The sequence below is a fragment of the Rhodopirellula sp. MGV genome, assembly GCF_002251265.1.
GTDB lineage: Bacteria > Planctomycetota > Planctomycetia > Pirellulales > Pirellulaceae > Stieleria > Stieleria baltica_A.
Genome location: NZ_NPDI01000007.1, coordinates 1 through 82,812, shown reverse-complemented (window position 1 = coordinate 82,812; position 82,812 = coordinate 1). Strand labels below are relative to the sequence as shown.

Below are 82,812 nucleotides of genomic sequence, written 5' to 3'. Positions count from 1 at the left end.
ATGTGATGAAGCAGCGATTCAAACCAGCAACGCGCAAAGCACGTAAGGCTGCCGCCGGAGTCAAGCTGCAACACCCCGAATCACCGCAAGAATACAACTACCGCGTCACGCCAGAGATCGCTCAGTTATAAAATTGGCGTCCCGAGGAGTCCGCGTCGGTAGCTCGGGGTGTCAGCTCCGAGATTGCGATACGAACCACAGAGTGGAGGCGACTGAACTGCCACGAAAAGATTACCCACGTCATTAAAGGATGTGCCTTCAAAGACGGAATCATGCAGGAAGAAATCGTCGCCTGAACCCAGAACTTCGGAGCACAACAATTGAAAGTAGCTCTCAAAACGCAGTTGCACAATCCTGAACGAGCCAGCTAATCGCGGCAGAGGCCCAGCGACCGCTTTGTGCTTCGAGAGTCGTAGTTCCAATTCGATTCGCTTTTCTGGAAGATGGATGGCGCCATCCATTCTCCCCTCAGCTTTGGCCGAAGGCTCAATCATCGTAGCCTGCGGCAACGCCGTAGGAACCTGAATGCAAAGCCACCGATTGGCCGAAGGTCAATTTCACCCGCTGGTTTTCGGCCATCACGGTAGCCTTTCAAATCCAGCCGGAAAAGGCATTGAAGAAATGAGTAGTCGTTATCCTCAAGACTGCATCAACGCCCTGGAAAAACGAGAAATCGACCAAATCAAGTCCGCGTACCTTTATGCCTTTCCTGCGCGAAAAGCGAAAGCAAGGCCGCAAGAACCCAGCAGGGAAACGCATCCGGCGCGACGCTTGGCTCAGCCCCCTGAGACTGAAACCCGACAAGCTTTGTGATGACGCCGAAATCCATGCCGAAGGCGTGCGAAGCAGTGACCGCGGCTTTTTGAATGTGGATTGGGAGGCATACTGGGAACTGCTTCGTTGGACAGCGAAGCAGAGTGTCGATGGGATGTCGGCGAAGGTCCCGAAATCGCTTGCCAAGATTCTGGGGCATTTCGGGATCGATGTTAAGATGTGGCGTGACTTGGTTTGGCACTGGTCCAAGTTCTTCGGCAAGGCCTCGTGCATCGGCAGCCCAGAATCCATGCGAGAGCACGCAAGGCAAACAGGCCGGCAGTATCATCGCGGGCAAGCAATTGCGGTGGCCTGCTTCGACTAGCGTGTCGCTGATCAAATTAGCCAGCGCCAATGCACCAGCAACCGAATGAAAATGAAGGCGTTCGGTACCACGCTGCGCCGACTCTGGATCAAAACTCAGTTGCATGATCCTGCGCGAGCCAGCTAATCGCGGCAGAAGCCCAGCGACCGCTTATTGTACCGCGAGAGTCGTAGTTCCAATACAACTAACTTATCTGGATGAAGGATGGCACCCTCCGTTCCCTGGAAAAACGATCAATCGACCAAATCGAGTCCGCGTACCTTTTTGCCTTTCTCAATCGACCAAATCGAGTCCGCGTACCTTTTTGCCTTTCTGGGCTAACGCAGCTCACGGTGTCGCGACAAGCATGGATGGGAAGGGATATGCAATCGATTACCTGATGACTGAACGCCGGTGGTGAACTGTGAAATACAAAATGGTCTACCTCAAGGAATACGTCACTGGAACCGATTACGTCAAGGGCTGGAGAAATACTTGATATCCTACAGCCATGATCGCAAATGCCAATCGCTCGACCGCCAAGCACTTGCGGAAGTCTACCGCAGCAGCCGGTCAACACGCGTCACTCTTTTTATCTAAACTAGGAGTGCCCGTGGTCCAAATCTTGAGATCCACTTGACAATGCCTACTCCTGATCGCCCATCAAAACTGAGCCAATCTACAAAGAAATTTGCGATTTCAAGTGTTCTCTTCGGGCCAATTCGTCCTGCTGCCGAACTGAACAGACGCACGACTACTGCACTCAAAGCGCATACATTTGGAAAAGATCTCTTCACTGAGATTACGCTCCAGCAGAATCGGCAAAATCCCAACCGACGCGGAATGCAAATTGAATACACGGTTACTGCCAAATCCCCATTGTCAGCAAGAAGAGTAGGTACTGTATACCTCTCGCAGCTTTGTGATCTTGTAAGCGCGGTTACTCAATGCCCTATCTGGTTTTATATGCCGGAGGACGACGCTCGCGACGAACAGATTCGGATGAATCGGCAATCTACGAACGTCGAGCGTGAATTGAGCGAGGACGAATGGATGTGGATAACCGGCACTCTTGCTCACTTGCGGCGGAAACATCCCCGATTCCTTGCTGCAGCAAGTTGGTATCGGAAAGGACTCCTTGGTCGAGACACGCTTGACGACTTCTGTTGTTTCTGGCGATCTATCGAACGTTTGTCTCTTTCGTACGCCGACAAATCAGAATGGAATGACACCGATAAAAATAAATCGCCAGTCAAGAAGTGCATTGCACAGCTGACAACAGATATTTTTTCGACTGACAATTGCCCGCATATCTTGGCAAGCGCGGTTGACGTTAACGAAATGTACAGACTTCGCTGCGAAATCTCTCATGGGAACTTGCCTATAACCCCGAATCTAATAGAGTCGGTCGACCAGTTTATTGGACCACTCGAAGATGCGGCATACCAAGTTCTTACTGCCATGAGAGAGAAGTACTTGCCTCTCGATGAACCCGAGTAGGCCGAGAAATGCCCAAAGGCAAAAAGGTGCGCGGTCTTGATTTGATCGATTGATCGTTTTTTGCAGGGCGTTGATGCAGTTTTGAGGATAGTGACTACTTATTCCTTCAATGCCTTTTCCGGCTGGATTTCAAAGGCGACGGCGACGGCCGAAATCCACCGGTTGAAATTGACCTTCGGCCAATCGTTGGCTTTGCATTCAGGTTCCAACGGCGTTGCCGCAGGCTACGATGATTGAGCCTTCGGCCAAAGCTGAGTGGACCAACATTATAAATGGTGCCACCCACCATTCGGTTGTCGTTTCGAACCAGTTGAACCGCTGAGAACGACCTACGCGCGCCGATGTGTAAGCGCGTGCCTGCGTATTTTCTAGTGGGTGGGCACGTGCGCGTGTCCGGACGCCCGCGTATGCGTGCCCGTCCCTGCGCGCTTACCTGAGAGCGACTGAGTGCAGGTTCTCGATTGAGTGTGGGATTCTTCGAGAGTGCAGCAGTTTGAATGCGTGCAGGATTTCACGTTCGGTAAGACGTCCCGCTTGACCTATTTGCTTTCAATGTGATAATTATCATGTTTTGAGGACCACCTAACAGGGAGAGACGGTATGTACAAACTCACGGAACGTCGATTCGCCAAGGTTGAGCAGTTTCTTGAGGAGGCTCGAAGTGAGCTCATTAATGACGGAGTGCTGAACTACAACATTCTCGAACGAGAGATGCGAGATTCCTTGAATCTGGGTTTCCAGGAACTTAAGGACATCATGATCGACATCGTCAAACGGTACCCTCGGTATCGACTGGTTGCTCTCTATTACATGCAGCACCAGAACGCTGGCATGGGACCCGTGAGCGAGTTCCAGCCAACTTTGGCAAAGGAGTACGGGCTCGACGGTCACTACGGAGGCCAGGGTGACCGCGATGCAATAAAGGCTAAATTCTGGAAAGATGAATTGGCTGAGTTGCGTTCTGACGCTGGTTGAGAATTCGAAGGAAAAATAGAGTGTATGGATATTTCAATGCAAGGTACGGTTTTTGCGATCAATAGACAGCGTGGAATGGTTGCCATCGACACTGAATATGGGTTCACAATCATAGAGTTGATGTCAGATGACAATATCGAAGTTGGTGATGAGATGGCCTGGGCAGATGACACTGCAATGGGTTCTGAAACCTACGTCAACCGCTCCAAGGGCGAGCGGATGGACGTATACGTTCAAAATCATCACGTTCCGAAACACCAATTGCGGCAACAATTGCTGATGAGATAACGGAATGACTGATCCATCATTAGGTGACGGATGGTGCCATCCATCAATCGCTTGACTCGATCCGCTCGTCCGGTAGGCGCACCACCACGCAGGAGAGTGCGATGCCTCGGCCTCAGCGATGTGAACAATTCACTTCAGGTGAAGTTTGGAAAAGGAAAAGGTTCCAGAAAAAGAAAAGGTTCCAGGACTCGAAATAGAGAGTCACTAGAGTATGCGTCAATGATATCGCCTATGTGATTGACGGGAGGATTCGTCGAGCTCCAGAGGCGGGCCTGTCTATTGCAGTTGCGGGCTTGCTCCGGTGGCGAAACATCAGGGGCCTGGAGTGGTACTTGTTTACCGCACGGTGATGGGCAGAGGCAGCGGCAATGGCGTCGGGCTTGTTAATTGACGATGCAAAAATGTAAATGGGTCAGCCAGTCATTGCACGCAGTTTCGCATCACGCTCATGATGATCGACTGGGCGTTCGCACCGGTATCACTTCGGTTGGCAGTCCACATCATCCAGTTGACGACCGCCGGCCGAATCGTTTGTTCGGCTCACCGATTGGTTGCATCCACTCCTGGATGACGGAGGAGGGTGAAGAGATTGTCTGAATGGTTTTCCAGGAACTTCGCGAAGCGTTCGTTGGCCGTATGTGTTTTGATCGGGCGAACCAGATCACGCATTCGCATCGTCAAGCGCCCCGCTATCAGTTTTAGCCCGTGGTCGGTCATCTCTCCGGCGCGAAACCCATTGCGATATTCAAACCCATTGAGAAGAACGCTCTTCACCGCGCGTGGAAACGCCAACGCACCACCGGTCCCGCTTTCGATCAGCGATTCACATCGCCGAAGCAGGTGAGCGAAGCATTGTTGATGCGTTGCAGCCTTGAATTTGTCGTAGACCGACCAGCCGTCGTGTCCGAAGATCCCCGACCAATCTCTTCCAAGCAATCGCGCTGCCGGTTCGATACTGCGCGTCGGGTCAATTTCATATGCCGTTGCGGTCAAACCAGCAAACACATGCAACCAAGCCGGACGTCCATTGACACGCCAGCCTGTTTCGTCGCCGACGACTTGCGGCGAGCCACGTACTGCGTGACGAACGTGCTCATGGGCTGATTCCAAACGGTTTGCGGTACGAAGCATGCTTCGGCAACTCGTACTGCGCCCGACGGTGATTTCGAAAAGCATTTCCAGCAAACGCTTTACCTTGCCGTGACTGAGTTGTTAAGCAGTGCCATCGCGGCGTGAACGTTCGGTCCGAGCTGCACAGCTGCAGCTCCGGTTGCATCGGATGTTTGCAGTTCGCGCCGGCCTTGCACCGCCGCTGCAGTTTCCAGCAACAATATTCAACTGTCGATAAATGTCCGTCCGAGGAAATTCAGTTGATGCTGGATTTGAGTTTCGGTCTTCATCAGTTGATCGCATCCACAACCAGGGCAACAGCTTGGCAGCGGCACATTGTATGTCTCGTCGATTTGCTCCGGAGCAGCACGACGATGGTGCTTGCCGTGGTCCTCTCCGGTCTTTCGGCCAGCCTTCTTTGGATCGGAATTGCGTTCTTTACGAAATGGCGCAGCTTGGCGTTTGCCCTCGAGCTCGATCTTCTCGAGCCGTTTGGTTAGCTTTTCAACTTGTTCGACCAAGGCATCGATCACTGATTGCTGCTGCTTGCAACCCGGGCAATCGGTCGTGGTCTTGGGAACATCCATGATCCCCGAATTGTTGCCGAATCACTGTGAATTCAACAGCAGCAGTTTAGAGCCTAGTAAACAGATGCGAACGGATAAGGTGCCGTTGGATTCAAGCGACTAAAGAAGCTCTACCAGCTAGGTCAATAATAAGTTTTGTCATTTTTAGACAACTTAAGTATTTCCCTAGTCCGCAAAACCACTATGCTCCTGCGGGCGGTTGACGGTGTACTCCTTTGGCGGTATTCAGGAGCATGGGGATGCTTTCAAGGCGGACGATCCAATCTAACTGTTCGGATGTAGACCGATCTTCTTCGACGCGACGGAGGCGGTCGAAATCTCGAAAGATGAGGAAGACTGCGTTGGGCGTTCAGTGGTTGGAATCAAGAAGGCTCTTGGTCGCTATGCCTCCGGGAGATTTTCCTGGCACATTCAACTCGAACGTCGAGTTTCTTGATACATCGGCGCCTTACAACATCGTCTCTGACGGGGTGATCGCGCCGGGCGCAATGGTCACGGTGGGACCAGGAGTCGAGGTCACAATCGCCAACAATGTGAATTGGCTTGTCCGTGGCGTCCTTCGATTTGAGTCTGCCGCTGAAGTCGGATTCTTTGATAACAACAATTCGGGAAGTATTGCATCAACCAGTATCGAGGTGCAGTCTGGTGGAGTTCTTGATGCGGAAAACACTCCCTTCGTGCTGTTGACCAATGGGAACGACCAGAGCTTCATCCAAGTCGAACAAGGCGGGCAATTACTTGCGACCGGTTGCGACTTTTCGATCAAGGAAGTGATCTGGAAGGGGGCATCGACCCTTGGTGTAGGTGATGTCGTCGACAACGTCTTCACTAGCGTTGTCGTCACGTCAGCAGAATCGATTCCACTGTTGGAAAACAATGACAGTTTCGGTCGTGTTGAAATCACTGGGCAACCGGTGCAAAGTGACACGACGGTCCGTCAAATGGGGACAGTTTCGACGGCGAATCTTTACTACCGATTCGTTAGCGACGTTCAAATTGAACCCGGCGTTCAAATGAAGTTTGAGCCAGGGACGAAGGTCGAACTCGCTACCTCGGTCAACTTGAATATTGGTGGAAAACTTTGGTTTGACAATGTCAGCGAAGTGGGGTTCTTCGATGACAATTTCTCAGGTTCCATCTCTTCGACAAGCATTCAAGTTCAATCAGGCGGCGAACTCGCGGCCGATAGCACGCCATTTGTACTGCTGTCTAACGGCAATGACGAGAGTTTCATTGAAATTCAGTCTGGTGGTCGCTTTGAGGCTGACGATTCTGATTTCTCAATCAAGGACGTTATTTGGCGAAGTGGTGCGATTCTCAATGTTGGTGACGTCATCAACAACGTGTTTGGTGCTTCAATCAATGTCTCTGCCGAATTCATCCCGCGGCTAGAGAACAATGACAGCTTTGGCCGAGTCGAAATCAATGGCCAGACAGTGACGAATAATGTTGTGGTTGGTCAGATGGGAACCGTGTCAACGGCGAATCTGTTCTATCGATTCACAAGTGATCTTCAAATCGACCCCGGGGTATTGCTGAAATTTGCTCCGGGGACAAGCGTCGAATTGGCAAATTCGGTTAACGTCGTTGTCGGTGGAAAGCTTTGGTTCGACGACGTTAGTGAAGTCGGGTTCTATGACGATAACTTTTCGGGCTCGGTCTCTTCAACGAGTATTGAAGTGCAGTCGGGTGGAGAACTCGAAGCCGATAGCACGCCGTTGGTTCTGTTGTCCAATGGCAATGACAACAGCTTTATCGAAATCGAATCCGGCGGTCGCTTGAAAGCTGACGACTCGGATTTTTCAATCAAAGACGTCATCTGGCGAAGTGGAGCGATATTGAACGTCGGTGATGTTGTCGACAACGTCTTCGCTGCTGCCGTCAATGCCTCTGCCGAACTCATCCCGCGTCTAGAGGACAACGATAGCTTTGGACTTGTCGAAATCAACGGGCAGACGGTCCAGAGTAACGTGGTGGTTCGTCAGATGGGCAACGTATCGACGGCGAACCTGTTCTATCGGTTTACAGGCGATCTCCAAATCGATCCCGGGGTTCTTCTTAAATTTGATCCGGGAACAAGGGTCGAGGTGGCGAATTCGGTCAACATCAACGTCGGTGGGAAACTCTGGTTCGACGATGTGAGTGAAGTCGGGTTCTTTGACAACAATAATTCAGGCAGTGTCTCGTCGACCAGTATTGAAGTTCAGTCCGGTGGCGAACTGGAGGCGGACAGCACGCCATTCGTTCTGTTGTCCAATGGGAATGACAACAGTTTTGTTGAGGTCGAATCCGGCGGTCGATTTAAAGCAGACGACTCAGATTTTTCAATTAAGAACATCGTTTGGCGAGGCGGATCAATTTTGAATTTCGGTGACGTCGTCAACAACGTTTTTGGGGCGGTCGTGACCGTTCCGGCGATGTTGATCCCAAGGTTGGAAAACAACGACAGCTTTGGTCGGGTGGATGTCAGTGGCGAATCGGTAACAAGCGATACAACGATTCGAAATATGGGGACGGTGTCGACGACCAATCTGTCCTACCGCTTAACCAGCGATCTTCAGATTGATGCCGGGGCTCAACTGAAATTTAACCCTGGCACGCATCTAGAACTCGCCAATTCGGTCAATGTCACTGTCGCGGGAAAGCTTTGGTTCTGCGATGTGAACGAAGTTGCGTTGGTCGAGAACAATCAAAGCAATTCCGTAGTGTCCACCGGTATCGAAGTGGTCTCCGGCGGTGAGCTTCATGTCGAGAGCACGCCGCTCCTCGTCTCAACGGCGGGCGGAAACGATACCAGCGGAATCGCAATTAATCCGAATGCCATCTTCCGATCGGACGCGACCAGCCGATTTCAACTCGGCCATGTCGACTTGCATCAAGCGAGCACGGCAATGGTCGAAGATTCAAGCTTCGATACGGTGATCAATCTCGATGTCAACGAGGATTCCTCGCTAACGTTTGACAACAACAATTTTGGTAGTGCCGCAGTGAACGTTTCCGGGCTCAATTCGGAAGTCGTTGACATGACGAACAATTGGTGGGGGACGACGAACGCTAGTGCGATCGAAGACAAAATCAATCACCAAGTCGATGATCCCACTCGGCCGCTGGTGGTCTTCGATCCGTTTCTGTCGCAACCGCCGCAGATTGCCGAATATGTCCCGACGTTGCTCAGCGTTAACGCCACCCCAATTATCGCCGGCCAGACCTTGGCCGTTGAATACGAAGTCGCAAACACAAGTCCGACCGGTGATGGACTGAGTCAGTCGGCAATCTTGGTCTATCTCAACACAAGTGCTTCACAAGAAGGTGCGATGCTGCTCGCCGTCATGCCGGTCGAGCCACTTGCCGCGTTCACGACCACAGGTGTCAGGGCGGTGAATTTAACACTTCCCGAAGAGACTGACCCGATCTGGAGTTTGGGGCTACCAGGGACTTATACGCTGAGTCTTCTTGTTGATGCCACCGATGTCATTCCAGAATTCAATGAGAAGAACAATGTCATCTCCACGCCACTAAGCGTTTTACCCACCGTGGTGACTGTCTCTCAAACCGATGGCCAGACAGAAGTCGCCGAAGGGGCAACTTCAGACACCCTGGAATTGACGCTACGTTCGGTCCCGACGTCCGATGTCACCGTCACTGCGATGCCTGACGAGGAACTTGATCTCGGGGCAGGTCCCGGTCAGCCTGTCGAGCTTGTTTTACACCTGGGAATGCGCTGACGCCCCAGGTGATCAATGTCAACGCATTTGATGACGGGGTGATTGAGGGGCCGCATCTCGGGAACGTCACTTACCTCGTCACAAGTGAGGACCCGGCGTTCGGCGGAATGGCAGTGGAAGCAACCGTGGTTTCCATTCTCGACGACGATTCGCTCCGTGTCTCTGAAGTGATCCTAAACAACGAAGATCCGCAGCGGTCGTCGATCGAAGAAGTCAACGTCGTCTTCAATACGATCGTCCAGACGCAAGCGAGTGACTATGAGTTGCGGCATCTGGGGACGGGGCAGGTCGCATCACCAATCTTGATGTCGCCTACTAATGTCAACGGCCGAACGGAGGTGTCACTGATTTTTGATAGAGCGAGTCTTCTTGACGGCGACTACGAGTTGTTGATCCACGCTACGAGTCTGAACGCTTCCGGGCACCTTCTCGATGGAAATGCCGACAGCATTCCGGGAGACGATTTTACCTACCAAGCGGATGACTTTTACCAGTTTTACGGTGACACGAACGGCGACGGTTTCGTTGATGCCGTTGATCTGTTTGACAATTTTCTGCCCTCCTTCGGGGCACAAGTCGGCGACCCAAACTACCGCTCCGATCTGGATCGAAATAGCGACGGCTTTGTTGATGCCGTCGATCTGTTCGACCACTTCATGCCTAATTTCGGTACCTCACGCGACTCTTGAATGAGATTGGCGGACGGCCCATTTTCTGAACCAAACGATTGCTTACTCTTCAAACCAGGTGGACATCGTGATTCGAACAATGCGTTTTGTTGTTGTCGGCTTGTTGCTGATTTTGGCCAACCAAGCTTATGGCGCAATTGTCTATGAAGTCTTCTTCGATCAAGACGACTATCGGGCCACCGCCGGCGATACGGTGGTCGCGAACTTGATGTTGCGGGAAACGGTGACCGATGGCGATGTCAATCGAATTAGTCCCACTTCTGGATTGGGTAGTGCAAATGTTGAAGTCACATGGAGTAGCGAAACGAATTTGTTGAGCTCACAGATCGGATTGGGGTTCATACCGGGAACGACCGATTCGGGGTTAAACCGATTGACGCTCCGACAGATTGCCTTTCCGCCAGGTGTTGCCGGGGCGGAGGTGTCGCCAGGAGCTCGTGAGGTCTCGATCGGAACATTTCAGTTTCAAGTTCCCGATGCAGTAAGTCCGGTTGCGTTGATCACTCCGAACGATCCAAGTTTGGGAGCGGACTTTGCAATCGCAGCCACACCCACGACAGTCCTCGATGATTTCATTGTCTTCCGCTCATCCACGATCACCGCGATTACTGCAATCCCAGAGCCGGGGTCGGTTGTGTTCCTTTCGTGTTCATTAGGCGGGATTCTTTTGGTCTCACGCCGCCGAAGGAAATGAAACTGGTGCCAATCGTTATTGTCGACGTTGCATGAGAAGAAACAAAAATGGGCGCAGCGAAGCTGCGCCCTTTCGCATCAGGCAGGGTGGGATTAGCTTCGTCGTGGGATAACGCAGGCTTCGCGTCAAGCTGGTTTGCGGAGAATCTTTTCCATCGCTTTGCCTTTGGCGAGCTCGTCGATCAGCTTGTCCATGTAGCGGATCTCTCGCATCGTCGGATCTTCGACCTCTTCAACGCGGACACCGCAGACGACGCCTTTGATCAACTCGCGATCCGGATTGGGCTTGGGAGCTTTCGTGAAGAACACTTCCACGGTGGTTTCTTTGTCCAGCTCTTTCTGCAAACGCTTGGCCGTGTAACCGAGCATCCAGTGGATGATCTTGTCCACCTCGGCTTTAGTGCGACCCTTCCGCTCTGCCTTCGCGACGTACGCCGGATAGAGTTTGGCAAAGCTCATCGAATAGATCCGGTGATTGGATGTCGCCATGGTTGACTCGGAGTTCTTTGGGGCGTTTTGAAAACGCGATTCTATCGGATTCGGAAAAGCTGGGCAGGTCGAGATGTGCGGTGATTTTTCAATAGCCGTAGGAGTTGCTAGCCTGCGTTGAACGCTTGAGCAAGCTCTGGCAGGTGGTCGAGTGTTTCGAGCAGAGACTCTCGCAATTCTGCAGCGTTGATCGGCCCAGCAACTCTGTCGCGGAGTCGCGACGCGTCGTCTTCGAGACTGATGAACTCGGCGAAATAGTCGTGAGCGAGTAGCTTTTCGTTTTGCAACAAGCGATGGCAACTGACGATTGCGGTTTCGGTGGAAACCTTGTTTCGTCGGACGACACTGGCCAGTTGTGAGAGGCCAAGGCAAGTCGACTCGATGTCGTCGGTTTGTTGTGCGAGTTTGGCAAGCAGTTCGTTGATCTGTTGGGCGGAAAGGTCACAGCACATCGACAGATCAATCAGCTCGATCGCAGGCCTGCGAATCGTTTCGATTTCAGAATCAGCCCAGGCGATCAAGTCTGCGACCTCCAGAGCTCCAACGATCCAGGCAACACGGTGCTGGTTGGCACGCTGTTCAAAGGTCAGTTCCACGAATCGATCCTGAAAGGAGTTGATTGAAGGCTTGGGGGGATCGCGTTGCCACACGCGTCGTGCGGCAATCGAAGCGATTTCCATCAACAACATCCGATGTTTGGTCAAATCACGCAACCGTCAGTCACTCGCTGGCGAGCATTCAGCTTGTTGGCTACCGAAACTGTGAATCGCTTCTTCAATACGTTCACGGGCGGATTGGGCAAGACGTGCCAAGCCGAGCGTTCTGGCGATCGCGACTGCAGGATCGTTTTCAGACAGCAGTTCTCGATTCTCTTGAATCAAGCCTGCCAATTCTGCAATCGAGATTTCATCGACGCTTCGGCGGTCGTCGTCGGTTTGGGCAGGACGAAATGCAATGATCGACTGCGGAGCATCGCCAACCCACAGAAACGTCCCGGTGGATTCGGTCGTTGAAACCACTTCGCCTAGCAGGTCCACAATACGTGTGCGAATGTTGGCGCCCGTGCGACCGAAACCATGAGCCCGCGCGACTTGTTTCGCCAGCACATCTTCACGAATCGGCGATTCGTGCTGAAGGACCCGCATTGCCATCGTTCGAAGCTCTTCATCGTACGACGGGTCATGAAAGCGATCTTGGTTTGCCGTGGCATCGCCCAGAGATGTTCTGGTGAAAGTGGCTGAGGTCGATTCTTTTGGTTGAGAAGTCAAAGTGCTGGTGGCTGCACTCGGTCCTCTGGCGAAACGCATGGGAGCGGTTTCAAGAACTGGCTCTTGTTCTGAAACGGGTTCGGTGCTGCTGGCGATGGTTGTCTCCTCGACTTCGCCCGGCGTTTCCGTAGTGGATGCCGGAATCTGCTCTTTAGCGAAGGAAACTGCGGGCGTTTCGGCGATTGGCTGACGGGAGTCTTCGAGCAGTTGATTGAGTTGTTGATCAATCAGCTCGGTCGCAGACTTCGCGTCGTACCACCAGTCCGGCGACCACACTCGCAAAATGTTCCAGCCGAGATTTTCCAAAACCATTTGCCGGGTTTTATCACGGTCGCGAGCGATCGCACTTCGGTGGTACGTCGCGCCATCACATTCCACACCGGCCAGGTACGCGCCTGGTTTATCGGGGTGGCGAATCCCAAGGTCGACGCGGAAGCCTGATACGCCGACTTGCGTAACAACTTGCCAGCCCTTTGATTCCAACGCCTCGGCGACAGCTTCTTCGAAGGGCGAATCGAAACCTCCGACGCTCCCTTCGGTTCTCGCTGCGATCGCTTCGGGGCCCTTTTCGGCATATTCCAAGAACGCTTTCAGGTCTGATACGCCGCGTCCTTTTGACCGTTCGGCCGCCAATTCATCGGCAGAGAACGAGGAATACACGACCAGCTCTTGTCGGGCGCGGGTGACGGCAACATTTAAGCGGCGTTCGCCACCGTCCCGGTTGAGGGCACCAAAGTTCACAGGGATCTTTTTACCGGGAACGTCTCGTCCAAACGTGATTGAAAAGAACATCACATCACGCTCGTCACCTTGAACATTCTCGAGGTTTTTGACGACCGTCGGTTCGATTCGATCGTCGGCAAAGAACCAATCGAGCTCAGGGCAGTCACGCTGGGCCTGGTCAAACAAGTCCTGGATCAACGTTTGTTGCTGGACGTTGAACGTGATCACGCCGAACGTCAGGCGTTCAGAATCGGGACGTTGCAATTCACGTTTCATTCGGGTGACCGCGTCGTTCACGATCGCTTGAGCTTCATCTCGGTTGGTGCGACTTTTGCCGCGATCGTACAAAGCATTGGGAAGTTTGATCAGCGACACGCCACGATCTTCTGACTCGGCAGCCGGGAACGTGACCAGTTGGTTGCCGTAGTAATTCCAATTCGAGAACGCGATCAGCGATTCGTGGCGGCTGCGGTAGTGCCAATTCAGCTGCAGCGTCGGTAGCCCTGACGCAGTTGCTTCATCCAAGATGCTTTCGAGGTCCTTTTCATGATCTTCGAGTTCATCGTTGGTGGCGTCGTCATCGGCGCGGCCAAAGAAATTTGTGGGCGGAAGCTGTTTGGGGTCGCCGACGATAATTGTTTGCTCCCCACGGGCAATCGCGCCGACCGCATCCCAAGTGGTGATCTGTGACGCTTCATCAAAGATTACCACATCGAACGGTTTTTGATCGGCTGGCAAGTACTGTGCGATCGACAACGGCGACATCATCACACAGGGGGCCAATTTGCCAAACGCATCGGGCATCGAACTGATGACTTGGCGGATCGACTTGCTGGGCCGAGTCAATCCGATTTGGTGACGGAGCAGTCCAAGCTCGCTTTTCTTTGGAATTCCGTCAATTGGCAAATCATGGGCGGCCGCTTGTTGTGCTCGCGATGAAGCGATCTCACGAGCTTGGCGGTCGAGTTCACGGAAATCTGCGATTGCGTCTTCGTGCTTGTACCGCTGGAATGTTCGCAGCACGGGATCGCGGTCAATGACGCCTCGAATCCACCATCGCGAATACGCCAACCGAAAGCGATTGACCACGTTATCTGGTGTGAGGTCACCTGATTCCAGTGACGTGACGAAGCCATCCAGTCCGACCGTTGATGCAGCCTGTTTGATTTGGCACCAGGACGTCCAACGCTGAAGGCAAGTACGGTGTTCCTCAATCTTTTTGGTCGCACTGACAACGGTGGCTATGATGCCTTTCGAATTCTTGGACAGCTTCTTGGACAGCGGCATTGCGCCGGCGACATCGGAGAACGCTTTCAGTTGGGCAAGGAAAGCTAGGTTCGCTTGCAAAAACTCACGAGCGGCGTGGTAGATCGGTGCTTCGGGAGTCGCTCCGTCGATGCAGGGACGAATCGCTTTGGAAACCTCATTGACGCCTCCAAACCGTTTTCCAAAAGCGATTAGCGAGCTGCGCAACTCATCCGCTTTGGAGAGTTGCGACGCAATCTTGCTCGTGTCGGTTTCCGTGCCTTTCCAGTAATCCGTTTGATTGGCCAGTGGATTGGCCGAGATTGCCGATTGCTGTTGCAGGATATTGCGAATCGCTGCGATATCGGTCTCTGGATTCGCGGCCCCGGCGCTCGCATAGGTCTGTAGCAATCGTGTGACTTTACGTTTGGCGAACCAAGACATTGGAAAGAACGCCGAAACCGCCTGACGCCAGTCATGGTCGATTTGATCGAGCGGAACCGATGCGAGTGAATCGTCGTAGTCCGCGTCGATCGAGTCTTTCGTCGACCGGTAGGCCGTGATTGCATGTTCGAGATCCGTGTTTGCGGCGCTCAGCTTGGCAAAGTTCTTGTGAAAGAGGATCCGCACGTCTTCGTCGACACAGCGTTCAAGTGCCTTGGCCAATCGCTGTAATACTTCGACTTCAGAGAGCGAGCAATCGGATCGCTCGGCGATTCCCAACTGCTTGGTGAACGTAGCCATCGATCGTTGAAACGCCGCCGAAATCGTTTGAACTTTGCCGCATTCAGTCAGTAGTGACTGTTCCCAGGACGCCGACCATTCCGTCGTTTTGACCATCGGCAGCGATGTCGCCAAATCGATTTCCGCAAACGTCAGGGCAAGCGATTCTGCGACGCTCAGCAGACGTTGGTAACCCTGTTGATCATGCGAAACCGAGTCGGCCCACTTGAGCTCGGGTGTTTCGTGTTCGGTGCCTTGCACGCACAGTCCCATCGCTTCGTAAGCGGTCCATCCGTTTGGATGTGTGTGATGGATCGCGGCGACATAGGCATTCAATTCGTCACGTCGAAACTTCAGACGCTCGCTGATCATCAGCCATTCTGTCGGATCGGCTCGTCGATTGTTTTGCCACGCCGAATGGAGTTGATCCAGGAATTTGCGCCGCTCTGCTTTGCTGCTGTGCAATTCCAGGCAGCAATCCGCTAGCCCGTGTTCTTTAAGGCGTCGATAGACGACATCCAACGCGGCTGTTTTTTCCGCGACGAACAAGACTGATTTACCGATCGCCAGACACTGCGAAATAATGTTCGCGATCGTTTGACTTTTGCCAGTTCCTGGAGGTCCGACCAAGACAAAGTCCTGCCCTTCGGAAGCTGCCATCACAGCAGCTAGCTGTGACGAGTCGGCCGGCAAGGGATGGAAAATGTCCTTGGGCTCAAATTGGGTGTCGATCTGTTGCGGCGACGGGATCGATCCCGCTGCGGATTCGAATGCCTGTTCCGGGTTATCAATCAGGTGCTGTACGACTCGATTTTGTTTCAGGCTGTCAATCCGATCGACGAGGTCTTTCCACATCAAGTACTTAGCAAACGAAAACGTTCCCAACGCGGTCTCGTCGACGACTTCAAAGCCCGGTATCTCGCGGACTTCGCGGCGCATCCGGGCCAAAACCTTGGGGACATCGACGCCACTGTCATCGGTCGGCAAGTCGGATTCGAAGACCGCCAAGTCACGATCAAAGTCTTTCTTGAGAAGCTGAATCAATGTCGCATTGAATCGCACTTCGTCTTCGTGCATGGTCAAGAAATAGGGTGACAATGCACTTTTGCGCGTCAGCTTGACAGGGACCAACAACAGTGGCGCGAGGTAGACCTTGTCTTCGTCCGGTTTGGGTTTCCATCTCAAGAAACCGACGGCCAGAAACAGCGTGTTGGTACCGCCTTCGGAGAGATCGTTTTTGACGTTGCGGTAGATCGTCGTCAGACGTCCGGAAAGCTCTTTTTCGGTGAGGGTGCAAGTGATCTCATCTCGGCCCAATGCTTGCCGAGCGAACTCGAGATTCAAATCTTGGTTGGTACGCTGGCGGTGTGTTTCGGCATCACGGTCGCCGAGCGGATTTTGCTCTGAAAGCGAGATCAATCGCAATTTGCCGCCGTCGGCAAGTCGGTCTTCGAGTTGCGAAATATCGGGGCAAAGAATCGGAATCGACTGCTTGTTCGATTTGAAATTCAGCAAGCGGTTGCGGAGCGACAAGTCCAGCAGTTTGCGTTGCCAACGATCGATGCGGCCTTCGGGCGTAGCCGGTTTTTCGTCCGATTCTTCAAAGGCAACATCGTCGAATGTCGGCGCCGCTGGCAACGGCAACGGGCCTTGCGAAGCCGACTCTTCTTCCGTGACAACTTGCGATGCAATCTGGTGCGATGCAAGCGGACGGATTTGATTCATGCGTGCACGTGCGATGTCGATTGTCGCCAAGTAAGCGTGCTCGTTCTCCTGGCTCGTCGATTTCGCGGCGTGGCTGATCGCGTCTTCGAATCGCGCCGGAGGACGACCGGTGACCATCGTCGTTTCGAACGTAATCAGCTCGTTGGATGCGATCGCTTTGCGGATTTCGCTACAGGTCGGTTCCAGCGTTTGTCCGAACGTTTTTTCGATCAACCAAGCGCCAACAAAGCAATGCCCTTCGATCATCACGATCACAGGGTTCAACCCGATCGCCTCGATTGCAGCGGCAAAAAGCAGCGTGCTGTCCAAACAAGTTGCCAATCCGTCGGCTAAGACCGTCGATGGGCGCCGTGTTTTCTGTCCCTGGAGTTCGAAGCTTTTAGGCGGATTTGCATAGGTTAAACCGTGCGTAGCAACCGCCGACCATAACGCGGCAATCAACATGTAGGCTCGCCGCGGATCGCCGCTCTGGTACCCGTCCAGCGCCGCGCCGTGGCCGTACTGTTCCAGTACTTCGCTGGCCGACTTGAGAACCTTTGACACCGCCGGGTCGTTGGGCATGACAAACGCAGCGAGTAACCCACCGCCGGCGAGCATTCCTCCCCACTCGTCGCGTGCCAATACGCGGACAGGCATTTCGATTTCGGATACGATCGAGTCGCCGCTTGCGAGTTTGAATGTCAGCGTCCCGCGTTCGGCTTCGTTCAGGCCGTTGAGGTAATCAGCATCCAATTGGATTTCGCGATCGCGAAGTTTAATTTCCGAGATCGCACCAAGGCGATCGATCACCCACCGTTTCGGTCGGATGAACGCTGGGGAAGAGGTGACAGTCAGCGACAGGTCTTGAAGCGTCTGATCGGTCGGATTCTGAACCCGCAGTGATTTCAGCAGCGGGACCGAATTTTGCCACGACGCGTAGTTCAGACAGTTGGCCAATTCCGGGCGAATTACGACAGCGTGGGAAGTCGGCGATTGCGGTGCGTCAGTCATTGTTCGGATGAGCCCCCGGTACAGATCTACTCTCAGAGCACGATTATAGAATGCCATGGTTGATGGGGACGCGAACCCCTATCGGCAATCGAAAATCGGATGCAGGATCAAAGTGGGCGATAACGGTCACGAGGACTATTCCGTACGCCGCGAAAACGCCATTTGCGAATCACTCCGAGACGTCAAGGTTTGTCACGTTGATTGGTGTAAAAGTGCCAGTTGTACACGCGGAATCGCGCGCAGGTGATCGATAATTGGGGGCCAGGCTCCCCCGATCACGCGACTTGTGACCGACCGTTTCGTGATCTAATCTCCCTGCCCCAATTGCCCCACCACTATTGCCCCCGATCGATTGTCATGTTGTTGCTCTCCCAAACGACGTTCCGACAGTTCCTCAACTTGGCCGCGGTTCTGATCTTCGCCGCTAGCAGTACGGTTTCTGCGCAGTCTGAGTTTCCGGAACCGGTTTTTATTGAACGCCCAGCTGAAGTGCAGGAAGTCTGTCCGCAGGCGAAAACGCCGGCAAAAAAGTTGTTCGTTTTCGACGCCCGTGCCTTGCCCAGAAACACGCAGGCTTTTGTAGCTTCTGTTCAGGGGTTGGCTAATCGCGAACAGCCGGAACTGTTTCTACTGCTAAGCGAAAATCGGATTCGGCCCTTGGGAACCGAGGGTGGACGTCGGCAATCGATCGACCAAGTTTGGTTGGATTGGTTAGTCGACAAAGAATACGTCACCGATCGGGAAGCCATCGAGTCGGTGGAAGATTTGATCGAGCGATATTCAGTACAAGAAGTGGTCGTCGTCGATCCGAAGCTCCCGGCCGGATTGAACGTCGCGATGATGATTGCTTCTGTCCGCGGCATTCCGATGGCCTTTCCGGAAGACGTCGAGCGTTTCAGATTGAAGGTTGCCGAAGACACACGAGGTCGTTGGACTACAAACAAAGAGGCGTATGCGTGGGCATGGGAGAACTTGTGGCCAGAAATGAATCAAAATGCCATCGCGGTGTTCTCCCCTGTGATCCATGGTCACCTGCGAGATTATTTGGTCCAGCACAAGGTGTTCACATTCTGGATCTCGCATCCGGATTATCGCGATGAAGCAACAACCGACGGTGACCTTGACGCGATCAAGGCGATGCTTGCCAAGATGCCTGTCAATATTCCGGTTTTCGGATATCCCAATGGTGGTGGCAAGGACACCGGCATTGGCGAAGGCTTGGGAGTCAAGCTGTTGTCCGATCATGGGAAGTTTTTGATTCCGACAGACTGGCACACGAACCTGTCGGTTTGGAGTGGTTGGGAAGCAAAAACAACCTCCATCAAGCAACCGGAAACACGCAAGTTGAGCTATGACCCTGCCAAACGCTATCTGTGCCTTTTGGTCAGCGATGGTGACAACATGAACCTGTGGCTGGACTTCATGCCAACGGAAAAGTATTGGCGGAGTCCGCTGCGTGGTGAGTTGCCAATCGGATGGACGATGGGGCCAGCCATGTTGCAATTGCATGGACCACTTCTCGATTATTACTACAACTCACAAACAGCCTTTGATTCGTTTGGTTGTGCGGTCAGCGGGTTGGGGTACATGTATCCGCTGCACTACGGAGAAGCATACGGTCCGAAGCAGGCAGAAATCTTTCGTCGCTACTTGGACATGACCAATCAATTCAATCAGCAGCTTGGATTGCGTTGGTATTGGGGAACGATCGTTGGGGAGCGCGGCGGAGAGCAGTTCGCTGACGTCGCCAAGCAACTCAAGGGGATGGAGTGTCTGCTGGAAGGGTACGGGCGACAATGGTGGCGTGATGAACCGTACTTGACCGATGGGATTCCTACCTTTCACTTCCTCAACGATGCGGTACCTGCCAAAGAAACCGTTGCTCAAGTCAAACGGATGTTGCGGCGACGAGACCCCAAATTTGGCGTCGTGTTTATCCAGAACTGGGAGTTCGACATGCAGAAGATCAAAGACTTGACCGAACAGATCGACGGTGATGTCGAATGGGTGCTGCCGGAGGAATTGGCTGACCTTTACTTGCAATCGCAGCAGTAACGCGAGTCATTGAATGTTGTTAACGCTTGGGGCCGTCATTGGTCTAGATGGCGTCACCTTGGTCTCGCGTGAAGACCAAGACAGAGTTCGCGGGAATGGAAAGACGGGCTGACGCTTGCAGCCCGTCGAACGGTCCCGCGTTTGCATCGATGTGCCCGCCGTTACCGACCGTATTCGGATTCACCCAATTGTCGAAGACGTCGCTGTTGAATGATTCGAACCAGTGTCCGGAAAGCGGGAATCCAATCTGGTAGCCGTGGAAGCTGGATTCGTTCAAATTCGCAACGACGACCGCGTTACGGCCGACGCCTTCGACCCAGCGGTGGAACGCGAACACTCGGTTGCTGTCCGGGCGGTGATGTACCGCGAATCCGTCTTTTCGGAGTGCCGGATGACGCCGTCTAAGCCAGCACAACTCTCGCACGCAACGCAAGTAATCTTGCATCGGTCGTTCATGCTCCAAACCGTCCCAATCAATCAGATAGTCGCGATAGTATCCCGGATTATCACTCCAGTACTTGTCCTCCAGGATCTCTTGCCCCATGAATAGCATGGGGATGCCTGGAGCGGTTAGCAGCACACCTGCAGCCCAGCGTGAACGGCTTCTTGCATACCAAGATCGTGGATCGTTTCCGCCGGCGAGCTCCGCGATTCGAGGATCTCGGTCGGTTGTATTGTTGACTCGAACGATGTCGTGGTTTTCAAGGTGTGGGACCTGCCGCCAAGCCGGCCCATGCTTCGGATACAACTGATCAACGACAAGATGAAGATCAACAGCGGCGTGATTGCCTAGTGACGCCTGTTTCAGGGCATTGCGGACTGCTCCGCGTAGACCTGAATCGACAACCGAATCAAACCCCGCTCCGCCATGTCGTGTCTCGCGGACGATCACCGACTGGTCGGCCCAGTATTCGGCAATTTGCAAAACATCGGGTTTGTGATACCGAATCGTATTGGTCAGGTCGCGGAGGAACGACCATCCGCCGAATTGGTCGATCACGGTGACTTCGTCAAACCGAAATCCGTCGACGTGGTATTCGTCGATAAAGAATTTTGCGTTGTCGATCAGGAACTGGCGGACATGTTCTTTCCAGTACGCGAAACCGAGTCCGCCGGCCCATTCGCGATCGGTAAAGTACAGGCTGTTGTTCTGGTTCCCGTATGGCTGACGATCATAGAAATAGATGCCTTCGTCGCCGAAGTCACCGCCCGCGTGGTTGTAGACCACGTCAAAGATGATCGCGATCCCGTGGACGTGCAACAAGTCGATCAGTGCCATCAACTGTTTGGTTTGACAGTTCAGATCGCCGGGAGCGTAGGGGGCCAAGCCTCGAGAGGTGAGGAGCTGATTGATGAATTGAAAGCCCCGCTCGAATTCCGTGCTCTTCGAATCAAAGCTGTAGTCGACTTCAGGCGAAAAGTAGTTCGTGCCGTTGTATCCAAGTCCGCGTTCGGTGCGGAACTCTTGAATGGGCAGCAGCTGAACGGCCGTAACGCCTAGATCAGCGAGGTAAGGGATTTTTCGAATGACGTCGATGAAGGTTGCAACGCGATTTGGCCGTTGATCGACTCCGTGTTCGTCTTCGGCGAAGAACGCACCGACGTGCAATTGATAGATAATAAAATGCTCGTACGGAGGCGTTTTCCAATTGGCGTCATGCCAAGGGAACGACGCAGGGTTCGTCACGGCGCAATTGCGGCTTCCGTGACGGTAGATCGCGCGGGCATGGCTATCGCGTTTGTATCCCGCCGATCCAGTGCCAACGACATAGAACTTGTATTGGTCGCCCTCTTTGGCCCCGGGCACAAACTTGGACCAAAATCCCTCACCGTCTCGCTCAAGAGGGACGTCAGCCCAGTCACTGAACGAACCACGAAGCATGACTTGGGTCGCCGCCGGCGCCCAAGTGCGAAACATCACCCCACCAAACGTCAACGTCGCACCCAGCTTATCCGTATTCATCACTCGGCCTAAATTCGGAGCAAAACGGTCTACGGAACATCCCCCCGTTGGCAATCATATCGCTCACAGCCGGATTCGGTTTCCAAAATTGGGATTTTCGGCAAACAGCGTCAGCAGAACAGTGAGATCTGACCGACTGGTCACGATACGAATGGAGTGCCTTGCATGACATGCGATGGACAATTTGGCGGTCGCAAGTCTTTGGAAGGTGAAGAGGGGATTATCAAGCGGTGTGGGCTGAGTGAACCAAAGTGCGGCGGACCAAAAAGTGATGCGTCGTCTGCGTTGGAATAGCTCGCTTCAATCGTCGGCGTCTACACCGCGTAGGGATTCAGTTCACGTTCGCCAGTTCCAATCGTAGCGTCCTGCAAAATTAAGTCGCATTGTTTGCGAATTGCGTCTGCCTTTTGTTCAAACTCGATTGCATGTTCGTTTTGCCCCAATTGCTGATAGAGAGTGGCTAGCGTTTGGTAGGAGGCGAAAAAACGCAGGTGGTCAGGCGGTTGCGATTCTTCACGTTTGGAAATGCTACGTTTCGCAGAGTTGATTGCGGATTCGATGTCGCCTATCGCATGTTGGGCTTGTGATCGAATCAGCCATTGTTCTGCATAGCTGGTGTTGTTCGGAAGCACGGTTTCATTCAGCCGTTCAATTGCCGATTCGACAGTTGATAGGCACTCCGAAGCTTTTCCTTGCGCCAACTCAAAACTTGCGCGAACGCTCAGCAAGCTAGTCGACCACGAATAGTTTTGGGATCCCAGAGACTTTTGAGTCGCAGCGATGAGAGCAAGTTGTTCGCCGGCTTCGTCAAGCTGCCCGAGATGGATCGCAAAGGACGTGAGAAGGATTCGGTAGACAATCGAATCATGCCGCGAGTCACCGTGCATACGGCTTAGTGAGTCGAGGGCTTCGCGGATGCAGGCGATTGCGCGATCGAAACATTGCAGGTCGCCGAAGAACTGTGCACGCCAACACTGATTGGATGCTTCGTTCGTTAAAGCCCGAACGCCGAGTGTTTTTGGAATGGATTCCAGTTCATTGAGTACCTGCGACATCGATTTATAGTCGCCGCTATGAAAAAGGAACGGCAGATCACTCAGCAACAAAAAGCGACGCCCTTCATCGGAGAATTGATATTCGCGTTTCAATGTGGGGTGGCAACGCTGTGCGAGTTTGGTTGCTTGTTGGTAGTTGCCGTAGTAGAGCAGGTACGTCGCGAGCGTGTATTTTGAGTGGGCGATCTCGGATGCATTGGCATAGGACGCGATTTGCTCAAGCGATGATTGTTGCGATTGAGTCGCACGAGCGAAATCACCGAATGCGAACTGACATGAACCAACGAGTTGAAACGCCGCAGCCAACAATGGTGGGTTGGTCGATTCGTCATTCAGAATCGATTCACTCTTGCCCAGGCAGGTCTGGAACTCGTCTTTAGCGTAGAGAAAATTGGCGAGGCGAATCTGGCACTGCAAGCGTTGCTGGTGGACTTCGTTGTTTGGCAAGCGATCGAGTTGCTGATCGAGCAGTTCCAAAATGGACATTGCCAATTCATATTGCTGAGCACCCGCGATCATAGCGACAGCGTGGTCAAGAAAGTCGAATGTCTCGCTAAATTCCTCTGCAGCGAGTGACTGACAATACGCCTTCAATTGCTCGAAACTCTGTCTCGACTCATCCGCCCGGGAGAGAGATTGATAAGAACTGGCTAGCAGACAAAGTATTTGGACGTGCGACGCGACGGAGGCTTCGACGCCTTTTCCTGCAACTTCAAGAGCCCTTTGAAATGCCACAATGGCTTCCGGAAAATCTTCAAGGCAGTACGAGGCGATTCCAGTGCCTTCGGCTGCAACGAAGTGGAAGACGTTCGCCGTTGCTGAGTCATTCTGACGTAATGCCAGTTTTTCGAGTTCAGCGTAGTGGAATAGAGCATCCGGAAAGTCATGCCTTTGGATGGACTTCGCGCCGCGTCTGGAAAGACGCTGGTACTTGGCATTGTCGTTGAAACGAACATGCCAGTAAACGATCACGATCGCTGCGGCAGAAAAGAAAGCGATAACAATCGGGTCCAACAAAACGTCTCCGAACGTTGAAAGCTGAGCGGAGACGTAGTGTAGCAAATCATCTTAGATCTGAAGTGCTTAGACTTGATAAAGCACGTTGCCGTCGGCTGGTAAGAGTTCGATCGACGCATTGGATTTTAGCAGTGTGTCGATTTCCATCACTGAAAGAACGGTTTCGAGGATCTCTTCGTCAGCCGCTGAGATCTCGTTGAGTGCTTTGCCGACGATCATTGGACGGGCGGCTGATGCTTCCGCCATCTTTTGCGAAACGCGATAGGCGGTTTCACTTTTGATCAGACCGACGCGGTTTTCGCCATCCTGTTTCATCGCACTGGTGACTTGGACCAAACGCTTCACAACCTTCTCGGTGATATTGTCGACCATCATTCGGTCCGTAAACGCGACTTTACGGATATAAACCGAACCAAGCGTGTAGCCCCACTTTTCCGAAAGCGGTGACACAGTGGCTCGCACTGTGCGGCTGAGCGAGTGTCGATCCTCCAGCATCTTTTCCATTTCCAGGTTGCTGAGCGTCGAAATCGTCGAGCTGGTCACGTTGGCTTGCAATGATCCATCGGGGTTGGCATTGGTGAATAGGTAGCTCTGCGGATCAGTTACCCGCATTTCGTACCAGATACCAACGCCCATCGGTGTCCCCTCTTCGGAGTTGACCATTTGGTTGCGCAAGTAGTGTTGACGCAGCGCAGTACTGACGAAGTACGACTTGCCAAAGAAAGGGACCAACAGTGCACGTGGACCGAATTTGAAGAATGGGATCTGCAAACCGGGCGTGTCAATTGTGCCCATGACTTTGCCAAACAGCGTCAACACGTACGCTTGGCATTCACCCACGCATGCGTAGAGGGCAAAGAAGCGAGCGAATCCCAAGAGCACGGGGATGATGATCAACCCGATAAAAAATCCAGCACCAAACCATTCCATCGTATTTCTCTTTTGTTTTACAGTTGTGTTTTGTTGTCGATTCGAAGAACGAAGGAATGTCTAAGGATTCGATTTGCTGTTGACGGTTTGGATGACTCGGTGAGCCGCATTGAAGAGTGGAATCTTCGCGTTGCGAACGTAGGCTTTAAGCGCCGGCGATCCGCCAGTCTTTTTGATCTCCGCAAGGGTGCCAGCCATTTCACGCAGCGGTGCGACTTCTGCTTGTGCGTTGTTGGTCGCGATCTCCACGGCGCGGGCGCTCATGGTGATTTGTTGCTCGCTGTCGGCGCGGGCGGTGCTCAGGTCAGCAGCGACTTGGTTGCGTGTGCTGTTAATTGCCGAAAGGGCGCGGTCGACTTCGGCTGGCGGATCGATTTCGGTGATCAAGGCGGCGTCGAGTTCGATGCCGTAACGTGCGGTGGTCGAACGGCATTGTTCTTCCATGTACTGATTCAGCAGTGGAAGGTTCTTGCGCAAGTCATTGATCGAGACACCTTCCGATAGATCGACTGATGGCCCCGTCGACTCGCCGTCCGCGGACTCCAATTCGCTATCGGAAAGCAACGTCTGACCTTTCGGATCGACGAAGTTCGCGACGCGCTCTCGCAGTACCGAAACGAAGTACCCCATGACGTGTTCGAGCGGACTGGTGACACCGAAGAGATAGGGATAAAGATTGTTTTCACTGACGCGATAACGCAGTTGACCGTTGATCCCCGTGGTCAAGTTATCCTTGGTCACCGCTTCGATGGTGTCTTGGGCTTTTGAGGGGTCCCAGGAAAGGTCGACGGCCTGTGTCGCGACGCTGACTTTGTGAACCGTTTGCCAAGGCAGTTTAAAGTACGGACCGCCGGGGCCGACCACGCGAACTTGCGGGTACTCGTAGCGATGTTGTTCTTCGGAAGTCATCGACGCGGCATCATCTGAGGCCGTTGTGACGCCACGCAAACGTTCGGCTTTGCCAAAGCTGGTGACGACCGCCCGCTGATCAGGACTGACCGTGTAAAACCCGCCCACGACGCAGCGGAAGAAACTGTAGACGACTATTCCTGCGAAAAAGCCGATGAAAAGCATGACGATTCTCGGTGAGCACAAAGTGTGAAGCTAGTCGGCAAACGTAGCACGCAGCAACCGACAGGGCGGGGCAATCGGACGCTAGCCATCCGAATGCCACCACAGCAAGGCTCGAAATGGGCGAGCAACAGGGCGCTCGCCCGGGGAGAATCGTTTTGATCGGTACAAGCGTTCTGAGACGAACGCTGCGGAATCGAACGCCTAGAACAGGTGCTCGCCTTGGTAAGTGCCGGCGGGAACCGTTGCCGCGTCCGAGCTTGTTTTCAAAACAGCATCACCGTCGACCACGACGCCAGCTGCAAACGACAAGTTGCCTTCTACAGTAAGTGTGTCGCACTTGCACAGCGAAGGTGCAACGGGCAGGCGTTCACTCAGGTCGGCAATCTTTTTGAAATAGTTGTCGTCCAGGCTGATCGACGGTGGCACGCCACCGCGTGATTCGATCAAAGCCACCGAGTGGTCATCGCGGACTTCATAAGCGTCGCTGCGAACGGCCAACAAGTCGCCGGTGGTTTTGACCGGTGCAAACCGAGAACGTGGGACGCGGATCGCATCGGTGTTGGGGAGCACTTCGATCGCGGCGCCCATGGCGGTTTCAAGTTGGAAGACCGGAGTCGAGCTGGAGTCCTTTGGGTCGACGGTCTTGCGATTCGTGATCGTTGGCAGCGCGACCGTCCCGTCACCTGCTTTCAGGAATGCGTCGAGCTGCTGCAGATCGATCCACAGGTTATTGGTGTTGAAGAATCGGTGACGGGTGATGTCTTGGAATTGTGTTTCTTCATCGGGATGGCACTGGGCTTTTTCGCGGAGCAATAGTCCGCCTTCTTTGTCGCGTGCCAAGTGCCCCCCCTTGCGGTCGGCTGCCGTTCGGTCGGCGACTTCCATCATGAAGGACGCGTTGCTGCTGACGAAGTGACCTAGGATGCTGAGGTCCAGCGTCGCGCCGAGATTGTCAGCGTTGGAAACGAACAGGTATCGTCGACCTTGTTGCAGCAGTTTTTCAAGAGTTCCACTGGTTACCAGCGCGGCGTAGATATCGCCGTGACCAGGCGGGCACCATTGCATCGAAGGATCGTCCGGCCATTCAGCCGGAGCCATCGTTTCGGCGTCGATCTTGGGAACTTGGTGCTGCAGAAATGAGATGACGTCCACTTCGCCATCAAAGTCGGCGACAGCGGCCGCGGTTTGTTCTTCGGTCGAAAAACTGTTCATCAAGACGAGTGGGACGCCCAGCGTTTCGTTCTGACGGAGGATCAGCTCGAGGAACGTTTGTTTTCCGCGAACGGGCAGCAGCGATTTTGGGCCGTCGAGCCCCATTGATGTTCCTAAGCCGCCGTTGAGTTTCAAAACAGCTGTCGCGGCCAAGTTTTCTCGCCCGACCGCTTCCAGTGCCTCGTCCAAGTGATCTGCGTCAACGACCGAGTCGACGGGGGTGATTTCGGCTTCACGAATGGTGGCTTCTTTTCCGCTGCAAAGGTTTTCGTAGTGCTGGCGGAACAATCGAACAACGATCTCGGGTGTGTCGGCTTGCGCAAGTTTTTCGGCGACGGCGTCCCAGTTGGCTGGCATCGGTTCTTGGGGTTTATTGGGGCGGATGCAAAATTGAATCGAATCACAAGCCCGATTCGCTGTAACGACAACTTTAATCGTTCGAGGGTGGGGGCCAAATCCGTCTGTCGCAAATCAGCGTGTTAAGTCCAATGATTAACACAAATAGGCGATTAAGAACGGAGGAGCCGACCCTAAGGTTTCTTCGCTACGAAGGGGCGTTTGCGATTGGGATAGAGTTCCTGGCAGATCGCACATCGCGTGCCATCGCAGCCTCGTGCGGAACAGTGTTCGCGGCCGTAGAAAATGATCTGCAAATGCAGCTTGTTCCAAGACGTTTTCGGGAACAGCTTCTTTAAGTCGGCTTCGGTTTGGGCGACATCCTTGCCGTTAGTGAGGCCCCAACGTTGAGCCAAACGGTGGATGTGTGTGTCGACCGGGAAGGCAGGATGGCCGAACGCTTGGCTCATCACGACGCTGGCCGTTTTATGCCCAACACCTGGTAGTAATTCGAGCTTGTCGAACGATTCGGGGACGGCACCGCCATGTTCGGTCTCGATGATTTCAGAGAGCTTGACCAGAGCCTTCGCTTTCTGTTTGGACAATCCGAGTGGGCGGATGATTTCCAAGACGTTCGCTTCGCCCAGATCCCACATCGCTTTTGCGGTGGGAGCTTGGCGGAACAGCTCCGGGGTGATCTCGTTAACTTTCTTGTCGGTGCACTGGGCACTTAAGACGACGGCGACCAAAAGCGTGAATGGATCCGAATGGTCCAGCGGAATTGGCGTTTCCGGATAAAGTTCTTCGAGTCGCTGGAGCACTCGCTCCGCGCGTTCTTTTTTCAGCATGGATGCGTTAACTAACGTTGCAAGCGGCTACGCGGATGTCTTTGGAAGTGCCTAGACGGAAGGCGGCTGCATCTTGAGGTGTTCGAATGCCTTGGGCGTCGCGATCCGTCCGCGTCGGGTCCGAACGATCAATTCGCTGCGGAGCAAGAACGGTTCGACTTCGTCTTCGAGCGTGTCGCTGCTGACGTTCATCGTATGCGCGATCGCTTCCAAACCGCTTGGACCGCCGGCAAAGACTCGGATCAAGGTTTCGAGGTAATTGCGATCTTGTTTGTCCAAGCCCAACCGATCGATTCCGATCATGTCGAGCGCGTCGCGGGCGACGCCAAGAGTGACGACGCCTTTGGCGCGGACTTGTGCGTAATCGCGGACCCAATGAAGGCGATTGTTTGCCAGGCGCGGTGTGCTTCTGGAGCGGCGGGCAATTTCAGTTGCGGCGGCTTCTTCGACTTCGATCGACAGCTTTTTTGCATTCCGCAGAATCAGGTCGGTCAGTTGAGCTTGGGTGTACCAGCCGAGGTGTTCGCGGATTTGGAAACGGTCTCGCAACGGCGCGCTCAGCATCCCGGCCCGTGTTGTCGCCCCGATCAGCGTGAAGGGCTGGAGTTCGAAATTCAACGTCCGCGCGTTGACGCCTTCGCCAAGCACGATGTCGATCCGAAAGTCCTCCATTGCGGTGTAGAGGTATTCCTCGACCGCTTTGGGCACACGGTGAATTTCGTCAATGAACAAAACGCTGTGGGCAGAGACGTTCGTCAGGTAAGGCAGTAGGTCTTTGGGGGCGCTCAGTCCCGCACCGTTTGCCATTTGCAGCGTCGTCCCCATTTCTGCAGGAATGACGGTCGCGAAAGTTGTTTTGCCAAGACCCGGGGGGCCATCGAACAGGATGTGTCCGAGCGGTTCGCCGCGGCGTAGGGCGGCGCCGATCGCGATCTTCAATCGTTCGATGACGTCTTGTTGGCCGACCATCTCGTCCAGACGAGTCGGCCGCAATTTACCGTCGTTTTCTTCGGACAAGGGCTTTGAGCTAGGTTTTGGCGAGGATGGATCGGAAACCGGCCCCGAATTTTGCGGCTGGGCATCATCATCACCAGGGTCGCGGGGGTCCGATTGTTGATACACTGCCTCTCGTGCCATTTGGTTTTCCGTCCGTGCAAATCCACGTGGTTTAATCTGTTCGCCTAGTTTTAACCGAAACAAGATTTCTCGTCGGCGCGTATTCGGCGTTCAAACTCTGCTCATGAGCGAAACTTCTCCCCATTCGGCCCCGATCGACGCTTCGGATCCTTCCGTGATCGCCAAATTCGAACCCTACCTACGGATGTTGGCGAGGACCCGAATGCGGCAGGCGTACCAGGCCAAGATCGGAGCCTCGGACATGGTCCAGCAAGCGATGATGCAGGCGGTCGCGGGTTTCGACGGATTCCGCGGCGGCACCGAAGCCGAGTTGATGGCTTGGTTACGGCAGATTTTGGCTCACCACCTCTGCCACCTCGACCGTGATTTGCACCGCGACAAACGCGACATCCGTCGTGAGCAGTCGATGGAACAGAAGCTGGCCGCTTCGTCGATGCGTTTGGAAGGGCTGCTCGCCGGATCGGATCGTTCTCCGAGCCAAAATGTTGCTTTGGGCGAGAGCGTGATCCAGATCAGCGAGGCGCTCGACAAGTTGCCCGAGGCCCAGGCTGACGCTGTACGCCTGCACTACTTAGAAGGCATGAAGTTGAGCGAAGTCGCAGACGAACTCGGCAAGTCAACTGGAGCGATCGCCGGACTGCTCCATCGAGGCATGAAAGCACTCCGCAAGCAGCTCGATCAATAGATGACAACTGCCATTTGGCGGTGAGTACTTTGCTGCAGCGGACTGACGGAGCAAACCAAAGGTCAGCGCCCGCTGCGTCCAGTGGTGTGCAGACGTGATTGTGATATTGGTCTTTTGCCGCAGCATGCCAATACGCCCCTAAATAGGCCTTCGCGAAAGGCGTTTTCTTTGACGAACGCCGCGTCTAATGTCGTTGAAGGCACCTGTCGCAGCCTCGTACGCGGTTGTAGCGAGAAGGCCAGTCATCAGTGTTGCGGTGTAGGTTGGTCGATAATCAACCAATCGGAAGCTGGAGTGATTGCGGAATCCCGCAAATGACCTGCGAAAATCTGTACAGGCAGGTGAATTGGACACTCGCGAAAGGGGCATTCTAGGTAACCTTAGGTGATCGCTAGTTCCCTCTCTGGCGCTGGGGCTGTGTTGGAGAGGATGTCTGGCTCGCTGTGAAATGATTTCCTCTATTAATTGCTGCATCGATGAGCAATCAACGCGACTGGAAGTGGCCGTTTCGTCAATTAACACCCGCCCCGAAGCAGCGGCTGAAACGCCGAAAGCGACGGTCGCGCGCCGAGCAATTGGAAGCTCGCCGACTGCTCGCGCGGGAGGTGTCAGGCACACTTGCTGCCGATGAAGTTTGGTCGGGAACGGTACACGTGACCGGCGACGTTTCGGTACCCAGCGGCGCGACGCTGCAAATCGAACCAGGCACCGTCGTAAAGTTCGCTCCCGCGCGGCAATTGTTTTCCGATGGTACTGTCGAAGCGATCGGATCGGCGCTTTCACCCATCGTGTTCACATCTGCATTGGACGATAGCGTTGGTGAAGACCTGACTGGGACGACCGAGGGGGTGCCGTACGCTGGGGCTTGGGAATCGATTGCCATCGGTGGCCCGAACAACCGCTTCGAAAATGTCGAGATCCGCTACGCAGGCGACAATAACGGCGACGGCATAGGGACCGGTAGCGTGCCGGCGTTGCAACTCAATTTCACCGGTACCGAGGCAAGTCAACAGACGACGCTCAGCAATGTCTCGCTAAGCAACAATCGAAGCACGGCGATCGACGTCGCATCTGGAAAGCCGACGTTGATTGATGTTGCGGTCACTGATTCAGGTGGCGCGTTTTACTTTCGCAAAGATGCCGCGCCGACAGTCAGCGGTTTGACCGCGACAGGGAACACCTCTGGCGACAAAATCTTGATTCAGCCTGGAACGCTGACTGAAAACCGTTCTTGGGACTATGGCGATCTGCCGATCGAACTGACGTCCGGCAACATGGTGATCGGTCAAGACAACGAGTCCAACCCGGCAACGCTGACCATTGCACCCGGCACCGTCGTCAAATTTTCAAACGCTGCGGAGTTGATCGCGGATACCGGACGACTTTCAGCGATCGGTACCGTCACTGAGCCCATTGTGTTCACCGCCAATTCTGACGATTCGGTCGGTGGAGACTCGAATGCCAATGGTAGCGCGACAACACCGTATCCAGGGTTCTGGGAAAGCATCTCGCTCAATAGCACGAACAACGTTTTAGAGAACGTTCAAATTCGTTATGCCGGTGACTACAACGGCGATGGAGTTGGTGTGGGGGCGACGCCAGCGGTTGCGATCAACAGCACGAGTCTGCTGCCAAGCGAACAGAACCGCTTGGAGAATGTCACGGTTACCGATGTGTTTTCGACCGGCGTCAAAGTCAACGCGGGCGCGCCAATCCTGCGTGATGTCACCGTCAACGATTCCTTCAACGTACCGTATCACTTTGCGTTGATCGCCGATCCGCAAGTGTTGCGGATCAATGGCAGTGGCAATCAAGCCGGTGACCGAATCGTGATCGACGGTGGCGTCCTGAAGTCCGATCGTAATTGGGCCTATGGTGCATTGCCGATTGACGTCGCGGGGGATTTGGCGGTCGGGCCCGATGCCAATGAAGACCCGGTCGACTTAACGATCGCCGCCGGTTCCGTCATCAAAATGCGTAGTGGCGCTTTGATTACCACGACTTCTGGGACGATCCAGGCGGTCGGTTCAGAGTCACTGCCGATCGTGTTCACTTCACTTACTGATGACGCCATCGCGGGTGATTCAAACGGGGATGGCGACGCAACCGCACCGTATCCAGGGCGCTGGGAAGGCTTTGATTTAAAAACTGGAAACAACCGGTTGGAGCATGTCAACATTCGCTATGCCGGTGACTACAACGGTGACGGAGTTGGCGTCGGTGCCGTCCCGGTGATCAACGTCAATTTTGATAGTCGTGATCCGCTCCTGCAAAACGAATTGCGGCACATCAACATCACCCGTGCGTATTCCAACGGTGTGAACGTAGTCAGTGGCGCGCCAGTCCTGGACTCGATCCATGTTCACGACTCGTACGGAATCCCGTTCCGCTTCTTTGCGAACGCTGCGCCGCAAACCAATGATTTAACCGGAATTGGGAACCTGGGTGGCAACCGAATTCAGATCGACGGCGGAACGTTGCAGGAAGATCGCACATGGGACTATGGCGTCTTGCCAGTGTTTCTTTCCGGCGATTTGGCGATCGAAAGCGATGCCAATGGAATTCCGGCTGTCTTGACGATTGCACCTGACACGATCGTCAAGATGGACTACGGGCATGCGATCTACGCGACGACCGGAACGTTGCATGCGGTCGGAACACCTTCCGAACCGATCGTATTCACAGCATTTACAGACGACCAATATGGCGGAGACAGCAATGGCGACGCTGCGTCCAGCGCCGCGTATCCGGGCTACTGGGAAGGGCTTGTACTGACCGGACCGAACAACCGGTTGGTTAACGTCGAGCTTCACTATGCTGGCGACTACAACGGCGATGGTGTCGGTGTCGGTGGAGTGCCGGCGATCGCTGTCAACTATGTCGGCGGTATAGCAAGTGAGCAAGCACAACTGACTTCGGTAAAGATCGCCAAGTCTTACGAAAACGGAATTGATGTTTATGCCGGTCGACCGACCCTGCAAAACCTTTACGTTGAAGACGGCTACGGAGTTCCTTATTACTTCAACCTGATTGCCGATCCGAACACGTCTGGGCTGACTGCAAAAGGAAATCTGGCTGGCGACCGAATCGAGATACAATCAGGTGCGCTCGAGACGAATCGGACTTGGGATTACGGCTCGCTGCCGATCCACATCACTTCGGGTGATCTCACCGTCACGAAGCCAAGCGGTGGCGACGATGTCACGCTTGATATCGCTGCTGGCACGGTCGTTAAATTGCTTCCGGGATATCGGATCAATGCGACCGACGGAACATTGGTCGCAATCGGAACACCAAGTAATCCTGTTGTGTTTACGGCAGCGACAGACGACAGCGCCGGTGGAGACAGCAACGGTGACGGCACCGACAGTCAGCCGTATCCGGGCTATTGGGAGTCGCTGCGTCTGCAAGGCCCTGGGAATGTCCTCGAAAACGTTGAAGTCCGCTATGCCGGTGACAACAACGGCGACGGCGTAGGCACTGGTGCAACAGGCTCGATCGAACTCGTTCACACCGGCACGGAGCCAGAAACACAAACTCGCCTGACCAACGTGAAGATAACCAACGGATATTCTCGCGGCATTGAAGTCTTTTCAGGTGCACCAACGCTGCAGAATGTTCACGCCGAAGACAATTATGGAGCGGCCTACTACTTCCACCTTGACGCCGATCCGAATGTCAGCCAACTGACTGCAAGCGGGAATTTGGGCGGCGATCGGATTTGGATTCCTGCTGGCGTGCTGAGTTCGGATCGGAGCTGGGATTATGGAGATCTACCGATCCATATCGTTGGCGGCGATCTGCGCGTCGGCACAGCATCGACCGACAGTCCTGCGAACCTAACGATTGCGGCCGGGACCGTCGTTAAGTTCGACAACGGATACATTCTGGATATTGAACGAGGGACGCTCCAAGCGATTGGCACACCCCAGTTGCCGATCGTTTTTACCGCGGCTGCTGACGATACCGTTGGCGGCGACGCGACCGGGAACGGCAATAGCGCTATCTATCCAGGCTATTGGGAAGGCCTGGTCATTAGCGATCCAGGAAGCGATCTATCGAACGTGCACGTGCGATTTGCAGGTGACAATAACGGCGACGGAGTCGGTACTGGCGATTCATACGCGATTCGCGCCGAAGCCGATCTGACGCTCACGGACATTGTGATCGACCAGTCGTATGGAGCCGGACTTGGGGTTGTGAATGGTGCCAATGTCGAAATGTTAGGCGGTCGTATCGACACCGCGACGACTTCGGGAAATGGGCATGGTGGCATCGAAGTTGTCAGCGGAAGTTTGACCGCTTCGGGAATCGTGGTCGTTGGCAACAACGGTGTGAACGATTCTGGCATCTACATCGCCAACGGTCAGTCCGCGTCGGTGACGAACAGCTTTTTCGACGGTAACACGTTCGCGGTTCGTAACGCTGGCAATGATCCTGATTTGGCCAATTTCGAAAACAATTGGTGGGGAAGCCCTCTCGGTCCCAACGATCCGTCCAGTGCAGATGGAACGAGTAATGACAATCCCGATGGTGAAAATGTATCGGACTACGTCAATTACTCAAACTTCCTGACCAGCCCGCCAGCAATCTCGGTCGGACCACAAGTCAGCTACGTCGTCCGCGACGGCGTGACAAGCGAGCTACCACATCACCAATACAAAGCGGAGAACACCGCGACGGATCAGTGGGGAACTCGTAACGGTACACTAGCTGGCAATACTAGCTATGCAGCCGGCCACGATACCGGTTCGGCGTTCGCGTTCGATGGCGACGGCGATTACGTCGATCTTGGTGCCTGGGCACCGGCGTCCGATTGGACGTTGGCTGCATGGGTGTATCCGACCATCGTCACCACGGACCAGCATCACAACATCGTTGGCGGTAACGACGAAGGACGAGACTGGTCGATCGGAATCGAAGCGGGAAACTATGTCGCTCGCTACAAAAACGGGGCGATGCTGGATAGCGGAATCGCTGCGTCAACGGACGTTTGGACTCATGTCGCTGCGACTTTGGCAGGGACGACGCTCTCGATCTACATCGATGGCCAACTGAAAAACAGCGTCGATGTCGGTACCGCCTATGTCCCGACATCTCGCCGCATACGGATCGCCAGTTCGAATTACAACAACGGCAACTTCTTCACCGGCAAGATTGATGAAGTGTCCGTGATTGAACGGAGCGTCTCCGCAACGGAGATCCTTTCTCTGCGTGACAGCGGGACGCTTGACCCATTCGTGCCCAAAGCCAAGCTGAACGTTGTCTTTGATCGACCGATCGATTTCAGTTCGTTTCAACCTGAAGATGTCTCGGTCACTGGACCGATGGCATTGTCGGTTCAGAAGGTCGACCGGCTGAATGACCGAAGCGTCGTATTAACGTTTAGCAATGATTTTTTGCTCGAAGGTTCATACACCGTCTCCATCGGTCCGAACGTGGTCGGAACCGTCGGCACGGCGATGGATCAAGATGCAGACGGGATTGCTGGCGAAGCGCAAGATGACGTCTTTTTCGTGGTGTTGGGGGTTGATAAGACCGGGCCACGTGTCATTTCGCAAACGCCTTCGGGAACCAGTTCCGAAGTTTTGTCGAGCATCGAAATCACGTTTGACGAAGCGATCGATCCGGCTTCACTGACAACGGACTCAATCCGAATCTATCCGCCTGAAATCGTGGCGGCTCGCGACGCGCACGAACCTAGCGACATCCAGCCCGGTTTCAGCGTTCGTGCGGTGAAAGCGAAAAACTCGTTCTCAACGCTCGCCGCGGCAGTCAAGTTGCTTGATTCTGGTTTATTGGATCTGCAGACCGTAATCGAGCAACAAGGGCAACTGAATACCGGAACGACGGTTGGCAATTTCACTGACAACTTGCCGCTCTTGATCGAAGGCAGCTACTTCGCGGTCGATGCAATCGCAACGATTTCGATTCCTACCGCTGGCGAATGGACGTTCGCGATCGGCTCCGACGACGGATACCGTCTCGAAATCGGTGACTTCTCAACGGAGTATGCGTCGACGCGAGGATTCCAAACCGATCTGGTGACGTTCACTTTTCCGGAAGCTGGCGACTACCCGCTTCGAATGGTTTATTTCCAGGGGTCAGGTGGTAGTGCATTGGAGCTGTCTGCAGCCCCAGGTGTAAAAGCCGCCTTTGACGCTGACTTCAAACTGATCGGCGATACCGTGAATGACGGTTTGGCCGTTCGGTCCGCTGCGCATTTGCCACGCCAAGCGATCACCATCAACGCCGTGAAGACGCTTGACGCGACGAATACTCGATTCCGACTTGATTTCTCGGCGCAGCCTCAAAACGGCGTGTACGAGTTAGAGATTGATCCGAAAGTAAAAGATGTCCAAGGAAACTTGTTGGATCAAGATGCTGACGGGCTCAGCGGCGAGGCGGTTGAGGATCGCTACACCAATCGCATCAGCGTGACACGTGACCCCCTTCGCGTGGTCAGCCAAACCCCGACAGGCACGATCAATTCGGCTTTGACCGAGTTCGATATCACGTTTAACGTCGCGATCGATCCTGACAGTTTCGCGACAAGTGACGCGAGAATCACCGGTCCCGGCGGGGAGGTCACTGTCACCGACATCGTGCGAATTTCTCCGACTGTCTTCCGAGTAATCGTTGAACGGACGACGCAAGACGGCGTGTACCAATTTGCCATCGGGCCAGACATCACGGACCTTGCCGGCAACCGAATGGATTCCGACGGCGATGCCGTCGAAGGTGAACTTGATGACCGGTATTTTGGTAGTTTGGAAATCGCTGGCGGCGGACCTTATGTCACCAATTTCTCGCCGATGAATACCGTTGGGCCGGGACTGTCGACTGCCCAGATCACGTTCAGCGAACCGGTGAACTTGAGCAGCTTTACGGCTGCCGATTTGCGTTTGGTCGGTCCTTCCGGCCAAATCCCGGTGACAAACATCACCGCAGTTGGAAGCCGTACTTATGAAGTCAGCTTCGCTGCACAATCAGAAAACGGCAACTACACAATCGAAGTCGGCCCCAACATCGAAGACCTCGGTGGGCTGCCGATGGACCAGGATCGTGACGGGATTACCGGCGAAGCAGGCCAAGACGCTTATTCCGACTTCTTTGCAATCGATTCGGTCGGTCCAAAGTTGGCAAGCTTCGTTCCGGATTTCGTCAACAAGCCGTACGACTATATCGATTACACGTTTGACGAGCCGATCAATCCGGCGACGTTTACGCCGCAAGACATTACGCTCGTCGGTCCCAACGGCGCGATCCCGATCAGTCAAATCATCATGATGTCGTCGACGGAGTTCCGTGTCTCGTTCGCGAAACAAACGGCGCTCGGCGCTTACTCGTTTACGCTGGGGCCGCTGATCAACGATGTCGTCGGAAACTTAATGGATCAAGACGGCGATGGTATTGGCGCGGAGCCTAGTGAAGATCAAGCGCGCGGGATTTTGCGGTTGGATGCGCCGGACCTTGTCATCACGCCGAACAACATTCCGACAACGGCATTCAACGGCGAACTGATTTCCGTCAACTACACCGTCTCGAACACGGGTGCTTCGGACGCGCTGAACCCTTGGTCAGACCGATTGGTGCTGTCCACAAACGCGGTCTATGGCGATAGCGACGACATCATTATTCGTACCTTAAACCGACAAGTCGACTTGCTTGTTGACGGATCCTACGATGCAACCATCGAGTTCGAAACTCCGTTTATCGAATCGGGTGAGTACACGCTGTTCGTTATGGTTGATCGGGCCGAACAGGTGTTTGAAGAGGACGAGTCGAACAACTTGCTGACAAGTCCTTTGACGATCGAGGCAGCGGCGCCACCGGCCGACTTGATCGTCGATGCGATCAGTATTCCGGCGCTTGCTTACCGAGGTGCGACCGTCGATGTCACTTGGCGTGTGCGCAATGACGGATCGGCAACCACGGCCGTGAGTTCTTGGGTTGATCGCGTCTATTTGAGTAGCGACCAGAATCGCGGGAACGATATTTTACTGGGCAGCGTTACCCACAACGGTGCCCTAGAGTCAGACGCTTCCTATACCACGACCCGATCGGTTTTGATCCCTAGCTATGTGACACTTTCAGACTGGTACGTCTTGGTCGAAGCGGACTCAACCAATGTGGTCTACGAACCGACGGTCGAAAACAACAACGTTTCGTCAAGTGTGAACCTGCTGTCGGTTCAGGAAAAGCCACTTCCGGATCTGATCATTCAAGCGATCACGCTACAGCCAGGCGTAACGCCGACCAGCGGAGAATCATTGTTGGTCAGCTGGGAAGATTTCAATCAAGGAGACGCGACAGCTTCATCGACTTGGATCGATCGCGTTTATCTGTCCAGCGATGATGCGTTTTCGAATGATGATCAATTACTCGGCGAGGCCATTGCCACAGCAGATCTCGCGGTTGACGCCAGTGTCGCGCGGCAAATCAGTCTTACTCTCCCGGACGGAATCTCTGGTTCATGGAATCTGATTGTTGTCCCGGACGCTGCCAATCAAGTGGCGGAAGGGGATGGTGAAGTCATCGGGACCGCTTCAGCCGTGATCGAGGTTACAGGGTTCCCGTATGCAGACTTAACGGTGACGGAGGTGACTGCCCCAGAACTGTTGATCGGTGATCCGGTGGATTTGACAGTCAGCTGGACGGTCGAAAACGTCGGTGCCGGTCCGGGGCGAACTGATTCCTGGACGGATCGCGTTTACCTTTCAACCGACGATATTTTCGGTGATGCGGACGACCGTTTGATTGGCGAGTTCCAGCACGATGGTGCCGTACCCGCAGGACAAAGTTACTCCCGTACCGAAATCATTGCTCTTGCCGCTCGGACGACCGGTCGGTTCACACTGTATGTGCAAACCGATGCCACGGACGCCGTCTACGAGCTTGAAAATGATGCGTCAAATATCGGAACACCAAACCATCCGGTTGATGTCGCGACCAGCACTTACAGCGACTTGTTTGTCAGTGATGTTACCGTCAACACGCAAACACAGCCTACTTCGGGGCAACCGCTAGAGGTGAATTGGTCCGTTGGAAATCGCGGGATCGCGACCACCAATCGTGATACCTGGACCGACTACGTCTACGTTTCAAAGAAAGATGACGGGACTGATTTACGGCTGATCGGCAGCAGCACACATGGTGGCGCGTTGGCCGTGGGGGCTTCCTACACCCGAACTGAATCGTTCGAACTGCCACGCGATTTGGACGGCGACTACTACGTCTACGTGCGAACGGGAGGGCCGTACGAATTTTTGTATGGCGGTTATGACGATCAAGGCGGCAACCAAGCGCGTAGCGGACAATTCGATGTCACTTACGTGCCACCGACCGCGAACCTGATCATTCAAAACAACGAAGTCATCATCCCCAATGCGCCGGAAGGATTCTTCGATGGGAGCCAGATTGAAATCAGTTGGGTGGTGGAAAATGACGCGCTTGATGGCAACGGTGCGACCGAAGGCGGTTGGGTTGATCGCGTCTACTTAAAATCGACAGACAATTCGGCGATCAGCTATCTGCTCGGAACGTTTGACTTTACCGACTCACTTGGTCCAGGCAATTCGATCCGTCGCACCGAACTGGTGACGCTGCCAAGAGCGACAGGGCAGTTCAAAGTTTATGTCGAGACAGACTATCGCAATCAAGTGATCGAGGCGGTCGAGACTGACAATACGGGTGTGTCGGATGCTTTGCTTTTGAATTACCGTCCTCGCCCGGATCTGCAGGTAACGGTCGATAGTCAATACGGCGGTATGGTCACCGCAGGAACCTCAATCGACGTTCAGTTCACGGTTCGCAATGCCGGGACCGCAGATACACCTTCCGGTGGTAGTCGATGGACCGATCGCGTTTGGCTTTCGTCATCCTCCAGCAGTACCTCTGGCGCGATCCTATTGGGCGAATTTCAGAACGGGTCCGCTTTGGCGTTCGCCGGTTCGCCCAATGGTGGTGCGACCGAGTACACGACGACGGGATCGTTTCTGATACCAAGAGCGATTTCTGGAAATTGGTTTGTCTTGGTTGAAACCGACGCCAAAGGCAATGTTGACGAGTTTCCGAATGATGGAAACAACCGTGATTCATCCGCAGTTGCGATCGATGCCAATCCGGTTCCTCCGCCAGATCTGGTCGCTGATTTCGTCAGCGGACCTGCCGACACGTTCGACAACAGTTCTTTCACGGTTCGCTACAAAGTCACCAACCGCGGCACAGGCGTAACGGACCCAGGTTCTTGGACCGATCAAATCTGGTTGACATTAGGAACAGATGGTCCAAAGCCAGGACGTGGTGACCGTCAAATTGGTACGTTCCGTCACACCGGGGTTCTTGATGTCGGTGAGTCGTATGAAGCGACCACTAATGTAAGCGTCCCCAAGGGCCTGACCGGGCAGTACTTCTTGACCGTTTATGCGGACGGCTACCGAAGCGTCTACGAAGTCGCCTTCGCCGAGAATACTAATCCTGACGCACCGAATGATCTCGAGGGCAACAATTACACAAGCACTCCGATCAATGTCCTGCTAACGCCTCCGTCTGACCTACGTGTACGCACGGTTGATGTGTTGAGCACTGATCCACTGGTCGGTGGGCAACCGGTCTCGCTTTCGTGGACAGTCGACAACATCGGGCCCACCGCGACCGATCGTGAAAACTGGGCGGACGCTGTGTATGTCTCGGATGACCCAGTGTTCGATTCCGGCGATCAGCTGGTCTTCGCTTTGCCGCATTCCGGGCGACTCCAGACGGGCGAAGAATACTCGCAGGAAGCCGAGTTTACGTTGCCGCCTTCGGCCAAGGGACAATACTTGCTGGTTCGGACCAATGTTGATCCGCGAGTCGCGCTCACCGAAGAAGAAAAGTTCCTTCAGGAAGTCGCTGCGGTATTGAAACGCGTCGAAGCTGCCACCGGTAAACCGATAGGTGAAACGCAAATCGGTGACATCAAGAAGTTTTCTCGATCCGAGCTTGTCGCGATCTTGGCCGGCCCAAGCAATACCCTGGTACAAGTCTACGAGGGGCCGTTCACCGACAACAACGTCGGTTCTGCTGCGGCAGCGATCACCGACGGGATCGCCGATTTGACGGTGCAATCCGTATCCGCATCACCTACTAGTTTTTCGGGTGAGCCGATTCAGGTGAACTGGACGGTCCGCAATACCGGCAACTTGGCGACCTACGCGGAAACACGCAGCCTGACGCAATTCGTCTTTTTGTCTCAAGACCCCGTCTTTGACCACACACGCGCTTCACTCGTTGCGACCAAAACCAAGGTACTCGACGGACCACTCGACGTCGGTTCGACGTACAACGACAACGTCACGGTTCTGTCGCCGCCCGGAAGTAGCGGCAAATGGTACGCACATGTCTTTGTAAACATTTCGGTTCGCCGAGGTGTGCCCAACCTGTCAGCCTTTGGAAAAGACAGTTTTCCGAGTTGGCCGACGTACTTCGAATCGCGTGTTTGGGAAGGAGGCCAAAAACAAAATAACTTCGGAACGTCCAATGAGATCGCGGTTCAGTATGCCGAACCCAATTTGACGATCTCGAATTTGTCGGCGGTGCCCACTGATCCGAACAGCGGATCGTTGATGGATGTTTCGTTCACCGTCACCAACAACGGGACGCGTCAGACACGTCAGTCGAAATGGCCCGATCGAGTTTACCTTTCGACGGACACGTCCTCGGACGCTTATGACATTTGGTTGGGCGAAGCATTCCGTGAAGGCGCACTGGCGATTGGCGAAAGCTATGACGTGCAGTTACAAGTCCGTTTGCCGTACAACATCGGTGGGCAGTTCTATGTCATCGCCGAAACGGACGCAATTTTTCGGAATCAAACCTACTTCCGTCCGCTGCCGTACCCGATCGCCGAAGGCAACATTCGGCTTCAAGGAATCACCGATGTCGTCGAAGAGTTCAACGACGAGGGCGACAATCAAGCGATCACCCCTTTAGACATTCAATACGTCGAAGCTCCTGATTTGGTGGTCGACACGGTCGACTTTGTCAGCCAATCGTCACCACCGGTGAATGTGATCGGAGTTGGAAACGACATCCATTTCAGCTATTCAATCAGCAACGATGGCGGTGCGGTGCCTGATTCGCAGACGCCATTCTTTGATCGCGTCTATCTGTCGCGAGATCGGTTCCTGGATCCGTCGAGCGACCACTATATCGCACAGATCCGACGCGATTCTCCGTTGTCGGCCGGAGAAACCGTCACTGTGTCGACCTCGGCACGTATGCCTCGTGGAATCACCGGTGACTATTTCATTATCGTCCAGACAGATATCCCACAATCGGCCCGGCCAGACGGCGAAGTGATCGAGAGTGATGAAACCAATAATATCACGGTGTCGAACAGTGCGATTCTGATTGTCGAACCGCCTCCGTCCGACTTGCAAGTAATCAGTATCATCGCGCCGACCTCCGCGAATGTAGGCGACGTCGCCAGCGTTTCATGGACTGTCGAAAATCGCGGCAATGCGAAGACGCAGGCCCGCGTTGCTGATGCGGCGTACTTGTCGGCCGACAATGTGTGGGACATTGGCGACCAGTTGCTTGGACGTGTCGAGTCACCAGGCGTTCGGACGTTGCAACCGGGAGAGCAATACACGTCGACGCTGGATTTTGAAGTGCCAGCTGTGTTGCCGGATGGTTACCGAATCATCGTTCGAACAGACATTTTTGATGATGTCGTCGAAGGCGAAAACAATCGGAACAATAACTTGACGTCGGCGGATGTCGTTGACGTCACCATACCGGTGTTGCGACTGGATGTGCCGCTTGGTGACAAACTCGCACAGGGTGTCAGCCGACTGTTTCAGTTTGACGCGTCTCCGGGACAAACGATCGAAATCAGTCTCGACAGTTTAGACGATGTCGGATCACACGAGCTTTATGTCGCTTACGAGCGATTGCCTTCGCCGTTCGATTATGACGCCGCGTACGAAGGGTACTTGAACGCGGATCAAACGTTGGTGATCCCGGAAACGTTGGGCGGACGGTACTTCCTGCTTGCCCAAGCGGGAGTGCGCATCGATACCGAAGATGGTGACTATGATCCTCGATTGCGAAGTGAATACGACGTCGATTTAACCGCAACGCGGCTACCGTTCGGGATCACCGGAGTCTCGCCCGACTCTGGCGGTGATGATCGATACGTCACGATCACCGTTGATGGCGCCGAGTTCCCCGAGCAAGCGGCGATTCGATTGGTCCGGCCCAGCCTTGCCGAATTTGCGCCGGTCAGCGTGAACCGAGTTGACGCGACAAAAATGATCGCGGTCTTTGATCTGCGTGGCGCACCACAGGGTTTATACGATGTCGAAGTGCTGCATCCCGACGGACGTGTTGCCATCGACCCGTACCGGTTCCAAGTCGAGTCCGCTGATGTATTGGCCTCGAACGTCGGGGTTGGCGGTCCCAGTCAAATCGATCTGGGGGCAACAGGAGCTTACGGTTTCGCGATCGAAAACCTCGCCAACGTCGACACGCCCTACACGGTGTTTGAATTCGCATTTCCGAACATCGAGAACAAGGTACCAGACCTCGTTCCAGGTCCGGCGATTGCCCGTGCAGACGGGGCTGCGCGGCGACGCGACAACGATCGCGCCATTGTTTGACTCGATCAGTACCTTTGATTCGTCGGCAATTGCCCCAGAATTGAATCTCGACGGCAAGCTGACCGTGCGCGGTGTTGCCATCGACCTGCCAAACCAAGGTGTCACCGAAATCGGATCAGCGGTAACGATCTATCCGGGCTTACGAGAGAAGCTGGAATCTGACCCCGACTTTTTACGGAACCTCAGTCCGTTTGAACTCGATGATCTAGCCTTCGATTTCTATGTCGCCGCTGCCGCGACACCGATGAGCTCGGCCGAGTACATCGAGTACCAACGGACGGAAGCGGAAACGCTGCGCACGACGATCATCGACCTGGACATCGAAAATCTTCCAGACATTGAAGGGACAACTGAAGCTGTCACCCAATTCAGGATCAATTCCCTGTCGGCACTCCAAGCGTTTGCCTCTGACGCGGACGCTTTCTTCAGTCTCTATCTCGATGCACTCACCGACCAAGGGCTGTTGCGACCGGAAGATCGTCCACCAACGGCTGACGGGAAAGCGGAAAACATCAACGCATTCTTCTCCGTCATTGGCGGATTGCTTGGAAGCGAAACAGGACGAGGGATCATCGATGATGCAAACATCGGTCCGGCGACCGCCGCCAGCAACATGGAGTGGTTCATCGAACAGCTGCGGGCTTTGCATGGGCACACACCCGATGCGAATTCGGGTGGGGCTGTACCGGACTTTGAAGCATTCGATCTTGGTTTGGGTAATCCGACGTCCTTCGTCACATTTGAGCTCCGTGCCGGCCCACCGCCGTTGATTGAATCTGGCGAAGTTGCTGATGAGATTGCATTCAATTTGGAGGGGCTCGGCGAATCCGTTGGTAGCGACGTTCAGTTGACAGGACCGACTGGGTTTGGACGAGATAATTTTGTACCGATCGCGACGCCGTTGCCATACACGGCAAAAGCGACCTATGACGTCGATGCTGTCGATGCGGCGCGGGAAATCCGTGTGCTGATTCCGCTGGACGACACCTTGGACGAACGAAGTTTCCAGTTGGCCGACATCAAACTTGGTGATCTGCAGATTCCGCTACCCGCTGGCCGTCCCAACTTCGTCGGCGAATTCGATTTCACCGATACCGAAGGCTACGTCTTGCAAGTCACGGCAGGAGTTGATGCGACGACACGTGTCGCGTCGTACTTGTTACGTGCGGTTGACGGTCGTGACGGACTACCACCCGTTGATCCGGCGATCGGTTTGTTACAACCAGGACAGACATTGACTGTCGGTTTCTGGGCGTCAGCAAACAATGTCGAAGCCGCAGGTTCGAGTGACCAACTGGCGACCGGTGACTTGATCGAGATGACCGCGCGTTGGCTGATCGATGACGACGCTCCGATCGACAGCACCACACAGACGGCGGTGCTTGATGCGGTTGCGCCTACCAGTACGGTCAGTGTCTTGCCGTTGGGCGGAAATCGTTACGAAGTCCAGTGGTCATCCGCCGATGACCAAGGCGGAAGCGGGATTGCCACGTACTCGCTGTTGGTTTCATTGGACGGTGGCACACGCTATCGGTCTGTGTTGTATCGAACGGATGAGACATCGTTCGTCTACAAAGCGGAAGAGGGGCAATCGCCGCTGTTTTTGGTTCGGGCAATTGATAATGCCGGTAACATCGAACCGGTACCAAACGGCGTTCGCGTCCCGCGATTGGTTCCAGAAATCAACCTCGGTTCGGCTCCCAGTGTGACGATTGCTCCCACGGTTACGCTGCCACAAGCGACGCCGGAGCCGACAACCGTCGCGGATCGCCTGTTCGATGAAATCGCGTTCGGCATCCCTTCGAAAACGAGCGCCGCAAAGCCGAGTCGATTCAATCGTGTGATTCGGCCACTCGCAGCTGAGAGCTTTACTACGATTCCTGGCAATAGCGGTGCTGACATCGGCGCACTGGCAATGGCGGTCGGGCCCGATGGATCGATTTACCTTTCTGGCGGCGCCGGTCGGAACGAACTGTTCAAAATCCCGGCCGGGCTCGATCCTGCGACCGCTCAGTATCGATTGACCGCGTTACCGAGTACCTCGCCAATTTACGATGTGGTGTTTGATGCATCCGGGCAACTTTGGGCGTCCACAGGCGGCCAAGGTCTGCTGCAACTGGATCCAAACACAGGTGCCGTGCTCGATCGCATCGGAGCCGGCATCGCATTGGGCTTGGCTGCCATTCCCGGGCAGACCGAAATCTATGTTTCTACGACTTCGGGAATCAGTCGATTCAATACATCGACTCGAAAGTTGATCCCTTTCAGCGATGTTCGTGCCGATTCGCTGGCCGTCACGCGCGACGGAGTGTTGTACGGAACCGCTTGGCCCAACGGTGGTCAGATCTTGCGATTCGATTTCCGTGGACGAGCGGAAACGGTGGTACAGATCGAAGGTCGCGCCGAATCGCTCGCCATTGGGCCCGTCGGCTCGCTGTATGAAGACGCGTTGATTGTCGGTCATGAATCAAAGGGCTCGATTTCAATCGTTGACCCGCTTTCACTTCGACAGACTGTGATTGCGACCGGTGGCAGTGGCCGAGTCGAAGAAATTCAGCCCATCAGTGGAGGACGCTTCCTGGCAACGCAAGGCCAGCAAGTTGATGTGTTCTTTACCGTTGCCGCGCCTCGCGTGATCGAGACTCGAATCAAAGACGGCGCCAACCAAGCGGAACTTGTTTTTGATGTGGGACTCCTGCAATCGAACAACGATCCCGCTGCCGGGAACCAACGTTCGAACTATTCGCTCAAGAACCGTGACACCGGTGAAACCGTGAACATCGGCGCCGTCGCATACGATGCCCAGTCACGCAGTGCAAGTTTACTTTTCGAAACCTTGTCACCGGCGGAGTACGAGTTAACGGTTGCGGCACAGGTCGAGAGTGAGCAAGGGATTGCGATCGGCGGAAACGGATACACCACGACGTTCCGCGTCTTTGAAGACGTGTCGATCTCTACTTCGCTGGCTTATTCCAATACACGTTTGAACCGCGCTGATGGCACATTGTTGTTCGACGTTGTGGTCAGCAACACCGCTGATTTTGACATCGCCGGTCCGATCAACGTGATGTTCGACCAACTGGGTGATAGTTCGGTTGTCTTCTTTGGCAACGATGGCGCCCCCGCAGATGCGAATGGCTATCAGATTTTGGCTGATGGAGAGGTCTTACAGGCTCACGGTACGTCGTCGCCGCAAACGATCACCATCGCAAATCCAAACCTTGTTGATCTAAACTTTCAGCCACGTATTCTGGCGACGTTGCCACCGAATCAGCTGCCTTTGTTCAGCACGTCTCCATCGCAATTTGCCTCGATCGATACCGCGTATGGCTACGATGCCGAGGCTGACGATCCGGACGGCGCGACCGTTTCGTACGTCCTCGCCAACGCTCCGGCGGGTGCGAGTGTCAATGCGGCGACCGGACAGATCACTTGGACGCCCGGAAAGGATGCCGCGACAAACGTTGACTTCGAATTACGGGCCTATGATGCCCGCGGAGCCTACAAGCGTCAGACTTGGACCGTCGATGTCAGCGGCGCAAATCGAGCTCCCATTGTCGCTCCGATCGGCGACGTCTTCGCTACCGAAGGCGATTTGATCGAGATCCCTGTTAGCGCTTTTGATCCGGATGGCGACGACCTATTTTATTTTGCCGATCGATTGCCACCCGGTGCGGTCTTTGACTGGTACAGCCAAATGCTTCGTTGGCGTCCCGACGGCAGTGCCGCCGGCGTGTATGAAGACGTCACATTGATTGCCAGCGATGGCTTTGTCGAATCCAGTGTGTCGTTCGAGATCGTGATTGCGGCGAATAATGTCGCGCCGAGGTTGCAACCAATTGCTTCGCGAACGATCAACGAAGGAGACGAACTGACGATCCGATTGTTGGGTGAAGACGAAGATGGTGACAACCTGCGTTATCAATCGTCGAATCTGCCACCGGGATCCTACCTCGATCCGAATACGGGGATTTTCGAATGGACACCGGGCTTTGACCAACATGGTGTCTATGACTTGAAGTTTTCCGTCGATGATGGTGATGCCCGCACCGAACAAACGGCGCACATTGTTGTGAACAACGTCAATGGTCAGGTTCGTTTCTCGACAATCGACCCGACTGAGATTTTTGAAGGGCAAACCTTCAATCTTCGCGTGGCTGCGTTTGATCCCGAGTTCCCCGTGGCGCCGACCAGTCCAACCACGACTGGGGACGATTTCTACGTCGATTTTGAAACGCTGCTCCCGAATTTGACTTACCAAGTGTCAGGTCTGCCCAGTGGTGCGACGTTTGACGACGACCGTCAGCTGTTGACTTGGACGCCTGGTTTCAATGATTCGGGGCAGTATGACATCACTTTCACGGCAACCGACGATGGTGATGGCACTGGTACATCGACAAGTGACACGGTCGTCGTTTCGATCAATGTCGCGGATGCGAATTTCGCACCTCAAATCGAATCCATTTCCGCAACGACTCTAGCGGTCCGGGAAACGCTCGATATTCCGATCGTTGCGACCGATTTCGAAGGATCCGCATTGAAATTGGACGTTCGTTTCGGCGAATCAACGGTGCTTCCCGATTTCGCGACGTTCACAGATTTTGGTGACGGGACCGGCACGCTTTCACTTTCGCCGCTGCCTGGCAATCGTGATGATCTATTAGTGACGGTGATCGCAACGGAGCTGGATGGGCCATCTCCGCTGCAATCGCAATCTCAGTTCACATTGCAAATCACGAGCGAGAACGAGCCTCCTCGATTTAAGCCGTTGTATGACAGCGTCGTTCTCGTTGATACAACGTTCAGTCTGGATTTGGTTCTCAGCGATGATGATCAGGATGCGCTAACGGTTGTCGCAAGTGGTCTACCATCGGGAAGTCAACTGATCGACACCGGGGTGTATGGACGGCGCAAATTCACTTGGTCACCAACCGAAACCGATATCGGTACCTACACCCTGACTTTCACCGCGACAGATTCAGGGAATGGCGATGCTGCCAACCAATTGACGGACACCCGTACGATTACGTTGACTGTTCGGAACAGCAACATTCGCCCGACTCTTGATCCAATCGGCGAACAAACCGTCGCGGAAGGGCAAACGCTATCATTCACCGCGGCCGCTGCAGATTCCGATGGTGATACCGTTTCGTTTACGGCGGGACTGATCAGCGGCGGTGTGGCAGCTAGTCTGCCGTCAGGTGCGTCATTTGACGGGACAACAGGAACCTTCAACTGGACGCCAAACGCGACACAATCAGGGACCTATCGAATACGCTTGACGGCTACTGACGGTGCCGGATCGCGCAGTGAAGACGTCTTCATCACGGTTACCAACACGAATGTTGCACCTGTCTTCAGCAAGCTGCCGAGGCTTTACACGCGCGAAGGCGACCAACTGATTTTCTCAGTCAATGCGGGCGACGCGGATGGTGAATCTCTCGTCTTTGACTTTGATGGCGTCGCACCAAATGGTTTTAAGTTTGATCCGCTTTCAAGAACTGTGATTTGGGACGTGGACTACAGTTCTGCCGGTGATTTTGTCCTTCCGTTTAAAGTGACCGATCCGAGCGGTGCCAGCGATGCGTTGAATGTCGACGTGCGCGTCCTTTCGACCAATCGTTCACCGTCGTTGACCTTGCCAAGTTTTCGGCAAGCAGAAATCGGCCAATTGCTGGAAATTCCCGTCCTCGCCAGTGATCCTGATGGCGACATGGTAACGATTTCCGCAAGCGATCTTCCCGCCGGTGCAACGCTTGACGCCGATCATGTGATTCGCTGGACCGCGGCAAGTTTTCAAGCTGGTACCTACACCGTCCGTGTCACGGCAACCGATGGCGACCTCGCCATCGAGCGACCGATCACAATTGTCGCCTCGGTTGAGCCGTCTGGACCGAAGCTACGCATTGTTACCACGCCAAGTTTCCCAGCATCACCAGGCCAACCGATCACGATCGAACCGATCGCCGACAGCGATGTTGAACTGGCAAACGCAACACTTTCGATTGACGGTCAAATCATCGTTCTCGATGAACTAGGACGCGGCACATTCGTTTCCGTCCAACCAGGACGTTTCGAAATTACCGCAACTGTCACGGATGCCGAAGGACGCACGACAACGACGAAGTCGCCTCTGTATGTGCGGGATCCGGCTGATTTCACTGCACCACGAATTGAGGTCTTACAGCTCGCCCCACCGATCTTTACCGAATCGAGAGACTTGATCGTCAACATTTCGGATGCGGGACTTGCCGAGTACAAAGTCGAACTAATCCCAAGGGGCGGTAATGGTGCCGTGCTGATCTCCGAGGGGACGACCAGCATTACGGAAAACATCGCGATCGATCCGAGCTTGTTTGCCAACGGATTTTATACCCTCCACATCACTGCCAGTGACTTTGGCGGGCTCGAGTCTGAGTACAACCATGAGATCGAAATCAATTCGGTCTCAAAGTCTGGCGCATTGCTGGAAGTCGCGGTCGATATGACAGTCTCGCTGGCGGGTATCGCGGTTCCAATCTCGCGAGTACACGACTCGCTGACGATGACAAACGCGGCTTCGGAATTCGGTAACAAGTGGGCCTTTCCGCTGTTCAACCCGCAATTGTCGTTGGATGTTGGCAACAACGATTCGGGGCAATTCCCCGCAATGACGGATCAGGGGCGGGTGTATTTGACATTGCCAACAGGCGAACGCGTCGCCTTTCGCTTTGAACCGTCCAGCCAAGCGATCGGCTCTGTGGAAGCCTTTGTCCCTGGTTGGACGTCAGACACATCGGCACAGTGGGAACTCGAATCGCCCCGCGCCAACCTTCGTCGAGCGGGCAATTCGTACTACGAAATCGGTAGTGGGCTTCCATACAATCCCGGTCTCGTTGCGGTTGGTGAAACCGCGTTTACGCTGATTTCACCATCCGGTCAGCGACACACGTTCGAGCGCACACAATCGGGGTACAAGCTCCACAGTATTCAAGCGGCAGCAAGCGAAGTCTTCTTGCGTGTGACCGATAGTGCTTTGATTGCCCCGTCGGGCGAGCGTTTGACGATCATCCGGAATTCAGAAGGACAGATCAGCGAGTTGGTCGGCCCAAGCGGCGAACATGTCGTTTATCGATATGACGACGTAGGCCGTTTATCAAACGTCGTTGACTTGGGTAATTCAGGGCGAACGTTCTATGGCTATGACGCGGAACATCGACTGCGGACCATTGCCGTTTCGGGCGCAGCGGGAACCTCGTTTAGCTACGACGACACCGGTGTGAATGTCTCGCCCTTGCAGCCGCATCTTGGCGGCACAGTAGAACTACTGGCTGCACCAATCATCGGAACCCATCAACAGTCGCCATCGAATTACTCCTTCACCATCACACAAGGCGAACTCAATTCGAGTCCGTCCGGGACGATCACCCTTGGAATTGATGTTGATCATGGGACGGGCGCGATCAATGGTCTCGTTGCCGGAACAGAAGTCGCGGAAGGCGATCGCAGCGTTAACACCTTTACGATCGAAACGGCTGGAACGTATCAACTTTCGATCTCTGGGGCGACTGGCGAAGACTTTACCGCAGTCATTTACCTTGCAGGCGACGTGAATGCGGATGGGCAACTTGATGCGACAGATAGCAGTTTGCTTGATGCCGCGTTGGGTTCAGATTTTGGGGACCCCGAATACGTTGTGCAGGCCGATGCCGATCGCGATGGGACGGTCGACGAGCTGGATCTTGCGGCGTTTCGTTCACAATTCGGTCTACAAATCAATCAAGCTCCTGTTTATGAATCCGGCGAGCCACTGCTTGTGCGAACAGGATCACAGTTCGTCGTCTCTGCGACGGAAGGCTGGGCAGATCCGGAAGGCGAAGCGTTTTGGGCGACGGTTGATTCAGCAACCAACAGTACGGTGCGTGCATTAGGCGGTGGCCTTGTTCTGGTGAGCCCGAGCATTTCGCAAGGAGACATCTCGCTGACCTTGGTCGCAGATGATGGCGTCTTGCAATCCGCAGAATTCAACCGCAGCATCGAAGTGCTGTCGGGTGGATACGAATCGCTCGAACTGAGTCAATTAGATCCGTCCGTGCGTCTGGGGCAAACGATCAAGATCGGCGTGTTCGGGATCCTAGCCGATGGAACGAAAGAAAGGCTTTCCGCGAACGATATCGAATTCGAATCGCTCACCCCTGACCTTTTCCAAGTCACAGACCTTGGATTCGTGGTCGGATCAAATATTGGCAATGGCGCATTGGCAGTCAGCGCATTTGGGCTCTCGACAGCGACAGCGATCAACGTCGGTGGTGCGGCTCGAGAATTTGTTGACGTCTATCCCGGCAGCTACGTTTTGCGTCCGGGCGAACAACGTCCGTTTGTGGTGCGCCAGCGACTTGAACAGAATGTCGTCGATGTCACGGCCGATGCGGAGACGTATTATGTGATCGAAGACCCGTCGGTCGTTGCAATCGATGCGAATGGTGTCTTGACGGCACTGACCGTTGGCACGACGGCAGTCACCGTCGTTCGAGGCGGTAAGACATACCAAACCGAATTCCAAATCGCCGAGGCGAAGAGCGATACGATCGTTGGACCCGAAGGTGGTCTGATTGCTAGTGACGATGGCATTCTGGTTGGAATTCCGATGGGCGCACTGGACAGTACGATTGACATCAGTATTGGCGCCGCAACCGAAACCGATCTGCCGTTCGCCCTCCCGCCCGGATTCAGTTTTGCGGGTGGCGCAGAGCTTTTGGGGATCCCCAACCAAGCGGATTATCCGCTGCAGGTGTCGATCCCAGCCGGTCCGGGTTTGTCCGCTGGGGATGTGACGTATCTGTTCCGTGAAGTCGAGGTGCTTCGCGAAGGAACTGACCCGCTGACGACATGGATGATCGTGGATGTGATGCGCGTCGGCGATGACGGCCAGATGCATACGACCAGTCCGCCAAACGTTGGCGTGTCCGGAAGAATCCTTGACGGCAACAATAGCCTGTTCAAGTTCAGTCCGTCGGGAATGATGTTCGCCGCGAGCCCTGGATTGTTCACCGCTCTTGGCGCGATGTCGGATTTGAGCACGCGGATTTCGACAGCAGGTGACGCACAGTTTGGTGATGCAGTCGTCAGCATGGATGCGGCAATCGACGACGCAACCGATGGTTCGAGCAAGTTCTATGCTGCCAATGATGCGCTGGGAACTTTCCTGGTCCCAGCAATTTACTCCATCGATTATGTCTTGACCCAATACAAGACCACGCCTTCTGGATTGGTTGAGACTGCGAACCAAAACGTCAGTATCCAGTCCGGCACGATTCCGAACATTGTGTTGCCTTCGGTGCCGCGTTCGCAAACCCGCAGTACCCCACCCACTGTAATCGGCGCCGAATTGATTCCGCCGTCAAACGGCGGATCCTTCGTTGTGAAATTGGAAGGATCGGAATTCGTGATGGCAAATCCGTACAAGGGTGTGCCGCAACTCGACGGATCGACGCTTGGTTCGAAGGTCGAGGATCTCTATGTCACGATCGAAATCGGCGCCCGCGATACGTTCAACACCGACGGCACGCCACTGATCTTGGGTGGCAAGGACATTCGGATTCCGGGTGACAAGCTGACGTTGGACGGTGATTTCTTGAGCTTTGAAGTCCCTGTCGGAGCTCAAGTCGCTGGGACGATCATTACAGTCACTCGACCAATGGATTTGCCGGTTGACAATGAATTCGGACGCCAGGAACTGACCAGCAATCCTGTCCAGCTCCTGGCCGACCAACGCTACGCGATGGTTGCCTCGGGGGCCGACGGAGCCGTCTTGATCTATGACATTTGTGCAACACTGACTGACGGAGAGTTCGACCTTGCTTGTACCGTCACCGATCCAGACGGTGACACGAAGCTTAACCCATTTACCCGTGCGTCGATCAATCTTGTGAATGGACAAGCGACGTCCACGTTGACGCCGCGAAAGACCACCGCAAGCCCCGATGGGGCGCGTTTCTATGTGACGATCGACCAAGGCATGGTCGCGGTAGTAGACACCGTCGCACTTCAGCAAATCGACACCATCCCGGATGATGACGAAAAGCCTGAAACATTGGGCGTCAACACCATCAAGTTGCCTGAAGGCGCCAAGGCGTTCGATTTGGCGTTTGCCCCATCAGGTCGACGCCTCTATGTCTCGGATTACCGCTCGGCGAGCGTCTATGTGATCGACACCGATCCGTACTCGTCAACTTACCACCAGACGATCCAAACGGTCGCATTCCCGCGAACAATCTCGGGCGTCGGAACCGTTGGCGTGATTGGATTGCGTGGCTTGGCGGTTGATAGCGAAGGTAATCGACTGTTTGTTGCGGCACCAAAACAAGACTTGTTCAACGTTCGTGGCGGAACCGAAGGCGTCGTGCTGTCGGTACCGCTTCGCGACGAAGACGGCAACTTTTTATCGGAGTTGACATTTGATCCCGGCAACGACGAACAAGCAGTAACGGTTGTCGGCCCTGGGCCTTATGAACTATCAGCGACTGACGATGCGGGCGTCATGCTTGTCACCGACCGGGTTGCCGATTCGTTCGGATTGACCGTGATTCGAAAACAGGACGAAGGACCATGGCAATATGAAACTGTTAACTTTGAAAGTTATGGTGCGATCCCACGTTTGGTCGAAGGCCGTGGCACTCAGGTCCACGGCGTCAGCAATGCACAAGGTGTGCAGTACATTCCGGCCAATACGTTTGAAGCACAGATCGGAAAGCACCCCGCGTATGCGGTCGTCTCTGCATATCGTCAGTTTGTCCAAGGCGATCCGAAGCACGATCCGGGGCTTGGACCTTTCTTTGCATACAACGCCTCCCAAACAGACGCGTCAGGTCAGACACAGTTTGAGTTGATCGCGGCGGGTGGAACGATCGGCTTCATTCGCAATCCCCTCGGTAATTTCGATGATCCGCTGACCAGGCCTCGATTGGTGGCCGCGACGACGCCGATCGTCAATGGATTTACCGATGACATCGCCGTCTCGCTGCAAAGCGGAATGGTGCTCGCCCCACAGCAGGCACAGGACATCGTCACCGGTTACGACCTCAGTTCGATGATCGCTTTGATCGAATCGGAAGCGACTGGCGAATCGGTGCCCTCCTGGAGCCAGATCGGTGAAGATCCGGCGGCGGATGGACCATTGTCAAGATTGCTGCGCGGTCCACTCTCGACGCTGCCGATTGACCGAGTCGATCCCAAGCTTGCGGACGCGGCAGACTTTCGATTCCATACGATTGATCTCGGTGGCGACTTTGCACTGGCCTACGGCGTGCCCAATGTGGGGCCCGATGGAGAATCACCTAACAAGTATGCGCCGCTTCCAGGTGGAAATTTACCACGCGGGATTTCTGTGCAACCGGCAGCGTCGGGAACATTGCTGGGACTCGCGCCGACACCGTACAACCAGACGCCGTCGATGCTGGGATTCCCGTCCCGGCCTTTAGAAGTCGAAGCGGGTGTGAACGCGATGGTGGAGGTTCACTCGGGGGCGGTTCAGCGAAGCGTCCCGTTGGTGACCTATCGCAGTCTCGAAACAGACCGCGGATTGGTACTGCACTATGACTCGTTGCGGGCCGACCCGCGTCCGATTCACCACCTGAATCTGACGTCGCTCGACAAAGTCACTTACGACACGGCCAACGATCGCCTTGCCTATCAAGTGACCGCCATAGGCCCCGATGGGAAGCGATACAGCTCCGACGGTATCGATGCTGCCACTGCACAGTCGCAAGGTCTGCAAGAGGGCTACGCGTACTTCAAGCTGCCAAAAGCACAGCCGAAAGAAACCTATGGCGTCGGTTTGCAAATGGACCTTTCCGACGCGCCGACGGGGCTTTACACCTTTGAAGTCAGCTATGGCTTGATGCGTCGAAACGGGGATTCCTACGACGGCCGAATCGTTTCACAAACGTCGATCGAGGCCGTTGTGAATGAGACCGAAAGTCCATTCGGCGGTGGCTGGAATCTCGAAGGCTATTTGCGGATGTATCCGGGTGATGCCGGGGTATTGTTGGTCGACGGGAACGGGCTGGAACACATCTATCTGGCCCCGCAAGACGGAAGCAATCTTTATACCGCGACGGTCGAAGACTACAGCGAATTGCGGTTCGAAAACAATCGTTTTTATCGTCGGCTGCGCGACGGTACCGAACAGGTTTTCGACCAAGATGGCTATCTGGAATCATCAACTGATCGAAACGGGAACTCCACACAATTCATTCACCAGGATGGCAAGCTCGTCGAAATCACCGACCCGGTTGGACTGACGACAAAATTGGTTTACTCCGGGGACTATCTGACCAGTGTCGTGGATCCGATCAATCGAACGACGAGGATCGACAATACTGACGGCAATCTCGTGGAGATTGTTCATCCCGATGGTGCGAAACTGAGCTTCCAATACGAGTATGTCCATCAAGATGATCCAGAGATCGGTGATCACCTGATGACGGGGCAAACGCTGCCTCGGGGCAATGACAACACCGATCCGTTGTCCGGCAGTTTCAAAGAGACGTATGAATACAACGACGTGAATGGGCGTTTCGAAAGCGGCACCCGTGTCGATTCGAAAACGACAACTCTCACCGCGGCCCAGGTCATGTTCCTGGCGGATCCGGAAAAGATTTCCGATCCAACTCAGGCGGAAGAACTGCATGTGCTTTCCAGTCCCGCGACGGCGGAACTGAGCGAAGATTTGGTGAGCCAGTGTGGCGGCGATCCACCGGAGTCGTCAGCGGTTCGCTATACAGCTTCGGCGATGCACACGGATTTCAAAGGCACTCGTCGCGAGTTCAAGATGACCAATTTCGGTCAGTACCATGATTCGCGAGACGATGCTCGCCAGACCAAACAAGTGGGACGCGGTTTGAATGCCGGTCGTGTGTTGGTGGAAAAAGATGCCGTCGGAAATTTGACGTGCTATGTACGAGACTTCCTCGGCAACGTCGTTTCGCAGACCGACTATCCCGATGGATCACCCGCGACGCAGACGATCGCCTACGACTACGACCCTGAGTTTTCGTACAGCGAGTCGTACAACATCCCGGTCAAAATCATCGATGCGGTCGGACGTGAAACATTACATTCGCTTGACTCCAAGGGAAATATTCTTCGGACCACAATCAGCGATCCACACGCACCGGCAGGCAGCCCGACTCAAACGATCCAGCAGTACACGTATGACTCCGGGCATGGTTATCTGCCGGATGTCGCCACCGACGCGCTCGGAAACCAGATCGACAGAAATTACAACTCGCAAGGGTTGATGACGGAGCTGATCTTCGAAGATGGAAAACGTACCTACACGTACTTCCCATCCGGCTACGTCAAGAGCGTGATCGATGCCAACGGCTTCGAAACCGAGTACACCCGCGACGCAATGAATCGCATCACTTCTGAAACCAAACGAGGTTTGGCGGAAGCACCTGAGGTGACTCGGACATACGAATATGATGCACACGGAAATCAGACTCAGTCTGTCGATGGTGATGATGTTACGACGACAACGCAGTGGGACATTCTTGATCGGCAAAAGACCAGGATCGAAGCGGTCGGTGAACTCGATCTGACGACTGAATACGCCTACGCCCTTGGGCAGTTTGACATTGGCTACGGTGTGGCCGGACAGGCTGGCGGTGATGTGCACCTGATCAAACAGCCCGATGGATCCGTCATCGCGACGGTCTACAACGAGTACAACGAACCGATCGCGAGCTACGACACTCTCGGACGTAAGACGACCTATGTGATTGACGATGCCGGTCGGACGACTTCAGTGGTTCTTCATCACGGCGGTGTGATCACGAACACGCTCGATGGCCGAGGGCGTGTCACCGCAGAATCTGGCCCATTGCCCGACATGCGGACCGAAACGGTTTATGACCACGCCGACCGCGTGCTTCAAACCACGATCTATAACTCCACCGAGAACCAAACAACCAAATATCTCTACAACTTGTTCAACCAAGTTGCATTGATGACAAACGCCGAAGGCCAACAGACTCGGCATGAATATGACGTCAGCGGGAATAAGATAGCCACCGTACTTGCACCCAATACGGCAAACGAATTCCGTAGTGAATTTACCTACGATTCGCGGAATCGATTGGAAAGCGAAACGAACGGTGCCGCCCAGCCAGCCACCTTTACGTACTATCCCGAAGGGCAACTGAAGACATCGACGGACGAGCGTGGACACACCACCACAAACATCATCGATCAATTCGGACGTGTCGTCGAATCCATCGATCCAGAAGGCGGTGTCACAAAGACTACGTACAGCGGCGAAGGCAACATTTTGCAGGTTGACGATGCCCGTGACACGACTGATGTCTTCCGGTTTGAATACGACGGCGCTAAACGGTTGATCCGTGAAATCGATCCTGATGGTCGTACGACGACCTATGAATACGACGAAGTCGGTCGCAAGACAAAGGTCACCGATCCACGGAACTCACTTGCAAACGGAAGTGACTATACGACCGAGACGAAGTACGACGTCATGGGGCGTGTGACGGAGGTGATTGATCCGGAAGGAAACAAGACGTCCTACACGTATGATAAATATGACGCCGTCGCGACGATCACTCGTCCAATCCCTGGCCAAGATCAAGGCCTGTCTGGCGACACCTATGTGGTCACCAACACTTGGTCAAGCGACCGACGTCGGCAAACCACAACGATTCCGCTCAGCAACGATATCGGTGATGATCGGAAAGTCGAGTTGATCCAGGTCTTCGATACGCTCGGAAACAAGCTTTCTGAACGAAAACCCGGGACCAACGTCTACACACAGTGGCAATACGACAAACTCAATCGGATGGTCGCGCAGATCGATGGCGCCGGTTCCGAGACTCCGGCAACGACGCAGCGCGAATACAACGAAGTCGGCAAAATCGAAACCTTCACCGACGCCAAAGGAACGATCACACGCTACGAGTACGACGATCGACTGTTCCTCAGCGAAACAATTCAAGCGTTCGGAACAGGATCAGCAATCAGTGTGACAACGTTGTATGACGACGTCGGAAATCTGGTGCTGCAATCCGATCCGCGTCCAACGATCGCGCCGACTCAGTTTGTTTATGACAAGCTCGATCGTTTGATCGAACGCATACAGCCTTCTGGAGACGGACTCGCATCTGTTGTTTTTGAGTACGACGGTGTTGGCAATATTGTCAAAGAATACGACGCTCGAGACCCGAACTGGTTCACAACCTACGCCTTCGATTCCGCAGGCCGACTGGAATCAAAAACGGATGCGCAGGGACACACGTGGTTCTACGGGTATGACGACGCAAACAACCAGACGTCGGTAACCAATCCTCAGGGCGAGACCAAAGTCTTTCACTACGACGGGCTCAATCGCCAAATCGGAACCAGCGACGCGATGGGGCACACCATGTGTACCGTCTACGACGCGGCCGGAAATGTGGTTGCAGAAATCATGCCGAATGCAGGTCTGTCGTTCTGCACGGGAATCTCCATCGCCGATGCCGAAGGACTGACGCATACAAAAGTGATGCAGTACGACAATGCAAATCGCATGATTGCGTTGACCGATGCCGAAGGAAACACGACGCGCTATGGCTATGACGCGGCGAGCCGGAAAACGTCGATCGTCGACCCTCGTGCCGGGGCCAACCCGGCACTTTGGACAACCACGCTGCAGTACGATTCTCGTGGTAATCTGATCGAAGTTGTCAGACCTTCGGGAATGGAAGGAAACGATGAAACACTGACAACCGCCTATCAGTACGACCTGAACGACAACTTACTTGTCGAAACCGATCCACGCGGGGTGTCGACACGGTACGACTACGACGTGTTGAATCGTCGTATCGCAATCCACCAGGAAACGGCGGTTCCGCTCGCTGATGATGGTACCGGTCAATTTGATGGCTTTGGCGTTTTGAGAACGCGATTCGATTTTGACGAAGCCGGCAATGTGATTCATTCCTATGATCCGCGCGGCAGTTTCTTTGATAGTTCATCGACGTACGACGGTGCGAACAATCTGACATCGCGGACAAATAACACCGGAACGCCGTCGGCACCGGGCCCGGTCGCAACGTGGGTCTATTCATACGACAAGAACAACAACGAAATCGCGAGCCAAGATCCTCGCGGACAGTACTACACGACCTACACCACCTACGATGAATTAAATCGGGTCGTCCAAGTCGACCGGCCACGCGGAATTCCATCGGAACCACTCGCACCGTCGACCGAGAAGTACATTTATGACAACGTTGGACGCCTGATTGTTACCGAAGGTCCACGTGCCGGACTTGACGGGCAAGTTCTGCGTATGACCTACGACTACGATCCAGCCGGTCGGCAGATCTCACGGATCGACCCTGCCGGGCATGAAACACAGTACGTCTACGATGCCAACGGAAATGTGATCGAGGAACGCTATGCGGCGGATGCCTATGCTGCCGAGCGAATCATCAGGCATTCCTTTGACGAAAACGATCGACTGACATCGACGACAAATGCCGAAGGCTACACCATCGAGTTGGAATACGACGCGGTCAATAACAAGACCGCTACCGTCGGGCCGTTGCTCGATTCGGACGGCAATACGATTCGATTCGAATCCGTTTACGATGCTGCCAATCGCGTCCGGGTGGCAACTGATGCCGAACACAATTCTACGACCTACAAGTACGATGGTTCCGGCAATGTGATCGCCATCACTGATGCCCGAGGCGACTACTACACAACAGAGACGATCTACGATGGGATCGGCCGTGTCGTGCAGACCTCAGTGCCGACCGGTACGGAGCTGAATCCAGGGCCTGCCGCGGTCACGCAGTACAGGTATGACAATGCCGGGCAAATCGCTACAGAAATCGATCCGCGTGGTCCCGCATATGCAACTGTCTACACCTACACGGTTGACGAGCAAATTGGCAGCGTCGACCGTTTCAGCGGACGGACAGTGTCCGACAATGATCGTGAGCTTGAACAGTGGACTTACGATGCGGCTGGCTATCTAGCGAGCTACATCGATTCTCGCGGTGCGGGTTTTGAAGATCAGTTCGTATTCGATGCCAGTGGGCTTCTGATCGAATCGTCAACGCTTGGCGGAACCGAATTGAACCCAAAACGTCTCTTCAAAAAATCCGCTTACGATGAATCAGGCAACTTGATCTGGGAGCAAGATTTCGGCGGCGAAGACTACGTCACGCGATTCGAATACGACGACCTAAATTATCCCGCAGCCATCATTGATGCTGTCGGCGATGAGATCCGCTACACCGCGGATCGGTACGGGAACCTCGTGGTGGCGACTGACAAGTTTGGTACATCACGACGAACTTATGATTCGATGGATCGTGAAACGTCGCTCACTAATGGTGAAGGCGATGTGTCCAGGACGTTCTATCCGGACACCAACACGACGATGACCAAGGACGGACGTGGGAACGAGACAACGACGACCTTTGACGGCATGGGGCGTATCCTAACCGTTACCGATCCATTCGGAGATCGAACAGAATACACCTACGATGAAGTCGCCAATCTGGTGCGTCTTGTTGATGCGGTGGGGAATGTTCACGAGACGACGTTTGACGCACGCTCCCTTCCCTTGGTGCAAACCGTTGGTGTTGGCAGCGATTCTGAATCGAAGGTGACGTTCGAGTACGATCTGCTCGGACGCTTGATTCGACAAACCGATCCACGTGATCCTACGGGACAGTTTTTCGCGAGCACGACGCATTATGACGGGCTTGGTAGAGTCACCGAAGTCCATCGCTCGGCAGCGACGCCAGACTTTTCGATCGATGTTCCTGTCACACCAGGGTTCAGTGATCTCGTGACGCAACTGTTCTACGACGAAGTTGGCAATGTTGTCCGTGAGGTTCCCGAAGGAGGTGACGACTATGCGATCGATTACGTCTACAACCTTTCAAACCAGCCAACCGAAGTCAGTCGTGACACCGGAACCACCGCGGCTTCCCGGATCAGCGTCACGCAAATGGACTACAACGACAACGGCGATCTTGTTGAGTTGATCGACGCACTAGGGCATCGTACGACTTACCAATACGATGCCGTTGGGCGACGGACTCTAAGGACGATCGAATCGTCCGAGGTCGGTGGCGATATGGTGCAGTCGTGGAACTACGTGACGACGGCGAATGGTCCGACCATTGCCATCACCGATGCGACCGGAGTCGTTGCCCAGGTCATGCACTTTGATAAAGCTGGACGGCAAAGCAAAATCGAAACGGTCGGTGAACCGGACCGCGTCTTGACGTATGATGCGTCAGGAAACCTGAAATCGGAAACGGTGGGTAACTGGTCCGAAAGTCATCAGTACGATGCTCGAAATCACCTCAGTCAGACCACCGATGGTGACGGCAACACCGTCCGCTACGAGTTTGACGCAATCGGCAATCTACGGTTTTTCTTCGAAGCTGACGGAGCCGAGCCAACGGAGTATCGCTACAACGCCCGCAACGAAACTATCGAAGTCATCGATCCAGTGGGCAACGCGACGCAGTATGAATATGACCCGGCGGGCAACTTAATTGGCCTGACCGATGCTGGTGGTGAAGTCACGGCGTATCAATACGATGGTGAGGGACGCTTGATTGCCGAGACGAATCGGTTCGGCACAAAGTCGTACACCCTTGACGCTCAAGGCGAACGCGTAGCGATGGTTGACCGTGACGGTCGTCGGTCTACATTCCAGCATACCTTTGCCGGTGATCTGGTGACCGAGTCTTGGTTTGATCCCAGTGGAACTCAAGTCGGCGCGATTGATTTCCAGGTCGACGCTCTCGGCCGCGTCACCAGGATCGATAGTGATGGGACCACCGTCGATCTAGAACTGAGCAACGACGCATCCGACCGGTTGATCCATCAGACCCTGGTCATCGAAAACCAATCGTTTCAGCTCGCTCACACTCCCGACCAGCTTGGCCGGGGCACCGAGACCGCAGTTTCATTGGTCGGTCAGGACGAACCATTTGTTGTCAATCAATATGTGTTCAATCCGGCTACCCACCAGCTCGAACGTGTGGAGCAATCCGGCAGTTTTGTTTCGGAAAAGTCGATCGAATTGACCGATGCGACAGACCTTGCCAATGTCTATTCCGCGATCACTCGACGATCAAATGGAAACGACGACATTGTTACAACGATCGGTCGAAACAACCGCGGACTGACGGAGTCAATGATCCATGACGCGGGCGGCGTAACGTTAGAGTCATTCCAATACGCGTATTATGCAGACGGCCAACTGGCGACTGCGACGGATTCCAATGGCCTGGTTTCGTACGGATACGATGATGCAAATCGCTTGATCGGCGTGCAATACGACACGACCGCTCTGGACAACGAAGGCTATGTCTATGACGAAGCCGGAAACCGTCTTGATGATGGTTTTGTTGTTGGGGATGGCAACCGACTCGATTCAAACGGCGACCTTCTGTTGGGCTACGACAACGAAGGCAACTTGATTAGCGTCACCGATGAATCGACCGGACAAGCAAAAGAGCTGCACTGGGATCACCGCAATCGATTGACTCGTGTTGCGATGAAAGATTCAGACGGCAATCCGATTTGGCAACTGGATTTACTGTACGACGGCTTAGATCGCCGCGTCAAACAAACGCTCCAGGTTGCCGAGCCCGGACAGCCTCTGGCGGTCAGCGAAGAACGGCTGTTCGTCTATGACGGCGCCGATTTGATCGCAGAAGTCTTAGTGGACACCAATGACATTGCTACCGTTGATGTCGTCTACCTGAGTGAATCCGAAACCGATTCGGTTCATGCACAAGACTTTGGCGGCGGCGATTTCAGTTGGTTGTTGCACGACCGTCAAAAGTCCACCCGCCTAATTGTGGATCCCCAGGCGTCCATGATCGACAAAATGATCTACGGTGCCTACGGCGTCATGCTTTCGCAACAGGCCAACGGGCCACAATCAAGATTCTTGTACACCGGGGGCGAGTTTGTTCCTGAACTGGACCTGTACTACAGTCGCGCCCGCTTCTACGACCCTTCGACGGGACGATTCTTGTCGGCCGATCCCAGTGGATTCCTAGGAGGCGATGCGAACCTCTATCGGTATGCCGGAAGCGATCCGGTCAACATGGTCGACCCCAGTGGTTTAAAAGCCGTGCCTGTAGGTAGTTCCAGCGTTACCAGTGACGTCGCGGCCTCGCACAGTGGCAGAGTCGCGCGCGTCTGGGGAAGTGGTGTAGCAAATCCTCTCGGCAATGGAGCACGCCAATTTCAGCTGTCGATCGACCAAAACACATCCAACATCAATGCCGCGATCGCGAAAGATCTAAAGCCAGTCATCGAACTCACCGGTTTTTACGCATCGCTGGCGGTTGGCGTGTTTACCTCTCCGGAAACACTCAAGTCACTGTCGATTGAAAACGTCTATCAGGCTGGCTATAAAACGCTAAACCAGTTGGGAGCCTATACAAATAGCCAATCAAAGACGATTGCTTCGCATTTGAGTGCGATTTCTGCTGACTCACGCATGATGAGCCAGCAGTACGACCAGCTTGTGAATGCCGATCCGTTTTCCGACTGGGGTATCATTGCGAAAAATCGACTGATGTTCTGGTCTGCGGTCAGTGCGGCGACATTCCTGACCGTCGCGGATGAACTGTTGGATGTCGGCGCGATGTTTGCAGATGCCGCGGTGGTTTCGATGGAAGGGTACGGCTTACCAAGTGAGCGTGCTCAGCGAGAACGTTATTCAAAAGTCGCGATGGCGCTCGAGCAGCAAGGCGCACTTGCGGTGGCAAAGGCTGCCATTGATGCGATCGTGGATCTGCCAAACCAATTCTTCTCGGATGATGCGACAGTCCGCGCTCAAGCACTGACGACCATCGGTGAATTCATCGCCGCCCCAGCCGCAAAAGCAGCGTCATCCGCCATCGTGCGAACAGGCGGCCGCGTCTTGCGAAAGTTGGGCGGCAGGCGTCCGGGTGTAGGTAATATTGAATCGTTGTTGAAAGGCATTACTAATCCAACGGCCTTGTACGACGAACTGATCGCGGCAGTTCGGAAGGATTCGCTGGACTTCGAGGGCCTAAAGTACAAGTTACGAGACAAAGACTACAACTTCGACAAGGTCGAAAAAGAAGTCAATGACTTTTTCAATCTGCCGTCGACCAAGGAAAGGTTGAAGGGGCTGACTGCTGCGGAGATCGAGCGTCTGAAGGACATTTCGAAAACGATCGAGTCATCTCGATTTATCAAAGAGCCGATCGCGCCAAACTACTACGAGGTCATCAAGCCCGATGCCCCTGGACCAGAAGACTATCTGTTCCACGAAACAGATGGTCTTGCCAAGAGAATGCTGGATTTCAAAGATCCGGACGTTCAAGGAAAAATCGGGCAAACGAGTGCTGTTGCGAAAAAGCTCGAAAAGCTCGCTTCGTCGTCACTCGATCCTCGACTGGCCAAGTTCTCAAAATCGCTCAGTGAATTTATGGGGCACAAAGGCCGCATCGGCTTACCGAACGTCTGGAATAAGCTTGACAATGTCATGCACGAGGCCATCGACTCGGTCAAACCTGGAACAGGATCGGTTACTGACAAACTAAACCGTTTGTCGCGAAAAGAAGCTGCCGAGGTGATTCGGATTATCGATGAAAAATCGGTTCGCAATCCGGTGATGACAGAGATCACCGCACAGTTCGCGTTCTCAGAGCAAGGCAAAGCTTTAGGAATCAATGGTGTATTCGAGCGGGGATCATTCGGAGCATCGATCGATCAATTTCTGTTCCGGGCTGATTGGGTGACCAATATTGTCACCGGAAAGTCAACACCGTTCAGCGTTTTGCAAGGGGAGCGGTATGCGTACGCATGGCGGATCGTTTCTGACTTGTTCAAAACTCCCCTCGGACCGCTCAGTGATTTTGACTTGAACTTTACGACTGCAACTTTGGAACAATATGAAAAGCTAATTGCAAAGCAGAAGGAAAAGGTCTTTGACAAGGACAAAATCAACCCTGAGACGGGTGAGTTAGGCGTTGTTAAAGAAAAGGATATTGTCGGTGCAGACGCTATCAATAAGTTCTACGAATTTGCCAAAAATGAGCTCGATGAACGGATCGCACGTGCCATTTCCAACAATGATGCGGCGCTAACAACGGAGCTCAAATCGCTTCGAGAATCGTTTGATACCTACGAGAATTCACATCGAAAATATGAGTTGGTGGAACTCTATAAACAGGACGTGGATGAGTTCAGAGAACTTGTGCGTGATGGATTCGATGCGGGGCATCCAGTCAAGAAGGGGGCGCACGGTTACATCGCTACCGACGCACGCAAATACTTATTCTCCTACTCTACCCAGCTGGAAACGGCACTCGGTGACGGTGTCTTGCGACGACTTTACGAGCGTATCAATCCCTATCAATCGGTGGTTCAGCGTGTGCAGATCACCGGTAGCGCTTTTGTCGGAACGTCCGAGTTCCTTGTACTCGACAGGAACTTCAATGTTCCCGCGCCACTGCAGGTCTCGAAGGCGTTGGAGGTCGTCGCGTCAACGGTCTACAGCCCACTGCACCTGCCTGCAGAATTCGATGGAACGTTCGATCACATCAACGTTTGCACGATTCCATCGAGTGACGAAGATCTGGACGTGAAGGTTGACGAACTTGGGTTACAAGCGATGCAAACTTGGATCGATGCGATAAACGTCGTTCCAAATGTCGCTATTCAGTTCGGTTTTGATGATCTTGCCGGTGAAGCGCTCGCTAACACTCGGATCCTACGGCGTGACGAACTCGGCCGCCCAGCAGAGGCGACCATCATGGTCGATGCCGATGCCGCAGGGCTCGGATGGTCTGCCAGTGGCTATGACCTGCAATCAGTGTTACTGCACGAAGTCGGTCATGCATTCGGCTTCGATGCCACAACCCCAGGATTTGCCTACTTCGTTGACAGTGACGAACAGGGGATCGTCTATCACCTGAGTGATCGCGAGCTGCGTCTTGAACGCAATGGGAACGAGCTCGATAGCGATTTTCATTCCGACGCAGTGATGAGTGGCCGAATCGACCCGGCCGTCGTGAAGTCTCTCACCGAATCAGACGTGCTGCCCGTCGCCGCGATCTGGAATCTCGATCAACAGAACCGTGGCTCGCGGTCAACAAACACTGCGCAGACAGTTCGCCGGGGAGACGTGACTTTGGCAAGATCGGTGTCGTCCGCCGAACCAGAATTTGTTGACTTGCCGATCACCGATCCGACCGTCGTCAACGCCAGACTTCACAACGTCGCGTTTACCCAAACCGATCCGCTTGCCGACGACTTTGCCTGGTCGACCATTGGGACGACGATGATTCAAGCCGGTTCGGTGACATTGCAAGAAGGCACTTCCATGTTGTCGAGCCTTTCGCAGGCGTTTGTGGTTCCCGCAGGCAAGAACACCTTGTCGTTCACGATCAGCGGATTGCAGCTCGATTCCGGCGTGAACTCGGGTTCCCCGATGCACCCGCCAGAAGTCTTCGAAGTCGGTCTGCTCAGTAGTAGCACTGGCACCAGCCAACTTGGTCTGATTGACTCGATCGCTGGTGGTGACGCGATCTTGAATATCCAAGCCGATGGGACGCTGCGGTTCGCCGAAGGGGTTTCTATCGAAGGGAACAAGCGTAGCGGCTCCGTCATTGATTTCAGTCAACCGTTTGATGTCTTCGTTTCGCTTCCGGATTCAATCAGTGGTCAAACGACGACACTGTCGTTTGATCTCGCCGGATTCGGAGTTGATGCCAGCCAAGTTCAGGTCAGCGATATTCGCTTGGACTCGACCAACGGTTGGCAAAACCCGGTCGACAAATATGACGTGAACGATTCGCAAACCGTCAGTCCAATTGATGCGTTGACAGTCATCAATCAGCTTGCGGTCGGCAGCGTCTTTGATCGGTCGACACGCCGCTTCGTAGAAATCACTGATGCGGTCGGCCCGCCTTCGTTCTATGACGTCAACGGTGACGGTTTCGCTTCGGCACTCGACGCGTTGTGGGTGATCAACCAACTCGCACGACAACAGGCTGCCGAACCAGAATTTGTCGACCAAGCGATCGCCGATTGGGACTACGAGTTGGATTTTGACGAGGCCCAGTAGACGATGCCCAGTAACCGGCAGTGGGGATTCGTTCGACGGGGGATTTCGACACTCACGAAACTGTCCTTCGCCAGAACGAGAAATTCTTTGGAAAATCTGATGATGAAACGAACCTCAGGACGGTTGTCTACGTCCCTACAACAGCAGATTAATCTTGCCTTGGGCTTGCCAGGCAACGATAATCTGGCTGTCGGGTCGCACTGACGCGGTGCGACGGACTACTTCCGAACGCCGCCGGTTCCGCTCTTGTTGGCGCAAAGGGGCCGGGTGCGTCAAACCATGTTTTTAAAGGAGGTGATCAAGTGGAAATTTGCTGTACTAGCCAACGGGGAAGCAACCCGTAGACCAAGTCGGCGGGCTGACGCTTATGGGTCAGCTTCCCCACTCGAGATCATCCTTTTGATCGCGAGATAATCGCCCGTTTGTTGCGGTTTTACCTTGGCCGCAGCAAGCGGGTTTTTTGTTGCGCAGTAATCATCGGCGAACTGGCTATTCGCGAACCAGAGTTGTTACCCTGGTCACGATGACGCGCCGCAATGTCGCCTTTCGCTCCGCGAAAGTAGCGCTCTCAAGATCTGAAGGCAACACCGCATCAGTCGCCGAAATTCACCGTCCCGATCAAGCCGATGCTGGGAATCGAACGACTCAACCCCCAACGTTCACGTTTAACGATCGACCGTTGAAGACTTGGTGAAGAACACCACATCTGACTTTACTCGATCGCACCGCCCGGTACCTTCGCGAATTCTTTACTTGCGAACACATCAATGGTTGCGATTCGTGATGGCACGCTACCGAGCTCGGCATGGTTTTACATTGATCGAACTGTTGGTCGTGGTGGCCATCATCGCGATTCTCGCGTCGCTATTGCTCTCTTCATTGACCAAAGCCCGCGAAGCTGCACGGAGCCGTCATTGCACTGCCAATCTGCGGAACATCGGGATAGCGTTGTTGGTCTTCGCCGATCGCGCGTCGGACGACGCATTGACGACCGGCGCGTTCGACTTCAAACGTTCCGGGTGCGTCGATACATGGGGCTGGGTCGCCGATGGGATCTCGACCGGCCAGATGAGCCAGGACAACATTCTTTGTCCGAGCAGTCCATCGCCGGGCAGTGAGAAAATCCTTGAGCTTTATGGCCTGGAGACGAACGACGGACGCAGCGACCTAACCGGTGACCTACAACGTCGCTGGGACGACGGTGTTTGCGGCGATTGCGAATTTCGCAACACACCTGGCCCAGACACTTGTAACGACGGTTTCGCGAGCACCGCTGAACTGTCTGCTGCGAGATTAGAGTTGGTGTCGCGAGCGTTCCTGGCGCGAGGCTTCAACAACAATTACGCGACAAGCTGGTTGCTGGTCAACACGATGCCCCGTGTTCGCGTTGACGCGGGTGGCGTGTTGCGGACGGCTGGTGAAGTCGCGGCGGAAGGCTTGAAGGGCCTACGCGAGACAATGGGGCCTTTGACATTGCCTTACTTGGAACTGACACCGCACCCGTCGAGCACGATCGCGTTGATGGGTGATGCGGGGCCGGGCGATATCGATGAAGCGATGTCACCGGTTGATTTTCAGTATGGCCCTGACGGCGTGTTTGCCGCAGGCGACAGCGACCGGCGGACTCTGATTTCCAAAGGCAGCTTGCTGAGCGAGTCGATCAACGACGGGCCGGCGTACTATCGATCGAGTGACAAGAAGATGAAGTTGATCGGTTCGGCGAACTCTCGGCTGTTCAAGCAATGGCAGTGTGATTCGGAGTTGGTCGAATGCCGTCCTCCGACTGGCGGCAGTGGCAACCAGTTCTACTTGCAGTCCACGTTGTCTTGGTTCACGCTGCACGGCGGTGGGAACGGGTGGGCGAACTTTTTGTTCGCCGACGGGTCTGTACGTCAGGTCCATGACCTCAACGGCGATCACTACCTCAACCCCGGCTTTGGAATCCCGGACACGTTGACCGACGAGCAATATGACCGGCTGGGGTATCGCAGTGACGAGCGTGAACTGCATCCGACGCAATTCTTCAACGGCGTGTTTCTGGTTCCCGAGTTGATTCGCGGCGATTTCCAGTAGCGACCCGCAAAAACACGGGGAAAATACCTCGGTTTGCAACACCGTGCCGATGACCTACAATTGCGTCCGCTGTCGCCTCAACCTCCGCGAGAGAAGCGTCTCAGGATCTGCGCGATCAGCCCTCCGGGCACCTAGGCAAGCCCCACGTCCCAGCGACACAAAAGTCGACCGGGACCACTTCTAACGAAACAAGAGCGCCCATAGCTCAGCTGGATAGAGCATCGGACTTCTAATCCGACGGTCGGAGGTTCGAATCCTCCTGGGCGTGCTGTAGAATAACACTGCAATTTACCGGCCGGAACGCCCATCGGCGTTACCACCTGTTTGGTGTGCGGCCCCGTTTCAAATCTGAATCTGTACCGAAAAACTCGTGGTGCTCTAAGAGTGTCGCCTTTCGCTCCGCGAAAGTAGCGTTCCCTCCCGCGGTCTGTCGATCAAGTTCGATTTCCCGCTTTGGCGTCCGGTCGCGATTGAACCAAAGCTGAAACGTCAACCTTCGCCGTCCGAGTTGCGGCAAGCAAAAAGTGATGCGGAAACTGATGACAAGGTTCTTGAGGTGCTTGCAGGGAAAAACGACTGGATGTCGGTCTGACGATTTCGTCGGATGGGCGGTTTGGAATAAGTTGAGCGGAAATAGGATCGGTTCAAAGACGAGTAACCCGTCTACTGGTGTAGTAGTGAGCCTTGCCTTAATCTTGTTGAGTGATTGCCCGGGTTTGTAAGCTGAACGGCTGACGCTTTGCTGGGACAACAGGGCACACCGCTTTTTTAGATTGATTCAACGAATCAACTATTGATCTTATCGTCGACGACGCATTTGCCCGCAGGCAGGGTACGGAGTAGCTGAACTTGACAGACAGACAAGGTCCAAAGCACATTCGCGTCTTTATCGCTTCTCCGGGTGATCTTGACGAAGAACGCATCGTTTTCCGTGAAGTTTGCGAAAAGCTCAACAATGGCTTTGGAGACGGTATTGGTGTCGAATTTATAGCTGATGGTTGGGAGAATGTGCCCTCACAGGTCGGCCGCCGAAACCAATCCGTGATCAATGAAAAGGTTGATCAATGTGATGTCTTTTTTCTCGTAATTCACCGGCGTTGGGGGCAGGACTCTTCCGACTCTGAATACACTTCGTATACAGAAGAAGAGTTGCACCGCGCTCTGAATCGACGGAATGAAAAGGGCCGTCCAGAGATCTACGTATTTTTCAAAAACGTTGATCCGGGGCAGTTGGACGATCCTGGGCCGCAACTTCAAAAAGTCCTTGCATTTCGTAATGAACTAGAAGCGACTCGGAAAGCGTTGTATCGCACCTTTTCGGATTCGACCGAGTTTGAAAATGAAGTCGATTACCATCTGCGTGACGTTGCAAGGCGTGTTGTTTCGACGCGGGAGAATATGCCGCAAATTTCAGCGGGTGAGCGCGCCCAAGTACCCGATGGTAAGCCAATCGAGGTACCTGCAGCGCAATTGGAGGAACCGAGGCAGAAGGAGTCGTCGATCACGAAGAATAAGCTCCGCGTCTTTCTTTCCTACTCGCACCGAGACCTGAAAGAACTCAATCGTTTGAAGGTCCATCTAGCAAACTATAAACACAATGATGTGATCGAGATTTGGCATGACCGACAAATCAAGGCTGGCAGCGAGTGGGAGGCTGAAATCCTGCAGGAGCTTGAAAAAGCAGATATCATCCTGCTGCTCGTCAGTCCAGACTTCATTGCCTCGGATTTTTGTCGACTAACTGAAACCAAACATGCACTGCAGCGTCACCAAAAAGGCGCTGCACTCGTGATTCCAATCTCGCTGAAGTTAGTAGCGGAATTTCCGCAAGAAATCTCAGGTTTGCAACGTGTGCCTGGCGGTGATAAACCAATTACCAAATACCGGACGCATGCCGATGGATATGTCAAAGCTGTCCAGTTGATCATGGAAGCTGTCGAATCATTCGCCGAAAAGCAATCAGTCGTGCGTTTTGCGAGTGACTCGGGAATCGACGGTCGCGCTAGACATAGAAGAGCAATTGAAGTAGCGGCAGATGAATTCTGCGATCTGATCAACTCAGACATCTCGCCTATGATCCGAGATCAGATTGTCAATGCTTTGGATCTTCGTGGTTCAAGTCCCGAATCGCTAAGAGATGAGTCCATCTCGCTTTTTGGCGGGAATACGCCTCGCCCGTCCTTCTACTGCGATGCAATGTCTGATCTTTCTGGGCTTGCCATAAATCCGCAGACTCAGAGCCACGATGCTAAAGTAATTGAAAAAGTGCAGTGGCTACTTACCCGGCGTCTATTTCCTCAACGTGTGCTCACTGAGCTTCTGGACAGGATGAAATCAAAGAATTCTGCTGTCATTGGCGCGGTTGCTAACCATATCGGTGCTGAGGTTGCTGCTAAGGGGGTTCACGGCCTAGAACCAGAATTTATTCGTTCGAATGAATCTGGAGCCAATGGGGTCGCTGGCCACGGCTTGTTGAAGTTCGTCTCGGCTCCGCTTGGCAAACCTTCGCCGGAAGAAGACTTGATTCAGATTCTTAGAGAACTGGCAAGTCAAATAGATCTCGACCTTGATCAACCACAAGGGATTGACGACACGCCAGAAGCGAAGATTGGATACTGGGCACGTCGAATTAACCGAAAGGTTCGTAGCATGGCGCGCGAATGGTGGAAGGCGACTGGACCACTGCCCGACACTAGCCCATTGCCAGGCGCGATTTTCTACTGCGTGATTCCGCAACTTCGCAAAGAAAAGCACGAGAAGATACATTCGCTGCTGCAGATGGTACGCGAGCACGCTCCTGCATTGCTTTTCTTCGAGCTGAACCCGCTTGCCGATTTTCGGGATGACGAGGACACAGCCCTTGAATTTGTCTGTCGCCACTTTAATCGTGGAACGGAGTAAGTTTGTTGAATAATCGCCGACCCACTTTATCTCCAGACGACTTTGAGCGGCTGGACAGTGATGAACCGATCGTCCTGAAAACCAGCCAAGGTGTTCCAGAGCAGGTTCACGTATTTGATGATCCCAGAAACCTCAGTCGCTTGGCCGTGAAAGCAGCGCTCGCTTCGGGCCGCCCGTTGCTGGTTCGGGGAGATCCAGGCGTAGGCAAGACCCAGCTTGCGGCTGCAGTCGCAATCGCACTTCAGCGACCGCTGGTTCCCTATGTGGTTGACGCCCGTAGTGAATCACGCGATTTGCTGTGGCAGTTCGATACGGTGCGGCGATTGGCTGAAGCGCAGATCTGTGGCGTGCTTCGGACGGACCGGGATGAAGTGGAGGAGCGATTGCGTGTCAGCCGGTTTATCGAACCGGGGCCCTTGTGGTGGGGATTCGATTGGAAAGGCGCGAAGGAGCATTGCGAACTCAACGGATTGGAAATCCCCAGTGTCCCTGTCGGAACCGATCCGAAACACGGTCGCGTCGTGCTGATCGACGAGATCGATAAGGCCGACATTGACTTGCCAAACGGGCTTCTCGAAGCGTTGGGCTCGGGGCGATTCCGTCCGCAAGGCTGCCCCGACGTTGTGATGAGTGACCCGGCTCCGCTAGTCATCGTTACGACTAACGAAGAGCGAGTCTTACCGGATGCGTTTGTTCGACGCTGTCTGGTTCTGCACTTGGAGTTGCCGGAGAAAGACTCTGAACTTATCGAACTGCTGGTGAAGCGGGGCGAGCGGCATTTCAAAGACGCATCCGAAACACTGCTGACGAAAGCTGCGCAAATGCTCGTCGCTGATCGACGCGTTTCCCCTCGCCCGCGGCCAGGACAGGCCGAGTACTTTGATCTTGTGCGGGCGATCTTGAACCTCGTTAGGGAAGGCGAAGACGAGGTCGAACTACTTAGCCGCCTGAAGAACTTTGCGTTTAAGAAAAACTCTGGAGCCGGGGCATGAAACGGCCTGTCGCCAGCCGAGCGGACCTGGTTCGAGTATTGACCGGCGCCCCAGATGTTTGCGGATTTGTTGCGGAGCAGTTGGGGCTTGAATGTCAGCCAACGACGCCGAATCTCCCCGAGCCTGAACGAGAGTTTGAGTTCTTGCATGAGATTGCGACAAGTGAGAAAACGCAGCCACTGCCGCGTGATATTCAGCCACGTCCAAGCGTTTCATTTTGGCAGGCGATTCAATTTGTAGACCGTAGCAAGGCACCTTTGGCTCAGGCTCCCGAAATTTTCGAGAAGGAATCCGATGTTGAATCCCCTACACTTCCGGTCGTTGTCGAACCGTTCACTCCGTTGGCAAGCTTCACGGAGATCTTCACTCGCTTGAGGCATCAGGCGGCGTTAGAGCGTCCAGGACATCAAATCGATCTTGAGCGACTCGTTTCCGATCTTAGTCAGGCACGTGATCTGGTTGAGGTTCCGCGTCTCAATCGACGAATCTGGGGAGATAATCTGCATGTTGTCATCGACCTATCCCGCCGATTGATTCCTTACCGCGAAGATCAGCGAGAGGTCGCTCGACAACTGAAGCGATTGCTTCCCAGTAGCGGCGCAAGCATCAGTATCTTGCGTCACAATCACCAAGTGCCATTGATCCAGTGGCCTGACGAACAAGAAGGGCTGCCGCTGGATCCGGTACCGGGGGACACCATACTCGCGCTCAGCGATCTGGGAATTCTTGATCAAATTTCGAATGCGGCAGAGAAAACTTGGGAATGCCTGGGGCAAAGCTGGTTGGATCAGCGGTGTTCAACAATCGCTCTTTTGCCTTGTCGTTTGGATCGTCTTCCGAAACGTATGGCTGATCTTTGGTCGCCGGTGCAATGGGATAGGTTCAGTTCAGATGGCTCCGAACCGACCGAAGAAGAATCGCTCGGTGCACGGGAACGCTTGCTTTCTTTGCTCTCTCAGGCGATTCGGATTGAGCCACAGCTTGTTAGGGTAGTCCGACGGTTGTTCGCCGAGGGGAAGCGCGACCCAGGGCTTGAGTCTCTGGTTTGGCAGGTGTTTTCGGCTGAAAACGCAGATCATTGTTCCGCGGCGACATTCTCGCATACTCAGGCGGACCAAATTCAACACGACCTCGCCAGTGATGATTTGGCTCGACAAGCTTGGCGAGTGATTCATGCATTTCATCAAGCCGAATACGAAGGTGTACGGTTCGCAGAATCTGCGAATTTACAACCGGAAGCTTGGCAGTGGTTAAGTCGCGCCGAACGTCATCAGACGCGTGAATGGTTCGAATCACTTTGGAAAGAGTTACAGGCGACGGGTAAAACTGAAGATGAACGTGCGGAGTTCTTCATCCGTGTTTCGTCCCGATTGTCTGAAGACGCATTTAAAAAACTACCCACATTACACAAGCTGCAACACCGACTCTGTCCTAATGATGAACCGCCGAGAGGCTACGATCCCGGACTTGCTGGTGCGGAAGTCGAAGGCCAAATAACGCAAACCATTCAGGTTTCGCAGGTTGCTGGGGAATTAGAATATCGGCGCCGTGGAGATTTTCCTCAGCGGAGCTCTCCGCTGGCGACGATTCGATTGAAGAATCCGGAGATCGTTATTGATTCGTTTGACGATTTGCAGGACGCCGGTCTTGAAGATGGATTCTGGTTGGATGGGTCGGCTCCGCAGTGGGCAGATCGGTGGGGACGTGACGAAGTCGGACCTTGGGTGGAGTTTGTCGTCGGTGATGCGCGGCAGCGGATGCGATGGATACCGCCCGGCGAGTTTTTGATGGGTTCACTTAAGAAGCCCGAAAGCGAGGGATATCCAGAGACGCCGCAGCAACCGGTAACGATCAGCCATGGATTCTGGTTGTTTGACACGTCTTGCACACAGGCATTGTGGGAAGCGGTGATGGGAGAGAATCCCAGTCATTTCAAAGGATCTGAACGGCCGGTCGAGAACGTGAGTTGGGATGATTGCCAGGAGTTCCACAAACGGGTTGAGGATCGGTGCCCAGGGCTGGCGTTGACGCTGCCAACCGAAGCCGAGTGGGAATACGCCTGCCGGGCCGGAACCAAAGCTGACACCTACGCGGGTGATGGTTCGCTAGATGAGGTCGCTTGGAATTCTGAGAGTGCTGGAAGGGAGACACATCCGGTCGGAAAGTTACGTCCGAATGCATTTGGTCTGCATGACATGCTTGGAAATGTGTGGGAGTGGTGTAGGGATCAGGTCGGTCGCAAATATGTTCTGCAGCGCACCAGCGACCCGTTCCATGAGACTGGCCAGCCGTCAGCGTACCGGGTTGTCCGTGGTGGTAGCTGGTGCCACTCCGCGCTGTACGTGCGGGCGGCGTCCCGTTCTGGCTACCACCCTGCGGTTCGTGGCAACTACTTGGGCTTCCGCTGCTCCAGTTCAGGAAGTGAGCCAAGTCTGGCAGGCCGGAGGCCGAGGTCAGTAGTCGCGGAGCGATCGGATCGCGGTCGGAGCCGTCGCGGAGCAGGCGGAGACAGCGAGCCAGAGAGCGAAGATCGGTTGGTTCGCATCAAAGACCGTGACGCGGAATACGCGCCGGTGCCACAGGGGCCGGTCGTCCGATTGCGTACCGATCTGGAAGAAGTCTTTCTCTGCCGGACTTTGCGCCCACACTGGGCCACTCGGATGGGACGCGACGCGTATGGGCTTTGGAGCGAATTCGCCGTACCTCGTCAAGGCCTAGGTGACGTTATACAGCGGTTGCGTTGGATCCCACCGGGCCGATTTCTGATGGGATCACCCGATTCGGAGAAAGGACGCTTTAAATCTGAAGGTCCGCAGCATGAAGCGATTGTTGCGGAAGGGTTTTGGCTATTTGACACTCCCTGCACGCAAGCTTTGTGGGATGCGGTCATGGGCGAGAATCCAAGCAAGTTCAGAGGTGAGCGACGTCCGGTGGAACAAGTGGATTGGAACCAGGCAATCGCGTTTACGTCAAAGCTGAGCGAGGTCGTTGGCTTATCTTTGCAGCTGCCTTCCGAAGTCGATTGGGAATATGCCTGCCGGGCGGGTAGCGCGGCAGCAACATACGCAGGGGATTTTGACCCTGACGATCATGCCACGCAGGAAGAGCTGCAAAAAATCGCGTGGTACAATGTCAACGCTCCAGATGGTACTCATGACGTGGGCACATTGCGTTGCAATGCATGGGGACTGTACGACATGCTAGGCAACGTATTGGAATGGTGTAGGGATACTTGGAGTAGTGGGTACGATCACGCACGTCCAGCTTACGACGCTTCGTCGGCGGGCCGGGTTGTCCGTGGTGGTTGCTGGCGCGACTCCGCGCAGTTCGTGCGGGCGGCGTACCGTGATGGCGACCACCCTTGGCCTCGTATCGACATCTTGGGCTTCCGCTGCTCCAGTTCAGGCGGTGAGCATGGTTTAGGGACTAATGCGGAGCGTAGCGGTCGGAGGCCGAAAGCGGAGCCGGCCGGAGACGGCGTAGCGGTGAGCCCAGAACCGCTGTTCAAACGCTTGTTGAACAGATTGACTGGCAATAATTAGTGATACAGTGGGCGTACGATGCGGTTCCAGTTCTTTCGCGTGGCAGTTCACTCATCAGACCCAGATGATCTGAATCGATTCATTGCCGCGCATCGCGTGACCTCAATTGATCGGCAGTTTGTTTCAGATGGTGCCAACAGTTTTTGGGCAATCTGTGTCATTTACGAGTCCGGCGATCCGCGAAAAATATCTGCTGGTTTCTGCTTGAACGGTTTCGTGTCCCGTCCGGCCGAGTTTCTTTGTGAAGCTCGTTGGCAAATAGTAAATGGCCTCCGGTGTGTCAGTAGCATTCTGCAGATGCGGTTGCGAAAGCTCAGCAGACAGCCGAACTTTCCGCTTACGACTCAGTGGTAAATGAAGATGCCGGCGCTCGGACCATCGACGCTCAATCATCCGTTAGCTGATGGGATTGCTCCCGGGTGGGCATCCGCGTGGGGCGAGGACGAATTTGGGCCCTGGGTTGAGATTCATGTTGGTGATGCAAAACAAAGTCTGCGGTGGATTCCGCCAGGGACATTCTTGATGGGATCGCCTGAAGCGGAAAAAGAAAGGCAGTCTGATGAAGGCCCGCAGCAACCAGTAACGTTCAGTCGCGGTTTTTGGCTGTTCGATACACCATGTACCCAGGCAATGTGGACAGCGGTGATGGGCGAGAACCCAAGCCGTTTTAAAGGGGATCTCCGCCCAGTCGAGAATGTGAGCTGGGATGACTGCCAAGAGTTCATCAAGTCCCTCAATGCAATGCTTCCAGCCTTGGAATTGGCTCTCCCAACCGAAGCCGAATGGGAGTATGCATGCCGGGGGATGTCTCAGACTTCGACGTACATCGGGGACTTGGTGATCGATGGTAATGGTCATGCAAAAGGGCTCGAAGAAATTGCGTGGTACCACGCAAACTCGGATGGTGAGACACATCCTGTTGGGAATCTGCGGCCAAGCAAATTCGGCCTATACGACATGCTGGGCAATGTCTGGGAGTGGTGTCGTGACAATCCCTTTCGGGAATACACACGAGAACACATTGCCGATCCGTTGCACGAAGTTGGCAAATCGTCAGCGGACCGGGCTGTCCGTGGTTGTAGTTGGCTCAATTCCGCGCAGTCGGTGCGGGCGGCGTACCGTCTTGGCTACCACCCTGGGTTTCGTTCCTACCGCTTGGGATTCCGCTGCTCCAGTTCCGGGTAGTGAGCCCGGACCGGAGGAAGGAATCGGAGCGAAGCGGTCGTAGCCGTCGCGGAGCAGGCGGAGACAGCGCAGCGAAGCAGACCCATCGACCAAGCTGGTATTGCGGATCGTATCGGGGAATCCGCATCTTAAACTCGGGGTCGTTCAAACTGGTGGTATCGCCGACCTTTCAGACAGTTGAACCTCCATTCGCGTTCCCCCGCCTCGAATGGACATTATGACGCATCCGTTTGGTATTCATTGTGGATACAATTCGGGAGTGGTTGTCTAATGCCGTAAATTTCAGTGTTCTCGTGGCTACAGCTCAGCAAATCAAGTCGTTGGTACGCAGCTTCACCGCTGGTGACGATGAGCATTTCATCACCGTTGCCCTGCAAATTGCTGCGCACTCGGCAAAGAAAGGAAACGGAAAACTCGCTCAAGAGTTGCGAGATCTGGTCGATGAAATAAAGCGTCGACGAGAGGTGGATGCCCAGTTTCGCCCGGTACCTATTGCTCGCACATCCGGTGAATTGGCCGGACTGATCGCAACGAGTTATCCCAAGACGCGATTTTCGGAAATGGTTTTGTCGACGGAGGCACAGTCCCCCCTTCGACGCGTCATTCATGAGTATCGACATCAGGACAAACTGAGGGGACACGGGCTATCGGCGCGTCGGAAGTTGCTGTTGATCGGTCCGCCGGGATGCGGAAAGACAATGACCGCGTCTGCACTCGCTGGCGAACTGCATCTGCCCTTGTTCTCAATTCAGCTTCACGGATTGATCTCAAAGTTTATGGGAGAGACGTCCGCCAAATTGCATACGCTCTTTGAGGCAATGAACGAAACTCGGGGCGTCTATTTTTTCGACGAGTTCGATGCGATTGGAGCTGATCGCGGCATCGGCAACGATGTGGGAGAGGTCCGCCGAGTGCTGAACTCGTTCTTACAATTTTTAGAACAGGATAACTCCGACAGCTTGGTTCTGGCGGCAACTAATTTTGTCGGCATGCTCGACAGCGCACTCTTTCGCAGATTCGACGATGTCATCCGATATACGTTGCCATCCGGTAAAGAAGCCGAATTGCTAATTCGAAATCGCTTACACGCCTTTCTCCCCACTCGCGTAGGGTGGAGGAGGGTACAATCCGCCGCCAACGGGCTGAGTCACGCCGAAATTGCTAGGGCATGTGATGATGCCGCGAAGCAATGTGTGATTGAGGACCATGAAAAGGTTTCTTCTGCGCAACTCGCTGGCTATTTGAGCGAACGCCAGGCTGCTCGATCACACGAAGACTGACATTCACCGTGATCAATCAACCTAAAGATGGCAGACCTACCACACCTTTTCCCTCGCGCAACCGAGGTTAGAGAGGACTACATTTTTCCGCGTCCGGTACGTGGAGCGAGTTTTGATGTGCCTCCGCGCGATCGAATTCCGCATGCGGAAATGCTACTTGAGCAATTGGAAGCCGCGGAAAGCGAAATCGACGCTGATCGTGAAGCGGCTAAGACAGAAAAAGCGGCTGGGAAGTCGATCGAGTTTTCCAGTGAACCTGGCTTTGAACTACGCCTTGCAAGTTTGGAGCTTCGGCAGAATGGGATTGAGCTGCGCTCTGTACGCAAAGACGAAACCGGCGTAACGCATGCAACGGTTTTTGTACCGGATGGCAAGATGAAAGTCTTTGTTCGGAGGATTGAGCAGTACGCGCACGAAGATTCAACAAAGGGGAAAACACCACGACCGCGACACCAGGATTTCGTCGAGACGATCAGCTACATCCGGCGGGCGACTTTGCAGTCGTATTGGTCTGATGTGGGTGAGTTCCCCACTGACACCAGCTCTTTGCGATGGTGGGAACTATGGCTGAGTGATGTTGCAGACAAAAACGTCTTCGATCGTTTCAAAGCAGATGCTGAAGCTGCCGGATTGACGGTAGCTGCCGATCACCTGCGTTTTCCAGAACGAACCGTGACGCTGGTCCGAGCGACAATTGATCGCTTGGCAAGTGTGACGAACTTGTTCGATTATCTTGCCGAAGTCCGTTTGGCTAAATTGCTGGCCGGTGAATTCTTGGAACTCCCACTTTCGGGTCAAGCAGAGTACATCCATGATGCGCTGACGCGGATTTCGTTTCCGGAATCAAATGCCCCAGCAGTCTGTCATCTTGATACCGGAATCAACCGCGATCATCCATTGTTGGCAGGCGCCATTGACTCAACGCATGTTTTGACCGTCAATCCAAACTGGTCGCCCGCAGACCGGACTGGACACGGGACAGAGATGGCTGGGATTGCACTTTACGGATGTTTGACAGAGGTTTTAAACCGCAGGGATTTGGTTTCTCTCTCCCATCGACTGGAGTCTGTCAAGATCTTAGGGAAAGGGGCCACGACGGACCCTGCACTTTGGGGAGCATTGACTCAGCAGGCTGCAAGTCGAATTGAGATCGCTGCGCCGAATGTGTGGCAACGTGCGTTTTGTCTGACCGTCACGGCTGAATCGCGTGACGGAGGGCTTCCTTCGTCGTGGTCCGCTGCGATTGACCAGTCCGCTGCCGCAATGGACGAAGATTCGAGGAATCGTTTGTTTTTTGTCGCGGCTGGGAATTTGGACCTGGACGCTCGCAAAAGCTACCCAGGCCAAAATTTGCAAGAAGGAATCGAGGATCCAGGGCAAAGCTGGAATGCGATCACCGTCGGTGGATACACGGGGAAAGCTTCGATCAGACAGAAAGCGATGGATCATTGGACCTGTCTCGCAGCTCCTGGATCGTTGAGTCCTTCAAGTCGCACTTCTTGTGGTTGGAGCGACAAGAGCTGGCCGATTAAACCGGACATCGTCATGGAAGCCGGGAACATGGCCCGGAATCCAGCGAATGGCGATCCCGATTATGTCGACGACTTGTCGCTCCTCACAACGCGCGTCGATGCAAGTGGGAGTTTGCTCACATTCACCTGTGACACGAGTGCCGCAACGGCGTTGGCATCTCGGTTCGCGGCGCGTCTTTGGTCGGAATACCCCAGCCTTTGGACTGAAACCATTCGTGCTCTGATGGTTCATTCTGCTGAATGGACAGACGCGATGCTGGAGTTCAATTCAGGTGGGGCCAAGGAATCGTTGCTACGATGTTTTGGATACGGGGTGCCACGGTTCGAGTCGGCCTCTCGAAGTGTTAAAAACTCAGCAACACTGATCATCGAATCTGAATTGCAGCCATACATCAAGACACCCACCAGAGTGAAGACGCATGATATGCATTTCCATCGATTGCCGTGGCCAACGGCGGTGCTTCGCGACCTAGGCGAGAAAAACGTGCGTATGCGAGTTACTCTTTCTTATTTTATCGAACCGAGTCCTGGGAGGCGGGGTTGGACGAACAAGCATCGGTACCAATCTCACGGACTTCGTTTCGAGGTGAAACGCCCTACTGACCTCGATGAAGATTTCAAAAAGCGAGTGACCGCAGCGGCTCGAGAAGAAGACGAGAGCTACAAGAAGGAGCAAGACGACAGAAACTGGCAGCTTGGCCGGAACCTTCGCTGCAAAGGCTCGATCCATCGTGACATATGGATCGGAATTGGTGCCGATCTCGCCGAGGCGAACATGATCGCAGTCGTACCGGTGACCGGATGGTGGAAAGAACGGCCGCATCTTAAATCACACAGCAATAAAACAAACTACTCACTTGTGGTTACGATTGAGACTGACGAAGCAGAAGTCGATCTGTACACGCCAATCGCGCAGGCCATTGCGATTGCGAACCCTTCCAGCTGATAACAAGGCCGTCAATTGACGTTGAGCGTTGCGGTTTGAAGGAATGCGGAACCAGCCTTTGTTGCAACTTCTGACGCCGCGAAAGTGGGTTGAATTGATTGGGAATTACGAGATTGATCTCTCAACCCAACCCGGATCAAGAGGTCGATCAGAAGCCCAGTACGACGAGTTGCGTCCCCAGCGGTCTGGTGTGCAGTCCGGTTCAGATTTATCGGAGACCGATGAACCGTGGCGTGCCATTCTAGCAAAGCAATGAAGCCTGATCTCGGGCATCGGACCGGACCTTTGGTCCTCAGTGGTTGATGGATCGGATGGGGTTCCCAGCCCGTTGGGCTGGGCTAGGCAATTGGCTGGACCTTCGGCCCAAGTTGTGCGGCGTGGTTTGGTTGATTGGGAGTCGAGTCAGCCGACGTTGGCGATGTTTGGAGACGA

30 protein-coding genes and 1 tRNA gene are annotated in these 82,812 nt (G+C 54.3%); 19 read left to right on the top strand and 12 right to left on the bottom strand.

The genetic code is table 11. The annotated features are described in order from the left end of the window. The first annotated feature begins 700 nt into the window (after positions 1–700). The 4 genes from CGZ80_RS03700 to CGZ80_RS03685 all read left to right on the top strand — a co-directional run bounded on the left by CGZ80_RS03700 (position 701) and on the right by CGZ80_RS03685 (position 3,880). Positions 701–1,138, top strand: coding sequence for a hypothetical protein (locus CGZ80_RS03700; RefSeq protein WP_094411488.1), 438 nt, complete (start codon positions 701–703; stop codon positions 1,136–1,138). 621 nt (positions 1,139–1,759) lie between these two features. After that, entirely contained in the window at positions 1,760–2,617 is an 858-nt protein-coding gene (locus CGZ80_RS27505) for a HEPN domain-containing protein (RefSeq protein WP_143543728.1), read from the top strand. A 600-nt stretch (positions 2,618–3,217) separates the two neighbouring features. After that, entirely contained in the window at positions 3,218–3,592 is a 375-nt protein-coding gene (locus CGZ80_RS03690; RefSeq protein ID WP_094411484.1) for a hypothetical protein, read from the top strand. A gap of 24 nt (positions 3,593–3,616) precedes the next feature. After that, complete coding sequence (locus CGZ80_RS03685; RefSeq protein WP_094411482.1) at positions 3,617–3,880, top strand: hypothetical protein; 264 nt, start codon at positions 3,617–3,619, stop codon at positions 3,878–3,880. Between the two features lie 540 nt (positions 3,881–4,420). On the opposite strand, the gene CGZ80_RS28455 is transcribed toward CGZ80_RS03685, so the two are convergent. Both CGZ80_RS28455 and CGZ80_RS28450 read right to left on the bottom strand, forming a co-directional pair. Further along, positions 4,421–5,011 (bottom strand): transposase, encoded by a 591-nt coding sequence (locus tag CGZ80_RS28455; RefSeq protein ID WP_409994532.1) that lies wholly within the window; start codon positions 5,009–5,011, stop codon positions 4,421–4,423. Between the two features lie 203 nt (positions 5,012–5,214). Then, positions 5,215–5,577, bottom strand: coding sequence for a hypothetical protein (locus CGZ80_RS28450; protein ID WP_233148209.1), 363 nt, complete (start codon positions 5,575–5,577; stop codon positions 5,215–5,217). Between the two features lie 326 nt (positions 5,578–5,903). Here CGZ80_RS28450 and CGZ80_RS03675 point away from each other — a divergent pair, with 326 nt between their 5' ends. The 3 genes from CGZ80_RS03675 to CGZ80_RS03665 all read left to right on the top strand — a co-directional run bounded on the left by CGZ80_RS03675 (position 5,904) and on the right by CGZ80_RS03665 (position 10,685). Then, on the top strand, positions 5,904–9,302 hold the full coding sequence (locus tag CGZ80_RS03675; RefSeq protein ID WP_158222536.1) for a CARDB domain-containing protein: 3,399 nt from the start codon (positions 5,904–5,906) through the stop codon (positions 9,300–9,302). Between the two features lie 8 nt (positions 9,303–9,310). Next, positions 9,311–9,991 (top strand): hypothetical protein, encoded by a 681-nt coding sequence (locus tag CGZ80_RS03670; protein ID WP_094411478.1) that lies wholly within the window; start codon positions 9,311–9,313, stop codon positions 9,989–9,991. Between the two features lie 67 nt (positions 9,992–10,058). Next, positions 10,059–10,685: a hypothetical protein gene (locus tag CGZ80_RS03665; RefSeq protein ID WP_158222535.1), complete on the top strand. Its 627-nt coding sequence runs from the start codon at positions 10,059–10,061 to the stop codon at positions 10,683–10,685. A 125-nt stretch (positions 10,686–10,810) separates the two neighbouring features. On the opposite strand, the gene CGZ80_RS03660 is transcribed toward CGZ80_RS03665, so the two are convergent. From CGZ80_RS03660 to CGZ80_RS03650, 3 genes are all read right to left on the bottom strand, one after another. After that, positions 10,811–11,173, bottom strand: coding sequence for a DUF2200 domain-containing protein (locus tag CGZ80_RS03660; RefSeq protein ID WP_094411474.1), 363 nt, complete (start codon positions 11,171–11,173; stop codon positions 10,811–10,813). A 107-nt stretch (positions 11,174–11,280) separates the two neighbouring features. Beyond that, complete coding sequence (locus CGZ80_RS03655) at positions 11,281–11,769, bottom strand: hypothetical protein (RefSeq protein ID WP_143543725.1); 489 nt, start codon at positions 11,767–11,769, stop codon at positions 11,281–11,283. A 120-nt stretch (positions 11,770–11,889) separates the two neighbouring features. Next, positions 11,890–17,847: a DUF3320 domain-containing protein gene (locus tag CGZ80_RS03650; protein WP_094411470.1), complete on the bottom strand. Its 5,958-nt coding sequence runs from the start codon at positions 17,845–17,847 to the stop codon at positions 11,890–11,892. 357 nt (positions 17,848–18,204) lie between these two features. Between CGZ80_RS03650 and CGZ80_RS03645 the strand changes: the two genes are divergently transcribed. Next, entirely contained in the window at positions 18,205–19,902 is a 1,698-nt protein-coding gene (locus CGZ80_RS03645) for a GxGYxYP domain-containing protein (protein WP_094411468.1), read from the top strand. Positions 19,903–19,945: 43 nt separating this feature from the next. Here the strand turns inward: CGZ80_RS03645 and CGZ80_RS03640 are convergent, their stop codons facing one another. The 7 genes from CGZ80_RS03640 to ruvB form a co-directional block, all read right to left on the bottom strand. Next, a complete protein-coding gene (locus tag CGZ80_RS03640; protein WP_094411466.1) occupies positions 19,946–21,865 on the bottom strand; it encodes an alpha-amylase family glycosyl hydrolase in 1,920 nt (639 codons plus the stop codon). Positions 21,866–22,179: 314 nt separating this feature from the next. Further along, positions 22,180–23,934: a tetratricopeptide repeat protein gene (locus CGZ80_RS03635; protein ID WP_143543724.1), complete on the bottom strand. Its 1,755-nt coding sequence runs from the start codon at positions 23,932–23,934 to the stop codon at positions 22,180–22,182. Between the two features lie 69 nt (positions 23,935–24,003). Next, positions 24,004–24,867, bottom strand: coding sequence for an SPFH domain-containing protein (locus CGZ80_RS03630; RefSeq protein WP_094411462.1), 864 nt, complete (start codon positions 24,865–24,867; stop codon positions 24,004–24,006). A 60-nt stretch (positions 24,868–24,927) separates the two neighbouring features. Beyond that, on the bottom strand, positions 24,928–25,941 hold the full coding sequence (locus CGZ80_RS03625; protein ID WP_094411460.1) for an SPFH domain-containing protein: 1,014 nt from the start codon (positions 25,939–25,941) through the stop codon (positions 24,928–24,930). 201 nt (positions 25,942–26,142) lie between these two features. Further along, positions 26,143–27,510: a UTP--glucose-1-phosphate uridylyltransferase gene (locus tag CGZ80_RS03620; protein ID WP_094411458.1), complete on the bottom strand. Its 1,368-nt coding sequence runs from the start codon at positions 27,508–27,510 to the stop codon at positions 26,143–26,145. A gap of 173 nt (positions 27,511–27,683) precedes the next feature. After that, on the bottom strand, positions 27,684–28,337 hold the full coding sequence (gene nth, locus CGZ80_RS03615; protein ID WP_094411456.1) for an endonuclease III: 654 nt from the start codon (positions 28,335–28,337) through the stop codon (positions 27,684–27,686). 51 nt (positions 28,338–28,388) lie between these two features. After that, positions 28,389–29,474 carry a Holliday junction branch migration DNA helicase RuvB gene (gene ruvB / locus CGZ80_RS03610; protein ID WP_094411454.1) on the bottom strand — a complete coding sequence of 362 codons (1,086 nt, stop codon included), beginning with the start codon at positions 29,472–29,474 and terminating at the stop codon, positions 28,389–28,391. Positions 29,475–29,577: 103 nt separating this feature from the next. Here ruvB and CGZ80_RS03605 point away from each other — a divergent pair, with 103 nt between their 5' ends. The 11 genes from CGZ80_RS03605 (at position 29,578) to CGZ80_RS03545 (ending at position 82,380) form a co-directional block, all read left to right on the top strand. Next, complete coding sequence (locus tag CGZ80_RS03605; RefSeq protein WP_094411452.1) at positions 29,578–30,159, top strand: sigma-70 family RNA polymerase sigma factor; 582 nt, start codon at positions 29,578–29,580, stop codon at positions 30,157–30,159. 476 nt (positions 30,160–30,635) lie between these two features. Next, on the top strand, positions 30,636–43,802 hold the full coding sequence (locus CGZ80_RS03600; RefSeq protein WP_094411450.1) for a CARDB domain-containing protein: 13,167 nt from the start codon (positions 30,636–30,638) through the stop codon (positions 43,800–43,802). Beyond that, positions 43,753–67,929 carry a putative Ig domain-containing protein gene (locus CGZ80_RS03595; protein WP_143543723.1) on the top strand — a complete coding sequence of 8,059 codons (24,177 nt, stop codon included), beginning with the start codon at positions 43,753–43,755 and terminating at the stop codon, positions 67,927–67,929. Before CGZ80_RS03600 ends, CGZ80_RS03595 begins: the two co-directional genes overlap by 50 nt. Positions 67,930–68,619: 690 nt before the next feature. Next, positions 68,620–70,002: a type II secretion system protein gene (locus CGZ80_RS03590; RefSeq protein WP_143543722.1), complete on the top strand. Its 1,383-nt coding sequence runs from the start codon at positions 68,620–68,622 to the stop codon at positions 70,000–70,002. Between the two features lie 194 nt (positions 70,003–70,196). Next, positions 70,197–70,270: transfer RNA gene (locus tag CGZ80_RS03585), tRNA-Arg, on the top strand. 581 nt (positions 70,271–70,851) lie between these two features. Then, complete coding sequence (locus CGZ80_RS03575; RefSeq protein WP_094411442.1) at positions 70,852–72,903, top strand: TIR domain-containing protein; 2,052 nt, start codon at positions 70,852–70,854, stop codon at positions 72,901–72,903. 5 nt (positions 72,904–72,908) lie between these two features. Then, the gene (locus CGZ80_RS03570; protein ID WP_198953624.1) at positions 72,909–73,895 is read left to right on the top strand and encodes an AAA family ATPase; all 987 of its coding nucleotides are present in this window, start codon (positions 72,909–72,911) and stop codon (positions 73,893–73,895) included. After that, positions 73,892–77,437, top strand: coding sequence for a formylglycine-generating enzyme family protein (locus CGZ80_RS28215; RefSeq protein WP_094411440.1), 3,546 nt, complete (start codon positions 73,892–73,894; stop codon positions 77,435–77,437). Before CGZ80_RS03570 ends, CGZ80_RS28215 begins: the two co-directional genes overlap by 4 nt. Before the next feature lie 354 nt (positions 77,438–77,791). Next, positions 77,792–78,622, top strand: a complete 831-nt coding sequence (locus CGZ80_RS03555; protein ID WP_094411436.1) for a formylglycine-generating enzyme family protein — start codon at positions 77,792–77,794, stop codon at positions 78,620–78,622. Between the two features lie 293 nt (positions 78,623–78,915). Beyond that, the gene (locus tag CGZ80_RS03550) at positions 78,916–79,902 is read left to right on the top strand and encodes an AAA family ATPase (RefSeq protein WP_094411434.1); all 987 of its coding nucleotides are present in this window, start codon (positions 78,916–78,918) and stop codon (positions 79,900–79,902) included. A gap of 27 nt (positions 79,903–79,929) precedes the next feature. After that, entirely contained in the window at positions 79,930–82,380 is a 2,451-nt protein-coding gene (locus tag CGZ80_RS03545; RefSeq protein WP_233148208.1) for a S8 family peptidase, read from the top strand. Positions 82,381–82,812: the final 432 nt, after the last annotated feature.

Coding starts and splice junctions, on each gene's coding strand:
- CGZ80_RS03650 (WP_094411470.1), bottom strand. CDS start 17,847: ATGACTGACGCACCGCAATCGCCGACTTCCCACGCTGTCGTAATTCGC.
- CGZ80_RS03640 (WP_094411466.1), bottom strand. CDS start 21,865: ATGAATACGGATAAGCTGGGTGCGACGTTGACGTTTGGTGGGGTGATG.
- CGZ80_RS27505 (WP_143543728.1), top strand. CDS start 1,760: ATGCCTACTCCTGATCGCCCATCAAAACTGAGCCAATCTACAAAGAAA.
- CGZ80_RS03600 (WP_094411450.1), top strand. CDS start 30,636: ATGAGCAATCAACGCGACTGGAAGTGGCCGTTTCGTCAATTAACACCC.
- CGZ80_RS03620 (WP_094411458.1), bottom strand. CDS start 27,510: ATGCCAGCCAACTGGGACGCCGTCGCCGAAAAACTTGCGCAAGCCGAC.
- CGZ80_RS28455 (WP_409994532.1), bottom strand. CDS start 5,011: ATGCTTCGTACCGCAAACCGTTTGGAATCAGCCCATGAGCACGTTCGT.
- CGZ80_RS03545 (WP_233148208.1), top strand. CDS start 79,930: ATGGCAGACCTACCACACCTTTTCCCTCGCGCAACCGAGGTTAGAGAG.
- CGZ80_RS03555 (WP_094411436.1), top strand. CDS start 77,792: ATGAAGATGCCGGCGCTCGGACCATCGACGCTCAATCATCCGTTAGCT.
- CGZ80_RS28450 (WP_233148209.1), bottom strand. CDS start 5,577: ATGGATGTTCCCAAGACCACGACCGATTGCCCGGGTTGCAAGCAGCAG.
- CGZ80_RS03625 (WP_094411460.1), bottom strand. CDS start 25,941: ATGCTTTTCATCGGCTTTTTCGCAGGAATAGTCGTCTACAGTTTCTTC.
- CGZ80_RS03605 (WP_094411452.1), top strand. CDS start 29,578: ATGAGCGAAACTTCTCCCCATTCGGCCCCGATCGACGCTTCGGATCCT.
- CGZ80_RS03630 (WP_094411462.1), bottom strand. CDS start 24,867: ATGGAATGGTTTGGTGCTGGATTTTTTATCGGGTTGATCATCATCCCC.
- CGZ80_RS28215 (WP_094411440.1), top strand. CDS start 73,892: ATGAAACGGCCTGTCGCCAGCCGAGCGGACCTGGTTCGAGTATTGACC.
- CGZ80_RS03645 (WP_094411468.1), top strand. CDS start 18,205: ATGTTGTTGCTCTCCCAAACGACGTTCCGACAGTTCCTCAACTTGGCC.
- ruvB (WP_094411454.1), bottom strand. CDS start 29,474: ATGGCACGAGAGGCAGTGTATCAACAATCGGACCCCCGCGACCCTGGT.
- CGZ80_RS03685 (WP_094411482.1), top strand. CDS start 3,617: ATGGATATTTCAATGCAAGGTACGGTTTTTGCGATCAATAGACAGCGT.
- CGZ80_RS03660 (WP_094411474.1), bottom strand. CDS start 11,173: ATGGCGACATCCAATCACCGGATCTATTCGATGAGCTTTGCCAAACTC.
- CGZ80_RS03700 (WP_094411488.1), top strand. CDS start 701: ATGCCTTTCCTGCGCGAAAAGCGAAAGCAAGGCCGCAAGAACCCAGCA.
- nth (WP_094411456.1), bottom strand. CDS start 28,337: ATGCTGAAAAAAGAACGCGCGGAGCGAGTGCTCCAGCGACTCGAAGAA.
- CGZ80_RS03675 (WP_158222536.1), top strand. CDS start 5,904: ATGAGGAAGACTGCGTTGGGCGTTCAGTGGTTGGAATCAAGAAGGCTC.
- CGZ80_RS03690 (WP_094411484.1), top strand. CDS start 3,218: ATGTACAAACTCACGGAACGTCGATTCGCCAAGGTTGAGCAGTTTCTT.